The sequence below is a fragment of the Methylomonas koyamae genome (assembly GCF_006483455.1).
GTDB classification, from domain to species: Bacteria; Pseudomonadota; Gammaproteobacteria; order Methylococcales; family Methylomonadaceae; genus Methylomonas; species Methylomonas koyamae_B.
Genome location: NZ_PPPU01000007.1, coordinates 57,672 through 162,707, shown reverse-complemented (window position 1 = coordinate 162,707; position 105,036 = coordinate 57,672). Strand labels below are relative to the sequence as shown.

Below are 105,036 nucleotides of genomic sequence, written 5' to 3'. Positions count from 1 at the left end.
TTTTTGGGGCCGGCTCTGTTTGCCCAAGCTGCGACGTCAATTAATCAGCGCATCGTTGTTAATCATCGACGATGTCGGCATTGGCGGCGTACCCGCTCAATTAGGGCCGATACTTTTAGAAATCCTGGATCAGCAATCGATGGTCGGCTCCTTAATCCTCACCAGTCAATACCCGACTAATAAATGGTACGAATTGTTCGAAGACGCCACTGTTGCCGACGCGATTTTGGACCGGATCGTCCATCGGGCTCATCCGATAGAACTCAAGGGTGAATCGATGCGCAAGTTGAAAGGTAAAAACACATCCTAGAGAGCTAAAACCATCACTTGTGCAACTTGTCAGACCAAGGGTGTGCAAGTGATGCACTTAGGTGTGCAGATGGCGTGCACTTGGGTGTGCAAGTGCGTGCAATTACGCACTTAAAGGCAAATAATGTATTTCCATCGTTCCCACGCTCCACGTGGGAACGCCGCCCCAGACGCTACAGCGTCCATCACCAAACATCTATCTCCACCAACCCCGCCAAGCCTTGATAGTTGGTGGCACTGGAATAACACCAATGCTGCGGTAAGTTCACGTAACCGCATTTAACCGGCTTGGCACCGCATCAGGCTGCGATACGCTCCGCCCGAACCAAATAATATCAATATCGGCACGCCCTCTTTTCAGAACGGGTACTCGCGATCCCGTTTATGCCGGGCTTTGGCAAAATGCAGACGTTGCAGCAAGCGTTGCCCTGTTGCTTGTTAACGCCATGCGCCCGAAGAGGGCTTACTTTGCTTGGGGCCAACGGTATTCAAGGGCCGGGTTAATCGATTCCAAAACCCGCAAGAAGCCCGGCGGGTTTTGGCTTGTCCTACTTTCGCCAAAAAAACTGCTGACATACTCGCAAACCGGCTACATCGGCAGTGACACCGGCTAACGCGGGCTGCACAGTGTCAAAAATTTTTGCTGCTTCAGAATGGTGTCGAAACCGACTGTGAAGGCGGCGGATCTTGCTGCGATTGCTGCAGACCGATCGATGCTCCGGTTTCACCCGCTTCCCCGCCACCACTGCAACAGCTTTTTCTGAAATGGATGGATCGATTTGGCGGCTAGGTTTAGCCAATCCTTTAGCCCTGGCGGCTGTTAACACCTAACCGAGGTTCGGTTTTAAACCGAGCCTGCACTCATTTCAGAACGGGGTCGCTGGCGCAGAAATCCAAGTTCCGTCCGGCGTACGCATCTATTATCGCAAAGGCTAAACGGCCTGTTTTCTCATGGGTATTCGGTAAACATAGCGATGAACCAGAACAATCAGGATTTTGAGGCGCTGCAACTGCAGATCGAATCGCTAAAACTGGCAAATGCCGCATTACAAAAACAATTGCTGGAGGAAGCCGAACATGCCGACGCGATGCTGCGGGAAGTGGAGCGTCAGCGTAACGAATTAAGCGCCGCCAATCGGCTGCAACAGGATCTGGCTAATCGCAGTCAACGTGTGATCGATGCCGTTTCCAGCCTGGTCTATCGGCTTGACCCTTATGGCCGTATCGTGCAGGCCAATCAACAAGGTTTGCAATTTTTGGGTTTGGCGGCGTTAGATGCCGCAACCCCCTTTTATTTGGACGATTGGTTATCTGCAGACGACATTCGACTGCTGAAAGAGCAAACGCCGCCACGCCCGTGGCAGATTTATTCCTGTCTGTTGGAGCGGATTCGGTTAGAGGGCAATTACACCGGGCACCATAGTTTGCGCAATAGCCAGGGCCAATATCGCCAGTTCATGTTGGATGCAACCATGATCTACGACCGGCAAGGTAAGGAAGACGGCACGGTCGTCAGCGCCGCCGATATCACCGAACTGAAGCGGTTGGAGCAGGATCTCAGACAAGCCAATAGCAAAGCGGAATCTGCCGCCCGTTCGAAAAGCGAGTTCCTGGCCAATATGAGTCACGAAATACGGACCCCGATGAACGCGATCGTCGGTTTGTCGCAACTTGCCATGAATCGGGATGTATCGCCGCAGATTCGGGATTATCTGGAAAAAATCAAAGGCTCTTCCGATCATTTACTCAGCATCATCAACGACATTCTCGATTTTTCTAAAATCGAAGCCGGCGGCATGACCATAGAAGCCCATCCGTTCGGCATTGCCCGCCTGGTCGCGGATATTGAGGGGCTATTTCGATTTCCGGCAGAACAAAAAGGTTTGGAGCTGCAATTGCAGATCGGAAATGATGTGCCCGCGATGGTTGTGGGCGACAAATTGCGGATTCAACAGATCTTAACCAATTTGATCTCCAATGCACTCAAATTCACGACGCAAGGCCGAGTGCGCTTGACGATCGAGCTGGTTTCCCGCGAGGAGCAACGGGTAAATTTGGCATTCGCGATTGCAGACCAAGGCATTGGGATTGCCCCGGCCGACCAGGAAAAGTTATTTCAACCCTTCAGCCAGGCCGACAGTTCCATTTCCCGTCGATTCGGCGGGACCGGCCTCGGTTTGGCCATCAGCCGTAAATTGCTACTGATGATGGGCAGCGATTTTCATGTCGCGAGTGCCGTAAACCAAGGCAGTACTTTTACCTTCACTTTGTCGCTGGGATTGGCGACCGAACAAGAAACGCAGCTTTGCCAGGAGCAACCCATTCACAGCAGCGCCGGCGGTCTAACTGACCGTATGCAAACCTATGCCGCGGTGTTGACCGGCATGGAAGTACTGATCGCGGAAGACAATCCGTTAAATCGACAGGTTGTGCGCGAGTTTTTACAACTGGCCGGCATCAAGACCACTTTTGCGACCAACGGTCGGGAGGCGCTGGAATGCTTGGCGTTAAACCCCGGCTTTGCCGCAATATTGATGGATGTGAATATGCCGGAGATGGGCGGAATCGAGGCAACCCAATTAATTCGGCAACAACCCGCACACGCTCGGCTGCCGATTATCGCTCTGACGGCCGGCGTAACCTACGAGGAAAAGGAACTTTGCCTGGCCTCGGGGATGACCGATTTCGTATCCAAACCGATCGAGCCAGTGCATTTGTTAAACACCCTGTTGAATTGGACCAAGCCGGAATTGTCCAGGACCGATGCCGACGCTATCGGTATGCTAACCGCCACCCAAAGGCCGCGCCTGAAATTGCCTGGGTTCGATCTGTCCAACCTCAATTTAATGCTGGGAGGCAACGACGAAGATATGTTCGAATTGCTGCAAGGTTTTGCGCGTAGCCTGGCAACGGTGGAAGCGCGGCTGAACGCCTATTTCGCGGCCGACGATAGCGCCGCAATAATGGCTCTTGCCCACGATATCAAAGGTTCGGCCGGAAATTTTGGCGCAAAAGCCCTATTCGGCGCGGCATCGATTCTGGAACGGGCGGCGAAACAACGGCAAGTGACCCGTGCCCTATTGGACGAATGCTGCCACCAGTGTCGAGAAGCGGCATCGGTATTGCAGACGGCGGATAAAACCACCGCGACTGACGCGGCTTCGCCTTCGGTTTCCGGTCAAATCGCGCAAGCGGCTCAAGCGCTGGCGGGTAAGCGCATTTTGGTTGTGGAAGACAACAGGATCAATCAGCGGGTGGTTGCGGAATTTTTGCAGTTGGCCGGAATGGAAGTGGATGCGGTCAACAATGGCCTGGAAGCGCTCGCGCAAATCGATGCGGTTCTCTACGATGCCATTTTGATGGACATCCAAATGCCGGAGTTGGACGGCATAAGCACGACCCAAGCGATTAGAAACAAGGACTCCCATCGATCGCTGCCGGTCATTGCCTTGAGCGCCAGCATTTCCGTCGCAGAACATAAGGCCTGCCTCGAATCCGGCTTCAATGACTTTCTGACCAAGCCCGTCGATCCCGAGGGATTGATCGCCAAGCTGAATCAATGGTTATTGCCGACTGCGGCCCAAGCCACGCTCGTCAATCCGCCTCCCGACGCTGAACCCGAAAACGCAGCCGATCCGCTTTGGCCAACAATCGCCGGGATCGATGCCAAGCAAGCCGCGTTGCTTTTGGGTGGAAGCTTATCGTTATTCGCTGAACTGGCAGCGCTATTCGTTAGCGAGAATTCGAGTTTGATGGCGAAATTGACGGACCATCTCGCGTACAACCGGTTTGACGAGGCAGCAAAATTTGCGCATAAGTTGAGAGGACAAGCGGCAAGTCTGGCGGCAATTGAGCTGGCGGAAAGCGCCGAACTGTTGGAAAATGCGCTGGCTAAACGTAGCGATCACATCCTTGGCAGTCAACATGAACTGCTGGCAGCCAATCGGCGTTTGATAGCTGCAATCCGCGACTGGCTTGAAGAATGAAGCAGTAACCGTTAGAGAACACCATGAAAAAACTCCTTGTCGTCGATGACGACGCGATGTTTCGGCACGTGATGAAACATCATCTTTCCCAACTTGGTTTTACCGCCATCGAAAACGATTCGGCGCTGCACCTGTATCAACAAATCCGCGAAGAATCTCCAGCGGCCTGCTTCATCGATATCGTGATGGAAGGTAAAGACGGGATCGAAACCATATTGGAACTCAAAGAAAAGAGCCAATGCCCGAAATTGATTGCAGTATCCAGTAACGTCATGTATCTGGATTGGGTCAGCGAATTCGGTGTCGATGCCATATTGATCAAGCCGGTTTCGCTGCAAGCGGTGAAACAAGTCCTAGACAAGTTAGAGATCCACGCCGTTTAGCGGGGCTATCCGGCCGGGATTCGGCGAACTCGACACCCAATCGGTTTAGCCATCACTTTTGCGAAACACCAACAACCGGTTATTGGCCGGCATTTCACAGTCTGAACGTAATTCCAGCCCGGCTTGGGCTGCCAGTTCGACAATATTCTCGAAATGTTTGATACCGCTCAGCGGATCGCGCTGCTTTAACCACTCATCGAATCGGGCATTGCTGTCGCTGGTGTAACTGCCGGCGTAGTTAAACGGGCCGTAGAAGCAAACGGGAGCCGCGGCGTTCAGGTATTCGCCTAAGCCGGCAAAACAGGCTTCGACCTGGGTTTGACTCATGATGTGCAGGGTATTGGCGCTAAACAAGGCCTGGATTCGTGAACAAGGCCAGGGGGCGTGCTCAACGTCCAGGCACAGCGGCGGATGCAGGTTGGGCAAGCCGGCTGCGATTCGCCACTGCTCGATACCGGCCAGGTTTTCGGCACGGTCGGTGGGTTGCCAGGCCAAATGCGGCAGTTGTTCGGCAAAGTAGCAAGCGTGCTGGCCGGTGCCGCTGCCGATTTCCCAGACCGTGGTCGGATCGGTGAATACGGTTTCGATCACCCGCAAGATAGGCTGTTTGTTATTTTCGCAGGATTGGGAAAACGGTTTTTGCGTCGTCATAAGCCAATTATCGGTGGTATCTTGTGGCTTTCAACTGTAATGGTTTTAGCCATGGACGTCACGCAAATTAGCGGTTTCGCCGACTTTGGACATAAGGAATGGCGCAGTTTGGCCGATGACCGTTATCCCTTTTTCGACTATGCCTTCCTTAGCGCTTTGGAGCGTAGCGGAGCCGTCTCCGCCGAGAACGGCTGGCAACCCGCGCATTTGCGCTGCACCGATAACGGCGAATTGGTCGCCGCCCTGCCCTTGTATCGGAAAAGCCATTCTTGGGGCGAATACGTGTTCGATCAGCGCTGGGCTCAGGCTTATGCCGAACAAGGTATGGCGTACTATCCGAAGTGGCTGAATGCGATTCCGTTCACGCCCTGCCCCGGACCGCGGCTTGCGTTGCGGCAGGGCGTGAGTCCGGACCAGGTAGTCGATACCCTATGCGGTTTCCTGGCTGACAACGCCGCTGCCCAGGGTATTTCGTCGCTGCACTGCCTGTTCCCGGAACGGGAAATGGCCGAGATTATGGCGGCGCGCGGGTTTAACATCCGCGAAGGCGTTCAATTTCAATGGTTCAACCGCGGTTACCGGGACTTTGCCGATTTCCTGGCGATGCTGAGCTCCAGTAAGCGCAAGATGGTCAAACGCGAGCGGCGGCGGGTGGAGGAGCAAGGCATTAGTATGTTGCGCTTGAGCGGCCGCGATATCGGCGACGAATATTGGCGAGCGTTCTATGACTTTTATGCGCTAACGTATCTAAAACGCCAATCCCAACCTTACCTGAATCCGGAGTTTTTCAGGCTGCTCGCCGCCGAAATCCCGGAGCGCTTATTGATGGTCGTCGCATTGAAACAGCGGCAGCCGGTTGCCGCAGCCCTGAGCTTTGTTGGCGCCGACACGCTGTATGGCCGCTATTGGGGATGTTACGAAGAATACAGCGCCTTGCATTTCGAGGCCTGTTATTACCAGGGATTGGAGTATTGCATCGAGCACGGTTTACAGCGTTTCGATTCCGGTGCCCAGGGCGAGCATAAGATCGCCCGCGGTTTCGAGCCGGTCACGACCTATTCCGCCCATTGGCTGCGCGATCCCGGTTTCGCCGCCGCGGTGGCACGCTTCGTCGCTCGGGAACGGCAACTGATCGCAGAGTACAAACTGGATGCCGCAAAATATTTGCCTTTCCGGCAAAGCGACGCTTGAGCGGGTTATTTACCGGCTTTTTCCAGGCTGGTTTGGCAAGGCAAACAGTATTTGCAGGGAATTGCCGCGCGCCGCGCTTCCGGAATCGGCTCGCCGCATTCTTCGCAGTGGGTGGCGGATTCCCCGGTGTATATCGCTTTTCGGGTTTCGGCGACGAACAGTTCCGTCATTTTTTCCATGCGTTCCGCTATCGCATCGGCCCCGCCGGCCCAAGCTGTAGACATCGTCTTTCTATTCCTTCGCGAGTAAATGGCAAATTTAGTGATTGTGGCTGCTTTGCTGCAACCAAGTATTGAATTCGTGGAATGGCTTGGGCTTGCTAAACCAGTAGCCCTGGGCGATATCGCAACGGTAACTGGCCAGTCGGTCCAGCACCTCGCCGGTTTCGACACCCTCGGCGACGACCTGCAAACCCAGGTTATGCGCCAGATTGATTGTGGCTTTGACAATGACGGCGTCGTTGTCGCTTTTTAATAAATCGTAGACAAAGGATTTGTCGATCTTTAATTCGCTGAGCGGCATCTTTTTCAAATACGCGAGCGAGGAATACCCGGTACCGAAATCGTCGATCGACAATTTATACCCCATCTCATGCAGGCGCAAAATCGTTTCCATGGCCCGCTCCGGATCGTTCATGATCGAACTTTCGGTGATCTCCAGCATCATCCAGGCCGGCTTGATGTTGGCCGCCGCGGCGACGCCCGCCATCACGTCCGGCAAATCCGGATCGTGTAAATCCTTGGTCGACAGGTTGACTGACACCACCAGTTCCAGACCTTGCCGCCGCCATTCCGCGCAATCCCTGAACGCACGTTTCAACATCCACAAGGTCAGGTGCTTGATGACGCGAGTTCTTTCCGCCATCGGGATAAACTCGTCCGGCGCGATAAAGCCATGTTTGGGATGGGCCCACCTTACCAAGCCTTCGACGCCGTATATTTTACCGGTCTGAATCGACACTTTGGGCTGGTAATAAATCATCAGTTGTTCTTTTTCGATGGCCTGGCGCAATTCGCTCATCAGTGTCAATCGGCGCGGGCTGTGGTCGTCGTACGACGGTGCGTAAATCGTATAACCCTCGTGCGATTTGGCGGCCATAAACAAGGCTACGCCGGCTTTTTGCACCAGCGTGTCGACGTCATCGCCGTGTTCCGGAAAATTGACGATGCCGATGTTGGTGTGGATGGCCAGATTCAAACGCTCGACTTTGAATGCGGGATCCAAGGCCGCCTGAATGTTCTTGGCCAGATTCAGCGATGCGTCTTCGCTTTCGGTGGCGGGCAGCAGCAAACTGAAAATATTGCTGTCGATCCGAGCCACGCTGTCGCTCCCCATCACCACGCTCTGCAGGCGGGTGGCGATTTGGCGCAAGATCATGTCGCTGCTGTTACGGCCCAGCGTGTCGTAAACTTCCTTGAAGTTGGCGACTTCGACCAACAGTACCGATAACATTTTGCCCTGGTTGTTGGCCGCATGTAGCGCTTGCTCTACCCGATCGTAAAACAAAACCCGGTTGGGCAAGTCGGTCACCGCATCGTGGGTGGACGAGTAACTGACTTGTTTCTCCAAGGTTTCGGCCCGGTTGCGCAACTCCTGAGTCTGGTCGAATATCATGGCGCCAGCCTGATAAGCAATCACCGAACTCGAATATTGGCCCCAAAATCCGAACAGAAACGGTAGCGCCTCCAACACCCACAAGCCGTAGTTTTCGGTTTGGGCGCGGATGATGCCCGCGAACGAGATCTCGCCGGTGTAATAAAAACTCAAAGCCAACAGCGCACAGACGATCGCCAGCAGGGCGATGGCCACGCCTTGGTAAGTGGTTTTGGAGACCTCGCTTTTCAGGATTCTGACGTTATCGGTAAGCAAGTGTTTGGCGGCAATCATGTTTTTGGACTTCAAATTCGAACCGTTCCTAGCAATGTTTCGGCGCCGCGCTAGCCATGTCGACTTTAACGCGGAGCGAGATGTAACGACGTTTTACCCCAGACGCGGTCGCTTTGTTTCAACTCAGTTCAAAGTTTAGACGATGGTAATTTGTCTGCCACCGCCGGTGTCCGCTCAAACCGCCATCTCTGCCTGCAACAGTTTGATTTGATCCCTGACCCGGGCGGCGTCCTCGAATTCCAGATTCTTGGCATGCTGATACATCTTTTCTTCCAATTGCTTGAGGGTCTTGGCGGCCTGCTTCGGCGTCAACGCTTTGTAATTGCCGGCCGGTTCCGCCACTTTGGCTCGGGCGGTACTGATCGAACCGCCGGAACCGGGAATCGCCAACTCCAGGATGTCGGTGACCGATTTGAATACGGTGCGGGGCTGGATATTATGCTGCTTGTTGAATTCGATCTGTTTCGCCCGCCGCCGTTCGGTTTCGTCGATCGCCTGCTGCATCGAGCCCGTGATTTTGTCGCCGTACAGAATCACTTTACCGTTGGCGTTGCGCGCCGCGCGGCCGATGGTCTGGATCAACGAGGTCAACGAGCGCAAAAAGCCTTCCTTATCGGCATCCAGAATCGCCACCAGCGAGACTTCCGGGATGTCCAGACCTTCACGCAACAGGTTGATGCCGACCAATACGTCGAACACCCCCAGCCGCAAATCGCGGATGATTTCCACCCGTTCCACCGTCTCGATATCCGAATGCAGATACCTGACTTTGATGCCGTGTTCCATCAGGTAATCGGTCAAATCTTCCGACATGCGCTTGGTCAATGTCGTCACCAACACCCGTTCCTGCACCGCAATCCGCTTGTTGATCTCCGACAGCAAATCGTCGACCTGGCTGGTGGCCGGCCGCACTTCCACGATCGGATCGACCAAGCCGGTCGGACGCACCACTTGCTCGACCACGGCGCCGGCGTGCTCCTTCTCGTAACCGCCCGGCGTGGCCGACACGTAAATCCGTTGCCCGCAAATGCGCTCGAACTCTTCGAAACGTAGCGGCCGGTTATCCAGCGCCGACGGTAGTCTGAATCCGTATTCGACCAAGGTTTCCTTACGCGAACGGTCGCCTTTGTACATCGCCCCGATCTGCGGCACCGTGACGTGGCTTTCGTCGATGATGACCAACGCATCTTTCGGTAGATAGTCGAACATGGTCGGCGGCGACTCGCCTTCGGTGCGATTGGACAAATGCCGCGAGTAATTTTCGATGCCGGAGCAGTAGCCGACTTCCATAATCATTTCGATGTCGAACAACGTGCGCTGCTCCAACCGCTGGGCTTCGACTAACTTATGGTCTTCGCGCAACTGCGCCAGCCGTTCGACCAATTCCAACTTGATTTTTTCGACCGCACTGAGCAACTGGTCGCGCGGCGTGACGTAATGGCTTTTCGGATACAGCGTGAACCGGGCCAGGCGCTGGGTAACCTCGCCGGTCAACGGGTCGAACATCGACAGGCGTTCGATCTCGTCGTCGAACAGTTCAATACGCAAAGCCTGCTCTTCCGATTCGGCCGGAAACACGTCGATCACATCGCCGCGCACCCGATAGGTGGCGCGACGCAGCTCGATATCGTTGCGGGTGTATTGCATTTCCGCCAGCCGGCGCAGAATGTCGCGCTGCTTGATCATATCGCCGCGCACCAGATGCAACACCATCTGGAAATAGGATTCCGGCTCGCCCAAGCCGTAGATCGCCGACACGGTGGCGACGACGATGGTATCGCGCCGCTCCAGCAACGCCTTGGTCGCCGACAAGCGCATCTGCTCGATATGTTCGTTCAGCGACGCGTCCTTGTCGATGAAGGTGTCGGAAGCCGGGATATAGGCTTCCGGCTGGTAATAGTCGTAATAGGAGACGAAGTACTCGACGCTGTTTTCCGGAAAAAACTCCTTCATCTCGCCGTAAAGCTGGGCTGCCAGGGTTTTGTTCGGCGCCATGATCATCGCCGGCCGTTGCGTCTGCTGAATCACGTTGGCAATGGTGAAGGTTTTGCCGGAACCCGTTACCCCAAGCAGGGTTTGGTGAACTTCGCCGTCGTTAATGCCTTCCACCAATTGTCGAATCGCTGTGGGCTGGTCGCCGGCCGGTTGATAACGGCTTTGAATTTTGAACGGCTTTGGCTGGAAGCCTTTGCCCTTGACTGACGGCTCTTCCACTGCCAGTACGCCGGATATCGCCGACTGGCTGATCTCCATCCGCCGCTTGTCGCTCATGCCGACTTCCTTGCCGAATTGATCCGATTTGTCGAAACCATGATTATTTACAACCCGTTTCCGGTTGGTCGAAGCCCAGCGTATCGAGTTCGGTTTTCGGATGCAAAAAACCCTCGATCGGCGCCACTGCCACCAGCGAGCGCGGCGCGGCCAACAGGATGGGTTGCCGTAACTGGCCGTCCCATTTGCGGAACGACAGCGGCATGCCTTTATAACCTTGCAAGGCAAAGGCATCGGACAACAGATAATCCTTCAACGCCGGCATCTGGTTGGATTTGGTCCGGATACTAGCCTCGCCGATGGCTCTGACCGCCAGGTAAGCGGCGTAGTCCTGCTCTTCCATCCAACGCCCCGATGCAATCTTGAAACGGTTCTGCAATTGCACCGCCCCCCACTGTTCGTGGCTCCGGTGCCAGGCCGTCGCGGTTAGGCCTTGGGTGCCGATCACCGGCCGCGGTTTCCAGGTGCGGTAATCCAGATATTCGCCGAACAGGCCCTGCTCGTCGGCAATTACCAGCACATCGTAATCGTCGACCTGGGTGAAGGTCGGCACGTCGGCTTGGGCCGTGCGGCGGGCGTCGTAATCCTGGTTCCATTCTTTCTCGGCGACGAGCTTCATACCGAAGCGCTTGGCCGCGCGTTTGATCGCGGCCGCGTAGAGTTTGTCTTCCGGCGCCGGGCCTACGACTAAAAACCAATTCTGCCAGCGCTTTTTCAACATGTATTGCGCCAGGGCGTCGGCACGCATCGCCCGGTTCGGCAAGATGTGCAAGACGTTATGCCGGCAATCCGCGTTGCGCAACTCGTCGCTGCTATTGGCGACATCGAACAGCAGTTTGGTTTTGGCGATCGGCCGATCGGCCAGTTTATTCAATTGGTCGGCTGCGACATTAAGCAACACCAGGTCGGCGTCGATGCCATCGAATAGGGATTGCGGATCGGCGTCGGCCGGGACCAGGATTTTTTTCAGTTCGTATTGCTGGCCGGTAAATTGGCCGGTGGTATTGTTGTCGCTAATCGCCAATTCGGCGCCGAGCTCGCCTTTGTTTGGAATGAACGGGTCCAAGTTGGACAAAGCCGGCGGCGCGACCTGTTCCTGCGCGAAGTACGCGATCTTGACGATTTGCTTCGGCGTTTGCTGGGCCGGCGCGGGGGCTGGTTTGGTTTGAGGCTTGGCGGCGGCCGTAGTCGGTTTGGCCTTGGCCGCGGCCGGTAGCGGCACACTGCAACAGAATGGAATCAATAGGCCGGCGGCTAAGCGTTGGAGTTTTTTCATGTTTTGCGGCTATCCGTAAAGATCCCTGCATTTTATCGATAAATTGCCAGCAAGCCTAACCGATAATCGTGTGGCTTCTATTGAATTTTACCGGTTTAGGTTCAATACTTAACCACTCCTTGCTTGTGGCATTCGCTATGTCTGATTCGGATTTTTCCATGGATTTTCTCGATCAAGAAATCGATCTTGATAGCGAATGGTCCAACAAACGCACTGCCGTGCGCTATCTGCGCAACGACATCAAAGCGGCCGTAAAAATACACAGCCTTTGGTTTCCGCGTCTGTTTCCGGTATTGTTGCGCGACATCAGCAGCCGCGGCGCCGCGGTTATCACCAGCAAAAAAATTAAAAAAAAAAGCCGGGTTAGCCTATTTCTGCTATTCGGCGACGGTCGACGGTTCCAGATCGAAGCCACCGTCGTCCACCATGACGCCGACCAAAACCGCTATGGCATCAAATTCGACAGTCTGAATAGCGAATTGGCCGAACATCTACTTCATACCCAAACCGACTTGAATTTCAGCTAAAGCAAAAATCCATGCCGACACTCAGCCGAATCTATGTCTACCCGGTCAAATCCTTGTCCGGATTCCAGGTTACGCAATGGCCGGTCGATGAGAAAGGTCTGCTTTACGACCGCAAATGGATGCTCATCGACCGCGACCGTCAATTTCTCAGCCAACGGCGTTTACCGCAAATGGCCCTGGTAAAAACCTGGATCGATGCCGACCGCTTGATTCTGTCGGCCCCTGGCAGAAGGGATCTGATATTGCCGTTAACCGCCAGCAGCAGCGAAACCATCGAGGTTACTGTCTGGCACGACCAATGCCGAGCGGAAACCTGCGGTGCCGAAGCCGACGCTTGGCTCAGCGAGTTTTTGCAAACCGATTGTCGCCTGGTATACCAAGCCGCCGAGGACCGCCGCCAAGTCGACCTCAACTATGCGACGGTCGCCGACCAAACGGCGTTCTCCGACGGCTTTCCGTTTTTGCTGGTATCCGAGGGTTCGTTGACGGCCTTGAATCAAGCCATGCAATTGGACTACGACATGGTCCGTTTCCGGCCCAATCTGGTGGTTTCCGGCTGCGACAGTTATGCCGAAGACCGATGGCGGCGGGTCAGCATCAACGGTATCGGTTTCCGGCTGCCCAAACCATGTTCGCGCTGCCCGGTGCCGACAATCGATCCGGAAACCGCGATTTCCGGCAAAGAACCGTTGGCGACCTTAAGCCGGCTACGCAAATGGCAGAACAAAGTGTATTTCGGGCAAAATGCGTTGCATGACAAATCGGGCAGCCTAGCCGTGGGACAGAGCGTACAGATCGACGAAATTGGGGAGCCTCAGCCGCCTTTGCCTTAACTGGTAACTCACCCGGCAATGGTCGCCGCCGATTTTAAGAACGATTTAAGAAAACGACGTTTAAATTTCCGGCAACCGACGGCATGCCAAATTGGCGTCGACGATTTTTGCATCACAACCAGGACCAAGACTATGTATAAGAAATTACTTGCCATTTCCATCAGCGCCGCGCTGCTGAGCGCTTGTGCCACCAACCCGTATACCGGCCAGTCCGGCATGAGCAATCTGGGCAAAGGCGCCGGCATCGGCGCCGCGGTCGGTGCCGGCGCCGGTACCCTGTTCGGCGGCAACGATTGGAAAAACGCCGGCTTGGGCGCTTTGGCCGGTGCTGCAGTCGGTGCCGGTATCGGTTATTACATGGATAAACAGCAGGAAGAGATGCAGCAATCGCTGCAAGGCACCGGTATCGAAGTGCAGCGTACGGCCGAAAACCAATTGGTATTGAACATGCCCAGCACCAGCGACGTCACCTTCGCCTTCGGTAAATCGGATTTGACGCCGGAGGCGCAACATGCGCTGGATCCGGTCGCCCGGGTACTGAACAACTATCCCGATTCGACGCTTTCGGTCACCGGCCACACCGACGATGTCGGCTCGGATGCCGACAACCAGCGGCTGTCCGAAGCCCGCGCCACCAGTGTCGCCAATTTTCTATCGTCCCGCGGCGTGAACCGGATGCGCATCTCGCAACAGGGCATGGGCGAAAGTTCGCCGAAAGTGCCGAACACCAGCGACGCCAACCGGGCCATCAACCGCCGGGTGGAGTTGTCGATCAACGCTAACCAGAACGCCGGCGCCGCCCAGCAAAACCAACAATATCCGCAGCAGAACCAGCCTTACCAACAGCAAGGCTATCCGCAGCAGCAACAGGGTTATCCGCAACAAAATCAGCCATACCAACAGTATCCGCAGCAAAACCAACCCTACCAGCAACAATACCCGCAGCAGGGCTACCCGCAACAACCGTACCAGCAAGGCTATCCTCAACAGCAGCAATACCAGCAGCCTTACTACCGGCAATAATTCCGCCACGCTGGAGCGTAGATACGAATAAGGCCGGAATTCCGGCCTTATTTTTTATTTAGGGCAGAAAAGTTACCGATTAGACTTCGCCGGCGCGAACATCGAATTCGATTTTCCAGCGCTGCTGGTCGCGTCGCGAGACGGCGCGCAATTCCAGCGTCCCGACTTCGGTTACCGCGGCCGATAAATGCACCGGTACGATTTCACCGGCTTGACGGCCATCTTCCACCGGCAAGGTAATTTCGATTTCGTCCAACTCTTCCAATTCGTCGTCGCTCCATTCGTCGAGACGATCGCCAACCTTGTCTTCGCGCCGGGTTTTGGAACCAAAGAAACGGAAGCGTACCGGCTCGCCGATGACCAAGCCGAATTCGTCGTGCGGCAATTCCTGTTCGCTGCCCTCTTCCATGCCGAACGGTGCGATACACAACGCCTCTATCGCCGGCGGCAAACCGGGTACCGCCGGCATTGCACTCTCGATGCCGACGTAGTAGGCGGCGGCAGTACCGCCTTTGATCCGCACGCCTTTACCTTGGCGCACGAAACCGTAATATGCCGCACCGCGGGCGACCGCCAAATCCAGATCGGCCCCATGCAGCAAGCGGGCTGGAGCGGCCTGTTCGGTCTGCAACCAATTGTTCAATACCGCCATCAGCCGTTCGGCCAACACGCCGGCCTTCAATACACCGCCGTTGAACAACAGCGCGGTCGGGTGCAGGAAGCTGGCGTGTTCGGCCAGCGCGATTGAACTGAACTCGTCGGTTGCCTGGCGCTGTCTGGACAGAAAGGCCGCCAGATGCCGGGTAATGCCGGCATCCTGCGCATACGGCAGGCCGACGTTGCGCAGACCGCTGCGCGGCCGCGATACCGGTTTATCGCTGGCTTGAGCATGCGGCAAAAAGCCGTCCACCAGGATCCGGTTCAATTCGTCCCGAGTCAGTTCGCTGCGCAAAGTGCCGCCGATCAGCGACGACCCGCGCCCGGCAACCGCAAGCGGCATAGCAGCCAAATCGGGTTGGTTAAACAGTTTTTCTTTGGCTTCGCGGCAGGCATGGGTCAAGGCCTGCAATTGCCAGGGCTCCAATTTTTTGCCGCCGTCGGTTTCCAGCTTGGCCTTAACCGTATACGCCAGCGCCAAATCCATGTTATCGCCGCCGAGCAGAATATGATCGCCTACCGCCACCCGGGTCAATTGCAAATTGCCGTCTTGTTCGGTTACGGCAATCAATGACAAGTCGGTGGTGCCGCCGCCGATATCGACGACTAAAATCACATCGCCGACTTTGACCTGATTGCGCCAGTCGCCAGCGCTTTTTTCGATCCAACTGTACAAAGCCGCCTGCGGTTCCTCGAGCAACACGGCTTGGCCCAGACCTACTTCGCGCGCGGCTTCCACGGTTAATTCCCGTGCGGCCGGATCGAACGACGCCGGCACCGTGATGGTCAAGTCCTGCTGCTGCAACGGCTGATCCGGGAAACGATGATTCCAGGCGTCGCGCAAATGCTGCAAATAGGCTTTGCTGGCGGCGAACGGCGAAATCTTGGCCACGTCTTCCGGCGCGTCGACCGGCAGAATCGCCTGTTTGCAGTCGACGCCGGCATGGCACAACCAGCTCTTGGCGCTGGAAACCAGCCGAATTGGGGTCTTGCTTCCCAGGCTACGGGCGATTTCGCCGACCAGATGCTCGGGTTTGGCGGTCCACGGCAAAGCCGACGCGCCCTCGGCGATTTCCGCCGGATGGGCTATGTAGGCGAACGAGGCCAGTTGGGCTTTATCCTCAATCACGCCCGGCGAAACCAGTTGCGGCGTGTAAAACACTTCCAGTGCCGGACTATCGTCGCCCGCCGCCAAATCGACATAAGACATTACACAATGCGTGGTACCCAAATCGATACCGACCGAGTAACGCGCCGTCATAATTCAACCTCGGCCGCAGCGATGATTTTGGCATTGTGGCCTTCGGTCAGTTTCGGCAAATGCAGCTCGGTGACCTGCCAGCCTTTATGCACCAACACGCCGGAGAACGGGGCTTCGCCGACGATATTGCCGGTCAAACGAAATGCGGCGGCGTCGAAGCCTTTGTTCAGGGTCACGCGGCTACCTTCGGCATCCTGACTGACCGGCGCCAACTTGAAGTGCTCGTTGATCACTTTACTGCAGCCTTGATGCACGACGCGCGCCGCGGCGCCTATTTCAGCATCGGCAAACGCACTGACGTCTTCTTTGACGAAATCGAGGAAACGGGCTTCCTTCTGCAACAAACTTAATAACTGTAAAGCCGCATCCGGCGTGGCTTCTTTGAGCACCACGGGTTCCGGGGCCGGTGCCTGAACGATTTTTTCGACTTCGACGATCTTTTCCACCACTTTGATTTGGGGTTCGGGTGCCGCGATCGGCATGTCCGGTTGCCGGGTCGATTTACAGCGGCGCAAGCCCAGCAATACCGATACCAGCACCGCGATCAAAATGAAAGCCAACACAGCCGCGGTTCCGGCTAAGCAAACGTGCCACAAATCGAATGTAGTCGGACGTAACGATAAGTCTATGGTGTAAGTGTTCATGAAAAATGGATATTGGGGGAATACAAAGCGGCAAGCGCAGAACGGCTAAGCCGGCGACCGGATTGCCGGTCGGCTCGGCTAAATCACTGAGGCATGCCGGATTTTTTTGCGGCCTCGGCGTACATCAGTTCCTGCAACAAATTGCGGGTAACTTTGATGCGCATGGTTTTCAAGTGGCGGTCGGCGATGACGCCCGGCACCTGCGCGTCGACATAAACCTGGCGCATTTCGGCTAGCGTCGGTTCGCACAATTTAATGATGGCATCGGTCGCGTTGCGGCTTTCCAGCTTGGCAAAATCCGGTTTTTGCATCGTGTCGACTACGCACTTTTTATAATTGAATTGCGCTTTTTGAATTTTTTCGATGGATTCATTGCTTAAGCTGGTTTCGTTCCATTCTTCTTTAGCCTCTTCGGCATTGGCCAAGCCGGCGGCGAGCATCAGCAAAGCAAACAAACGGTATTTCATGATTTCTTCTCCAATACGGACATGATGGCGAAAGGCGATTTTACGCGATGCCGGCGGAGTTGAACAACGACATGGGCGAATCGCCTGCCTGCGGCCGCCGGCACCGTCTGCTTCGCCGGACTAAGGATGTATCGAGTTATCGCAAATATGGCGAGCTTTGCCGCTTTCCGAGTAGGATTCTGCCGCGACCAGATCCGGTGTCAACCCGGCCAAGCCTTCGCTACACTTTTTGGTCAATTGCATGGCTTTGTTTGCGGCGATTTCCTGACCGAACCCGATCGCCCGTTGTTGAGCTTCGTCGCGCTTGCCCGCGGCGCACAACTGCTTGACGTCGCTACTCAATTGTTTGGCCTGCGATTCCAAAGCTTGCAGCTCGGCTTTGTCGACGTCTTTCATGCAGTTTTGCATCGCTTGAATTTTTTCCAACATCTGCTGCATTTTCGGGTTCGCAGCAGGCTGGGAGACACTCCGGCTATCGGCGGCATTGGCTGCCGCAAGCGCCGGCGCCATCAATACCAGGATCGGCAATAGTCTGTTCATAACGAAGCCTCGGAATAGTGGTTTTGGGGGCCTCCACTGTAGGGCGATAACCCTAAGACCGCAAGTGTCGAGCGCACAAACGGCAATCCGTCTACTCGCACTGCCGCCGCCAGCTCCGAATTAATCAGGAATCAGAAGACAAGCAGCGGATTTTCAAGGAAAATAGCGCCGTCTTTTCCGTTTGCCGCACTGCATGTACAAATACGAAGGCCTAGTCGTCCACCAAAGCCATGACGACGAGGGTGTGATCGAAGTCGTCGATAACAACGGCGAACGCGCGCTGCATTTCGGCTCGCCTGCCCGGCAAAGCAGTATGTTGATGGCCGATCCGAACCGGCTGCATTCCTTCTACGCCCGGGCGATGATGGCGCTGCTGCTGTTCAACGACGACCCGCGTGATGTGCTGATGATAGGCCTCGGTGGCGGCACTATCGCCAAATTTATGCTGCACCAGTTCCCGGAATGCCGGCTGAAAGTAGTCGAATTCCGCAGCAGCGTGTTAAAAGTGGCCCGTAGCCACTTCGGCCTGCCGTTCAATTCGCGCCTGAAAGTCAAAATCGGTTGCGGCGCCGAGCATGTTCGCCGTCAAAGTCAGGAACTGTCGGAGATTCACGACGTGATCATGATCGATGCGTACGACGAGAACGGCATGGCGCCTGAAGTCGGCAGCCAACGTTTTTTCGACGATTGCCGCAGTCTGCTGAAACCGGACGGGGTGTTGGTGATCAATTTATGGGGTACCGATAAGGCCATGTTTCAGCAAGTTTCCTGGCATATGGGCAGGATTTTCAGTTGGCGCATGCTGTTTCTGCCGGTGCGGAACCGCGGCAATGTCATCGGCTTTGCCTTCGGCGAAAACTTTCCGAAACTGCAGTTCAAAACCCTGATAACCAAAGCCAAAGCGCTCGAGCTGCAATATCAACTGGAATTCCCAGTGTTCATGCAAGACTTTAAACGCAATAATCCCAGCCTCCTGCATCGAGTTCTGAAACCATGATCCACAACGCCCCCAACATCTTCGGTTACAAAAAATACTGGGCCCACCGCTTCGGTCCGGCACCGGAATTGCCGATGAGCCGCGCCGAAATGGACGCGCTGGGCTGGGACGCCTGCGACATCATTCTGGTAACCGGCGACGCCTACGTCGACCATCCCAGTTTCGGCATGGCGGTGATCGGCCGGGTGCTGGAGGCGCAGGGTTTTCGAGTCGGCATCATTTCCCAACCCGATTGGCAAAGCGCCGACGATTTTAGAAAACTAGGCCAGCCCAAGCTGTTCTTCGGCGTTACCGGCGGCAATATGGATTCGATGGTCAACCGCTATACCTCGGACAAGAAAATCCGCTCCAACGACGCTTACACCGCCAACGGCGAAGCCGGCAAGCGCCCGGACCGTGCGGTCAACGTCTACTCGCACCGCTGCCGGGAAGCCTTTAAAAACGTGCCGATCGTCATTGGCGGCATTGAGGCCAGCCTGCGCCGCATCGCCCATTACGATTATTGGTCGGACAAGGTACGCAAGTCGATCTTGCTGGATTCGAAGGCGGATTTGCTGGTGTACGGCAACGCCGAGCGCCAAGTCGTCGAGATTGCGCATCGATTGGCGAAGGGCGAGAGCATTCACGATTTGAAAGGCATCCGCGGCACCGTCCACTTCGTCAAACAAGTGCCGCAAGGCTGGATTGAAAAGGATTCGACCCATTTCGATCAGCCCGGCGCAGCCATCGTGCACCAGAATCCGTATCAGGAAATGCCCAGTTGCGAATCGGCGCCGACATCGGCCGACACTGGGCTGGCGGATAACGAAAAAGTCATCCAATTCAAACCCATCGCCAATAAAAACCGCGCCCAAACCGTGATTCGGCTACCGGATTACGACGCGGTCAAGGACGATCCGATTTTGTACGCCCACGCTTCGCGGGTGATGCACGGCGAAACCAACCCCGGCAACGCCCGCGCCCTGATCCAGCGCCACGATAACCGCGAGGTTTGGATCAACCCGCCGCCGCTGCCGCTGACCACGCCGGAAATGGACGGCGTGTTCGACCTGCCCTATTCGCGCTTGCCGCACCATGCTTACGGCAAGGCCAATATTCCGGCCTTCGAAATGATCCAACATTCGGTGCTGATCATGCGCGGCTGTTTCGGCGGTTGCAGCTTTTGCTCGATCACCGAGCACGAAGGCCGCATCATTCAAAACCGTTCGGAAGATTCGATTATCCGCGAGATCGAAGCCATCCGCGATACCTCGCCCAACTTCACCGGCAATATTTCCGACCTGGGCGGGCCCACCGCCAACATGTGGCGCTTGGCCTGCAAGGACCCGAAAATCGAGGCATCCTGCCGCAAGCCGTCCTGCGTTTATCCTGGCATCTGCCAAAACCTGAACACCGATCAGACCCCGCTGGTCAAACTCTACCGCCGCGCCCGCGCCTTACCCGGCATCAAAAAAATCTTCATCGCCTCCGGCCTGCGTTACGACATTGCCGTCGAGACGCCGGAATATGTGAAAGAACTGGTCAGCCACCATGTCGGCGGCTACCTGAAAATCGCCCCGGAACACACCGAACAAGGCCCTTTGTCGAAGATGATGAAACCCGGCATGGGCACTTACGACCGCTTCAAGCAGATGTTCGATAAGTACTCGAAAGAAGCCGGCAAGGAACAGTACCTGATCCCGTACTTCATCGCCGCCCACCCTGGCACCGAAGACAAGGACATGTTGAATCTGGCGCTATGGCTGAAACGCAACGGCTTCCGCGCCGACCAGGTGCAGGCGTTTTTGCCGTCGCCGATGTCGATTGCCACTGCCATGTACCATTCCGGCAAGGATACCCTGCACAAAGTCGGCCGTAACGTCCCGGACATTCCGATTCCGCGCAGCATGAAACAGCGCAAGCTGCACAAGGCCTTTCTACGCTACCACGACCCGAAAAACTGGCCGCTATTACGGGAAGCGTTGAAGGAAATGGGGCGGGCGGACTTGATCGGCAATGGCAAGCAGCATTTGGTGCCGAGTTTTCAACCGAAAACCGACGCCGAACCGGTGAACAAACCGGCCAAAACACAGACCTTTAAGACCAAGCACACCGGCTTCGATAACGCGAATAACAAACACGAGCAGCGCCGAAAGCATACTCCGCGCAGCAATCAAAGCGGCCAGGGTGTGCCGAAGCGCTCCGAAAAGCGGCGTTAGCGCTTCAATGCGGGTTTGTGGCGTCGCAAAAACGAATGCCAAACAAGCCCAAGCAAACGCTTACAGGCAGCGCTACAATCATCAGAATTTAGGTTGAAGCTACATCTCCCATGTCCAACGCATACCCGCCGCAAGACCTGTTACGTTTTGTCTACAGGCTTACCGCCGAAGATTACACTTGCGCGGAATTTCTCGTCGAAATCCACAAACCGACCATGACCTTAGTTCCGGCGGCTGAGGCACCCTACCCGTACTGGACCGAATTGAGCTACCACCAATGCCAAAACTGCCCCTTGCACGCCGCTGAAACGCCGCATTGCCCGGTAGCCGTCAATCTGGCGCCGCTATTGGAGTTGTGCGGCCATTTGGTGTCGCATAAACCGATGAGCGTCGAAGTCATCACCGACAGACGCACGATTCACTGCAAAACCACGGCGCAACACATTGCCAGTTCGATTCTGGGTTTGATCATGGCCACCAGTCCCTGCCCGCATACCGAATATCTTAAGCCGATGGCGCGCTTTCATCTGCCTTTGGCCGACCAGGACGAAACCATTTATCGAGTGACGGCCACCTTTTTATTAGCACAATATTTTCGCCGCCAGGACGGTTTGCCCTATTCGCTGGAGCTCGACGAGTTACTGAAAATCTATCGAAACCTACAAGTCGTCAACCAGCACCTGACCCAGCGGCTGAAAGCCGGAATCAGCGAAGACGCCGCCGTCAACGGCGTGATTTTGCTAGATTTGCTGTCCAAAACGGTTTCCTGGTCGATAGAAGACGGCCTGGAGGAAATCAGCTACTTGTTCGACAGTTACCGCAAACCGCTACAACCGCCACCGGAAACCTGAGCCGCCGTCATGTACAAAATTCTGGATCTATCCGCCCTGCTGCTGTATTGCGCATTGATTTTCTGGCTTTCCGACCAAACCAAACTGCCCGACCACGCGCTGGTCGAGAACCAGGACAAGCTCGACCATTTCCTGGCCTACTTCGCGATGGCAGTGTTTGCTTGGCGCTACTTCGCCCATTTCTCGGTGCCACGCCACTGGCACTTCGTCATCGGCACGATATTTTGCAGCTTATACGGCCTATCCGACGAATGGCACCAATCCTTTGTCGTCGGCCGTGAATCGAGCGCACTGGATTGGTTGGCCGATTCGTTGGGCGGCTTGTGCGGCAGCCTGTCCTGCTATTGGTATGTTCAGCGTCACACCCGGCGGCGTTCGCCAGGCTGATTCCACGAGTCTGCGGACCTAGCCGACCATCACATCTTTGCTTTACCTGGCAAGCGTCCAGCGCCGCGGCCGCTTACGTTATAATGCCGGTTTGATCTTTAATTGCGTCATTTCAGTTCGGACGCAACATTTACCGCGAAACCTATCAGAATCTCCATGGAAGTCCCAGAATATAAGCGCCGCAGAACCTTTGCCATCATCTCCCACCCCGACGCCGGTAAAACCACCATCACCGAAAAATTGCTGCTGTTCGGCGGCGCGATTCAGTTGGCCGGCTCGGTGAAGGGCCGCAAGGCGGCACGGCACGCCACTTCCGACTGGATGGAAATGGAAAAGGAACGCGGCATTTCGGTCACCACCTCGGTTATGCAGTTCGAGCACAACGGGGCTATCGTCAACCTGCTGGACACACCCGGACACGAAGACTTCTCGGAAGACACCTACCGCACGCTGACTGCCGTCGACTCGGCGCTGATGGTGATCGACGTCGCCAAGGGTGTCGAGGACCGCACAATCAAATTGATGGAAGTCTGCCGCCTGCGCGACACCCCGATCCTGACCTTCATCAACAAACTGGACCGGGAGGGCCGGGAACCGATCGAACTGCTGGACGAAGTCGAAAGTGTGCTGAAAATCGAATGCGCGCCGATGACCTGGCCGATCGGCATGGGCAAGCGCTTCAAGGGCGTATACCAGTTGTATCGCGATGAGATTCTACTGTTCAACCCGCAACACGGCGGTAAAATCGCCGAATCCACCTTAGTCAAGGGCTTGAATAATCCGCAACTCGATCAACTGCTCGGCCTGCAGGCCGACGAATTGCGCGAGGAAATCGAACTGGTCAAAGGTGCCAGCCACGAATTCGATCTGGAAAAATATCTGCGTGGTGAACAAACCCCCGTATTTTTTGGTTCCGCGATCAACAACTTCGGTATCGTCGAGCTACTCGATGCTTTCGCCGAATTTGCGCCGCCGCCGCGTCCGCGCCAGGCCGAGCAGCGCGAGGTCAAGCCGGAGGAGGACAAGTTCACCGGCTTCGTGTTTAAAATTCAAGCCAATATGGACCCGGCCCACCGCGACCGCGTGGCCTTCATGCGCATCAGTTCCGGTAAATTCGACAAGGGCATGAAGATGCACCACGTCCGCATCGGCAAGAGCATCCAGGTGGCCAACGCGATTACGTTTCAGGCCGACAGCCGCAAAAACGTCGAGGAAGCCTATCCCGGCGACATCATCGGCCTGCACAACCACGGCACGATCCAGGTCGGCGACACCTTCACCCAAGGCGAGAACCTGAAATTCGGCGGCATCCCTTACTTCGCCCCGGAATTGTTTCGCCGCGTGGTATTGAAAGACCCGCTGCGCGCCAAGGCGCTGCAAAAAGGCTTGGTGCAATTGACCGAGGAAGGCGCCACTCAGCTGTTCAAACCGCTGAAAAACAACGACTTGATTCTGGGCGCAGTCGGTATTCTGCAGTTCGATGTCACCGCCCACCGCTTGAAGCACGAATACAACGTCGAATGCGTTTACGACGCCTCGCCGATCAACACCGTGCGCTGGGTCAGCTCGGCCAATCCGGCTAAACTGGAAGAGTTCAGGAACAAGGCCTTCGAAAATCTGGCCGAGGACGGCGGCGGTTATTTGGTGTATCTCGCCACCAGCCGGGTCAATCTGCAATTGACGGAAGAACGCTGGCCTGACATCCACTTCAGCGCCACCCGGGAACTGTAAACCGCCAGACACAAAAAAGGGGCCAAAAGGCCCCTTTTTCTTATCCGTGAAAACTTTATTTCGCAGCTTCAGCGATTTTATTGAAAGCCTCTACCCGTTGTTTGCCCAAGTTGGCCAGTTCAATACCGTTTTCGACGATCATTTGAATCAAACCCGGCGTGTTGTAAACGATCTTGCCCAGGTAAGCCACGGCAGGTACCGCAATGATTGCGCCGAACACAGTACCGATGCCCAGCACGCTCAAGGCTTTGGTAATCAATACCACGATATCCAGCGGCAATAGAATCATGGTGCCGAAATAAACCAGCACGATGAATGTAAACAAGGCAAACACCACGAATTGCAGCAGCCTGACCAGCACAACATTTAGGTTTTTCATGATCAATATTTCTCGATTGAATGGGGATTCTTTTGCACTTATAAGCAATGGCCTTGATTTCTATCGTATTTTCCGCCGCTTGCTAACATCGGCATTATAAAATAAAACCCCTAGCGTTTTCTCTACTTTTTGCCCGCAACCGGCGCTATTCGGCGCTCAAATCCTGTTGTGCCGGCTTATTCTCGATGAATAGCGGATGCAACAGGGCCCCGGCCGCAAAACCGCCCAGATGCGACCACCAGGCCGAATCCACCGCGACGTTGTCGAACACCGCCGCGGTGAAAGCGTCGCCCAATTGCACGATCACCCAAAACCCGAGAAAGGCAATCGCCGGTACCTGAAAAAACAGCGGATAAAATAGGATCGGCACCAGAATTACCACCGTCGCGTAAGGGAAACGCACAAAATAGGCGCCCAATACGCCGGCAATCGCCCCGGAAGCGCCAACCACCGGCACCGCCATGGTCGGATAAAAATACCATTGGGTGTAAGTCGCGATCAGCCCGCACAAGATGTAAAACACCACAAAGCGTTTATGCCCCATCAAATCTTCGATGTTGTCGGCGAAGATCCACAAAAACACCATGTTCATCAACAGGTGCAAAAAGCCGCCGTGTAAAAACAAGCTGGTCAGAAACGACAAATAGTGGTCCGGTGGCAGACCGAAGGCATAAGCCCAATCCGGGTTGGAATAGCGAATCGGCACCATGCCGTACATGTAAGCGAAGTGCTGGCCGACTTCGTCCGGCATCAGCAACATCATCAAATACACCGCGACGCACAAGGCCATCACGCCCCAAGTGACGTAAGGCTTAGTCTGGCAAGGTATCGAATCGCGAATCGGTATCATCGTTTGCCCTCTTGGTTATGGTTTATCCAGCGCCGCTGTTAATAGCTGTCGCTCCACTGCTTTTCCAGGCGCTGCACCGACACCGGAAATGCCGTTTTCAATTGTTGGGCGAATATAGACACCCGCAGTTCCTCCAGCGCCCAGCGAAAAGTTTCCCGCTCCGGCGTTGGCGTGACGGTCTTGCTCTGCTTCGCTATGTATTGCCAGTAGCGTTGGTTCAACCGTTGCAAGCCCTGTACCTCGGCCGAGTCCGGTTTTTGCTTGTCCAAACGACATTCCACCGCTTTCAAATAGCGCGACACGGACTGCAATTGCCCAGCCGGCGTGTACCGCAAGAAGCCTTTGTGTACCAGCAAGCTTAGTTGTTGTTCGATCTCTTCGCGCAAGCCCGGCGCCACAGCCGGTTGCTGCAGGCGCCTGCTCAATGTTTGATAGTGTGCCAGGATTTCGCCGATCTGCTTGCCGGCCTGCGTCATGGTCGACATTAATGTCGACTTTTTCGTCGCCAGAATAGACTCGAATTGCTGTTGCGTGCGAATCGTCTGGCCTTCGACGAACGCCGCGGCAAAGATCGCATACAACACATCCTCCTTGAAATCGCCGCCGGCACGGTCCTTTAACAGCGGATGCGCCGGCAATTGGTTATAGGCCAGTTGCAAAGCCGGCGACACACCGTGGTTTTTTAAGATGTATTGCGCGTCTTTTTTGCAGACCAATTGATACAGCTTGACCAAGCCGTCAAAGTGGGCCAGCTCGGCCTTGTGCTGGGTTTCCAGAATCTTCACGCCAACCGTCTGACCTTCATCCAAAATCGCCGGAAAGCCGATGAAGCTCTGGCCCTTTTGCATGAACTGCCAGGTCTCCGGCAAATCGTCAAACACCCAGGCGATACAGCCAGTGTGGTTCATTTCTTCCTGCGCCAGCTTGTCGAAACTGTCACCGGCCTTGGTGGCGAACTGAGCCTGCAATTTGGCCAGATTGCGGCCGTAACCAATGGCGCGGCCGGCATCGTCCACCACCCGAAAGTTCATTTTCAAATGCTCGGGCAAGGCGTCCGGCTGCCACTCGTTGAGCGGAATCGCCTCGCCGGTTAACTTGCGCAAGCGGTTACTCAGCCATTCGTACAGCGAACCTTTGAAATCCGGCTCGATTTCCAGACAAGCCTTGGCGGTGTTCGGCACCGGCACGAAATGTTTGCGCAGATGCTTGGGCAGGCCCTTGATCAATGCCACGACCTTTTCCTCCAGCATACCCGGCACCAGCCAATCGAACGGGGTTTGCCGAATCTGGTTGAGCTGGTGTACCGGCACGATCGCGGTAACGCCGTCCTCGTCGTGGCCTGGCTCGAAGCGGTAATGCAACTCGATGGTCAAATCGCCAACTTTCTTGCTGTCCGGAAAATCCCAGTCGTTGATTTGGTTGTCGTCGGTGCGGGTCAGGTCTTCTTTGGTCAGGAACAGAATCTTGGGATTGTCGCGCTCGACCTGCTTGCGCCACTGGTCCAAGGTAATGCCGCTGACGATTTCGGCCGGCAGTTTCTTGTCGTAAAACTGGTATAGCCACTCCTCGTCTTCGATCAAATCGACGCGGCGGCCCTTGTGCTGGATATAACCCACCTCCTCCAGCAGCTTCTCGTTGGCTTTAAAAAACGGCGCGTTGGAATGGTAATCCTGATTGACCAGCGCATGGCGGATGAACATCTCCCGCGCCGCCTTGGGATCGACGTTTTCGTAAGGCACTTTGCGCTTGGCGGTCAAGGTCAAGCCGTATAGCAAAGTCCGCTCATAAACGCCGCAACGGCCGGCGTTTTTCTCCCAATGCGGGTCGTAATAATTGCGTTTGACCAAGTGCTGGGCGCAAGCCTCTATCCATTCCGGCTCGATCTTGGCGACGGTGCGGGCGTAGACCTTGCTGGTCTCGACCTGCTCGGCGGCCATGATCCACTTGGGCCGCGCCTTGTGCTGGCCGGAACCGGGGAAGATGAAAAACTTCAGGCCGCGCGCACCCAGATATTCATATTGCTCATGTCTGAAACCAATGTTGGACAGCAAACCCGGCAGCAAGGCCATATGGATTTGTTCATAATTGGCCGGATTGCCGGCGGTCTTCAGGCCCAGATCGCCGCGCGCTACCTGCATGATCTGGGCGTGGATGTCGTGCCATTCGCGCATGCGGATATAGGACAAAAAGTTGTCCTGGCAATACTTGCGCAGTTTGGAGTTGGTCAGATGTTTCTTCTGTTCCTCGAAGGCATTCCACAGGTTCAACAGCGTCAAAAAGTCCGAATCCTCGGCTTTGAATTGGGCGTGTTTGGCTTCGGCTTGGGGCAATTTATCGGCCGGCTTGTCGCGTGGGTCCTGGATGCTGAGCGCCGAAACGATGATCGCCACTTCGTGCAGCGAACCCAATTGCGCCGCGGCCAACAGCATCCGCGCCAGTTTCGGGTCGGTCGGAATCTTCGCCAATTGCCGGCCGGTGTCGGTCAGATTGCCTTGCTTGTCCAGCGCATCGACCTCGAACAACGAGGTCTTGCCGTCGCGGACCATTTTTTCGTCGGGCGGCTCGACGAAGGGAAACTCCTCGATGTCGCCCAGCTTCAAGGCCGCCATCTGCAATATCACCGACGACAGATTGGTTCTTAAAATCTCCGGATCGGTGAATTCCGGCCGCGCCAGATAATCTTCCTTGGAATACAGCCTAATACAAATGCCTTCCGCGACCCGGCCGCAACGCCCTGCCCTTTGATTGGCGCTGGCTTGCGAGATGCGCTCGATCGGCAAGCGCTGAATCTTGCTCTTGGCGCTGTAGCGGCTGATGCGGGCATGGCCGGAATCGATCACGCAGCGAATGCCCGGCACGGTCAGCGAAGTCTCGGCGACGTTGGTGGCCAGCACAATACGCGGCTTGTTGCCGGACGGTTTGAACACCCGCTCCTGCTCGGCGACGCTGAGTTTGGAATACAGCGGCAACACCTCGTAGCGGCCGTTGTTATGCGACTTGCGCAAGGATTCGGTGGTCTCGCGGATCTCGTGTTCGCCGCTCAGGAAAATCAAAATGTCGCCGCGCAAATCCCGGTATAGCTCGTCGACCGCATCCAGTATCGCCTGCTGCAAGTCGGCGGAGGTCTCATCGTCTTCCTCGATCAACTCGATGGGCCGATAACGAACATCCACCGGATAGGTGCGGCCGGAGACGTTGACGATCGGCGCGCCGTTAAAATGCTTGGCAAAACGCTCCGGGTCGATGGTCGCCGAAGTAATCACCACCTTCAAATCCGGCCGCTTCGGCAACAGCCAGCGCAGATAACCCAGCAAAAAGTCGATATTCAGACTGCGCTCGTGCGCCTCATCTATGATCAGCGTGTCGTATTGGTTTAAGTAGCGGTCGTTCTGGGTCTCGGCCAGCAAAATACCGTCGGTCATCAACTTGACCAGCGAATTCGGCGCGGTCTGGTCATGGAAGCGCACCTTGTAACCGACGGTGTTGCCGATGGCCTGGCCCAACTCCTCGGCGATGCGGTCGGCAACGGTGCGCGCCGCAATCCTTCTGGGCTGGGTGTGGCCGATCATGCCGGTCACGCCGCGGCCAATTTCCAGACAAATCTTCGGCAGCTGAGTGGTCTTGCCCGAGCCGGTCTCGCCGCAGACTATCGTTACTTGATTGCTCTTAATCAGCTCTGCAATCTCGTCCTTCTTGCCGCTGACCGGTAAATCCGGATACTGGATAACCGGAACCGACGCCCGCCGCTGGTTACAACGACCTACGGAACGTTCGATCTTGTCGGCCAGTTGCTGGAGTTGCCCGCCTACTTCCTTGCCTTTGCCCACCTCGTTGCGCAAGCGGTCAAGCTGGCGTTTGAGCGAATGCCTGTCGGCACTCATTGCGCCGGATAATTGCTGTGCCAGAAGTTTAATTTGTGGCTGAACGGACATGATTCGACAAGAAGATAAAAGGCGGGAATTATACGTGGCCGGCGCTCAAAGACGCCAAATCAAACCAAACGTACCGGCCCGGGATACTGGGCAACCGTACTATCGGCTGTCAGCAGCAAAAAACCCTCGACACTGGCCTGAGCCACCAACATGCGGTCGAACGGATCTTTATGAATGGCGGGCAAACTGTCGATAAACACTGCGTGTTCGCTTTTGATCGGTAATTCGTTGTAACCGTTATCCAGCAATCCGCGCCGCAATAAGCGCGCGTCAACCAGAAAATCGCTCCGCCCCAAGCCGCGCTTGATCCCAATTTCCCATAAACTGGCGGCACTGAAAACCAATTCGTGCTCTGGATTTTCCAGCCATTGCCGCGCTGCCGGGCTCAGTTTGTTCGGCATCCCTGCAGTCCACAACAGCAGATGGGTATCAAGCAGCAGTTTCATCGCTGCTACCGAACAAGCCGGCAATCTCGTCGCTGCCCATGGTGTCGAAATCCTCCGGCACTTGAATCTGGCCGACCATGAAACCTGTCCGCCGGACTTGTCCGGCTTGCGGGCTATCCAGCGCACAGACTCTGACCATGGGTTTGCCGGCCTTGGCAATCACAAACGATTCGCCGCTTGCGGCCTGATCGACCAAGCGCGATAAATGGGTTTTAGCTTCATGAATATTGACGGTAGCCATCTTCACCCCTAATAGACTAAGTTAACTTAGTCTACACACTGCAACAGCGTTTTTAAATCGTCGATTGCAATTTGTCTTGTATTGTTCCCACTTGTCGTACGGGAACAATGTCAATATGACAACGCTTGCCTGTTAATTGGCAACTACCGCCCGTCCCGACCGCGGCTACTCCGCAACGCCGCTGTCCGTAAGGGCTCAGCTTGATTGACCCGGCTCCGCCGCCGGCCTGAGCTCAGCATGACCTAGGGCAAGACGGAAACCGATGCCGTCGCCGCGATAATTGGGCCGGTAGTGGCCGCGGACGGCGGAGCGCAAATCCCCGCCGCCGCCGTACCACGAGCCGCCGCGCAACACGCGGGCGCCGCCCGTGTCTGCGTCCGCCTGTGTCAGCGGATCGACCACCGCTGCCGTACCGAGGTCTGTTTGCCACACATCCTGACACCATTCCCACACATTGCCGTGCATTTCGTAAAAACCCCACGGGTTGGCCGGCAGCGATTTTACCGGCACAGTCTTTTCACGATACAGGCCTTTTTCGCCGTCAGCATACGGATAGTTGCCATCGTAGTTGACCTGCTTCGGCGTGATATTAGCCCCAAATGAAAACGGTGTGGTCGTGCCGGCCCGGCAGGCATATTCCCATTGTGCTTCGTTGGGCAATTGCGCCGTCAAGCCGGGAATCAGCTGATTCAACTTTTCGATGAAGCGTTGAACATCAGCCCAACTGACTTGCTCGACCGGATGTTCCAGGCTGTCCTCAAAGCCGCTGGGATTGTCGCCGCCCATCACGGCCAGCCAGAAGGCCCTGGAGCCGGGAGCGTTTCGCGGCAACGGACGCCGACAGCGTAGCGCCGATTACCCACCCCATTTACGGTCAGCACTGGCTGCAACTAAACCTGTGGAACGATAAGTTATATTTTTCCGGCAGCGAAACAGCCGTCGACCAGGGCGGTTATCTTGAAGGCGCTTTAATTGCGGCAGATCGGGTTTATGCGGGACTCCACAATCCCGGTACATAAATACACTCGCAGCCCACCCAAACCGAATTTCGTGCCGCTCGATAAAACTCTAGGTCTTGGCGCAGACAGCCAAGCTAAACACAATTTTTTAGTACTATTTGGAATCGAATGTGAAAATCTGCGGTAGGTTGCACGGTTTGGCGGGAAACCGTTCGCCAAAAACTCGAAATCTGGCAATCTAATCGCATTTTGAGTATCTGCTAACCCTTACACAATTGAGCTTCAACTACTGTTACCCAAATTGATATCCCGCTAGCAGACACTCGAGTCAATGAATTCACCCAGAATCGATCTGTATACTCAATGCGTAAACTGATTGCGGCGTCATTCTTCGCCTCGACGGCCTTCGCCAATGAAGCGACCCGTGAAGATTTCACCAATCTGTCGATCGAAGAATTATTGAAACTTGACATCATCAGTGCGTCGCGTCTTGGCGAAAAAACCAGTCAGGCTCCCACGTCAATTTCGATCTTGACCGCAAAAGACATTCGCACCTTCGGCTGGCGCACCCTCGCGGAAGCGTTAAACAGTCTGCGCGGGCTGTTCACCAGTAACGACCGCAACTACAGTTTTCTTGGTGCGCGCGGTTTCATGCGTAGCGGCGACTACAATTCGCGGATTTTGCTGATGATCGACGGCCAGCGAATGAACGAAAACATCTACGACGGCGGCTACATCGCGCAGGAGTTCATGCTGGACCTGGACTTGGTGGACCACATCGAATATGTGCCGGGTTCGGGTTCTTCTATCTATGGCGCCAATGCGTTTTTGGGCATGATCAACGTCGTCACCAAAAAAGGCCAGGCGGTCAACGGCGCGCAATTGGCCGGGGAAATCGGCACTTTCGAAACCTACAAGGGCCGAGTCAGTTACGGCAAGACGCTGGACAACGGTGCCGACTTGCTGTTTTCGGCGTCGCATTTCGATAGCGCCGGTGTGGAAAACTTGTATTTTCCGGGATTTGATGCCCCCGAGACCAACTATGGTGTCGCCCACAACATGGATGACGAACGCTCCGACCGCTTGTTCGGTAAGTTCACCTTCGAAGAATTCACGTTGAGCGGCGGTTATGTCAATCGTTTTAAACGGGTACCGACCGCATCATTCGATGCCGTATTCAACGACCAGCAATACTTCACCGAGGACAAACAATTTTTCACCAATCTCAAATACGAAAAAAACTTCAGCGACACCAGCAAGCTACAAGTTAAAGGCTTTTACCAAGGCTACGGTTACCATGCCGATCAGGCTTATCTGGTCGACGGAACACGGGTCATCAACCACGATTTCGCCAGCGGCCGCTGGTGGGGCGGCGAAGCGCAATTGACCTTTTCGCCGATCGACGGCCACCACGTCATCATGGGGTTGGAATACCAATACGACCAGCGTCAGTCCCTGGTTAATCACGACATTGACCCTTACTTCTCCTACGTCCAAAGCCGGCGTAGCGGCCACCGGCTGGAAGCTTATCTGCAGGACGATATCCAGATCCTGGACGATCTGATTTTCAGCGCCGGCGCCCGCCTCGACTACCACCATATGCTGAACAGTATGCAGGCCAACCCGCGGCTCGGCTTGATTTGGAGCCCTTTGGATAACACCCAGTTTAAACTGCTGTACAGCTCGACCTTTCGGGCACCCAACTCCTGGGAACGCGACTACAATGCGTTTGGGTTCGTCGCCAACCCCGACATGCGCGAAGAGCAGATCAAAAGCTACGAAGCCGTCGCCGAATGGCGCGGCAACAGCGGGTTGCGGCTGCTAAGTTCGGTGTTTTACAACGATATCTCTCAATTGCTGCAGGGCCGTCCAGTCACAGACGACATCAACGGCGATTATTCGGTGCAAAATTACGGTCGCTACCACGCTTACGGCATCGAGTTGGAAGCGGAAAAACGTTGGAACAATGGCCGGTTGCTAAAAGCCTCATATACCTACAATCTACTGACTAACGAGAATCTGCACGGCACTTGGGCCGCCTACTCGCCGCAAAACCTGTTTAAATTGCATTACGCCGAATCCTTTTTTAACGACAATCTAACGCTGGGGATCGAAAACATCTTCATCGACCGGCGCAAACTGGATTATGCCGGCAGCTTTGCCGACGCTTACAATCTGGTGAACGTCAACCTGAGTTCGGATAAAATCATCCGAGGCCTGGACACCTCTTTCGGCATCTATAATCTGTTCGATATTCACCCGCAAATGCCGGGGGTCAGCGACCAAGTAGACATCATCCGCATGAACGGCAGGGAGCTTCGTTTGAAATTCCAATTGACTTTCTGAGCTCCCGACCATGTTAAGTAAGGCATACCACCCCTTGACTCCGGCGACGTTGGCCCTGGTAATGGCCTGGTCGGCCGCCACTCAGTTCGCCGAAGCGGCCAATCAATCCCCGGACGACGAAAATCTGCCGGATTTGACAGCGCTGAGCGTCGAGCAGTTGTTGAATCTGGACGTGACGTCTGTGATGAAAACGTCGACCGACCTCAGCCATGTGCCGGCAGCGATTTACGTGCTGAGCAACGAAGACATCCGCCGCAGCGGGGCCGCTACGATTCCCGAAGCGTTGCGGGTGGTCCCCGGCTTGAATGTAGCCAAAGTCGACGGCAACAAATGGGCGGTTTCGGTGCGCGGCTTCAATACCCAGTTTGCCAATAAATTGCTGGTGCTGGTAGACGGCCGCAGTGTTTACAACCCGCTGTTCTCCGGCGTCTGGTGGGACCAGCAGGACGTGATGATGGAGGACATTGAGCGCATTGAAGTAATTCGCGGTCCCGGCGCCAGCCTATGGGGAGCCAACGCGGTAAACGGCGTAATCAATATCATCACCAAAACCGCAAACAACACCCAAGGCGCTTTATTGAGCGGCCAAGTCGGCACTCAGCGCTACGGCGGCGGCGTCCGTTACGGCGTCGATTTGGGCGACGAGGCCTATTTAAAAGTCTACGCCCGCCACTCGGATTACGGCGACTCCAGAACCCGGGAATCGTCTCGTCAGGCCGGCGACGAAGGCGATATGAGCAAAGTCGGCTTTCGCTACGACAAAGCCTTCGATATTGCCAATAAGCTGAGTATCCAGGGAGACGCATTTATCGGCGACAGTAATGGCGCACCGGTTGAGTTTCCGGCCTTAACGGCCAATCTGACGCCGGTGATGGCACCACCCTACTCCCAACTACTACCTGCCAACCAACAATTCTCCGGCCACTATTTGCAAGGCCGCTGGGAACACCACCAGGGCACCGACTCCACTACCGTCGTGCGGATGTATTGGGACCGGCACAGCCGAAAATCGCCGTTTCTGAACTCTCAATACCAGATCGATAGTTTCGATATCGACTTTCAGCACAACTATAAACTGGACGATCGCCACCTGCTGTTGTGGGGGACCGGTTTGCGCTTCAACCTCAATGACTTTGAAAACAGTCCGCAAATTTCGATGAGCGCACCGCAACGGACTGATCGAATTTATAGTTTCTTTGCGCAAGACGAAATCAGTCTGGTCCCGGACCGCTGGCGTTTGACATTGGGCGGCAAAGTCGAACACAACCCGGTCACCGATTTCGAAGTTCAGCCCAACGCCCGTCTGTTATGGACGCCGGACGACCGCAATTCTTTCTGGGCCTCGGTATCGCGTTCGGTCAGAACACCGAACTGGGTGGAACAAAATATCTCGTACAGCCTGCATCTGCAGCCGCCGCAGCCCGGGTTGCCGGTACCCATGATCACCGGCTTGGTCGGTAATCCCGACCTTGAAGCCGAAAAAATGCTCGGCTTCGAACTGGGTTGGCGCGGCCAAATAACTTCGCAGCTCAGCGCCGACATCGCGCTTTACCATTACAAATACGACGACTTCACCAGTTATTCGATTAGTAACAGTTTCAAAATCGTGCCGCCGGCAAGTTACGTATTGGTGAGTACCGGCCTGAGCAATTTGGGCATTGCCGAAGTCTACGGCGGCGAGGTCAGTTTGGATTGGCAGGTTTCCGACAAGTGGAAACTAAAAGCCAACTACAGCCACGAGGAAGACCGCGTCCGTCCGGGCAACGGCGTGCCGGCCAGTGTCGTCGTCAGTGACCGTAGCAGCTATCCGGTGCACAAAGCCATGCTCTGGTCGATGTACGATATTACTCCGCAACTGAAACTGGATTTGAATTGGCGTTTCGTCAGTTCCACCGTCACCAATCGGAGCTTTACTCAAGGCTATCAGGATCTCGACGCACGCTTGGCTTGGGATCTGGGCTCCGGCTTGGAATTGGCGTTGGTCGGGCGCAATCTGCTCGACAGTTACCATTTCGAATACGGTTCCGATCTATTTTCCACCGCAACCGCCGTACAACGCGAGGTCTACGGCACCTTGCGCTGGCAATTTTAACCGGGACGGCGGACTCGATGAATTGGCACATCCGTCAAAAAACAGCTCGCAGCCCCCAAGCGGCCGTTCAATGCCGCCGTGCTCGCTGGCGCCGGAATTTGGCCATGTCGGCGCGCAGAGCCGGTGCGCTGCTGGTGCTGCCGCTGATATTCCTCCACAGCGCCTTTGCCGCAGAAACCGCCAACGAAGCCGCGGTAAAAGTCGCGTTTCTATACAACTTCTTCAAATTTATCGAATGGCCCGATGCCGCCAGCCAGAACAAATTCAATTTGTGCTTGGTAAGCCCGCACAACCTTGGCGACAATCTGTTGGCACTGGAAGGCAAAACCGTCAACGGCAAACCGTTGGCTGTCCTCCAAGATGTCGCGAGCAAAGATTTGAAAGCCTGCCATCTGGTATATATCGCCAAGTCGGCTGCCGGCGCCGGAGAGATTGCGCGGGATTTGAGGGGCGCGCCGGTGGTCACTGTCAGCGACAAACCGGGCTTTTTAGAACAGAACGGTACCATTGGGCTGGTTCAGGACGGTAACCGACTGAACTTCGAGGTAAACCTGGACAATGCCAATGCCGCCAACATCCGCATCAGCGCCCAATTGCTGAAACTCGCTAGAAATCTGAACCTGAACAAATGATTCTGGAGCCGATATCGTCATGATCCGGGATAAGCTGGTCGACTTGCCGATGACCTATAAACTGCAGCGTTTGCAGGCAGTTACCTTGGCGTTGGCGTTGGCATTGACCTTGGCGATCGTCAGCGTTACCCAGGTTTGGCAGGAAAAAAACGAAATGCTCAACGAAATCCGCTCGTTAGGCAAGATGATCGGATTCAGCGCCGGGGCCGCCCTATTGTTCGGCGATGCCAAAACCGGTTCCGACATACTCGCCACCTTACGCGGCAAACCGGAAATTCTGTCCGCGCAACTTTACGGCCGCGACGGCGAGATTTTCGCCCACTATCCGACACAGGCTTTACAGCACAGCTTTCCGCCGAATCTGTTAAAAGCCCAGGAACAACAGATCGGCCAAAGGATGCGGTTGCTGAATCTGATAACGCTGAACCCCTTGCCGGACGATAATGGGGAAGTGGTCGGCTACCTGAGGATAATGATCGATTTACGTCCGCTGTGGCGCTCGGTCGGCATCAACTTGGGGCAAATTCTGCTCTCGATGCTCGTCGCCTTTATGTTTGCCGCCTGGTTCGGCCGGCGTCTGGCCGCCTCCATCGCCGCACCGCTGACCCGATTGTCGCAACTGGCCAGACAGGTATCGGTCGATAACAATTACATGGTGCGGGCTCAAGGCGAAAGCCGGGACGAAATCGGCCAATTAGTCAAAAGCTTCAACCAAATGATCGAACGCATTCAACAACGCGACGCCGAGTTGGAAAACCAGCGCGGTTGCCTGGAGCGGGAAGTCGACCTGCGTACTGCCGACCTGCGCCAGGCCGTTATCGATGCGCAGGCCGCAAGTATCGCCAAATCCCAATTTCTGGCGACGATGAGCCATGAAATCCGCACGCCGATGAATGGCGTCCTGGGTATGACCGAACTATTGCTTGGTTCCGAATTGAAACCGACCCAGCGCCAATATGCAGAGACCGTGTTCAGCTCTGCGGATTCGCTGTTGACCATCATTAACGACATTCTGGATTTCTCCAAAATCGAGGCCGGCAAACTGGAACTGGAGGAAACCGATTTCAGCTTGAGCAATTTGGTCGACCAGCTCGGTGCCTTGTTCTTCGAGCGGGCCAGTAGCAAAAACATTCGGTTGTTGTGCGAAATCGACCCGGCAACGCCGAAAGAAGTCCGCGGCGACCCTTACCGTTTGCGGCAAATCCTGACCAATCTGTTGTCGAATGCCGTCAAGTTCACCGAGGCCGGCGAAGTCAAACTACAGGTTCGCAACCGGGAATCGACGCTGTGCACGTCGGGCAGCGGCCTGTGCCTGGAGTTCAAGATCAGCGATACTGGCATCGGCATGAATCCGGAGGCCTTATCCCGGTTGTTTCAGGCCTTCAGCCAAGCCGACGGCTCCACCACCCGCAAATACGGCGGCACCGGTTTGGGCCTGGTCATCAGCAAGGAGCTCTGCGAGTTGATGGGCGGCACGATCCGGGTGGAGAGCCAACCCCAGGTCGGCTCGGTTTTCAGCGTTTACTTGCCGTTGCGCGAAGCGCTGGCGCCGTTGCCGGTCAAAACTGCCGCGCAGGGCAATCTAACCGGAAAGCACGTGCTGGTCGTTGAAGACAACGCCACTAACGCCAGAATCCTGGAAAATCATCTGGCCGAATTCGGCATGCATTTCCGGGTTGCTAAAAACGGCGGCCACGCCCTGGAAATTTTGGATCAAAGAGCGCAATCCGGACAGAGTTTCGATGTTGCATTGCTGGATATGAGAATGGACGGCATCAGCGGTACCGAACTGGCTAGACGTATCCGCGCCGACGCTCGTTTTGCCGGGTTACGCATCGTGATTATTTCATCCAGTGCCGACGAAACCGAGATGGCCGAAATCCGCTGCTGCGGTTGCGACGTGCATTTACCGAAACCGGTTTACCGCCGTACCTTGCAAGATACCCTGTTGCGCTTGCTACCGGCGGACGTCGCGGTCGACGCCAAACCGGCTACGCCTGCTGCCAGCGTGCGTATCCTGCTGGCGGAAGATAATCCGGTGAACCAGAAAATCTGCAGCGCCATGCTGCGGCAATTGGGTTACACCCTGATTTGTGCCAGCAACGGCCAGGAAGTGTTGAACTTGTTCCAAACCGAACCGGCCGATTTAATCTTGATGGATTGCATGATGCCGGTCATGGACGGCTACACCGCGACCCAGCGGATCCGCGAACTGGAACGGACAAAGGCTATCAAGCGGACGCCGATTATCGCCCTGACCGCCAATGCGATGGAGGGCGACCGTGAAAAATGTCTGCGGGTCGGTATGGACGACTATTTGAGTAAACCGTTTTTGCAAAAAACCTTGCATGACAAAATCCGCGCGTTAATCGGCGACACCCGCCCGAACCTGGTTTCGGCGGTATCCGCCGCAGTTGCCGACATCATCGACCGCGGCCAACAGGCCGAATTCGATTCTGCTGAATTGCGCTCGCTACGCCAAATTGGTGGCGACCAATTAGTGGCTGAGGTGTTAAGGCTGTTTCGGGAAAATGCCGCGCAGCAAATCAGCGCGATCGCGTTTGCGATCGAGCATCAACAGAGTGCGGAGGTACGGCAAGCGGCGCATAGCCTGAAATCGACCGCGGCGAATATCGGGGCGAATCATCTGGCGGAATTGGCCCGCAATGTAGAACATGCCGCCCGCGATAACACGCTTGAGTTCGATAGTCGTATTGCCGAATCTTTGCAAACCGCCTATAAAACTATCGTGCAACAACTTCCCGCCACCGCTTCGTAGATGCAACGACCACACGCAACCAATCTGATCCTGGCCATCGACGATGACGACATGGTGCGTCTGATGTTACAGGATATCTTGCAGCGCGAAGGCTTCGACGTGGTCTGTGCCGGTAGCGGCCGGCAAGGGCTGGAGTTTTGTACCAGCCGGAAACCCGATCTGGTGCTGCTGGACGTGATGCTGCCCGATCTGAACGGCTTCGATTGCTTGCAAGCCATTCGCCAAATGCCGGGCAACGCGATATTGCCGATCGTGATGCTGACCGGCGTGGACGATCTGGAATCGGTGAACCACGCATTCGAATTGGGTGCCACCGATTTTATCGCCAAACCGATCAATTGGCCGACCTTGCCGCACCGGTTGCGCTATCTGCTACGCTCTGTAGCCACCATGTCGGCGTTGGCCAAGAGCGAGTCGGAATTACGCAAAGCGCAAAAAATTGCCCAACTCGGCAGTTGGGATTGGCAGGTTAGCAGCGACACACTGCAATGTTCGGATGAGATTTTCAATATTCTGGACATCGATCCGCCGCGTCATTCTTTCAAAATGCTGGATCTGCTCAACCGCGTGGACGCTTCGGAAGCCGCCAAATTGCAGCAGGCCATAGACTTGTGCCTGAAGAACAAGCTGAGTTTCCGCATCGAATTGCCGGTGACGCATCGCGACGGCAGCAGCCGGGTACTTCACATTCAGGGCGAACCAATTGTCGAGCACGATGCGGTGGAGCATATCCGCGGCGCGATTCAGGATATTACCGAACGACGCCACATCGAAGAGCGGGTGCGGTTTTTATCCTATTACGACCCATTGACCGGACTGCCCAACCGCACGCTATTCAAAGAAATTTTGGGCCAGGCCATGGCTGCTTGCGACCGTTACGGCACCGCGCTTTCGACCTTGTTCATCAGTATCGCCCGCTTCAAGCGCATCAATGAAACCTTGGGGCCTAAAATCGGCGACCACGTGCTGAAAATGTTCGCCGATCGCTTGGTCGCCGAAGTCAGGGAATGCGATTACGTCTCGGCCAATTCGGACGTCGATCTGGCGGATATGACGGTATCCCGGCTAGGCGGCAGCACGTTTACCGTTTTGTTGAACCGGGTACAAGACGCCCGCGACAGCGTCAAAGTCGCCAAGCGGATTTTTCATATCATGCAGCAATCGTTTCCGGTCGAGGCCACCGAGCTGTTTTTAGGCATCAATATCGGCATTGCCGTATACCCCGGCGATGGCATGGATGAAGATAGTTTCATCAAAAACGGCGAATTTGCAATGAACCACGCCGGCGAATACGGCCACAACAACTACCAGTTCTTCAGCAAATCGCTGAATGTCGCTGCCTTCCATAAACTGGCGATGGAAAACAGCCTGCGCCGAGCCATCGAACGCGACGAACTGGAACTGTATTACCAGGCAAAAATCGACATTCGTCGCCATCGGGTGGTCGGTTGCGAAGCCTTGATTCGTTGGCGCCACCCGGAATTGGGCTTGATCGGTCCGTCACAATTCATCCCGATCGCCGAAGATTCCGGTCTGATTGCACAGATCAGCAATTGGGTTCTGGAGAACGCCTGTCGTCAGGTGCTGAGTTGGCGACGGCAAGGCGCTTGCCCAGAATTGGTGATGTCCGTCAACGTCTCCGCCAACCAATTCCGCCAACGCGGATTCTGCGGCCATGTCCGCGAGGTATTGGCGCAAATCGGCCTGGAGCCGCGCTATTTGAAACTGGAATTGACCGAAACCATTCTGCTGCACAATGTCGAAGAGGCGTTGGTTACGCTACGCGAGTTGCAGGCTTTGGGTGTCAGGATCAGCATCGACGATTTCGGCACCGGCTATTCGTCGTTGTCCTACCTGAAAAAACTGCCGATATCGGAGTTGAAGGTGGACCACAGTTTCGTTCGCGACTTGCCGCACAACGAAGACGACATGGCGATTACCTCGGCGATTTTGGCACTGGCCGAGGCCTTGTCCTTGGAAGTGGTTGCCGAGGGCGTAGAAAACCAGGATCAGGCTAACTTTTTGCTGGACAATGGCTGCGACATCGTACAAGGGTTTCTGTTCCAGCGGCCGATGCCGGCTGCCGAATTCGCCGAGTTTGCCAGAGTGTTCGATAGCCAATCCGTCGTTGACCCGATTTCGCCGTGACCATCGATCCCAAAATTCTGATTGTCGACGACGACGCCATGGTCAGATTGTTGGTGGGCCAAGTATTACGCGCCAACCAGTACCAAACCGTGGAAGCCGAAAACGGGCGCGAAGGCTTGCGCTTGTTTTACCAGGAACAGCCGGATCTGGTGTTATTGGACGTGATGATGCCGGAACTGGATGGCTTCGCCTGTCTACGGCAAATCCGGTCGCTGCCGCAATGTAACACGCCTATCGTCATGATGACGGCTATCGAAGACACTCACGCGGTCAACGAAGCCTTCGAGCTGGGCGCCACCGATTTTATCGGCAAACCGGTGCAATGGCCTCTGTTGCCGCACCGGATCGAGTACGTATTGCGCGCCCATCGCACGACGCAAAACTTGTTGGAGCAGCAAAACCTGTTGCGACACAGCGAGCAGCGCTTCCGCGAGCTGGTCGAAAGTCTGAGTTCCGAATATTTTCTGTTCTCTTTGAATCCGCAAGGTGAGTTCAGTTACCTGGGGCCATCGGTAGAACAGATTCTCGGTTATCCGGCCGACCGGTTATTGGGCGATTGTTTTGCTTTGGCGACGGAAAATCCGCTCAACCAAGCTGCCCGCGCCCATACTCAAGCCTGTTTGAACGGTATCAAGCCGCCCAATTACGAGTTGGAATTGCGCTGCCGAAACGGCGGCAGCCGGTTGCTAAGCCTAAACGCCACCCCCATTTTCGACGACCAGGACCGGGTGATTGCAGTCAACGGCCTGGCCCACGATATCACCGAAATTCGTCGGACCCAACAAGCACTCAGCGATAGCGAAGAACGCCTGCGTTTGTCGATGCAGGCCGCCAAACTCGGCTTTTTTGACTTGAATCCGCAGACTGGCGCAACCGTTGTCAATCGCGAATATTCGGCAATGCTTGGTTACGAGGCGACCGCTTTTTCGCCCGATTTCGACGCCTGGGCCGAAAGGCTGCATCCCGACGACCGTCAGGCAACGCTGGAGCGCTATCGAGCCTATATCGGCGGCGCTCTCGGCGAGTACCGGCTCGAATATCGTGTGCGTTGCGCCGACGGCAGTTGGAAATGGATTCAGTCGATCGGCAGTATTGTCGAACGCGACGCCGACGGCCGACCGCTGCGAATGCTTGGCACCCACGCGGACATCACTGAGAGTAAAATCGCCGCCGAACGCTTGAAATTGCTCGCCAAGGTGTTTGAAAACAGCGGGGAAGCCATATTTTTATGCGCGCCGGACCTCACTATCGTCTCCAGCAACCAAGCCTACACCAATATTACCGGTTACCGGGCTGAGGAAGTGTTCGGCAAAAAGCCGGCGATGCTCGATTCCGAACACAACGACAGCGGCCATTTCCGCCGTATCCGCCAAGCATTGAAGGATAACGGCTATTGGCAAGGCGAAATATGGGACACCCGTAAAAATGGCGAACCCTATCCGGCCTGGCTCGGTATCTCGACAATAGGCGATACTTACGGTGCGGTCAGCCACTACATCGGCATTTTCTCGGACATCACGGCCCGCAAAGCCGCTGAAGCCCAGATTGAATATTTGGCCCGGCACGACCCGCTGACCAACCTGCCGAACCGGACTTTGCTGCGCGACCGTTTCGACCAAGCCATGGCTCATGCTTTACGCAATAACACGCTGGTTGGCCTGCTATTTCTGGACCTGGATCATTTCAAGAACATCAACGACACGATGGGTCACGACGTCGGCGACCGTCTGTTGCAGGGCATTGCCGAACGCCTGTGCCAATGCGTCCGCGAAGTGGATACGGTGTGCCGCCAAGGCGGGGACGAATTCATCATCATTCTGACCGACATTCCGGAGGTGGACACCATCGCCCAAATCTCGCTGAAAATTCTCGATCAGTTAAACCAGCCGTTTCAAATCGAGGGCATCACGGTGTGCACCTCATTCAGCATCGGTATCAGCCTCTATCCCAACGACGGTTTGAGTTTCCACGGCCTGTTGAACAAAGCCGACACCGCGATGTACGCGGCCAAAAACGAAGGCCGCAATACTTTCCGTTTCTTTTCCCACGACATGAACCTGGCCTCTATCGAGCGTATGAATATCGAGAACGGCCTGCGTGCGGCATTGAAACAAAACGAATTCCGCCTGCACTATCAGCCCCAATATTCGATTCGCGATAACAAAATCATCGGCGCCGAAGCCTTGTTGCGCTGGCAACCGGCCAGCGGCCCGATGATTCCGCCGGCCAAGTTCATTCCGATTGCGGAAGACAATGGCCTGATCGTACCGATCGGCGACTGGGTATTGCGGGAAGCCTGCCGGCAGAACCGGATTTGGCGTGATGCCGGTTACGAATTGTTAGTGACGGTGAATATTTCTGCGCTGCAATTCAAACGCGGTAATCTACTGGAATCGGTACGCTCCGCCTTAGCCGAGTCGGGCCTGGAGCCGGAATATTTGGAATTGGAACTGACCGAATCGGTGTTGATGTACGACACCGCGACGGTCATTCAGAATATTGCCGACCTGAGAGCACTGGGGGTCAGCTTTGCAATTGACGACTTCGGCACCGGCTATTCCTCGCTCAGTTATCTAAAGCGTTTCGCGGTCAACAAACTGAAGATCGATCAATCCTTCATCCAGGATTTAAACTCCGGCAAGGCCGAAGACGCGGCGATTGTCGAGGCCATCGTACAACTCGGAGACACGTTGGGCTTGTTGACGCTGGCCGAAGGCGTCGAGACTCAAGAACAAGCGGAACGTTTACACCAGCTCGGTTGCCATAAAGCCCAAGGTTTTTATTGGAATCAACCGTTGCCGCCGGACGAGTTCGGCGCCCTGTTCGACGCCGACTAAGCTGTATCGTCAGAACAAATCCCAAACCGGATTGGCGCCAGCCGGCATCGCCGCCAACCGGCCCAATTCCAGGTACTGGTTACCCGGCGCGTGAAAATCCGAGCCTTGCGAAGCATACAACTGGTGTTTGAGCGCAAAGCCGTAACTTAAGCGAATGTCGTCGATGCTGGCCCTGCCGGTAACCACCTCGATCCCCTGCCCGCCTGCGGCCTTGAACTGGCCCAGGGCCTTGTCCAACCATTTCGTGCTGAGCTTGTAGCGTAAGGGATGCGCCAGCACCGCCACCCCGCCGGCCTGCCTGATCCAAGCCACGCATTCGGCCAACGGCGCCCAAGCAGTCGGCACGTAGCCGGGTTTGCCTTTACTCAAATAACGGTCGAAAGCATCCTGCTGAGTCGCGACATAACCGTGCTTGACCAGGAAATCGGCGAAATGCAGCCGGGTGATTTCGCCGTTGCCGGCCGCGGCGCGCAGTTCCGGATAAGCGTCCGGAATGCCTTTCTTGACCAACTTTTGGGCGATTTTTTGCGCCCGATCCTCGCGCGTGATCTGCTGCCGACCAATTCCTTCCAACAACTGGCCGTTAGTCGGATCGATATTCAGACCGACGATATGCAGGCAATGGCTCTCAAAGCCGGCCGACAATTCGATACCTTGAATCAGCCGCATGCCGCAATCCTGTGCCGCTTGGCGGGCTTCGGCCAAACCGGCCACAGTGTCGTGGTCGGTCAGTGCCAGGACGTCGACACCTTGTAGTTTGGCACGGCCGACCAGTTCGGCCGGCGGCAAGGCACCGTCCGACGCGGTCGAATGGCAGTGTAAGTCGTAAATCGGATCGCTCATTGGTAGTCGCCGTAAAGTTTGGCGTATAAGCCGTTCTGCTGAATCAGCACTTCGTGCTTGCCTTGCTCGCAAATTTGGCCCTGTTCGAACACGTAGACGTGGTCGGCCTGTTTCACCGCGCTCAAACGATGGGCGATGATGATGGTGGTGCGTCCTGCCAAAAATCCGTTTAAGGCCCGGTGCAGCTTGTACTCGGTTTCGCTGTCCAATGCCGAGGTGGCTTCGTCCAGAATCACGACCGCCGGTTGGCTGACGATCATCCGCGCGATCGCCATGCGCTGGCGTTGGCCGCCGGACAAACGCATGCCTTGGCGGCCGACCACCGTATCCAATCCGGCCGGCAAGTCTTTAACGACGTGTTTTAACTGAGCGATTTCCAGCGCCTGCCACAAAGCCGCGTCGGCGATATCTCGGCCCAGGGTCAGATTGGCGCGAATGGTATCGTTCAGCAGTGCCGGATGCTGCAGTACCGTCGCCACGTGTTCGCGCACCACGTCCAGCCCGATGCGGTCCAGCGGCACACCGTCGAAATAAATCATGCCGCTACCCGGCGGATAGAGCCCGATCAGGGTTTGCGCCAATGTCGATTTGCCGCCGCCGCTGGCGCCGACCAGTGCTATCTTTTCCCCGGCCCGGATCGACAAATTGATGCCGTTCAGCACCGGCTCGTCCTTGTAACTGAAATGCAAGTCCTTGACGCTGACCGAAACCGTTTTCTTGCCCTGGAACGGATTGGCCAAATGCGGATAGTAAGGCTCGCGTTCTAGTCTGGCCAGCTGATTTACCCGCGTCAAAGCGGCTTTGGCGGCATAAAACGATTGCTGGATGCTCAAAATTTCCTGGACCGGCGCCATCATGAACCACAAATAACCGAACACCGCCAACATTTCGCCGATAGTGAGGTTGGAATACAGCACCATCAGCATCGCAGTGGCGCGGAAAATATCGAAACCGAACAAAAAGGTCAGGAAACTCAGCCGTACCGTCGCATCGCTTTTCCAGGCGTAGATCGTGGAATGGTTTTTCACGGCCAGCGCGCTGTTGACCAATTGCCGACAGTAATGCTCCTCGCGGTTACTGGCACGGATCTGATGTATCGCTTCCAACGTTTCGCTCAAGGCCTGCTGGAAGATTGCGTAAGCTTTGTTTTCGTTGGCTTTCAACTCCTTGACCCGGGAGCCGACCGCCTTGGCCAGGTAAATCACCAAGGGGTTAAGGAAGATGATGAACAGGCCCAATTGCCAATGCATCCATAACAAGATCAGTGCAGTACCGAATACCGTCAACACCGCGACCAGCAACTTGCTGATCGTGGAGCCGATGAAGTTGTCCAGAGTATCCAGATCGGTCACCATGTGCGAACTGACGGTACCGCTGCCCAGACTTTCGTATTCCGACATCGAGATACGCTGCAAATGCGCCACCAGGCTGGCCCGGATTCGAAACACCACATCCTTGGCGATGTTAGAAAACTGTCGGGTCTGACTGATATTCAAGGCCAATGCGAATAGTCGCAACAACAAGCTCGCCAATAAAATCGCGCCGATATAGACCACAGGCGTATGCCATTCCGCCGGCAACCAGGGATTAAGCGTCGCCAACACGACACCGGGATGGTGTAACAGTACTTCATCTACCAGCAAAGGCATCAACAGCGGCACCGGCACGCTGGCCACTGTCGCCAGGATCGCCATCATATGTCCGGCCAACAATTGCTTTTTGTGTTGGAGAGCAATACCGTAAATGTAACGCCAGGAGTATTCAGTGTGGCTTGCAGCTTGATTGATTTTCAACGTCTGTAAACGAATTCTATTGAGTTTAGCCATTATAATGGTCCGATGGCCGCGGCAAAACAGCTTGCCGGGCCGAATGGTCCGATTATCGGGGAAGTGCCATGTCGTTAATCAAAAATCTGATGCTCGCCGCAATCGTCAGCCTATTGCCGGCGTGGGCGACGGCCGGAGATTCCGAAATCGGCGATCTGCGCCAACGTTTTCTGCAAGCGGAACAAGCTATCTCAGCGCACCGCGAATCCGACTACCGTCAGCTCGCCGCCACTTTGAAAACTTACCCGTTGTATCCGTATTTGCAATACCAATGGTTGAAAAGCCGTTTGTCCGCCGACGATGAGATACGCGCGTTCCTGACAGAAAACGGGTCCAGCCGCTATGCCGGCTTGCTCAAGCCGAAATGGTTGGCTTACCTTGGCGAACAAAAACGTTGGCCGGACTTTTTAAGATATTACCAAGCCAGCGACGACAGTGCTTTGCAATGTTACGCCGGCCTGGCCTACGTCGAAACCGGCCAAACACCCGAGGCGTTCGTTCTCGCCCGCGCACTTTGGCTGAGCGGTAAATCGCAACCGAACAACTGTGACGGCCTGTTCGCGGCCTACCAAGCATCGCCTTACTTTAATCACGATCTAGTCTGGCAACGTTTCCATGCCGCCTTGAAACGCGATAATCCGGCGCTGGCCGAGTATCTCGCCCGTTTCCTGGCCGCTGATGAACTGCCGCGCGCCGAACTTTGGTTGAAACTACATCGGCAACCGGAAGCCATACAGACCGAAACCGGTTGGCGCAATCAACCGGCAGATGCACCGGAAATGCTGGGCCATGCCGTCGAGCGTTGGCTGGAGCGCGATCCTGGAGCGGCGGCACGATATTGGGATCAGGAAAAAGCGCAGCAGCCCATCGCGCCGGATCGCGCCGCCTTTATCGAAAGACAACTGGCCCTGGCCTTGGCATTGAAACACGATGCCCAAGCCTATCCGCGCTTGTCGCGTTTGGAAACCGACGACGAATCGAGCCGGGAATGGCGGGTGCGGGCGGCATTGAATAGCCAGGATTGGCCGAACGTGCTCACCGCCATCGCCCGCTTGAACAGCGAAGAGAAAAATCGGGACAAGTGGCGTTATTGGCAGGCGCGGGCTTTGGCGGCAGTCGGCCAAGGCGAAGCCGCTAACCGCCAATTCGTAGAGTTGGCGAAAAATCGCAGCTTTTACGGATTTATGGCCGCCGCTAAATCCGGCCAAGCGATCGACTTGGCGCACCGACCGTTACAAGTTGCCGAATCCGAGTTGCAAGCGCTAAGCAACCGAGCCGATTTTCAGGCGGCAAACGAACTGCTGGTATTGAATCGGCCGGCAGAAGCCAGGCGCCAATGGCAGTTCGCCGTTGCCAAATTGGAACCTAACCTATTGCCGGTTGCGGCTAAACTGGCACAACGCTGGCGTGCGCCGGCTTTAGCCATCGCTACCGTCGCCAAAGCCAATCATTGGGATGACGTCGAGTTGCGCTTTCCGCTGGAATACAGTCGGGAAATCGGGCAAATCGCGCAGGAAAGGCAGTTGGATCCCGCCATCATCTACGGTTTGATTCGTCAGGAAAGCGCCTTCGACAGTCAGGCCGATTCGCCCGCCGGCGCCAAAGGTTTGATGCAAGTGATGCCGCAAACCGGCCGGCAAATCGCTGCCGATCTGCACGACAGCTGGGGCGACGACGACAGTCTGTTTCGTCCGGAACTAAACCTAAAGTACGGCGCATTTTATTTCAAGAAACTGTTGCACCAGTTCGGCGGCCACTACGCTTTAGCTGCCGCGGCCTACAACGCCGGCGCCAACAAAATTAAGCGTTGGCTGCCCGGAAGCCAAGCGCTACCGGCCGATATCTGGATCGAAAACATACCGTACAAAGAAACCCGCGGCTACGTCGCGTCGGTCCTGATGTACGCTTTGATTTACCAGCAACGCTTGCAACGCGACTCATTGAAGCTTGACGACTTGCTGCGCGAGGTGATGCCGGGATAAAAATTGAGCTGATTTTTTAAGCCGATTATTGGATAATGGTGGATGTTTTTGAACCCACGAATCAGGTAATTATTGGATGGAGAAGCAGAACAGTTTCACGCGCGAAGAGTTGTTGATGTCCGGCCGGGGCGAGCTTTACGGTCCGGAAAACGCGCAGTTACCGCTTCCCAATATGCTGATGATGGACCGCATCGTCCATATTTCCGATGAAGGCGGTAAATACGGCAAGGGCGAGATTATTGCCGAACTGGATATCAATCCCGACTTGTGGTTTTTTGCCTGCCATTTTCAGGGAGACCCGGTCATGCCCGGCTGTCTGGGGCTGGATGCCATGTGGCAATTGATCGGTTTTTACTTGTGCTGGCTCGGCGGTCCCGGCAAAGGCCGAGCTCTGGGTTGCGGCGAGGTGAAATTCACCGGCCAGGTGCTGCCGACCGCTAAAAAAGTCACCTATAAAATCGACTTGAAGCGCGTGATCATGCGCAAACTGGTGATGGGTATCGCCGATGCAGTCATGGAAGTAGACGGCAAACAAATCTACGAAGCCACCGATTTACGGGTCGGCTTATTTACTTCCACTCAGGATTTCTAAGGAAACCAACATGAGACGCGCGGTTGTAACAGGCTTGGGGATCGTTTCCAGCATCGGTAATAACCGGAACGAAGTCGTCGCTTCGCTACGGAGCGGCCGTTCCGGCATCGTGCACGCCCCGGTTTACCAGGAGCTGGGCTTCAGAAGCCACGTCCACGGCCCGGTTAACATCGATCTGGACGAAGCGATAGACCGCAAGATCAAACGTTTCATGGGCGACGGTGCCGCCTTCAATTACTTGGCAATGGAACAGGCCATTGCCGATTCCGGCCTGGACGAAAGCGATATTTCCAATATCCGCACCGGCCTGGTAATGGGTTCCGGCGGGCCGTCGACCTCCAATCTGGTCGATTCCGCCGACATTCTGCGCTCCAAAGGCGTCAAGAAAGTCGGGCCGTATATGGTGACGCGGGCCATGTCCAGCACCAACACCGCCTGCCTGGCCACACCGTTCAAAATCAGGGGCGTCAACTATTCGATCAGTTCGGCTTGCGCGACCAGCGCCCACTGTATCGGCCACGCCCAGGAACTGATCCAACTCGGCAAGCAGGATATCGTATTTGCCGGCGGCGGCGAAGAACTGCACTGGACCATGTCGGTCATGTTCGACGCCATGGGCGCCTTGTCGTCCAAATATAACGACAGCCCTGATACCGCGTCTCGCCCTTACGACGAGACCCGCGACGGTTTCGTGATCTCCGGCGGCGGCGGCGTTTTGGTGATCGAGGAGCTCGAGCACGCCAAGGCCCGCGGCGCCAAAATCTATGCCGAGCTGGTCGGCTACGGCGCCACCTCGGACGGTTACGACATGGTGCAACCCTCCGGCGAAGGCGCGGTACGTTGCATGCAAATGGCGCTGGCGACCGTAAACGACCCGATCGACTACATCAACGCCCACGGCACCAGTACGCCGGTCGGCGATACCCGCGAATTGGAAGCGATGCGCGCGGTATTCGGCGCCGATACGGTGCCCAGAGTCAGCTCGACCAAATCCCTGACCGGCCACGCCCTCGGTGCTGCCGGCGTCAACGAAGCGATTTATTCGCTGCTGATGATGGAAGAAAACTTCTTGAGCGCGTCGGCCAACATCAGCCAACTCGACCCCGGTGCCGCCGGCATCCCCATCGTCCGCGAATATCAGGACAACGTGACCTTGAATACGGTGATGTCAAACAGCTTCGGTTTCGGCGGCACCAACGCCACGCTGATCTTCCAACGTTACAACGGTTAACTGCCAAGCGGTCTGCACCTTTAGCCAGGCCGCCTCTCTTCCCACCATGTCCGATCCCAGCCAAAAATCCCGTACCCAGTTCAACAAACTGCAAAAGCGCCTGAGGCGCAGCGTCGGCGAGGCCATCGCCGATTACAATATGATCGAACCGGACGACAAGGTCATGGTTTGTCTATCCGGCGGCAAGGATTCGTACACCATGCTGGACATTCTGCTGAATTTGCAGAAAACCGCGCCGGTGAATTTCGAAATCATCGCCGTGAATTTGGACCAGAAACAGCCCGGCTTTCCCGAACACGTGTTGCCGGAATACCTGACATCGATCGGCGTACCGTTCCACATCATCGAACACGATACTTACAGCATCGTCAAGCGCATCATTCCGGAAGGCCAGACCACCTGCAGCCTATGCTCGCGGCTACGGCGCGGTACGCTGTACGGCTTCGCCAGGGAACACAAAATCACCAAAATCGCGTTGGGCCACCACCGCGACGACATCATCGAGACCTTTTTTCTGAACCTGTTCTACGCCGGCAAACTGAAAGCAATGCCGCCGAAACTGCTCAGCGACGATAAACAGAATATCGTGATCCGGCCGCTGGCCTATTGCCGCGAAAAGGACATCAACCGCTTTGCTGCCTTCAAGCAGTTTCCGATCATTCCCTGCAATCTGTGCGGATCGCAGGAGAATTTGCAACGCAAGGCGATGAAGCAGATGTTGAACGCTTGGGACAAACAATTCCCCGGCCGGATCGAAACCATCTTCGCCGGCTTGCAAAACATCGCCCCGTCGCAAATGCTCGATACCGGCTTGTTCGACTTTGCCGGCCTGCGTCGCGATCCGAATTCAACCCTGGCCCGCGTCGTCTCCGACGAGCCGGGACTGGACATACTCGAACGCTAAACAGGGAACGGAAATATGGCTCAAACCATCCTAGTGACGGGCGGTACCGGCTACATCGGTAGCCATACCTGTGTGGAATTGCTGAATAACGGTTTCGATATCGTTATCGTCGACAATCTCAGCAACAGTAAAGTCGAGGCGCTCCGCCGCATCGAAACCATCACCGGCAAGGCGCCGGTGTTTTACCAAGCCGATATTACCGACGCCGCGGCCCTTGGCCGCATCTTCCACAACCACAGTGTCGACGCCGTCGTGCATTTTGCCGGCTTGAAAGCGGTCGGCGAATCCTGCCAGCAACCACTCAGCTACTACCGCAACAACATTTACGGCACCCAGGTCTTGCTGGAAACGATGGCGGCAGCCGGCGTCAAACGGCTGGTGTTCAGCTCGTCCGCGACCGTTTACGGCGACCCGCACACGGTGCCTATTTTGGAGAGTTTTCCGCTGCAAGCGACCAATCCCTACGGCCGCACCAAACTGTTCATCGAGGAAATTTTGCGCGACGCCAGCGCGGCGGATGGCTTGAACCAAACAACCGCCCCCTGGCAAACCGCCATCCTGCGTTACTTCAACCCGATTGGCGCCCACAGTAGCGGCCTGATCGGCGAGGACCCGAACGGCATCCCGAATAATCTGATGCCCTACTTGTCTCAGGTTGCGATCGGCAAATTGCCGATGCTCTCGATATTCGGCGACGACTATCCCACCGTGGACGGCACCGGCGTGAGGGATTACATCCACGTGGTCGATCTGGCCCAAGGCCACATCAAAGCCTTGCAATACCTGCTGAGCCAGCCGGCAGACGCCCCGGTCTGCGATGCCGTCAATCTGGGCACGGGTAACGGTTACAGCGTCTTGCAGATGGTCAACACCTTTATCCAGGTCACCGGACAGGACGTACCATACAAAATCGCGCCGCGCCGGGCCGGCGACGTCGCCGCCTGCTATGCCGATCCGAGTCTGGCCGCACAGAAATTGGGTTGGACAGCGGAGCGCGATTTAACCCAAATGATTGCCGATACCTGGCGCTGGCAAAGCCAGAATCCGAACGGCTACCACTAAGCCGCATCCATCCTTAGCACCAGACCGCCGTTTTCGACCCGGTTGCGGCCGTTGCGCTTGGCCTCGTAGAGCGCGGCATCGGCGGTCTGGATCAATTGCAACGCAATCTCGGCTACCGGCTTTTTCAGGGCGAAAGCCGGTTGGTAAGTAGCGGCACCCAGCGAAATCGTCACCGGTATGGTTTGCTCGGCAAAGGTGATCCGCAAATCGGCGATACTGCCGCGAATCCGCTCAGCAATCTCGACCGTATGTTTGTTATCGCTTTGCGATAACAGCGCCACGAACTCCTCGCCGCCGTATCGGGCCAACACATCGTTGTTACGCAATTGTTTTTTGATCACCGTCGCCACGGCAGCCAACACGTGATCGCCGGCCTGATGGCCGTAGCCGTCGTTGATGCGCTTAAAATAATCGATATCCATAAACAGACAGGATAGCGGATCACGAGTACGCTGGCTGCGGTCCAGTTCTTCTTCGATCCGCTGCTCCAAAAAACGCCGGTTATTGACGCCGGTTAACGGATCGATCAGGCTGGTGCGGCGTATGGTCTCCACGTTCAGGTTGTTTTCCAGACAGATACTGATCACCGACGCAATATGCTCGATGAAATCCGTAGCCATGCCCTGCACAAAACGGTCGGTACGGTAACTACCTAAATTCAAGGAACCGAGGTATTTATCGCGGCGCACCAAGGGGGCGATCACAACCGATGCCGGTTTTTTAGGCTGCGCTGCCGGAAAGAAACGCTCGCAGTCGTGATCGCGGTAACTGCCAAGCACCGGCTGTTTGCTGCCGATAAAGCCGGTATGCAGCGGAGCCTCCTGATTCAGTAACAGCAAGCCCTCGCGCCGCCGGTAATCGTAATGGTCACTGTCCAAATAGGCCGCGATTTCGTTCTTCGGATCGACCAACCACAAATTGACGACATCCAGACCGAACAGAATTTTGGTTTCGGCCAAAATGAATTCAATCATCTCCGCCAAAGTATTCATCGCCAATAGTCGCATTTCAAAGCTTTGCAGGCGTTTCAACGTCAGGCTGTTATGCTGCACGCGACTTAACATGCCGTCTAAATGACTCTCCAGTACGCGCAGTTCTGTAGTGATATCGTCTTCCAATGTCGGCCTCATCGGCATTTTCAAGCGCTTAAGACTAGCAGTTTTCGTAAAAAATGTACGCCGCGACAGCAATGGCAATTGCCTCGAAATGACCGCCGCACGGACTATCGTCGACTTGCCGTTACCGGCCCAACAGCGTTTTCTTGGCCTGGTTGATTTGTGCGGCCAAATAATCCGATCCGCCCCGATCGGGATGCATGCGGGATATCAAAATGCGATGAGCGTTGACAATTTCGGCCTCGGTGGCGTCGGGCTGCAAACCGAGAATTTGCAACGCCTGCTCCCGGGTCATATCCGTTGCGGACTTAGGCCGCGAATGGTCTTGGCCGACATCCGACCTATCCTGGAACAGCCGCCAGACTCTGTGCAACTGCGGCGCATAATTTAGGATGAACGGAATTGCTCTGACCATAAACGCCAACAGTACGCCTATCAGAGCCACCAAACCGTTCAACCTTCCAGTCAACAACAGCACAGCCACTATGCAAACCGCCGAAACCCAAAGAATACGACGGAATTGACGCCTGGCTGCCTGCGACGGCGTTGTGATGTACCAGCGATAGGCTAAAACGCCAATTATCAGCACCAAAACTATTCCGATCCTTACCATTCTCGACGGGCCCTTTCTTAACACCGGTTTGCATAATAACTTAGAATACCTCGGCTTGGATTAACGACGTTTTTTCTAATGACCCATTGTGCACCCCCGGTTTTGGGCTTTGCGGCCTACAGTGGCACCGGCAAAACCACGCTGTTGACCAAATTGATTCCGTTGCTGAAGGCAAAGTCGCTACAAATCGGCCTAATCAAACACAGCCACCATGATTTCGAAATCGACAAACCCGGTAAAGATAGCTACGAGCTGCGCAAATCCGGCGCAAATCCGGTGCTGCTAGTTTCGAAATACCGCCGAGCCATCGTCGAGGAACTCCCGCAAGATGAGGTAAAGCTGACTGATCAACTGGCCTCATTATCGGGTGTCGAGCTGGATCTGATTTTGGTCGAGGGATTCCGACACGAGGCGTTTCCAAAAATTGAACTGCACCGGCCAACCCTGGGCAAACCCTTACTCCAACCGAGCGACCCTTGGATCATCGCCGTAGCCAGCGACTCGCCGCTAGCGACGCCACCGGATTGCCCTTGGTTGGATCTGAACGACACCGATTCCATCGCCGACTTTATTCTGTACCAATTTTTGAGCCGCTCTCAGTGAACGATATCTGCTTCCCCCCACAAAACACCCTTCTGTCCGCCGAGCAAGCGCTGTCGCGGATTCAACAAACCCTTGCCCCGATTGCCACCATAGAGTCGGTCGAGTTGAGTAGCGCATTGGGCCGAATCCTGGCCACGGACGTGTTCGCTTCAATCGACATGCCGCCGCAGCCGAATGCGGCGATGGACGGCTACGCCTTTGCCGCCGCCGGACTCTGCGGAGACGCCGAATTCAGCCTGCGCGTAGTCGGCACTGCCTGGGCCGGCAAACCTTTTACGGGTTCGCTGGCTCATGGCGAGTGCGTGCGCATATTTACCGGCGCGGTGGTGCCGGAAACGGCCGACAGCGTCGTGGCCCAAGAACAAACGCGTGTCGAAGCGGACCGCGTCTACTTGCCCGCGCCGTGTTTGTTTCAAAAAAACATTCGATCAGCCGGCAGCGATTTTAAGCGTCAAGAGAGGCTGATCGCGGCGCCGAAAAAGCTCAGTCCGCGCGACATTAGTTTGCTGGCGGCGGCTGGCATCAGTACCGTCGAAGTCAAAAGCCGTTTGCGAATCGGTTATTTTTCCACCGGCGACGAGCTGGCGCCGCTCGGTTCTGCATTGGCTATCGGCCAAATCTACGATAGTAACCGCTATTTGCTGGCGGCCTTGCTCGAAGACCCAAACTTCATTGCGAACGATTTGGGGGTGGTAAAAGACGATCCGGTCGCCTTGGAAGCCATGCTGGTTCAAGCGGCGGCGCAACACGACGCGCTGATTTCGACCGGCGGCGCGTCGGTAGGCGACGCCGACTACGTCAAACAGATTCTGGAGAAATGCGGGCAAGTGCATTTTTGGAAACTCGCGATCAAACCCGGCAAGCCCTTGGCATTCGGCAAGATAAGAGATTGCTGGTTTTTCGGTCTGCCCGGCAATCCGATAGCGGTGCTGGTCACTTATAACAAATTCGTAAAACCCGGTCTTGATCGGCTTCTCGGCGCCAGCCCCGCCAAGACGCTGCAGATAAGCGCCCGTAGCGACAGCGATCTGCGAAAAGTGCCGGGCCGCAGCGAATACCAACGCGGCGTGCTGCGGCAATTGGACAACGGCGAATTCGCGGTGACGGCCGCCGGCACCCAAGACTCGCATCAACTTAAGGTGGCCAGCGTGGCCAACTGTTTTATCGTGCTGTCCGCCGAATGCGATGGCGTTAAACGCGGCGATTGGGTGTTGGTGGAACCGTTCTCGCTCGATTTGTGATGGCGAAGCCGAACCGGAATATCCGCAATCCGGCTCGCCACAGCCCAGCTTAAGCGTTCGCCGTGGCCAATTCGCCTAGATAGCCGTGTTTACGGGCCAGATAGTCGTCGACGAAGGCTTGCATCGGTTCGGCTTCGTAATCGCGCAGGCCGCTGACTGCCAGCTTCTTGAATCCGGAACCAACCACTTCGCCATTCGCTTGGATTTGAAAATGCAAGTAAGCGGTAGCCCGCTTACCGTTGACTTCCATTGTCGGCTCCAGCATTTCCAGCTTGGGCTTGGCAAAATCCAGCCGGCTTAAATTCAAGGTCATGCTCTCGTATATGACCAACGGCCGGTCTATGTTGAACATCACTTGTTCCTTGGCCAATAACGGCACCAACACGTACGGGAAGTTCTGCCCGGAAAACGCCACATAATCCCGAATCAGAGTTTCAATTAGCTCCGGATCGCGGGTCAGGCTGCCGGAACGCTGGATTTGCAGGTAAGTTTTACCCTGATTATCGGTAACATCGATCTGTTCCGCATCGGTGTCGGGAAAGTTAAGCAGCACCCCGTGGCCGACCATTCCGGAAAACGTGAAATGCATATTGCTGCTCAAACCGTATTTTTCCAACACCAGGGAAAACAGCAAATCGCCCGGTACGCAAAAACGCTTGGCGTCTTCATCGTGCAGCGGATTGAAGTCGTGCGCGACTTCTTTGGCGAACATACTGGCTTGGGCAGCGCTAATCGCGACACAGCCATCCTGAATTGCATAGAATTCTTTTAAAAACATAGATTTATTATTTATTAATAACGAGGAACCGAAGAGTCGCAGACTAGCGACCAAGCATCGATACCGCCGCGTAAATTGATCAAACGTTCAAAGCCGGCATGTTGCAGATAATTACACGCTTGTTGGCTACGCATGCCATGGTGGCAAATTGCCACGATATCCCGGTCGGTCGGTATCTCGTCCAGCCGTTGCGGGATTTGCTGCAATGGAATCAATACGCTACCGGCAATTTTGGCATAGGCAAACTCGTGCGGCTCGCGCACGTCGAGCAACAGCGGCGGCGCTTCTTCCTGCAAACGCTGGCGAAGTTGTTCGGGCGTATATTGGCTTATCGGCATATGAATCGTTCCAGTCTGGTGAGAGCGGCGGCCATTCTATCGATTGAGGCGGTATATGCAAACCGAATATGGCGATTGGCCAGATGTTCGCCGAAATCTTTGCCGGGGGTTACGGCTACGCCCTCGGTTTCCAATAGACCTCTGGCAAAATCGAAACTGTCGCTGCAAAACTCGCTGCAATCGGCGTAAATGTAAAAAGCCCCTTGCGGCTTACAGGCAATTTTAAACCCCAAACTCAGCAGGTTATCGTAAAGAAAGTCGCGCCGCGCCGCAAACTCGTCGCGCCGTCGGCGCAATTCGTCCATGTTCTCCGGGCTGAAGGACGCCAGCGCCGCATATTGCGAGTGAGTCGGCGTGGCGATAAAAATATTTTGCGCCAACTTTTCCACCGCGTCGATGAAATTCTCCGGCACTATCAGCCAGCCCACCCGCCAGCCGGTCATCCCGAAAAACTTGGAAAAACTGTTGATGACAAAGACTTCGTCGCTAAACCGCAAGGCGGTTTCAGCGGCAGCGTCATATACCAAGCCATGATAAATCTCATCGGAATAAAAACATCCGTCCAACGCCCTGACTTCCGCCACCGCAGCTTGCAAATCGGCATGGCTGATCAGGGTGCCGGTAGGATTGGACGGCGAGGCAATCAGTGCACCTTTGCATTGCGGCTGCCAGTGGCGCTGAATCAGCTCAGCGTTCAACTGGTAGCCGGTTTCGGCTCCGACCGGCACGAAATGCGTGCTTGCGTCGAACAGCCTGACAAAATTATCGTTGCACGGATAACAGGGATCGGCCATCAGCAGTTTATCGCCAGGATTCAGGCTGGTGGCAAATGCCAACAGGAAAGCGCCGGACGCGCCAGGCGTTATGAATACCCGGCGCGGGTCCAGATCGACGCCGTACTGGGTACGGTAAAAATCGGCCACTGCAGCGCGCAATTCGGGCAAGCCGGCTGCAGCGGTGTATTTGACTTCGCCTTTGCTCAGAAAACGGTTACCGGCCTCCAGCACCAACGGCGGGCTGGCAAAATCCGGTTCGCCGATTTCCATGTGAATGATATCCCGGCCCTGCCGCTCCAGTTCCTTGGCGCGCTGTAATAATTCCATCACATAAAACGAACTGATACCGCGCATCCTGTCGGCGACGTGCTGTTTCATAATCCAGTATCCGGGTAGAGGTAAAGCTTTGGCATGATAACAAACTTCTTGCTTGCCCCCGGCTATTCTGATAAAAAGCCCCGATTTTTTAGACCGCCAGGAGTCATTGGATGAACAATTCTAACCCTGCAGCAGCGGAATTTACTTTTAAGCCTTATGAGGAAAAAGAAGGCGAAGAGTACATGAACGAAGCGCAGTTAAAACACTTTTCCGCCATCTTGAACAAATGGAAATCCGAACTGATGATAGAGGTGGACCGGACGGTTCACCACATGCAGGACGAAGCGGCAAACTTTCCGGATCCTAACGATCGCGCCACGCAAGAATCCGAATTCAGTCTTGAACTGCGCACCCGCGACCGCGAGCGCAAATTAATCAAAAAAATCGATGAAGCGCTGAAAGAAATCGAGTCCGGCAATTACGGCTACTGCGAAACCTGCGGTATCGAAATCGGCATCCGCCGCCTGGAAGCCAGACCGACCGCAACCTTGTGCATCGATTGCAAGACACTGGACGAAATCAGGGAAAAGCAATTAGGCTAGAACCAGCCCCACCTCACCCCTATATCGGCCGGTTTGCGCCCTCGCCTACCGGCCCGCTTCATCTTGGCTCCCTTTACACCGCGCTGGCCAGCTATCTCGATGCCCGCCACCAAAACGGCTTATGGCTGCTGCGTATCGACGACGCCGACACTCCGCGCAACATGCCCGGCGCGGCGGAGCGGATTTTAGATTGTCTGGCGGCATTCGGGCTGCATTGGGACAAAGAGGCCGATTATCAAAGCCGGCATTTAAGCCAATACCAACAAGCGCTGGCCGAATTGCGGCAGCAAGATTCTTTGTATCCCTGTAGTTGTAGCCGGAGTTCGTTAGCCGCGGCCGGGCCGATTTACCCCGGCCACTGTCGGTTAAGGCCGCAGCAAGCCGATCATCCGGCAGCATTGCGAGTCAAAGCAATGCCGGTATGCGTCGAATTTTGCGACGGTTTGCAAGGCGCTATCCGCGAGAATATCGCTGAGCAACACGGCGACTTTGTCGTGCTGCGCAAGGACGGCATCGTCGCCTACCAGTTGGCTGTCGTGGTGGACGACCAGCGCCAAGCTATCACGCACATCGTCCGCGGCTGCGACTTACTCGAGTCCACACCGAAACAAATATACTTGCAAAAACTGCTCGGCTTCCCGGAACCGAACTACCTGCATGTGCCGGTCATCGTCGATCGTGCCGGGCAAAAACTCAGCAAACAAACCCGAGCCGAAGCAGTGACCGCAACATCGCCGCGCCAAACCTTGTTCATGCTGTTAAGCTTACTCGGCCAAAATCCGCCGCCAACGCTGAAACAGGCCGAAATTCCGGCAATATTAGACTGGGCCGTTGCTCACTGGTCGCCGGAGCCTTTACGCGGCGTCCGCAGCGTCAGCCTGGACTCGCCGCCCAGTAACCAGACTTAGCACAAGGAGTAAAACATGTCAGATCAAAAAACCTATCCGGTACCCCCCGAAGTCGCGGCCAACGCGCATATCGATGCAGCGGCATACCAACAGCTATATCGGCAATCGGTCGAACAACCGGAGGTTTTTTGGGCAGAACAAGCCGAGCGGTTTCTGGACTGGCAAACACCTTGGCACACAGTGCTGCAATACGACTACCCCAAAGGCGAGATTGCATGGTTCGTCGGCGGCAAATTGAATGTCACCGTCAACTGTCTGGACCGCCATTTGCCGCACCGCGCCGATCAGGTCGCGATTATTTGGGAAGGCGACGATCCGGCCGACAGCCGCACGCTGACTTATCGAGAGCTGTACGAACAGGTCTGTAAATTCGCCAATGTCCTGAAAAATCACGGCGTCGGCAAGGGCGACCGAGTCTGCATCTACTTGCCGATGATCGCCGAAGCGGCGGTGGTGATTCTGGCCTGTGCCAGGATCGGCGCGGTCCATTCCATCGTCTTCGGCGGCTTTTCGGCCGATGCCTTGCGCGATCGGGTGATCGACGCCGATTGCCGGATACTGATCTGCGCTGACGAAAGTTTCCGCGGCGGCAAAATCGTCCATTCCAAGCTGAATGTCGACAAAGCTGCGGATCAGTGCCCGAATTTGAGTAAAGTCATCGTCATCAAACATACCGGCCACGACATTCCCTGGCACGATCGGCGCGATATCTGTTACCACACCGAAATGGCAACTGCTGCTGCCACTTGCCCGGCGGAAATGATGGACGCGGAAGACCCCTTGTTCATTTTGTACACTTCCGGCTCGACCGGCCAACCGAAGGGCGTGTTGCACAGTACCGGCGGTTACTTGCTGTATGCGGCAATGACCCACAAATACGTGTTCGATTACCAGGAAGGCGAAATCTATTGGTGTACCGCCGATATCGGCTGGATCACCGGCCATTCCTACGTGCTATACGGGCCGTTGTGCAACGGCGCCACCACACTGATGTTTGAAGGCGTACCGACCCATCCTCATCCGGACCGGTTCTGGCAAGTCATCGACAAACATCAGGTCAATATTTTTTACACTGCACCGACCGCGATCCGCGCGCTGATGGCGCAGGGCGACGAATTCGTCAACCGTACCCAACGCACTTCGTTGCGTATTCTGGGCAGCGTCGGGGAGCCGATCAACCCGGAAGCCTGGGAATGGTATTACCACGTAGTCGGCAACAAGCGCTGTCCGTTGGTTGATACTTGGTGGCAAACCGAAACCGGCGGCATCCTGATCACGCCGCTGCCCGGCGCCACAACCTTGAAGCCGGGCTCGGCCACTTTGCCATTTTTCGGCGTACAGCCGGCCATTCTCGACCAGGACGGTCATGAACTGGAAGGAGAAGCCGAAGGCATTCTGGTGTTGACTCAGCCCTGGCCGGGCCAGGCGCGGACGGTCTATGGCGATCACCAACGTTTCGTCGATACCTACTTCAGCAAATTCCCCGGCTATTATTTTGCCGGCGACGGCGCCCGCCGCGACCAGGATGGCTACTACTGGATCACCGGTCGCATCGACGACGTGTTGAACGTATGCGGCCACCGCTTGGGAACTGCCGAAATCGAAAGCGCCCTGGTGCTGCACGATCTGGTGGCCGAAGCGGCCGTGGTCGGCTTTCCGCATCCGATCAAAGGCCAGGGCATCTATGCCTATGTCACGTTAAACGTCGGCGTCGAAGGCAGCAGCAGCCTGAAAGGCGAGTTGAAAGATTTGGTCAGAGAGGAAATCAGTGCCATCGCCCTGCCCGATCTGATTCAGTGGGCGCCCAGCCTGCCGAAGACTCGCTCCGGTAAAATCATGCGCCGGATTTTGCGCAAGATTGCCGCCAACGAATTTCACGATTTGGGCGACACCTCGACCCTGGCCGATCCGTCGGTGGTCGAGCAATTGATCGCCAACCGCTTGAAACTGCCTTAAGTTGAATATCCGCCTCGGTCTGGCCTATATCGGCGTGGTGTTGATCTGGACCACTACGCCGCTGGCCATCCAATGGAGCAGCGTAGGCGCCGGCTTCGTATTCGCGGCCACGGCGCGGATGAGCATCGGCCTGAGTTGCCTGTTATTGCTGTGCTTGGTGGCGCGTCGCCGGATACCGCTGCGCCGGCCGGCCTTGACCAGCTACTTCGCCGTGGCGGTACAACTCTACGGCAGCATGTTGGTGACCTATTGGTCCGCTCGATTCGTACCCTCCGGCTGGATATCAGTGATATTCGGCCTCAGCCCATTCATGACCGCATTCATGGCCGCTGCCTACTTGAAAGAACGCAGCCTGGGTTGGGGCAAGCTGTTCGCTTATAGCCTGGGCGTTTGCGGCCTGCTGGTCATGTTCAATTCGGCGCTGGAATTGAACGAGCAAGCAATAACCGGTCTGATCGGCGTGTTGATCGCCACCTTTATCCACGCCGCCAGCGCGGTCTGGGTCAAACAAATTGATGCTGGTCTTGGAGCGTTGCCGTTGGTCACCGGCGGCTTGTCGATCGCGGTGCCGCTGTACCTGGCGACCTGGTACGGCATGGAAGGCTTGGCATTCCCGCAAAACATCGAGCCGAAGGCGCTGTATTCGATTATTTACCTCGGGATCATCGCTACCACGCTGGGTTTTGCGCTGTATTACTTCGTGCTGACCAACATGCCGGCCACCAACGTGGCGATGATGAATCTGCTGACGCCGGTCATGTCGTTATTTTTGGGTTACAGCGTGAATCAAGAACCGATCACGCCGACCACGCTGGCCGGCACGGCGCTGATTATGCTAGCTCTATTGATTTACGAAACCGTAAACCGACGGCAAGCCCGGAACGGCGGCGGTTAGCCGTTCCGGACGCCACAATCAGATTTTAGCGGCGCGCTGTTTCAGGTATTGGCCGAACTCTTGGTTTATTTCCTGGTGCAGCAAGCCGTATTCGACGTTGGCCAACAGGAAACCGAATTTGGAACCGCAGTCGTAACGGTTACCTTCGAATTCGTAAGACAGGACTTGTTCGTCTTTCATCAACGCTGCGATCGCATCGGTCAATTGAATTTCGCCGCCGGCGCCGCGGCCGGTGCTCTCGATTTTCTCGAAGATCGCCGGGGTCAGAATATAGCGGCCGACAACGGCGATGTTGGAAGGCGCTACTTCCGGCTTCGGTTTTTCGACAATCGAGCTGAGCTTGCCGACCCGCGGCGAGGTTTCGCTGTGTTCGACGATGCCGTATTTATGGGTTTCGGTCGGATCGACCCGCTCTACCCCCAGGATACTGCTTTGCTCTTTTTCGAACAGTTCCACCATTTGCTTCAGACAGCCGCGGCTGCCGTCTTCGATCAGATCGTCCGGCAAAATCACCGCAAACGGCTCGTTACCGACCACCGGTTTGGCGCAATGCACGGCGTGACCCAGACCCAAGGCTTCGGCCTGGCGCACGAACACGCAGGACACGTGTGGCGGCAGCAAGTCGCGCAACATGTTCAGCAAGCCGGTCTTGCCGCTTTTCTCCAGCTCTTTTTCCAACTCGTAAGACTTGTCGAAATGGTTGGCGATCGACTCCTTGTTACGGCCGATGACGAACACCATGGTGTCGATGCCGGCCGCGACCGCTTCCTCAACCGCATATTGGATCAGCGGTTTATCCACGATCGGCAGCATTTCCTTGGCGACGGCCTTGGTGGCAGGCAAGGAACGGGTTCCAAGCCCGGCGGCTGGAAAAACGACTTTAGTGATTTTCTGACTCATAGTGACTCTTTTCAGGTTTCAGTTTGGTTTTGACGGATAAATAATGTGTGCCTAACCTTATGGCACTCTTAGTGAATTAAACACTGTCGCCGGGCTATTTTAGGCGATAATGATTATTTATTTTTACCCGTCCGCACGAGATATAGCAATGACAAGAACGTTATGCACGCTTTTGGTGGCGTTAATCCCGGTTAAGTTGGCTTTCAGCCAGGATTTGCTGGAGACCTTCCAATTGGCAAAAGCCAACGATCCCGATTTCAAAAGTTCGGATATCAACAAACTGGCGACGGCCGAAATCAAATCGCAAAGCATTGCCCAGATGTTGCCTAAGCTCTCGTTCAACGCCAACAGCAGCCGTAATCGGCTGGAAAGTACCAGCTTCCTGGGTACCACCTTGCAGCATTATTGGGATAGCAAGTTGGGCTTCAACTTAACACAACCGGTCTTTCACTGGGAACACTGGGTGCAATTGGACCAGGCCGACAACAAAATCGCCCAGGCCGAAGCCCAATTTCAGGCCAAATACCAGAACCTGATGCGGCGTACCGCGGAAGCTTATTTCAACATTCTGGCGGCGCAAGACAATCTGGAATTTGCCGTCGCCGAGAAAAAAGCCATCGAAAAGCAGTTAGAACAAGCCAAGCAACGGTTCGACGTCGGCATCATCGCCATCACCGACGTTTACGAAGCTCAAGCCGGCTACGATCGGGCGCTGGCCAGCGAAATCGAAGCGCAAAACCTGCTCGACAACAGCAAGGAAGCGCTACGGGAGATCGTCGGCGACAACGCTGCCGATTTGGAGGGTCTGCAACCGGAAATTCCGCTGTCGCCGCCGGCGCCGGAGGATTTGTCGTCCTGGGCCAATTCCGCCGAGAACAATAATTTTTCGATCGTCGCTCAAATCAACCAGACTGAATACATCAGAAAGAACATCGATTTACAGGAATCCAAGCACATGCCGACCCTGGACATCGTCGCTCAATACAACGAAATGGATACCGGCAACCAATACGGCCTGCGCGGCGACAGCCAAAGCTTCGGGCTGCAATTGAATCTGCCGCTGTACGAAGGCGGCGGCGTCTCGTCGCGGGTGCGCCAAGCCGAGCACGAGTACCAAGCGGCCAAGGAAGACCTGACCAAGGTCAAGCGCAGCGTCAACCGCGGCGTCAAGGACGCCTTTCGCGGCGTGGTTTCCAGCGTCAGCCGGGTCAAGGCGCTAGATGCCACCAGCAAATCGGCCGACATGGCGGTACAAGCCGCCGAAGCCGGCTTCGAAGTCGGCACCCGGACCATGGTCGACGTGTTGACCGAGCAACGCAATCTGTACAAAGCCAAAAGCGATTACGCCAGAAGCCGTTACGACTACCTCATCAATGGCATCAAATTGAAGGAAGCGGCCGGCAGTTTGAGTGAAGTGGATTTGGAAGTGGTCAACCAATATCTGCGCCATGCGGCCGGCGCGGAAAAATCCGGTTCCCGTTGAGCCACCGCATCAGCGGGGCCGCAGCGGCTGGATGGACATTTAGCCGAATAAAGCCAAAGCTTTCTTGACCGTGGACCAGACGCCCCAGGCCAGCGGCAGCAATACGTAAAGCCAAAACAAGGCCACGAGCAGCGGACTGGACGGTTGGTGATTTTGCGGATTGTTCATAATTGGTCTCGGTTCAGTGATCGGTCTCGCCGGCCGGATAAATACCGTCCAGTTCGTCGAAATCATCGTGTTTCATATGGTGCTTTTCATGCACCGGCCGAATCGCCAGATTGGCGGCAAATCCAACCAGCAACAGCCCGGCCATGATGTACATCGTCATGTTATAGGCTTCAGCTTTGGCTACGCCTTGGCCAATCTGATATTCGCGCAGATAGTTGACCAACACCGGACCCAACACGCCGGCCGTGGACCAGGCCGTCAGCAGCCGGCCGTGGATGCCTCCGACGAAACGGGTACCGAATATATCGGCCAGATAAGCCGGGATGGTCGAGAATCCGCCGCCGTACATGCTCATGATCAATGCATACAGCAGCACGAACATCGCCATATTGCCGGCCATGCCCATAGTCGGAATCGTTGCATACAGCACCGCGCCGACCGCAAAGAAAATCATGTAGGTATGCTTGCGGCCCAGATAATCCGACGCCGACGACCAGAAAAAGCGGCCGCCCATGTTGAACAAACTCAGCAAGCCGACGAATCCGGCCGCGGCGGCCGGAGTCACCGAGCCCTTGAACATTTCCTGAATCATCACCGAAGCCTGGCCCAGCACGCCGATGCCGGCGCTGACGTTCAGGCACAACACCAGCCACAACAAGTAAAACTGCGGCGTTTTCAGCGCCTGATCGATATGCACGTGTTTGTCGGTAATCATTTTGTTGGCGACGACCGGCGGCGTCCAACCCTCGGGCTGCCAATCAGCGGGCGGAATCCGGATCGCCAACGCCCCGATCAACATCGAGCAAAAATACACGGCACCCATCACCAAAAACGCTTCGCTCACCCCGACCGAGGTTGCCGATTTGAATTGGTCCATCAACCACACCGATAACGGCGCGCCGATCATCGCGCCGCCGCCGAAACCCATGATAGCCATGCCGGTAGCCATGCCGCGTCGGTCCGGAAACCATTTGATCAAGGTCGATACCGGCGACACGTAACCCAAGCCCAGGCCGATGCCGCCGATCACGCCGTAACCCAGATAAAGCAACCCGATCTGATGCAGCTTGACGCCGAGCGCGGCGATAAAAAATCCGCCGCCGAAGCAACAGGCCGCAACGAACATGGTCAGCCGCGGGCCGACTTTTTCCAACCATTTGCCGCCGAATGCGGCGGACAAGCCCAGAAAGACGATGGCTAAACTGAAGATCCAACCCAGCTCGGTTAATTTCCAATCGTCGGGAGCCGAAGCGCCAATGCCGATGACACGGGTCAGCGGATCGTTGAATACGCTGAACGCATAGGCCTGGCCAATGCATAGATGTACCGACAGTGCGGCTGGCGGCGCCAGCCAACGGCTATAGCCTGACCGGGCGATAATACGCTGCTTCGAGAAAAATCCTGCCATTTGCTGAGTCCTTAACCGATTTCAGAAATTCCGAACGCCGAATGTCCGGCCAAGCCGCCATTTTAACAAGACCCAAGGCTGTAACGAAAATCGATAACTTGCGGCATATCCCCTAGTCACGCCGGATTATAAAACATAGTTTAATTGACTCGTGCCTCCGCAGGCCAGAGCCGGCGCCGGCTGCGGAACTGGTCCGTTACTTGCGTTTCCGAGCCCTGGTATTACGCATACTTCTATCCCATTTCAAAACGTAACCGATTCGGCAACCATGACAAAACACTACCCGGCCCCCGGGCGCCAATTCGCAGTACTCATCAACATGTCCATTTTGGCATGCGGCATCAACGCCGCACTTGCCGCCGACGGCAGCGCTGCAGAAGAGGAGCAGAAGCAACCCGCAAAACAAGAAAAACAAGCAAAACCGGCGACACCGAAAGCCGCCACACAGACCCTGGAAGCAATGACGGTGGTCGGCACTGTCCCGTTGAATCCACCCAACCAAAAACCGCAATTGGATAGCGAAGCGGTCACCGGTAGCCGTCTGGGCTTGACGCCGCGGGAAACGCCGGCCTCGATCACGATCATCGACCGCGCCACCTTCGAAAAACGCGGCGCGCAAACCACGCAGGAAGCCCTGGAGAGAGCGCCGGGCATCATCGTGTCGTCGCAACCCGGCTCTGCCGGTTCGGTATCGATGCGCGGTTTCAGCGGAACGCAAATCACCCAGTTATTCAACGGCATCACGGTACAGTACGATGTGGTTGCGGCCAGGCCGCTGGACAGTTGGCTGATCGAGCGGGAAGAAGTATTGGGCGGACCGTCCACCTTTCTCTATGGGCAAGGTGCCGTTGGCGGTTCGATCAATTACGTCAGCAAAATCGCCCAACGCGGCCCGGACCGCCATAGCGCGCTGGTTTCGCTCGGCGAATATCTTAACCGGCGGGCTTCTTACGGATTTAACGGTCGGCTCGGCAACACCGATAACTGGTTGCAGGCCGATATCAGTTACCTAGGCTCAGAAGGTTATATCGATCGGACCGAGGCCAATTCCGGTGCCATGTCGTTTTCGTTGTTGAGCGACATCACCTCCAAGCTGTCCCACACTATCGCCTTCGAGCACCAATTGGAAGACCGCGATTCCTATTGGGGTACGCCGGTACTGAATCCGACGGTTGGCGGTCGGATCGTCCCGTGGGGTACCCCTGGTCTGGGCCCAATCGAAGGCCAGATCGATCCGAACACCCGTTTCAGAAATTACAACGCCGCCAGTCCGACCTTCGACCAACAGGTGTTCTGGCTACGCGACATCGTCGATTACCAGTTGTCGGAAAATACTCAGTTAAAAAACACGTTTTATTACTACAAGGCCGACCGGCAATGGTTGAACGTCGAAGGCTACGACTGGAACGCCAGCAACACCCAAATCATTCGCAACCGCTCGTTTGCGGTCAACCACGACCAAGCCCTAGTGGGCAACCGTTTCGAAATTGTCCACAGCGACCGCTGGTTTAACTTGCCGTCGAAATTCTCGGCCGGTATCGACGTCGCCTACAACAAACAAACCCGGGCGCCCAGTATGGAGAGCGCAACCGGCACAGTCAGTACCGTCGATCCTTACAATTTCAGCGTAGGCAGCTACTACGATTATCCGGCTGCTACCGGTCCGGTGCCGAACGCTCGCAACGAGCTGTATACCGTCGCCGGCTACGCCGAAAACCGGCTGACGCTGGTACCTGATTTGAATCTGATCACCGGCTTGCGGGTGGACGATATCCGGCTGGATGCGGTCAACCTGCGCACAGGAATCGTACCGCCCACCGCGACTACGCCGGCCGCGTTCGGTCGCCGCTGGACCGCGGTGACTTGGCGCGCGGCGCTGATGTACGACATCACCTCCACCTTCAACGTGTATGCCCAATACAGCACTGCCGCCGATCCGCCTTCCGGCATCCTTACCACCGGCACCTTCGCCGCCTTGCGCGATTTCGACCTGACCACCGGCCGTCAGGCGGAAATCGGTACCAAATTCGATTTCTGGGACGGTAAAGGTTCGGCAACCTTGGCCGGTTATTACATCGAACGTAAAAACCTGTCGATGACCGACCCGTCCGACCGTAACCGGGTGTTGCCGATCGGGGCACAATCCTCCGCCGGTATGGAAGCGAATATCGGCGTGCAATTAACCCCGGAATGGAGCATGCAGGGCAATATGGCTTATGTCGACGCCCAATACGACAAGTTTCTGGAAACCGTCAATAACACCACCATCGTTTCCCGCAAGGGCAACCGGCCGACCAACGTTGCCAAATGGGTCGCGAACGCCTGGCTCACCTGGGATTTCGACCCGGACTGGCAATGGAACTTCGGCTCCCGTTATGTCGGCGACCGCTTCGTCGATACCAGCAACATTATCAAGGCCCCGGCATTCGCGGTATTCGATACCCAGTTGGCCTGGAAATTCAACCCGCACGCGACCGTTACCGCCCGCGTAAAAAATCTGTCCGACGAACAATATGTGGAATGGGGCAGCGGCGGCAACGCACCGTTATTTTTCATTGCCGCGCCGCGCACCTTCATGATGGAATTGAAACTGGATTTCTGAACCCTAGCCGTCCCAGCCGCCGCTACGCACAACACCATTGTCGGCGTAGCGGTAACGGGTGGCGGCGAACAGCGCCGGCAATGCTTCTTTTTCAGCGCCAGCAATGCTAAATTCCCGGCTTAACTTTTTTAGCGGCCTGATTATGATCGGATTCATTGCCTGTAGCATTGCCCTCGCGGTTTTAGTGCAAAACCAAACCGCGCTCCTGGATTACCTGGTGTCGCCGCTGGCGACCGCCGTCGGCGTCACGGTGATGGCCGCCAGCGTCGCCGGCGGCTATCTGAAAAAGCTCCCTACCTCGCTATGGCACGATGGCTTTGCCACTGCCGGTTTGTTCGTCTGGTATTCCTACTGGCAACCTCAGTTCGGCGCCGAAGCGCCAATGTTTTTCTTGTTTCCGATCTACTACGCGTTATTGACCGCGACCTTGACCCTGGCCTTGATCAATAAGGCGCCTTACTTCGATCCGGACTCGGTACAACACTTGCGTTACCTGGAGAAAATCAGCCGATTCGACTTCAGCCTGATTCTCGGCCTGGTTGCCGCCAGCTTACTAATTACTCGTCATTACGCGCTGTATCCGATGGCGATGACCTTTTTTGTGGTGCGTCATACCATGCTGGTATGCCTGGAAATTATCGACGCCGAGGCCTGATCATTGCGCCGGCGCGGCATGATGTTGCTGATGTCCTGGGACCGCCTCTGCGCCGTGGGCTTGGGTTTGGGCATCGAACCATTCGTGCAACGCCTGCACCAATTGCGGGTATTCGCTGCTGTAATGGATCTGGGCGCCGTTCGGTAAAGCCCGGTACTCGTAACGAATCTCGTCCGGTTTCGCGTTTTTCAGCCTTGCCAAGCCCGGCATGGCGGCACCGTGCATGCGTTCGCTCGCCGAGAAATCGCCGCTGGTCAAAGCACCCGCCAACTGCCGCAGATGGGCTTGGATGGCAGCGATCACCTTGGCGTCGGCACCGGGCTTGGCGACCACGTGCTGCACGCCGCCGTGAACGGTTTTGCTGAAAGTTTGCAGCCTGTTATCCGGCGAATACGCTGCGGACACCGGACTTGGGACTGGTTTGATTTCGCCAAACGCCGTGGTGGCGAAAGCGGTAGTGATTAAAAAAATAGCGATGGCGACGAAGTTGGAATTTGTCATGGTGGCTCTCCTGAAAGTATTGATTAGCCACTTCCCCGTTGTGGGTTATCGTCCTAATCCGATCAGACAAGCAAATTCAAGCACTGGTTCAGCCCTTTCGCAGCACCTTGCTAATACCAGAACCGGAAACCGGCAACGGCTCTGACGCTATGTTGATGTTCGCGCAGCGACTGCTCTTCGACGTAATCGACCCCCAGATAAGGCGCAAATTCGCGTTCGATTTCGTAACGCAGCCGCAATCCGGCCTCGAACTCGGTGATGCCGGCCTTGACACCGCGCGACTGCAAATCTTCGGCCGCCACATTCAAACCGATGCGCGGCTGCAGGATCAGGCGCTGACTCAGCAACAGCTCATAACTGACAGTCAATCGACCCAGTACATTGCCCTTCTCGGTGACGAACAGCGCGCTGTCCACTTCAAAAAAATACGGCGCCAAGCCCTGAAACCCGATCACCGCGTCGAAAGTGCGCTCCGGCTCGAACGCGCGGCGGGCGCCGATTTGAAAATCCCAGAAACTATCGACGTTGCGGCTGTAAAGCACCTGTAAATCGGCCCGGCCGAAAATGCCCTGGTCGGCCGAATAGTCGCCTTCCGTTTTCAACCAGAGCTTGTGGTCGTCGTTACCGAACCAATTCTGTACATCCCATTTCGCCAGATGCAGTCCGCCGTTACTTTCGTATTCCAGGCGTTCGGCCAGGAAGCGGTTGAACAGCATGTGGCCGTCATCGGCTCGGCAGTTCAGCCACAGCAGGCCGATGATTGTGGCTATCGCTCTGCGCCGCTCAATCATGATTCGGCTCGACGATCAATTTACGAAACATGCCGGTATCCATGTGGTACAGCAAATGGCAATGAAACGCCCATTCGCCCACCGCGTCGGCCGGCACATCGACCACCGCGGTGGTCCCCGGCCTGACATTGACGACGTGCTTTTTCGGATTGTATGCGCCGGCGCCGATATCCAAGTATTGCCACAAGCCGTGGATATGAATCGGATGGTTCATCATGGTCTGATTGACGTAACGAAAGCGGACCACTTCGCCTAATTTGACCCGAATCGGTTCGGCATCGGCGTATTTGACGTCGTTAAACGACCAGATGTAGCGCCGCATGTCGCCGGTCAGCCGCAACTCGATTTCCCGGTCCGGCTTGCGCAGCGGCGTGGCGTTTTGGGCGCGCAAATCGCGGTAATCGAGCGTCTGGTACGACGGAATTTCCGGCGACATTGCGGCGTGATGGTGGCCGGCATGGGCGGTATGTTCTGTTGCCTGGCCGGCTGCGGGACTCTCGGTAGTCTGCGGCCCATGGCCGGCGTGTTCGACGTGTTCGACGTGTTCGACGTGTTCGAGATGATTATCGCCCTGCATTGCGTGTCCGGCGTGGGCGCCGCCCATATCCGCCAGCGTCAACAAGGTCCGTGGCGTCGGCGGCGGAACCGGCGCCAGCCAATCCGCCCGCGGCGACAGACTGGCGTGGGCGTAACCGCTGCGGTCCATCGCCTCGGCGAAAATACTGTAGGCTTGTTCGGCGTTGGGTTGCACCACGACGTCATAGGTTTCCGCAACCGCAATCCGGAAGGCGTTAACGTTCAAAGGTTGCAGGTTTTGGCCGTCGGCAGCAGCAACCTGCATGGTCAAACCAGGAATACGCACATCGAAATAGGTCATCGCCGAGGCATTGATAAAACGCAGCCGCACTCTTTGTCCGGGGTTGAACAAAAAATGCGGTTGCATCTGCGGGGTGCGGCCGTTAATCAGGAAATGGTAGGTGGAACCGTTGACGTCGGCCAGATCGGTCGGGTCCATCCGCATCGCTCCCCAGGCCAAACGGTCGTCGACGGTTTCCGCAAACCCGAGCCGTTCGATGTCGGCAAACAAATCGGCAAGCGTACGCTTCTGAAAATTGTAGTAATCGCTCTGCTTTTTCAGCCGAGCCAGCGTGCGGTAAGGATCGGCCTGCGGCCAATCCGACAGTATCACCACGTAATCGCGATCGGTTGGCGGCTGCGGTTGCGCCGAATCGATGATCAACGCCCCGAACAAGCCCTGCTGCTCCTGCATGCCGGAATGGCCGTGGTACCAGTAGGTGCCGCTCTGCTTGACCGGGAATTGGTAAGTAAATCGGCTCGCCGGCGCGATACCCTCGAAACTGATACCCGGCACGCCATCCATCCGATACGGCAACTCGAGGCCGTGCCAATGGATCGAAGTCGGTTCCGACAGCCGGTTTTCGACATGCAACACCACCTGCTCGCCTTCGCGCCAATGCAAGGTCGGCCCCGGCAAACCGTCGCCCGCCAGGATCGCGGTCTGCGGCTGGCCGATGATATCGACCCGTTGCTCGGCAATCGTCAAATGGTATTCCCCGGCTACAGCCTGCCCGGCCAACGCCATGGTCAAGCCGATACAGCGGATACGATTCGGCACATGCTCGACCAAACAGCCGGCAAGCAGACTGCGGCTAGCGGCTAACCGATGCTTTCGCTCGCGGTTAACGCGCATCTTCCGGCATCTCCGGCGCCTGCCACTCGCCGCGCTGGCGCGCCTCGTCGACGGTTTTCCAGCCGTCGGCGACTTCCTGTTGCGTAATCCCCAGCCGCTGCAATAAAGAATCCAGCAGCGAATCGGAGCTAGCCGGCGCCGAAATCGGCGCGGATTTACCGGCAGACTTGGCGGCCGGCAGTTCGGTAATCACCAAGGCGCCATTGATCGGCTTGACTTCGCCTTTGGCGCATTTTTTAGCGTCGTCGGTATATAACGTTTTGCCGGCCACCACGCATTTGACCGGTTCGGCCGACAGCGGTACGGCTGTCGCCAGCATCATGGCCGCACTCAATATTTTGACGAGTTGCATCGCTGCCTCCGAAAAATAAGGGTTTCTGTCCGGCAATCGCGCGTGGGCCAAGCCGCTAGCGCCGAAAATCGGCCCTGGAACTTTTCGCACTCGCGCCCAATCCTCCTAGCGCTGCCGGACCAAGTGACCGGTTCGGCATACCGGAGGACGAGATGAAATTAATCCTTGCACTGATGATAGCCGCAATTGCCTACTCGGCACTACGCTTTATCGCCGAAGTGGCCGGAGAACTCGCCGAATTCGCCGTCGAGGCCTGGCGACATGGGCAAACGGAAAAGTAAGGCCCGTTTCAAGACGGCCGGTTGGTAGGCAGTTACGCTCTCGGCGATCCGGATGGCGTTGGCTTTAGCGCTTACCCGCGCCTTAGCGAAAAGATTCCTCCGTGAATCAACAACATCTCCGATTTCATTACATTTGAAACGTTACGTCAGATTCGATGGTGCCACTTGCAGCATGTTAGTATCGGCGGTTGACTGAACAGTAGCGGATTGGGAGATGTCGATAACACAAGTTAAATCAGGGATTGGTCGCGGGTTTACGGCCGCAATGTTGCTTGGGCTATCAGGGCATTTAATCAATGAGGTACAGGCAGACACGACGACCAAGACAGTCACCCAAGGCGACACTCTGCTTGGTGCCGATCTGGCGAGAAACATTTACGACTTGAACGGCGCTGGCATTACCGTTGCCATCATCAGCGACAGTTTCAATTGCCTGGGCGGCGCCGAAATTGGCCAGGCCAATGGCGAATTGCCAGCAACCGTGACGGTATTGAAAGAAGCCGATTGCCAAGGCGAAAAGACGCTAGACGAAGGCCGGGCCATGCTGGAAGTGATACACGATCTGGCACCCGGCGCCAGTTTGCTGTTTCACGCTATGGGCGACAATCCAGCGGACTTGACGCAAGCCTTGAATTGGGTAGCCGATCATGGCGCGCAGATCATCGTCGACGATGCGATCTATTTTAGCGAACCGATGTTTCAGGACGGTCCGGCATCGCAAACCATTGACCGGCTCGCAGCCGAACGCGGTATCGCTGTTTTCTCGTCGGCGGGTAACGCCGGCCTTAACAGCTATCAGTCGGCGTTTGCCGATAGCGGTCGTTATCCGTTGGGCGAGAAGCATGGCGTCGCCCACGACTTCAATTCCGATCCCCGCAAAACCGATACCTGCCAAACCATCACCGTTGGCGCCGACGCGTTTACCGTATTGAGTTTGCAATGGGACCAGCCGGCCAAGTCGATAGGTGGCGGCAACGGCTCGGCCATTGACCTGGATGTGGTGATTTACGACGACCCAGCCTGCAAGCGTGTCAGCCAAGCCTGGGTCATTGGCGGCGCGATCGATAATCTGGGCGGCGACCCCGTCGAAGTGGTCGGTTTCGACAACAAAGGCAACCGCCGCCGAAAAACCGTCGGCTTGAGCATTTTGAAAGTGGCCGGTCCCGCGCCCGGCTTGCTGAAATACATCCTGAGCGGCAGCTCGCTACCCAGCGAACACCCCAGCATCGACGAGTACCGCAACTCCGCCGAAACCGTCACTTCAGCATTCGGTCACGCCAATGCGGCAAACGTGTTCAGCGTCGGCGCCATAGAAGCCGGCCAGGGCAAGAAGCCGCCGGCGCCGAGTTATTATTCTTCGCCCGGCGGTTTGCCGATTTTGTTCGACAACCAAGGCCAGCGTTTAGCCGAGCCCATCGTCCGCAGACATGTCGATGCCGTCGCGCCCACCAACGTCAATACCAGTTTCTTTTCTAAGACCCGGCCGGACCTGGAAAAAGACGGCAAGCCCAATTTCACCGGCACCTCGGCCGCCGCACCACATGCCGCCGCCGTTGCTGCTTTGCTGTTGCAACACGCCGCGCGAAACGGCCAGCTTTTAAAGCCGATTGAACTTTACGAGGTATTACGGCGCAGTGCCCTGGACATGGGCGCGCCGGACTACGACTATGAAACGGGGTACGGACTCCTTCAACCAGCTAAGGCAATCAACTTGTTATCAAACGACCGATAAAAAAGCCTTTCTGCTCTTCGAACATAGCCAGCCTAACTACAAAAACATTGACTATTCTGGGTATTGGCCGGAACGATGATTGGCTGGTTTGAAAAAGCGCAAACTTCATCCCTTCCACAGAAATCATTGAATCAGATTTGCACAATTTCAAAGATCAATACGGCCAATTGCGGACGGATGGTTTTTCTGAAGAACGTCAGTTGATTGAGCTATTGCCGCCAAGCGTAATCCCAAAAATATGCGATTGCCCATAGGTTGTGCCGAGCCATTTGAGGCGCAACGATCGAGAACGGCGGCTTCCTATATTTTCGCATCTTATGGCCTTGCAACACCAAGTGGGTTTATCGGCCATATTCCGCCCAGAAAATCTCGCCTCTTTCGTATTCGGCATACGCAATCGCGACATTTAGCAAGATATGAATCTGATGCGAAATATTATCCAGATTTTCCGGCAATTGTTTGATCAATTCCGCCAGCATATCGTTTGCCAACGCACTATCTCCTGCGGTTTTCGCCCAGTGGGCACAAGCTCCAAGTGACGATTCGCTGATGGAAGTGTTACTTGAGAAGTACTTCGATGCGCGCTGTTTAGCTTCTTGAAACCACGCACTTGCCTGCGCTGACTGTTGTATGGCCATGGCGGTATAAGCCAATTCGCACAAGGCCTTAGTACCAAATTGATTGTCGGTCGAACGGGCCGTTTCGGCTAAAGCATCCAACAGAGCTAATCGTTTGGCCGAATCAAATGGCAATTTATCCGATTGCAAAAGTACCGCACTCATATGGATTGCCTGGCGCCGTTCGGCGGGCGTCATACCGATGTTCAAAGAATCCGGCAATTGCTGTAATTCATTGCTGATAACTGATTCGACGAAATCATGTTCTTCCTCGTCTTCCCGATTCTCGGCAATCGTCAACGCACCTTGCCAATTTCTCAAGCGAACATTGAGCGGCTGCACCGTTGTTATGGCATCCAATAGTGGAGTATGGGCTTCGTTTTGGAACTTAACCAAGGCAATTTCGGCTAAAACTCTTTGTCGTGACTGCTCCCGCACCGACTTTTGAGCAAACTGCTCCGGCGCTAACGTCCCCCTCGCGATTTCCAACGCGTCGGCTTCGGCTCCCATTTGAGCGAGAAGTTTGACAATGCCTTCGTTGACGAAACTGTTTTGAGCAAATTGAACCTTGCCGTTCGGTAAATCGTTCACCAACTCATTGAATGCTTCCTTGGCATATCGGATCGCTTTTTCGTTCTGCTTAAGCCTTTGCAGAGATTTCGCCAATTCCAGCAAACCATACGCCCGAATGTGACTGTGGTTGTCGCTAACAGCGATATGTCTGGCCGTAGTAAATTCACTTTCAGCTTCATTGTCGCGGCCTAACTTGACTAGTATTTGGGCTTTTGCCAAAGCGTACGTCAACGGATATACGATGTGCGCTCGACTAGGTTTATTAGTCGCCAAATCATCCAACCGCTCTAGCGCAATTTGCGCTTCGCCTTGTTCAGCGCGCTGAACGGCTATTTTTAGGGCAAGCAGCCCATCTTCTCGTTCACCCCGTTGCCAAATGGGCTCCAGCCAACCTGTAGCTAGAATGCCGAGTTTCACATCGTTAATTAACCTATCCGGATCGCAAAAGTCCGAATGGCATCCATAGTTTTTTGCCTCGGTTAACGCGCTAATAAAATCAGTTTTAGCTTTTTGGGGATTTCCGCAGAAAAATTCGATCTTTGCCAATTTGGCTTTGGTTATAAACGATTTTTTTTTGAATTTCTCGTGTTCCTCAAATTTGGCCATGCTATTGGCCAATGCCTTCCCGGCTTGAATTTCATTGGCTTTACAAAACGCCACCGCAATATCTTCCAGATCTGGTGGAATATAGTGGTTAATTTTGGGAGTGGCGTTCACAGCCTTGCCGACTTCACCAAGCCGCGCGTACAAAATGCTGGCTCGGATGGCTAATGTTGTTTCTTGCAGAAAATAAGGTTCGCCTTGCTCCAATTCGCTTAACGCTTTACGAGTTGAATTAGCGTCGCCTCGTTCAAGCCGGCCTTCGGCAAGAGCTAGCATGATTTTAGTAAAAAGTTCAGGTTGCTTTTCTTTGTTCGTTTGCAAGTCAGAAAGCGAGGCGGCAGTTGTATCCGAGGCTGGCGCTAAAACTTCCATCAATCGTGAAGCTTCCTGAATAGCACCTCGCCGTGCTTGCGCAATAGCGGAAGCTTCCAAAACCTTAAAGGCGTTCAGAATGCGCTTGGATTCGGCGGTTTGGTATAAATCGAGCGATTTTTCAGGACCGGAAGGAACGATGTCGGATAAAAACAATGGCAGAACCGCATCGATAGCTTTCAGATGGCGCTGTCCATGGGGATACTCTATTCCAGCAGAAGCAGCTCCGTTGATAGCTTTCTCCACCGATTGTTGAGCATCCTGGCCGAAACCCAATTGCCATTCGGCCTGCGCTTTTAAACTTCTCGCCTTTACAAACTCAGTCGTCAACGATATCGGGTTTTCGGTAATCGCTAAACCATTGGTCGTGAGTTTGCGGGTCCATTCCGGATAGCCTCCTGCTAAAGCGCCAAGGCCAAACTCAATTAGATAAGTATCCCTATGGTTTTGCTCAAAAGACAAATTCTCGGTTATTTGTTCAAACAAGCATTCCGTACTCGGTTGGGCACGGCATTTGGCATAACGGGCTTGCGGAGTCGCTGCGATTTCTTCAGGGCTTACGGCGGTGACGGGTTTAAATTTGAAGCGCTCGTCTTCCAAGCCAAGTCGCATGGCTTGGTCTATCCATGGGCTATCCAATAGTTCTTGATTGAATGGCTTGGGTTCCCGCAGTCCTGGCAAACTCAGTTTATGGCGCAAAAAGACTTCGAAAAACGGCATATAATCCAGTTCGCTGTTGACCACGTCGTACGCGCGATTGTCGATAGTTACCTTGCCTTGATTTCCTGGACTGGTCCATTGAGCGACCGTAGAGTTCAGATCGAGCTCTATCCAAGATGGGAAAAACAGCCCGGCAGTAGCAAAGGCCTTGCGCACTGACTGGCTGTTTTCTATGGCATAGACGGTTCTAAACAATTGTGTTCTATCTGACAGCGAAGCATTGGCCCAATTCGACGAGCCTTGATAAAACTTCCTTAACTTACCGACACCAATACGTTTGTTGAACTCGTAATCGCTAGCGGAATAATCGGCCACATAAACCAGCCGCTCTGCCTCATCGAAATAACGATGAAAACCCACCGCAAAGCCATCAACGTAATACTCTTCGAATTGCTTTTTGCCGTTCGGCCAAAATGCGGTAATGACGCCGTGTTTTAGATAGCGTCCCGATATTTTGTCGTTTTTAACGGCCACGTATTCGGCGTGAGGTTGGCCGCTCGTTTTATAGCGGGACACGACGCTGATTTTATCGTCGTTACGGGAGGCTTCGTATTTGAAATGTGCGGATTGGCAAGAAAGGTGATTTGGCCTACCGTAACCGGCAAGGTACTCAGACATTCTAGCAGAGCCAATAAAAGATTCGGCTAGTTGGGCATGAATCGGCAACGTTTCGAATTGAGAAACAGGATCGGGCGTTGGCGTATCTGCGCAGGCTGGCGATCTGGCGTCGCTACTGGACGTTGACAAGCCGGCCGCTAACGTCGTGTTCGGCACTTGTAATGCGATAAGCAAAATTACGCCGACAAAAGCACTTTCGAGTCTACCTATCAATCTAGCGGCGAGCGCCGAACATCCTTCGCCCGGATTTTTTCCATTCGTCACTAACATCTAGTCCTCATAAATTTCAGCCTCCAACATCAAGCATTCAAACTGATTCGCCGCATAAGAGTAGCATTGTTCTTCTTTCAGTTGGCTTAGCCAAACAGAGCGCAGGCTCGGTCGCTTTGCCTTGGGCAATAGCAATACTTGCCACTTAAGCCAGTAAAAATCGGCGGATTCGCGTTCCAGCAAAAGTCGGCTTACGGTCTCTTTTCGCCGGCGGCAAACCCGTCCATTTTTGGGTTAATTCCGATTCGCTGCTATCTTGATCGGCAACTTTTCCCAGCTCCGCGGAGGATACGCTTTATGTCGCCGACAAAATCACTGCTATTCGCGACCGTCGTCGCCTCGCTTGCGGCTTGCAGCGCGGTGCCCACCTCCGATACGCCTGCCGGAGCGGAGCCGGCGCCTACCGCGCATTTCCGGATTCTGCAAGTCAACGACTCCTACAAAATCGAAGGTCTGGAGAACGGCAACGTCGGCGGTTTTGCCCGCTTGCGTACCCTGCGCCGACAGTTGCAGGCCGATGCCACCCCGGTGTTGCTGTTGCATGGCGGCGATTTTTTGTTTCCGTCGGTGATGAGCAAATACCTGCAGGCCGATGCGATGGTCCAGGTCATGAACTTGCTGGACGGCGAGCCGGCCGCGTTCGATCACGACATGATGGCGGTGTTCGGCAACCACGAGTTCGATACGCCGGACGCCGGGCTGTTGCTGCGGCGGATCGTGCAATCGGACTTTAGCTGGATTTCGTCCAACACCCGCTTCAATTTCAGCGACAGCGCGGCCGCAGAACCCTTCAGCCAACGGGTGCCTCAGGTGCACGACGTTTGCGTCAAAGACATCGCCGGCGTCAAGGTTGGCTTGTTCGGCATCACCCTGGATAGCCGTAAACAGGCTTATGTCGAATTCGCCTACGATCTACCGGCCAGGCGCACCGCCATCCGCAACACCTTGGACCGCTTGCAAAGCCAGGGGGCGACGGTTATCGTCGCCCTCACCCACCAGGATTTCGACCAAGACCAATGGCTGGCGCGCGAATATCCGGAAGTGAACCTGATCGTCGGCGGCCACGAACATTTTTTTATCGAACAACAGATCGGCCACACCTGGATCACCAAGGCCGACGCCGACATTAAAAGCGCCATCGTCCACGACGTTTACGTCGGCGGCGGTAAGGTCAGCAGCAGCCACCGCAAAGTCGATCTGGACCAAAGCATCGCCAAAGACCCATTGGTGGCGGCCGAAGTCGACCGCCAGTTGCAACGGCTGGCCGGCGTATTTCAGCAACAAGGCAAAGACCTGAAGCAGGTGTTGGGTTATACCGAACATCTGCTGGAAGGCGTCGAGCCGGCAGTGCGCGGCCGGGAAACCGCACTCGGCAACTTCCTGGCCGACACGATGCGGGAACGCATGCGCACCGACATCGCCTTCACCAACGGCGGCGGCATCCGCATCAACGACAACATCCCGCCCGGACCGGTCACGCTGTACGACATGGAAGGCTTGTTTTACTACGACAACAAACTGGTCAGCTTCGAATTGACCGGCCAGCAACTGCTGGAGGTGTTGAATAACTCGGTGTCCAAAACTCATTTGGGCGACGGCCGTTTTCTACAAGTCTCCGGTATCCGCTTCGGCTACCGCGCCGAGCCCCAAGCCGATGGCGGCTTCAAGTATCGGGTAGACGCCGGCGACGTGCGGATCAGGCCGCGCGGCGCCAAACAAGACCAAGCGCTGGATTTGCACAAAACCTATCGCGTCGCCAGCACCGATTTCATTTGGGAACACGGTTCCAGCGACGACTATGCGATATTCGGCAAAGGCGAAGGCAAAACCAGTCCGCGCCGGCTGGACGACGGCACGGCTATAGGCTTCCGCCAAACCGTGGAAGCGGCAATCGCCAACTTGCCGCAGCGCACGATAACTCAACAGGTCGAGGGCCGCATCGTCCGGCTGCAACCCTAACCCGCCGCAACCGGCTCGTTTGCCGCCCATTTTGGAGAGACCATGGCTCAGCCCCGCTACTACTTCGCCGACGGCGAACGCTTTGTCGTCGAGCACTATAACCACTGCGCTGCATTTGCCAGTTTTCTGCCCGGCATCGCCGGCGTATCCGGCCGACCGGCCTGGGCGTTTTACGTCAACCGCGGCCAGGCCATCGCCAGTTTCGGCGTCCGCAACAAAGACGGCGCCTTCCTGGAGTTCTTTCCGGCCGACAAGGCTTACCAACTGACGCCGTCCCGCGGCTTCCGCAGCTTTTTAAAAATTTCCGACGGCCAAACCATCCGCCATTACGAACCGTTCCAACGCGGCGCCGGTGCGGAGGTCGTCCAGCGCTTAAGCGTGACGCCGCACGAAGTCGGGGTCGAAGAGATCAATCCCGGCCTCGGTTTCAGCATCCGCGCCGATATGTTCACACTGCCGGAGGCCGACGTCGCCGGCCTGGTGCGCCGGGTGGAAATCGGCAATATTTCCAGCCGAACCCTGCGCATCGAAATCGTCGACGGCTTGCCGCAAGTCTTGCCGTACGCGATGAACCAATGGATCTTGAAATTCATGAGCCGTACCTCGGAAGCTTTCATGCGCGTCGAAGGCGTCGAATCCGATCTGCCGTTTTACCGGTTGAAAGTCTGGCCGACCGATTCGCCGCAAGTGGAACCGGTCGACGGCGGTAATTTCTTCTTCGGCTGCAGCGCCGGCCGGCGTAACCCGGTGATCGTCGACCCGGAACGGGTATTCGGGTTGGCCGGCGATTTTTCCAGCGCGGAACGCTTCTTTAGCGACGCGCCGCTGGATTTAGAAAACCAGGTCGCAGCCAACCAGACGCCGGCGGCATTTCAAACCTTGACGCTGGAACTGCAGCCCGGAACCAGCCAGGTGTTTTACGCGGTCTACGGCCACGCCGAATCGGTGGCGGAATATCAACGTTTCGTGGCGCAGGCCGCCTATCGAGACGAGAATTTCGCCGCCAAACGCGAAGCTAACCGGGCGTTGATCGACCGAATCGGCCGCAAAGCCTTTACCGCCACCGCCCTGCCCTTGTTCGATGGCCACGTCCGCCAATGCTATCTGGATAACGGTTTGCGCGGCGGCTTTCCGACGCCGGTTCCGGGCGGCAAGCTGTTGTATTTGTTCGGCCGCAAACACGGCGATCTGGAACGCGACTATAACGACTTCCTGTTGCAGGACACGCCCTATTCGGAAGGCAACGGCGACTTTCGCGACGTATTGCAGAACCGCCGCGTCGATCTGTTTTTCGAGCCGGGCTTGGGCGGGCAAAACATCCGTTACTTTTTCAATCTGATCCAGCCGGACGGCTATAACCCCTGCGCGTTGCGCAACTGGCGTTTCGCCGTCGCTGCGCCCCAGGAGTTCGCGGCATATTTTGCCGAAATTCCGGGACTGGAGGCTTTACTCGAAACCGAATTCAAATACGCCGAGCTCTGGCAGCTGTTGGCCGGCCATGACGCGGCTGACGAAATGCTCGGCGCCATTCTCGCCGCAGCGCGGGAAGTGGCGGACGCCGAATTCGATCGCGGTTATTGGTCCGACCATTGGACGTATCTGGTCGATCTGCTGGTCAACTATCGGGCGATCTTCCCCGACCGGCTGCCCGCACTGTTGCTGGAAGCCGATTACACCTTTTTCGACCCAACCCATTACGTCGCCCCGCGCGCGCAAAAATACCGGATTACGGCCGACGGCCTGCGCCAGTACGGCGCCGTGCAATTCAGCGCCGAGAAAAAAGCCTTGATCGAGTCGCGTAGCGGCCGGCGTTACCAGGTGCGGGCCGAGCAAGGCCGTGGCGCCATCGTCCACACCACCTTGTTGGGCAAAATCCTTACCTTGGTGGCAAACAAGCTGGCGACGCTGGACCCGGCCGGGATCGGCATCGAGATGGAAGCCGACCGGCCCGGTTGGTGCGACGCGTTGAACGGCTTGCCCGGCATTATCGGCTCGGCGGTCAACGAAACCATCGAACTGAAACGGCTGGTCGATTTTAGCTTGCCGTTATTCGCCGCGATCAACGCCGCCGAGATAGTGCTGCCGACCGAGCTGGCCGCTTTCGTCGCCGGGCTGGACCGCTTGCTCGATATGCCGGTGCTGACGCCGCACGCGTTCTGGCAGGAAAGCGGCGCCTTGAAGGAAGCCTACCGCCGAGACGTGTTCATGGGCTTCGCCGGCGCCGAAACAGCGCTGAGTCCGGACCGGCTGCGCAGCTTCTTCGAAAAAGCCTCTTCTTACCTGACCGCCGCCGTAGCCAAAGCCGAATCCGACGCCGGCATCACCACTTATTACGCCTTCCGTGCCGGCGACTACCGCGAGCTGGCGGACGGCAGCGTCGAGATTACCCGTTTCCTTCCGGTGGCGCTGCCGCCCTTTCTGGAAGGCTTTGTCCACGCGCTCCGGATTGCCGATCCGGAATCGGCCAGACGCCTGTATCTGGCCGCGCGCAATTCCGAGCTGTACGACCGCAAATTGGGCATGTACCGACTCAATGCGGCGCTGGGCGACCAGGCGCTGGATCTGGGCCGGATCGGCGTATTCAATTACGGCTGGCTGGAGAACGGCTCGATCTTCCTGCACATGCATTACAAGTTTGTGTTGGAAATGCTGCGCGCCGGTCTGGTCGCCGAGTTTTATGCCGACATCGAGCGTCTGTTGGTCGCGTTTCGGGATGCCGAGGAGTACAAGCGCAATCCGCTGGAGAATTCCAGCTTTCTGGTCAGCAGCGGCTTTAGTGTCGATCAGCGCCAGCACGGCCGCGGCTGTGTCGCCCGCTTGTCCGGTTCCACCGTGGAATTGCTGCAACTGTGGACCTATCTGTTTTTCGGCGATGCGCCGTTCCGCGTTGTGGACGGCAAGTTGCGTTTCCAACCCGAGCCGGTGCTGGCGGCCAGGTTGTTTTCCGACTGCGAGCGCAGCGCGGCGCCGTTTTCCGGCGAAGAAACCTTGCCGGCAGCCAGTGCCGCCTGTGCCTTATTCGGCGCCACACTGGTGGTTTACCTGAATCCGCAACGGCGCGACTGTTTCGGTGCGCAACCGGTCAAGCCGCAGCGGTACCGCTTATATTTCCGCGACGGCAACGACACCGCGGTAGACGGCACTTATCTGGACGCCGAGGCCGCGGCGGCCTTACGCCAGGGCATGCTGCGGCGTTTGGATATCGAATTGGCCTAGTAACCGCAATGTTTTCGCGGCCGGTCACGTTTACGGCCTTATATTTGCCGGTGCCGGCTGCAGCCAGAGCAGTGCGGTGTTTGTTAGACTGGCGCCGTTATCTAAACAGCATTGGGTGGCGATCATGGAGCAAAAACCTCTAATTCAGGCGACAGGCGCTATCGCCCTGTTCGCGGCAGCTTGGCTGGGCGCCAGCGTTTATCTTGGCCGCAATGCCGAGCGGGAACTCGCGGAGCGGGTGGACAAGACCTCGGCCGATTGCGCTGTGCGTTTAAGCAATTTACAACAGCAGAACGGTTTGTTGTCGGCCAACGGCTCGCTGGAACTGCAAGTCGGCGATTTGTGCAGTCCCGACCAAACCGGCAAATATTGGGTCGTCGCCGACGTGCAATACAACGTCAGCCACCTGATTCTGCCCGGCTCGGCCATGCGGTTTAACTGGACCTTGCGGCAACGGCCCGAACCCGATCGCGACGGGCCGGGGCTGCAGTTCAGCGGCAGCGGGCATTCCGCGTTTTCCGGCACGGTGTTTTCCGATATTGCCTCCGCGGAAATGGCCGGAGGAGCAGCCGATAGCGAAAGCTGGCGCCTGGAGCCTTTGACCGGTCATATCGAAGCCGACGAAAAAAGGGTGAATCTGAGCTTAAAAGCGCCGCGTTTTACCCTGCGCGGCAATGGTAACGCACTGGATGTACAAGGAATGGGCCTGCAGCTTAATCTGCTGGATCGAGCACTGGGCTTGGGCACCTCCAGCTTGACCGTGGACAAAATCGCGTCGACGAACGCTAGCGGCGAAAGACTTGGGGTATCCAGTGCGACGGTACAAAACGGCGACCGAATCGATACCACCATCCAGTATGCCTTGGGCAGTATCGATACGATGGGTTATGCCGCGAGAGATCTGGCGCTTGAGCTTGCCATTCGCGGTCTGGATGCCGAAAGCATCAAAACCCTGGCCGACATCGCCAAGGAATCCAAATCGTTTCAAAATCTGACGCTGGAGGAAAACCAACGTTACCGCAAGGCCCTGAAACAAGCCATTAATCGCGGCTTCTCCACCGGTATCACTAAATTGAGCGGTACCGTCAGCAACTCCGCCGCAAATAGCGCACTGAACGGCCAGCTGACGATAGAACTGAAACCCAACGCCAATCCCGACGCCGACATTGAGTTGGCTAAGGTGTTGCAATCCTCCGGCCGGGTCAGCGTTCGCGGTGACGCGATCGGCGAGGACCAGAAAAACCAATGGGTGGAAATGGGCATAGCCACAGCCGGGGCCGAAGGCCTGCAGGCCGGTTACGAATATGCCGCCGGTATTCTGAAGACCAACGACCGTATCATCGACGGCCAGTGGCTCCAACAAACCTTGACCGACACCGACGCGCATCTCAACCGCTTTCTGAATGATCCGGAAAGCGAAATGCCGGTACCCGGCTTGGAAAACGTGATCAACCCGCAAACCGAAAACGACGCCGATGAATCCGATTCGGCACCGGACCCGGCGGACCAAGCCGCGAATCCGCTGGCCTACCAATCCATCAGCATGACCGGTCGCGCCGTTTACGCCGAATCCGGGGCCATGTTGGAAAGCTCGGACGGCCAACGTCTGTATTTTGCTGCCGACTCCGACGTCGGCCAACTGATCGCAGGATTATGCCGCGAAGGCGAAACCTGCGCCGTGACCGCCCTGGTCGACGCCGATCGGCAAATAAAAGCGATTCAACAACTCAACGCCGTCCCTGCCGCCGAAACGGAACCCAACGGCGGGACTACCCCGGCGGCGAACTGAGCGGGCTATCGGCCAACAGTGCCGCCGCGGCCGGCCGCGCAGCGTCACTCGATTCCAGGCCTCAAAACTCCAACGCAATTTCGCCGAAAAGCATACGGCCGGGGGATGCCGGAACGGTGTTGATGTTTTTACGGTTGAACTCCGGATAATAAAAATTTTCGTCGAGCACATTGTCCAGATACAAGGTAAAAGTCATGTGTTTGTGTTTGGCGGCTCCCAGCCAGTTATTCAACTTGTAATTGGCGTTGACGCTGACGTTGTGGTACCCGCCGGCAGGCGGATTGACCAATAGCGCACTGGGTGCGGCTTTGGCGGCGCTGAAATAGGTATCGAACATGCCGATTTGCAAGTTGGGGCTGAAATCGTAGCTTAAGCCCAGTTTCGCCATGTGGTTGGGCATTAAGGTTTTATTGTTCTGTTGGTTTTCGTCGCGATTGGTTTGAAAGGTGTAAGAGCCTTTCCAGGACAAACCGGGCAACAGTTTGGCCTCGGTTTCCAGTTCCAGGCCCTCGAAGGTTGCGCAGCCGCCGTTGACGTACAGCAGCCGGGTCGGCACCGTGTTCGGGATCGGGCTGCGCACGATCAAATTGGTCACCCGGCTTTCGAACGCGGTCAACGAGATCTGGTAATCGGCATCGTGGTAAAAAATCTGGGCGTCGGCCGTTTCGACTTTTTCCGGCTCCACGCTGCGGTTGCCCAACACCACCGCCGAATTGGCGCCCAATTCGCCGGCACTCGGCGCCCGATAAGCCTGGGCGAATAACAACTTGGCTCCCCAATTGGCCGTCATTTCGTAAACCAGGCCGGCGCGGCCGACCAGGCCGTCGATGGCGTTGTCGTTTTCCGCGACGCCGCTCGGAGCCGCCTTCAAATGGTCGAAGCGGTGCCATTGCCCGCCGAGATTGAGCTGCAGATTATCGAGTATGGCGTAACCGACGTTCGCGTAAATGCTGGACTTCAATTGCTCGTAGGGCGCCAACGTATTCGGTTGCGACACCTGAGTCACCTGCCCTTGTTGCCATTCCACCAGCCCGCCCAACAGCAGATTCAGTTTATCGTCGAAAAACGACAGGAAATGGCTTTGCTCCAGCAACAGGTTGTTTTCCCACAAATCGGTCAGGTAGGGCACGCCGGCTACCGGCAGATTGTAGTTTTGCGAGAACTTGTTCAGCGTCAGATTCCATTTGCTGCGCCAAAAGTCGTTGATTTGGTGATTGTAACCGGCATCGAAAAACAGGCGGTTGTTTTCGACCTGTTGGCCGAAGCCGATCGGCACCGCGCCCCAATGCTGTTTCTGGCTGTTGACCACGTACAAATTGAAATCGAATTCTCTCCAGCCGCCCCAGATGCTGGCGCTGACGTCGCCGTCGTCGTTGCGGAAATTGACGTTTTGCCGGGTTTCGTCGACCGCAGATGCCGTCCAGCCGTCGCTGGCCCGATACCTCACCGCGCCGCTGATCGCCGCGTCGCCGCGGTTCCAGCCGAACTCGGTTTCGGCTTGGCCGGTATTGTAGCTGCCGTAGCGGCCGCGCACGGTAAGCCGGTTGTCCTGTTTCTTTTGGGTAACGATATTGATTACGCCGGTAAAAGCATTGCTGCCGTACAACACCGAACCGGAGCCGCGCACGACTTCGATTTGTTCGATATGGTGGATCGGAAAGTCGCGGAACATGGTCTCGTTCAAACCGCCGTAAGCGCTATCGCGAAACGGCCGGCCGTTGATCAGCACCAGGGTATGGTTGTTGACGTGGGTCAGCGCGTCGCCGCGCACCGCCGCGGTGCTGTTGGACCAGATATAAGTGCTGAGCATGTAAACGCTGGTGACCCGGTTCAACACGTCGGCCAGCGTGTTGGCGCCGTAGCGCTCGATATCGTCGCGGGTGACGATGCTGACGATGCCGGCGGCCGAATATTGGCTTTCGGCTTTCTTCGACACCACTTCCACATTCAAAATGTCTTCCAACGACATTTTTTTCAGAACTTCGATATCGGCTCCGGCCAGAGAAACGCTTGCGTTCAGGCAATTGCCCAAAACCAACGCGATCTTAAAAGTGACTAGGCGGAATCTTTCCATAAAATCAGGTAGTACCGGTTATTGGACGGCCGAATTCGGCAACCTTGAATCGCGCTTGTTTTACATAGGCCCAGTCTAGCGTAAAACGGCGAAATATCGATTCAAAACGTTAGAGTGGGAATGCGACCTTCGGCCTCTGCTGCCCAATCTGGCCCATAAAACCATTTCACCGCAAACCTTACCCCGGCAAGGCACTTCAACATTCTACTGGAGCGCCGCCACCACCGAGCCTATCGTATTAGGCCGTTAACGGCAGCAACCGGCGAAAGTCAGCGGACGGCATAAGAACCGGTAACGGCCGCGAACCGGACCACACCGAACTCGATCCGCGCATAGGCAACCAAAGCCTCGTGCAATACAATAGCGGATTGACCGGCCCGAAATGCCGGTTGCTGTTTCGTTTCAACTCAACCGCATATCCACATGAGCAAAGATATCCGCATTCAGCGCCTCAGCGGCGAAGCCTTGGTTCAATACATCCCGGAATTGGCGCGCCTGCGCATCGAAGTGTTCCGCGATTTTCCTTACCTGTACGACGGCGATTACGAGTACGAGAAAAAATACCTGCAAACCTACATCAACTGCCCGGACAGCGTCATCGTGCTGGCTTTCGACGACGACAAAATCATCGGCGCCTCGACTGCCATCCCGCTGAAATACGAAACCGACGAGGTCAAAAAGCCGTTCGTCGAACACGGTTACAACCCGGACGAGGTGTTTTATTGCGGCGAATCGGTGTTGAACAAAGCCTATCGCGGCTTGGGCATCGGTGTGAAGTTCTTCGAACAGCGCGAAGCCCACGCCGCAGACCTGGGCGGCTTCAAACACATCACCTTCTGCTGCGTCGAACGCCCAATCGACCATCCGCGCCGGCCCGCCGACTACGTGCCGCTGGACGCATTCTGGAATAAACGCAGTTATTTCAAGCATCCGGAACTGAAGACCACTTATTCCTGGAAGGATCTGGACGATAGCGCGGAAACGCCCAAGCCGATGACGTTCTGGTTGAAGGAGGAAGGCAATGCCTAAAATCGCCAGCGCCCAATACGATATCGGCTTCCTGGAAACCTGGGAAAACTTCGAAGCCAAGGCCCGCCGCTGGGTCCAGGAAGCCGCCGATAACCGGGCCGACATTTTGCTGTTCCCGGAATACGCCTGCATGGAATTGGCCTCGCTGTTCCCGCCGGAAATCTACCAATCGTTGTCCGGCCAGTTGGAGGCCCTGCAAAGCCTGTTGCCGCAGTACCTGGACTTGTTCCAATCCCTGGCCGCACAACACCGGGTTTACATCCAGGCCGGCACTTATCCGGTCAAACACGACAACGGCGAATTCCGCAACCACGCCTATTTCTTCACCCCGCAAGGCGACGTCGATTTTCAGGAAAAACTGACGATGACCCGCTTCGAAAACGAGCAATGGCATATTTCCCGCGGCCTGGAGATCAAGGTGTTCGATACCGTATTCGGCAAGGTTGCGATCAACATCTGCTACGACAGCGAATTCCCGCACTACGCCCGCCAGCAAACCGAACGCGGCGCCACTTTGATTCTGGTGCCGAGCTGCACCGATACCGAGGCCGGCTATTACCGGGTCCGGATCGGCTGCCAGGCCCGCGCCCTGGAAAATCAATGTTACGTGGTGCAGGCCTCGCTGGTCGGCAATGCGGACTGGTCGGAAGCCGTGGACGTCAATTGCGGCGCGGCGGCAGTTTACACGCCGGTGGACCGCGGCTTCCCGAACAACGGCATTTTAGCGATCGGCGAATACAACAAAGTGCAATGGGTCTACGCCGACCTGGATTTGGCCGCGGTGGAAACCGTGCGCAATGTGGGACAGGTGTTCAATTACCGCGACTGGCCAAAACAGTTCGATTGCTGCTAACGCCCTATCCCAGAGGCAGCGGCTGCATAATGCCGCGCCGTTTGGGAATGCCGGCAGATGGTATGCGCTGCGTACCATCGTCGGCTCGACCTTACCGAAAGCCAGGCCCTAGCTCGGGCCACTGAGGCCCTGCGGAAAATTCAGATGCGCAAGCGGTTCTCGTTGACACTAGTGTCATCAACGCTTTAAGCCCAGTGCCATCTTGACATCAGTCTGCATGAACACTGGGAACATCTGAATCTCCATTCGAACCGCTTGAGGTTGCTACCGCGACCTAAATATCCCAGCCACTCGGCTCAGTCCGCGGCACGTTGTTGGACTCGTGACGGAATGCCGAAATCGTATCGTAAACAACTTTCCGGGCCCGGTTGATACCGCCTAGAGGCCGGTGTTCGGGTAAGGCATGCCAAGGGGTAAAAGACAACTGCTCGCCAAACGCATTCTGCGCTTCGGTATCAAACGCCTGCCGAAATATCCTGAGCGTCGCCACCTTGCGGAATGGCGAAACCGACTCCGGCCATTCGATTCCAGGGTCTTCGATCGGCATCGCCTCCGCGTCGGTTTGAACTTGTAATGCGAAGTCGAATAGCGTATCGCCGGCCTGCAATTGCTTGACCATGGCCTCGCGCAAAAAATCGGCCGTGGGTTTGGCCGGACGTTCGGCGACAGCAACGAGTTGCGGGATTGCCGCGTATTTGACCGCCAACGTCCCAAACAGATAGGGTGTGGTGCTGAAGTAGGGAATCTGCAACGGGTTGGCGTGCCTGCGCATCGTTCTGAGTAAAATCCAGGCCACCCGCCAATGACAAAGAAAAAACCGCAACTTGGCGAACAAACTGCCGCTCAGCGCTGCGGCCAAGGCGTCAAATTCGGCAACGTCCCTGGCGACAAACTGATTGGCGCTAATCAAAAGCAAATCGTGGGTCTGCTCGTGCCGTTCGGCCTCCAGCACTTTATCGCCCGGCACTCCCATCAACTTGATCGCCATGCCCCGAATGTCACGGTCCCGGTCCGGTCTGATCGAGCCGCTGGCGTTGGAAAACCGGACCCAGGCCTGATAGGTTTTGGGCTCTTTGAACAAACCAACCCGCAATTCGTCACCCAAATCGGCGTTGACGGTAAACTCGGCTTTGACCAAACCATGCATCTTGGGATGAGCATCACGGCGCATGATGCCGGCTGGATAGTCATTTACGATTTTGGCTTTGAGCCGCGCGGAAAGGTTTTCGATGATCTGGGTTTCCGCTGGAGGGATAACTTCTTGCGCTAAAGGTTTTTCGGCCATTTTTGATTCTCCTCACCTTAAGGCGGCAGGCCCGGCGCGGGGCATGAAACCCAGCTTTTACAGTCGATACCCCATTTTATTGCGGGATATCGCTTTCTCAACTCAGCCGAACGCAGCCATTTCTTGTTGGTATTACGCTAGGCCATTTCAACCGAAAACTGCAGATAGGTACAGGAGTTTATGTAACGGCGGTATCACGAGTTTGGTGACGTCAACCGCTTTACAATTGGCGTAGCCCGCATTCAAGCTCGCGTCAGTCGGTATTGAACCGTAATTGGCGGGCGCAGCGCTTGCCGTAATAAGCGATGTACAGATAGCAAAGCAAAGGTACGAAAAACGCGTACTGGATGCCGATGCGGTCGGCAAACAAGCCCTGCAGCAGCGGAATCAGCGCGCCGCCGACGATGGCCGAGCACAGGATACCGGAACCCTGGCCGGTGTGAGACCCCAGGCCGGTCAAGGCCAGGGAAAAAATGGTCGGAAACATGATCGAATTGCATAAACCGACCGCGAGAATGGCAACCGTCGCAACGCGACCGTCGGCCAACATCGCCAGACCGACCAATCCCGCCGCGCACAAAGCGTTAAAGATCAAAGCCTTGCCCGGATGAACCTTGCGCATTGCCACCGCGCCGATAAAGCGGCCCACCATCGCCCCGCCCCAATAAAACGACACCAGTTTGCCGGCTTCTTGTTCGGTCAGGCCGGCAATATCCGCCTGCCCCAGAAAATTGACCAGAAAGCTGCCGATGGCGACTTCGCCGCCGACGTAGACAAAAATCGCCAGCGCGCCCAACACCAGCAACGGAAACCGCCAGGCACTGGCTGCGGCCTCCGGCTCAGCCATAGCCCCTGCTGATGCGGCCGGCGCCGTTGCGGTTACGGCGGGTAATTTCAGAAAGGCAAACACCGCCGCCAAACCGAACAACACCGCCGCCAGCCACAAATACGGCTGTTGCACTGCCGCCGCTTCCGCCGCCTGGTACACCGACAATTGTTCGGCGTTAAATGATGCCAGCTCGGCGGAGGTTTTCACCGCCGTCGCCAGAATCAGCAGGGAGCCGAAATAGGGCCCGATGGTGGTGCCCAAGGAATTGAAGGCCTGGGTCAAGGTCAGCCGGCTCGACGCCGTGTCCGGATTGCCCAACACCGTGACGTAGGGATTGGCGGCAACCTGCAGCAAGGTAATGCCGGAGGCCAACACAAAAAACGCGGTCAAAAACAAAGGATAGGCATGCAAAGCGGCCGCCGGATAAAACAGCAGACAACCGCCGCCGGCCACCGTCAGGCCGACGATGATGCCGGGCTTGTAACCGACTCTGTCCACCAGATAACCGCACGGCACCGACATCACGAAATAAGCCGCGAAGAAGCAAAACTGCACCAGCATGGCCTGGGTGTAATTCAGCGTGAAGACGGCTTTCAAATGCGGAATCAGAATGTCGTTCAGGCTGGTCAGAAATCCCCAGATAAAGAACAGCGAGGTCAGTACCGCCAAAGCGCCGCTATAGTTGTTTTGCTGATCGGTCATGCTTCGCTCCGGCACAGGCTAGTTCACTAAATGAAACGAAGCCGTTTCGGCGCCGACCGTGACGTGGAATTCGCCCGGCTCGACCACCCGTTTCATATCCAGGCCAATGAACGACAGGTCGCGCGGCGTTAACTCAAACTGCAGAGTGCGCTGCTCGCCCGGCTGCAATTCCACTTTCTTGAACGCTTTCAGTTGCTTGACCGGGCGGGTAACCGAGGCAGCGACGTCGTGCAGGTAGACCATCACGGTTTCCTTGCCGGCCAGACTGCCGGTGTTTTTGACATTGACGCTCAACTGCAGATTTTCGCCGGCCGTAATCGCCGGCTTCGCCAGCCGCAGACCGCTGGTTTCGAAGCTGGTGTAGCTCATGCCGTGGCCGAACGGATACAAGGGCCGGTATTGGTTACTCTCGTAAGCTTCGATCGGTTTATGGTCGTAAGGCGTGATGTCGTTGGTATCGCGCGGGTAGGAAATCGGCAATTTCCCGCTGGGATTGACCTTGCCGAACAGGATGTCGGCTACGGCCGCGCCGCCCTCCATCCCCGGCAAAAAGCCGAGCACGACCGCCTGAGCCTGATTGGCGATTTCGGTGATGATGCGCGGCCGGCCGCCGAAGGTGACCAGCACCACCGGTTTACCGGTCTGGAAGATCGCCCGCGCCAATTGCAATTGCACCGGGTCCAGTTGCAAAGAATCGATGTTGCCTTCGGTTTCGGTGTAGGTTTTTTCGCCCAGCGCCAACACCACCACGTCGTGGTGCCGGGCTTCGCTGACGGCATGCTCGATGTTGATCTCGTCGCTGAATTGTTTGCCGCCGACATAAGTCACCTTGCCGTCGGTTTGTTGCCTGATCGCCTCCAACAGGGTCAGTTTGTCCTGCGGATAAAGTTCTTCCTTGTTGCCTTGCCAGGTAATGGTCCAGCCGCCGTTCATCACGCTAAGCAGGTTTGCGGTCGGGCCGGTGACCAGGACGCTGGCATGTTTACTCAACGGCAACATACGCGCGTCGTTCTTGGCCAGCACGATGGCTTCGCGCGCCGCCTGGCGGTTGACCGCCGCGGCTTCGGCGGTGGCAAAGTGGCCGTCCTCCGCCAAGGCCGGCTCGCGCCGTTCGAACAGGCCGCTGCGGAATTTGACGCGCAGAATCCGGGCCACCGCCTCGTCGATCCGCGCCAGCGGCACTTCCCCTTGTTGGGCCAAATCCAGCAACAGGTAATAAAACGAGAAATCGAACGGCACCATGCTCATATCGACCCCGGCCATCACCGCGATTTTCACCGCCTCCCGCGGCGAGTCGGCCAGTTTGTCGCGGCTGTACAAGCGGATGATGTCTTCCCAATCGGAAACGGTAAAACCGTCGAAGCCCATTTCGCCGCGCAGAATGTCGGTCAGGTAATGGCGATTGGCGTGTCCCGGCACGCCATCGACTTCCGCCGAATTGACCATCACCGTCGGCGCGCCGGCCAGAACGCCGGCTTCGAACGGCGGTAGAAACCACTCGCGCAACGCGCGTTCGCCAATCCAGGCCGGCGTACGGTCCTTGCCGTTTAACGGATAGCTGTAACCGAGGTAATGTTTCAAACAGGTCGGCGCTTTATCGGCGGCCGCCATGTCCTGGCCCTGGTGGCCGCGGATGTAGGCGCTACCCATCGCGCTGGCCAGATGCACGTCCTCGCCGTAGGTTTCCCACAACCGCGGCCACAGCGGCTGCCGGCCGATATCCATCACCGGGGCAAAATTCCAGTCCAAACCGGAGGCTTTGACTTCGCGGGCGGTGATCTCGCCTTCCTGGTAAGACAAATCCGGATTGAAGGTCGCCGCCATACTGATCGCTTGCGGGAACAGCACCGCATTTTGGGTATAGGTGGCGCCGTGAATCGCATCGATACCGTAGATCACCGGAATTTTCAGCCGGGTGCGGGCCGCGGCGTCGCGAATCTGCTGAGTCAGGCGCCGCCATTTGCCGAGCGGCTGCGCCTTGTTGTTCGGCGTACTCGGCGCATTCAGAATCGAGCCGACGTGATACTGCATCAAGGCCTGTTCCAGCTTGACCGGATCAACCGGGTTCTCGGCGTCCTGACCGTCGGCGACAGAAATCACGCTGAAATCGATTTGGGTCATCTGCCCGACCTTTTCTTCCAAGGTCATTTGCGCCAACAGCGCCTGAACTTGATCTTCGACGGCCTGGCTTGCTTCTTGTGCACTCACAGCGGACTCCATTACGGCTGACAGAATTAAAACGGCAACATAATTTCTTATTTTCAAGGCTTTAGACACTCAATAACGCCGGCCGGATGCGCGCTGAAAACGGCAACAGGCGGCTGGTTAAAACGTTCTGCGCCGGCGATGCGCCGCCAACGCATTGACTGGATTTTAGCTTGATATAGGGCAATGCGCCTATTATCGAACCGGTTGAAAAGGATGCCCGGCCAATGCGGCGGCGATCAAGAGCGGCGCTAGCGGCCATTAGCTTTGTAGCGCATCCAATTCGTCCCAGCGACTATAAGCCGCAGCCAGTTCGGTTTCGACTGCCTGCAACTCCGCCATGGTTCCGGCCACGGCGTCCTGCCCCTGTTTGTAAAACTCGGCGCCGCTCATCGTTGCGGTCAACTCGGCCTGACGCGTTTCCAGTTGTTCGATGCGCTCCGGCAACTGTTCCAGTTCGCGCTGCTCTTTGTAGCTGAGTTTTTTGCCGGTAGCGGGTTTGGGCTTTTCCTTTTTTGCAGCCGTTTCCGCGCTTTTCGCCGTTTCGACTTGCTGCTGCTTGTTGCGCTCCGATAAGGCGAACCAATCGGCATAGCCGCCGATGTACTCTTCGACCCTGCCCTCGCCTTCGAACACCAGCACGCTGGTGACGACATTGTCCAAAAATTCGCGGTCGTGACTGACCAACAGCAAGGTGCCCTGGTACTGCACCAGCTTTTCTTCCAGAATTTCCAGGGTTTCCAGATCCAGATCGTTGGTCGGTTCGTCCATTACGATCAAGTTGGCCGGCTTGGTGAACAGCCGCGCCAGCAACAACCGGTTTTTCTCGCCGCCGGACAAACTCCGCACCGGCGAGCGCGCCCGCGCCGGCGCGAATAAAAAGTCGGCCAGATAGGACATGACGTGGCGCTTGCCGTCCGGAGTATCGACGAACTCGCCGCCGTCCAGCACGCTGTCGGCCACCGACAGTTCCGGGTCGAGCTGTTCGCGCAACTGGTCGAAATAGGCGATTTGCAGATTGGTACCCAGTTCGACGCTGCCGGTGGTGGGTTGCAGTTGGCCCAGCAGCAATTTCAGCAAGGTCGATTTACCGGCACCGTTGTTGCCGAGCAGGCCGATCTTGTCGCCGCGCTCGATCAGCAAGGAAAAATCCCTGATGATGGTTTTATCCTGATAGCCGAAGCTGACGTTAACCGCTTCGATTACTTTCTTGCCGGAGCTCTCGCCTTTATGCAGCGCCAATTTGGCCGAACCTTGGCCGGTGCGGCGCTCGGCGCGCTCGGCGCGCAATTTCTTCAAGGCCCTGACCCGGCCTTCGTTACGGGTACGGCGGGCCTTGATGCCTTGCCGAATCCAGGCTTCTTCCTTGGCCAATTTCTTGTCGAATTCGGCATTTTGATTGGCCTCGTCTTCCAGCGCCGCGGCCTTGCGCACCAGGTAATCCTGGTAATTGCCGGCCCAGGAGGTCAATTGGCCGCGGTCCAGATCGATGATCCGCGTCGCCAATTTTTGCAGGAACGCCCGGTCGTGGGTGACGAACATCACCGCGCCCGGGAATGCCAGAATCTGTTCTTCCAACCAGGCGATACTCTCGAAATCCAGATGGTTGGTCGGTTCGTCCAGCAGCAACACTTCCGGATCGATCACCAGCGCCCGCGCCAACGCCACCCGCCGTTTCCAGCCGCCGGACAGGCTGCCGACCTTGACATCGGCCGGCAATTGCAACCGGCTCAGTATCGCTTCGACCCGGGTTTGAAACTCCCAGCCGTGGTCGGCTTCGAGTTTATGTTGCACCTCGCCCAACGCCTGCAAAGCCTGTTCGCTGCCGTCCATGTGCGTCAATAGCTCGTGGTAGCTTGCGATCAGGCGCCCCAGTTCGCCCAAGCCGCCGGCCACCGCTTCGTAAATGGTTGCGTCGCCGTCCAGCGTCGGCGCCTGCTCCAGCCAGGCCAAGCGCAATTCCGGTTGCTTCCAGATTTCGCCGTGGTCGGGCGGAATCTCGCCGGCGATGATTTTCATCAGCGTGGATTTGCCTTCGCCGTTACGGCCCAGCAATCCGACCCGCTCGCCGGGATCGAGTTGGAATGAGGCGTTGTCCAGCAGTGCATGCACGCCGAAGGCGATGGAAACGTTGTTTAACCGAATTAAAGGCATGAGTTTTGAAAATAGCGTCTGAGAAGGTCCAGCGCCAACAACGCGGCCTGGTTCTGTTTATGGATACCGGCACCGTGCGCGGTTAACCGCCGGGAAACCACGCCTTGCGGCGTAGCCAGGGCATTATAAAGGACGATGCCGCTATCCTTATCGTCGAAACTGCCGGACTCGATTGCATAGAGCTGCACCAATCCGAAATCGGTCTGCCGCTCGGCCCGCAGTTCGCGCGCCAAGGTTTCGGCCCGGATTTCCCAATCATCGGCCGCGCCGGCAGCAGCGCTGTTCAACCGCAACTCGGCATGCTGCAACCAGGGCCGGCCCAGGCATTTGGCGGCCAGCAAGCCGTGGCTGGCGGTTTCCAGTACCGCCAGCGAATACCGGCCGGCGTTGAGCGCCGCGTCGACGACGGCCAGCAAGTCGCCCTGCACATCCGGCAAGCCGTCCACTGCGAACACATAGTCGCCGATGCGGGCGGCGGCTTCGGCGGCCACCCGCCCCCGTTCAGCTTCCGGAACCGCCGCTGGAAACAGCAGTTTGGCCTGCACTTCGTCCGGGGCGGCGCGAAATCCCAACACTGCACCGGGTGGCAAAGCCAAATGCGCCAGTTTCTCTTGAATCGCCGACTCGCCCAAACCGATGCAGCGCAAGGTCACCAAATGATCCGGCTGCAGTGAGAATCGTTGCAATAAATCGGCGCGCACCCAGTCGCCGAACATTTGCTTCATCTCGAACGGCACGCCGGGTAAAAATACGAACCAGCAACGCTGAAATTGCAATGCGAAACCGGGCGCGGTACCGAAGCGGTTGTCGATGCGCAGCGCTCCGGCCGGCAACAACGCCTGTTTGCGATTGGCTTCCGGCATCGTGCGCTGCCGCCTGGCGTAATAGGCCTGGATCGCAGCGAAGGCTGCGGCGTCGAATTCAAGCGGCACACCGCTGGCCGCGCTGACCGCCGCCGCGGTCAAATCGTCGCAGGTCGGCCCCAGACCGCCGGTACAGATGCAACAGTCGGCGCGGCGGGCAATTTCGCCTAACAGATCGACCAAATCCGGCAAATCGTCGCCCACCGCGGTATGCCGCTTCAAGCTGAAACCCAGCTCGGTCAACTGCTGCGACAGCCAGGCGGCGTTGGAATCGACGGTCTGGCCGGTGATGATTTCGGCACCCTGGGAAAAGATTTCGGCGATCAAGGTCATAAGGAATGGAACCAAAAAGGTAGGCTGAACAAACTGCATGCCGTGGTCAGCGTCACCGCCATCGCATACAGGCCACTATCGAGCCGGTAACGGTCGCATAATACGATACCGAGCACCATGCTCGGCATGGCGATGTCGAGCACCGCGGCGGCTTTGAACTGGCCGGCCAATGCCAGATAGTCGGCCAGCCAGAAGGCGAACATCGGCATCAGGAATAGCTTGAGCAGCAAGATCGGCACGACGTAAGGCAGATTGCGCAGATGTACGTCGCGCCAACTTAAGGCCAGTCCCAACGAAAAGATCATCAACGGCGCCACCGCGCCGGAACAGGTATGTAACAGACCGGCCAGCCAGTCGGGAGTGGCGATTTGATTCAGGTTCAGTGCGACAGCGACAAAGGCCGCCCAAAACGGCGGCGCATTCAGAAACGCGAGCGGGGACTTGGGTTTATCTGCGGCAGACTCGCCGTAATGGCGGGCCAAGCCAACGCCCAGGGTAAATACCAAGGGCGCTGCGGCGAATAGATCGAGTTGAATCACCACCGAGCGCGACCAACTGCCAAAGGCCTGCTCCAATACCGGTAGGCCCAGGTAGGTGACGTTAGGAAATGCGGCGGCCAGGATCACCGCGCCGGTTTGCGGATTGCGGAACCGGCACAGCTTGCAGATCGCCCAACTCAGTCCGGTGGTTGCCAGGATGCTGGCGCAACCCAACAGGCTGAAGCTTAGCGATTGCCAACCGATATCGGCCCGCCAGAGTACGTCGAGCACCATCGCCGGCAAGAAAAAATAGTAGACCACGCTGGTCAATACCAACCGGGTCTGCTCGGCGGACAGCCGGTTCGGCGTCGTCATTCGCCAGCCGGCACCGCACAGCATCAGCACGGTCATCTGTATCAATGTCGTATTCATCGCGACATTCTAACAGGCGGGCGGACTTGACTGCGATGGGCGCCGCGTATCCGTTCCGGTTAGCGGTTTTATCCGGCCGCGTCAGCCACCATAATCCCGGTTGCGAACAAGCGCTCGAACTGCTCGGCCGGCACCGGCTTCGAAATTAAATAGCCCTGGCCGTAATCGCAGCCTATCCGTCGCAACAACTGGTATTGCTCTGCGGTCTCGATACCTTCGGCGACCACTTTGATCCCCAACTTGTGCGCCATTACCACGATCGCTTCGCACAAGGCCATATCGCTGGATTCCGCTACCATGTTGCGCACGAAGGTCTGGTCGATTTTGATGTAGTCGATATCGAACTTTTTTAGGTAAGCCAGCGACGAATACCCGGTACCAAAGTCGTCCAGCGCCACCTGAATCCCGGCATCGCGGAATACTAACAATTGTTCGCGACTGGCGTCGCTGGCTTCCAACAACGCACCCTCGGTAATTTCCACAACTACGCTGTCGCCCGGCAAACCTAATTCCTGCAACACTGCCACCCAGGCCTGGCTCTCTAAGGCCTGCTTTCGAAACTGTACCGGGGATTTATTGACGCTGATTTGAAACTGCGGTTGGTACAACTCGCGCCATTGTTTGAGCTGGCGCACCGCGTCGGCGAATACCCAATCGCCGATTTCGACGATACTGCCGGTGTCCTCGGCAATCGGAATAAATTCGGCCGGACTGACCATCCCCAGATCCGGATGTTGCCAGCGCAGCAGTGCTTCGGCTTTTGCCAACCGACCCGAGCCGAAGTCGACTATGGGCTGGTAATGCAACAACAACTGGTTTTTTGCCAACGCCGCATGCAGATCGTTTGCCAGACGCAGACGCTTTTGCGATTGCAGTTGCATTTGCGCGGTGAAATATTGGTAACGGTCGCGGCCCTGGTTTTTGGCGGCATACATGGCTTGGTCGGCGTTCTTCAACAGCGCTTCCGAGTCATTACCGTCGTCGGGAAACACGGCGATGCCGATGCTGGCGGAGATATAGGCGATCTCATTCCCCAACGAGAAAGGCTGGGCCAATCGCTGCAAAATGCTGTCGGCAATCCGGTCGACGCTTTCGGTGTGTTCCAATTCGCCCAGAATGATTGTGAACTCGTCGCCGCCGAGCCGGGCAATGCTGTCGGAATCGCGCACGCTTTCGCTCAGGCGGTGCGCGGCTTCTTTCAACAATACATCGCCCATGAAATGGCCCAGGCTGTCGTTGACATCCTTGAACCGGTCAAGATCCAAAAACATCAGCGCGACTTTTTGGCTGTGGCGTAAAGCTTTTTTGATTTCCCGGTCCAGACGGTCCAAAAACATATTGCGGTTGGGCAGACTGGTCAGCGGATCGAAATTGGCCTGGCGCCAGATCAATTGCTCGGATTTTTTGCGCTCGGTAATATCGGTAATCAAAGCGACCCGCCGATGCACGCCGCCGGTTTCGTTATAAATGGAATTGACTGTTACCCAATGGACGCAATCGTCCCCGTTTTTGCGGCGGCCGCCGATCTCTCCGGCCCAATGGCCTTGGGTATTGGTCACCCGCAACACGGTTTTGAAAAATGCCTGATCGTGCTGTTCCGGGCTCAGGCCGGTGAACGACCGACCGATGACTTCGTCGGCGGCGTAACCGGTTACCTTGGTAAAGGCCGGATTCACGGTAATGATGAGCCCACTGCCGTCGGTCACCAGCATCGCTTCGCTACTGTTCAGGTAGACCAGCGAAGCGAGCTGCATTTCCTGTTCGGCCAATTTGCGCGCCGTGATGTCGTCGTAAACGCCCAGCACCCCAATCGGCCGGCGCTGGGCGTCGCGTAGCGGGACTTTCGAGGTCTTCAACCAGACGGTATTGCCGTGCGGATCGATTTGAGCTTCCTCGTAATCCAGTTTCGGCGCATTGCTCCGGATGACCTGCAGGTCGTCGGCCCGGTATTTGTCGCCGAAGTCGCGCCAAGCCAACTCGCTATCCAATTTGCCGATTAATTGTTCCGGCCCGGCCAAGCCCGCGTCGCGGCTGAAAGCGATATTGGCGCCCAAGTAACGCGAATCCAGGTCTTTCCAAAATACCCGGCTGGGAATGGTATCGATCACGGTTTGCAGCATATCGACCGACTCCGCCAGCCGCCGCATCGCCTCCACCCGGTCGGACACGTCGTGCAACATCAGAAAATTGGTGGCGGCCGGCGTGTTGTCCAGCACCACGTTATTGACCAATACCGTGTGCAGGCTGCCGTTTTTGGCGCGGACCGCCAACTCCTGCGGCGGCGACAATTCGCCGGATTCGTCGTAAAGCCGGCGGTATTCGTGCCAGCGGCCGATCACTTGCTGGCGGTACTCGGCATCGGGATGCGCCAACCACCACCACTCGGCCAAACTCGGAATATCGCTGCGGTCGTAACCGAAAATTTTGACGAAGGCCGGATTCAAATAATCGATACGCCCCTGGGTATCGTAAACCACGTAAGCCACCGGCGATTCGTCGATAATGGCGTGAAACTTGGTCTCGCTGGCCGACAAGGCTTGGTGAGCCGCGAACAGACGTTGATAAGGCCGTTGCACGCTCGATACGAATATCGAACGGTAGATAAAGGCATAGGCAAAGACTTTGTAGACGTGGCCGAGCAGAATGTACAAATCGGCGACACTGGTATAAAACGTGACGAACAACTCGCTCATCGCCATGACCGCGGCGGCGGCGGCCAAACCGGCGGCATCGCAGTTACGGCGCCAACGGGCCTGATACACGAATACCACTGCGATCAAGCCGTACAGGGCTGCCAACAGGTACTCGCTATTTTTCTTGAACGGCGTCAGGCCGGAAGTTTCGTCGAAGGTGGCCGGCAACCGGGCCTGATGGAAAAATACCAGCCAAGCACCGACGCCGCACAGGCCGATCACGCAAACCAGCACGGACCAGCGAAAGGCCGGGGACAATAAACGTTTGCACGGTACCGCGCAGGCAATTAACCCCACTGCGGCAAGGCCTCTGGCCATCAGCCAAAATGCAATGGCTTTTTCCGCTCCGCTCTCGCTGACGAACGCCGGCATGCCTTTGAAAGACAGGGTATGCAAAAAATCCAGCAAGGCGACGCCGAGAAAACAGCACGCCATCACCACGAATCCGCCCGAATTTTCTTTTTGGTAGACACTCCAGCCCACCGCGAACACCGACGCGGAAATTACGATGGAAACGCCTTCCATCAGGTTATGGGTCGACAACGAATGCGGCTGAATTTGCCGGGCCAACTCGGCGACCGGAAGCGTCAGGCTGGCAAGTTGAATCAGCAACAAGCCCATAACCGATACCAGCAAATGCCCAATGGCTTGCGGTTCTTTGCTGATGGCTTCGGTCATCTTGGGTCCCGGATCAACTACGGCGAAAATTTAATTGGCGGTGGTGCGACGATTAACAGACTGAGAAAACTAAAGCCATCGGCAATATGCCCTAGCTGAGCTGAATTTTAACCGTAAATCCGTTTTGCTTGGGGATTTTGGCAAACGCCGCTTCCAAGCGGCTCGCCCCCGACCAACCCAACTCTCATTTACCCGCTTGAACCGAGTATCAGCCGGCGGTTTTTGTAATTGGCCGGCAATTAGGCCAAAATGAGCGGCCGACATCGGCTTACCAAGACTACCCTCGTTTCGCGAGTACCCGGCCATGGCCTTATTTTCTTACAAAGTTGTCAACAATCTGGGCGTCACCGAAGAAGGCGTGCGCGACGCTGCCGACGAAAGAGCGTTGCTGTTGGAACTGCAAAAACAGGGCTTGGTGCCCATCCGTATCGAGCCGGCAAAAGACAAGACTTTTCTCGGTTTCAAACTCAAATCCGCTGCGGTCAGACTGTCGCAAAAGGAAATCGGTATGCTGACCGGCGAACTGGCAACCTTGCTGGAGTCGGGCTTGCCGTTGGATCGCTCGTTGACGATCTTGATGCAGCTGACCGAGGAAAATCCGAAACTGAACAAACTGGTCGGCGAGGTGCTGGAAAAAGTCAAAGCCGGCAAAGCCCTGGCCGATGCCCTGGAAAGTCAGAGCGGGGTATTTTCCCGATTTTATTTGAACATGATCCGGGCCGGCGAGTTGGGCGGCAATCTGGGCGGCGTACTGCAGCGGCTGGCCGAATATCTGGAGCGGTCGCAGGAACTGAAAGACACGGTCAGCACCGCGCTGATTTATCCGGCAATCCTGTTGGTGATGTCGCTGGCCTCGCTGTTCGTGATGCTGACTTTCGTGGTGCCGCAATTCAAGGAAATGTTCGACAGCGCCGGCCAGGCGTTGCCGGTGCCGACCCAAATCGTGGTCGGATTGGCCGAATTTCTGCAGCGGTATTGGTGGGTGATGCTGCTGGCGATCGTGATCGCGGTGCAAACCCTGAAAAGCCAACTGGCCGATCCGGCCGGCAAAAAGGCCTGGGACGGCCGTTTTCTAAAAATGCCGCTGTTCGGCGAAATTGTGTTGACCATGGAAGTCGCCAATTTCAGCCGGACCTTCGGCACCTTGTTGGGCAATGGCGTATCGATTTTGAAATCGCTTGGCATCGTCCGGGAAACGGTCGGCAATACGGTGCTGGCCGACCTGCTGGAACAGGCCGAGGCGCAATTGAAGCAGGGGCGGACCATGTCCGAAGCCTTGGCCCAGCAAAACCTGTTTCCCAAACTGGCGGTGCAAATGATTAAAATGGGGGAGGAAACCGGCCGGCTGGAGGAAATGCTGATGCGGGTTGCCCTAATTTACGATAAACAGTTAAAAACCACGATACAACGGATGCTGGCGCTGCTGGAGCCGGCCTTGATTATTTCGCTGGGGTTGATGATAGGCGGCATCATCGTTTCGATACTGCTGGCGATCCTGAGCGTAAACGATCTGGCATTTTAAAAATAAAAATGGAGTCGACAACATGAAATTAACCTTGCACCGCCACCGCGGTTTTACTTTGTTGGAACTGCTTGTGGTGTTGGGCATTATCGCGATGCTGGCCGGCATCGTCGGCCCGCAAGTCATGAAACATATGGGTGCATCCAAGACCAAGGCGGCCAAGGTCCAAATCGAGGACCTCGCCGCGGCGCTGGACATGTACAAACTCGATGAGGGCCGTTATCCGACCACCCAGCAAGGCCTGACGGCACTGGTGGAAAAACCGGCCGAGGCCAAACGTTGGAACGGTCCTTACCTGCGTAAAGACAAAATTCCGCTGGATCCGTGGAACCAGGAATACCACTACGTTTTCCCCGGCCAGCACGGCAAATTCGACTTGTTCAGCCTGGGCGCCGACGAGAAGGAAGGCGGCGAAGGCGAAGACCAGGACATCAACAGCTGGGAATAAATGGCTGCCCTGCCCGCTTCGGCCAACGCACTCCGGCGTCCGCCGCGGTCATGCGCCGGATTCACGCTGATCGAACTGGTGGTGGTGTTGCTGGTCGCCGTGCTCGGCTTCGCGGCGCTGGGCGGCAGCATCGGCTCCGGCAATAAAAGCACCCAACTGCAAGCGCTGGCCAGAGATCTGGCCAGCGCTTTACGCTACGCCCAGGGCCAGGCGCTGGCCACGCAACGCCAAACCAGCGTCGCCATCGACTTGCGCAACAACAGCTATCAAATCAGCAACCGCGACAAAGTCTATACCTTCGCCGAAGAGGTCGACGTGTCGCTGGTCGTCGCCGAAGAGGAATTCGGCGCCGACCAAATCGGCAGCATCCGCTTTTTCGGCGACGGTTCGTCGACCGGCGGCCGCATCACGCTGGAATGGGGTAATCAATTACGCCGGATCGACGTCAACTGGATCACCGGCGAAGTCAGGATATCGGATGCGGCAGCATAAAGGCTTTTCGCTGCTGGAAATCCTGGTGGCGTTTTCGATCATGGCGATTGCATTGAGCGTATTGCTGCGGGTATTCGGCGCCGGCGTTAACAATGCCGTCATATCCGAGGAATACACTATAGCCGTGCAGATCGCCGAATCGTTGATGGCGCGGACCGGCGTGGAAACCCCGCTCACGGTCGGGGACAGCGAGGGCAGCGAAGGCGACAAATACGACTGGCTGGTCCGAGTGGCGCCGGCCTCGAATCAGCCGGCCAGGCGCAGTCTGCGCGAGCCCGATCCGAACAGCGAAACCGCCGCACAACTTTATTCGGTGCAGGTTGGTGTCAGTTGGGGGGACGGCGACCAGC

Annotated in this window: 82 protein-coding genes (1 of these 82 cut by a window edge); 43 read left to right on the top strand and 39 right to left on the bottom strand. The window is 56.2% G+C overall.

Annotated features, from left to right (window positions below; translation table 11 throughout):
- From C2U68_RS04495 to C2U68_RS04485, 3 genes are all read left to right on the top strand, one after another.
- Positions 1-310: ATP-binding protein (locus C2U68_RS04495; protein ID WP_140911305.1), on the top strand; the 310-nt coding region annotated here is incomplete at its 5' end.
- Positions 311-1,283: 973 nt separating this feature from the next.
- Entirely contained in the window at positions 1,284-4,295 is a 3,012-nt protein-coding gene (locus tag C2U68_RS04490; protein WP_140911304.1) for a response regulator, read from the top strand.
- A gap of 23 nt (positions 4,296-4,318) precedes the next feature.
- A complete protein-coding gene (locus C2U68_RS04485) occupies positions 4,319-4,678 on the top strand; it encodes a response regulator (protein WP_140911303.1) in 360 nt (119 codons plus the stop codon).
- A gap of 45 nt (positions 4,679-4,723) precedes the next feature.
- Here the strand turns inward: C2U68_RS04485 and C2U68_RS04480 are convergent, their stop codons facing one another.
- Complete coding sequence (locus C2U68_RS04480) at positions 4,724-5,329, bottom strand: DUF938 domain-containing protein (protein ID WP_140911302.1); 606 nt, start codon at positions 5,327-5,329, stop codon at positions 4,724-4,726.
- 51 nt (positions 5,330-5,380) lie between these two features.
- Here C2U68_RS04480 and C2U68_RS04475 point away from each other — a divergent pair, with 51 nt between their 5' ends.
- Complete coding sequence (locus C2U68_RS04475) at positions 5,381-6,520, top strand: GNAT family N-acetyltransferase (RefSeq protein WP_140911301.1); 1,140 nt, start codon at positions 5,381-5,383, stop codon at positions 6,518-6,520.
- A gap of 5 nt (positions 6,521-6,525) precedes the next feature.
- On the opposite strand, the gene C2U68_RS04470 is transcribed toward C2U68_RS04475, so the two are convergent.
- The 4 genes from C2U68_RS04470 to C2U68_RS04455 all read right to left on the bottom strand — a co-directional run bounded on the left by C2U68_RS04470 (position 6,526) and on the right by C2U68_RS04455 (position 11,954).
- Complete coding sequence (locus C2U68_RS04470; protein WP_140911300.1) at positions 6,526-6,744, bottom strand: TraR/DksA C4-type zinc finger protein; 219 nt, start codon at positions 6,742-6,744, stop codon at positions 6,526-6,528.
- 34 nt (positions 6,745-6,778) lie between these two features.
- Complete coding sequence (locus tag C2U68_RS04465) at positions 6,779-8,407, bottom strand: putative bifunctional diguanylate cyclase/phosphodiesterase (protein ID WP_140911323.1); 1,629 nt, start codon at positions 8,405-8,407, stop codon at positions 6,779-6,781.
- A gap of 174 nt (positions 8,408-8,581) precedes the next feature.
- On the bottom strand, positions 8,582-10,678 hold the full coding sequence (gene uvrB, locus C2U68_RS04460; RefSeq protein WP_260839216.1) for an excinuclease ABC subunit UvrB: 2,097 nt from the start codon (positions 10,676-10,678) through the stop codon (positions 8,582-8,584).
- Between the two features lie 43 nt (positions 10,679-10,721).
- A complete protein-coding gene (locus tag C2U68_RS04455; protein ID WP_140911299.1) occupies positions 10,722-11,954 on the bottom strand; it encodes an ABC transporter substrate-binding protein in 1,233 nt (410 codons plus the stop codon).
- Positions 11,955-12,091: 137 nt separating this feature from the next.
- On the opposite strand from C2U68_RS04455, the gene C2U68_RS04450 reads away from it, so the two are divergent.
- The 3 genes from C2U68_RS04450 to C2U68_RS04440 all read left to right on the top strand — a co-directional run bounded on the left by C2U68_RS04450 (position 12,092) and on the right by C2U68_RS04440 (position 14,337).
- The gene (locus C2U68_RS04450) at positions 12,092-12,481 is read left to right on the top strand and encodes a PilZ domain-containing protein (protein ID WP_140911298.1); all 390 of its coding nucleotides are present in this window, start codon (positions 12,092-12,094) and stop codon (positions 12,479-12,481) included.
- Positions 12,482-12,492: 11 nt separating this feature from the next.
- A complete protein-coding gene (locus C2U68_RS04445; RefSeq protein WP_140911297.1) occupies positions 12,493-13,314 on the top strand; it encodes an MOSC domain-containing protein in 822 nt (273 codons plus the stop codon).
- Between the two features lie 132 nt (positions 13,315-13,446).
- Entirely contained in the window at positions 13,447-14,337 is an 891-nt protein-coding gene (locus tag C2U68_RS04440; RefSeq protein WP_140911296.1) for an OmpA family protein, read from the top strand.
- 79 nt (positions 14,338-14,416) lie between these two features.
- Here C2U68_RS04440 and C2U68_RS04435 read toward each other — a convergent pair whose 3' ends face one another.
- The 4 genes from C2U68_RS04435 to C2U68_RS04420 form a co-directional block, all read right to left on the bottom strand.
- Complete coding sequence (locus C2U68_RS04435) at positions 14,417-16,255, bottom strand: Hsp70 family protein (RefSeq protein ID WP_186289492.1); 1,839 nt, start codon at positions 16,253-16,255, stop codon at positions 14,417-14,419.
- Entirely contained in the window at positions 16,252-16,899 is a 648-nt protein-coding gene (locus C2U68_RS04430) for a DUF2760 domain-containing protein (RefSeq protein WP_140911294.1), read from the bottom strand. The genes C2U68_RS04435 and C2U68_RS04430 overlap by 4 nt, the downstream gene beginning before the upstream one ends.
- An 83-nt stretch (positions 16,900-16,982) precedes the next feature.
- Positions 16,983-17,366, bottom strand: a complete 384-nt coding sequence (locus C2U68_RS04425) for a hypothetical protein (RefSeq protein WP_186289491.1) — start codon at positions 17,364-17,366, stop codon at positions 16,983-16,985.
- Positions 17,367-17,486: 120 nt separating this feature from the next.
- The gene (locus tag C2U68_RS04420) at positions 17,487-17,906 is read right to left on the bottom strand and encodes a hypothetical protein (protein ID WP_140911293.1); all 420 of its coding nucleotides are present in this window, start codon (positions 17,904-17,906) and stop codon (positions 17,487-17,489) included.
- A gap of 193 nt (positions 17,907-18,099) precedes the next feature.
- Between C2U68_RS04420 and C2U68_RS04415 the strand changes: the two genes are divergently transcribed.
- The 5 genes from C2U68_RS04415 to C2U68_RS04395 all read left to right on the top strand — a co-directional run bounded on the left by C2U68_RS04415 (position 18,100) and on the right by C2U68_RS04395 (position 24,070).
- Entirely contained in the window at positions 18,100-18,903 is an 804-nt protein-coding gene (locus C2U68_RS04415; RefSeq protein WP_140911292.1) for a spermine synthase, read from the top strand.
- Positions 18,900-21,101, top strand: a complete 2,202-nt coding sequence (locus C2U68_RS04410) for a YgiQ family radical SAM protein (protein ID WP_186289490.1) — start codon at positions 18,900-18,902, stop codon at positions 21,099-21,101. The genes C2U68_RS04415 and C2U68_RS04410 overlap by 4 nt, the downstream gene beginning before the upstream one ends.
- 110 nt (positions 21,102-21,211) lie before the next feature.
- On the top strand, positions 21,212-21,952 hold the full coding sequence (locus C2U68_RS04405; RefSeq protein ID WP_140911291.1) for a DUF6901 family protein: 741 nt from the start codon (positions 21,212-21,214) through the stop codon (positions 21,950-21,952).
- A gap of 9 nt (positions 21,953-21,961) precedes the next feature.
- On the top strand, positions 21,962-22,339 hold the full coding sequence (locus tag C2U68_RS04400) for a VanZ family protein (RefSeq protein ID WP_140911290.1): 378 nt from the start codon (positions 21,962-21,964) through the stop codon (positions 22,337-22,339).
- 150 nt (positions 22,340-22,489) lie between these two features.
- Positions 22,490-24,070, top strand: coding sequence for a peptide chain release factor 3 (locus tag C2U68_RS04395; protein WP_140911319.1), 1,581 nt, complete (start codon positions 22,490-22,492; stop codon positions 24,068-24,070).
- Between the two features lie 55 nt (positions 24,071-24,125).
- Here C2U68_RS04395 and C2U68_RS04390 read toward each other — a convergent pair whose 3' ends face one another.
- From C2U68_RS04390 to C2U68_RS04365, 6 genes are all read right to left on the bottom strand, one after another.
- A complete protein-coding gene (locus C2U68_RS04390) occupies positions 24,126-24,449 on the bottom strand; it encodes a hypothetical protein (RefSeq protein WP_140911289.1) in 324 nt (107 codons plus the stop codon).
- Between the two features lie 145 nt (positions 24,450-24,594).
- Positions 24,595-25,299: a rhomboid family intramembrane serine protease gene (locus C2U68_RS04385; RefSeq protein ID WP_140911288.1), complete on the bottom strand. Its 705-nt coding sequence runs from the start codon at positions 25,297-25,299 to the stop codon at positions 24,595-24,597.
- A gap of 38 nt (positions 25,300-25,337) precedes the next feature.
- Entirely contained in the window at positions 25,338-29,231 is a 3,894-nt protein-coding gene (gene hrpA, locus C2U68_RS04380) for an ATP-dependent RNA helicase HrpA (RefSeq protein ID WP_140911287.1), read from the bottom strand.
- 59 nt (positions 29,232-29,290) lie between these two features.
- Positions 29,291-29,677, bottom strand: coding sequence for a type II toxin-antitoxin system VapC family toxin (locus tag C2U68_RS04375; RefSeq protein WP_140911286.1), 387 nt, complete (start codon positions 29,675-29,677; stop codon positions 29,291-29,293).
- Positions 29,661-29,918, bottom strand: coding sequence for a type II toxin-antitoxin system Phd/YefM family antitoxin (locus C2U68_RS04370; RefSeq protein ID WP_140911285.1), 258 nt, complete (start codon positions 29,916-29,918; stop codon positions 29,661-29,663). The genes C2U68_RS04375 and C2U68_RS04370 overlap by 17 nt, the downstream gene beginning before the upstream one ends.
- A 195-nt stretch (positions 29,919-30,113) precedes the next feature.
- On the bottom strand, positions 30,114-30,749 hold the full coding sequence (locus C2U68_RS04365; RefSeq protein WP_222101863.1) for a formylglycine-generating enzyme family protein: 636 nt from the start codon (positions 30,747-30,749) through the stop codon (positions 30,114-30,116).
- Between the two features lie 491 nt (positions 30,750-31,240).
- On the opposite strand from C2U68_RS04365, the gene C2U68_RS04360 reads away from it, so the two are divergent.
- The 6 genes from C2U68_RS04360 to C2U68_RS04335 all read left to right on the top strand — a co-directional run bounded on the left by C2U68_RS04360 (position 31,241) and on the right by C2U68_RS04335 (position 43,711).
- On the top strand, positions 31,241-33,223 hold the full coding sequence (locus tag C2U68_RS04360) for a TonB-dependent receptor plug domain-containing protein (RefSeq protein WP_140911284.1): 1,983 nt from the start codon (positions 31,241-31,243) through the stop codon (positions 33,221-33,223).
- A gap of 10 nt (positions 33,224-33,233) precedes the next feature.
- Positions 33,234-35,315, top strand: coding sequence for a TonB-dependent receptor plug domain-containing protein (locus C2U68_RS04355; RefSeq protein WP_260839214.1), 2,082 nt, complete (start codon positions 33,234-33,236; stop codon positions 35,313-35,315).
- A 104-nt stretch (positions 35,316-35,419) separates the two neighbouring features.
- On the top strand, positions 35,420-35,947 hold the full coding sequence (locus C2U68_RS04350) for a YfiR family protein (RefSeq protein ID WP_260839213.1): 528 nt from the start codon (positions 35,420-35,422) through the stop codon (positions 35,945-35,947).
- 19 nt (positions 35,948-35,966) lie between these two features.
- Positions 35,967-38,726 (top strand): response regulator, encoded by a 2,760-nt coding sequence (locus C2U68_RS04345; RefSeq protein ID WP_140911283.1) that lies wholly within the window; start codon positions 35,967-35,969, stop codon positions 38,724-38,726.
- A complete protein-coding gene (locus tag C2U68_RS04340; RefSeq protein ID WP_140911282.1) occupies positions 38,727-40,874 on the top strand; it encodes an EAL domain-containing protein in 2,148 nt (715 codons plus the stop codon).
- Entirely contained in the window at positions 40,871-43,711 is a 2,841-nt protein-coding gene (locus tag C2U68_RS04335; RefSeq protein WP_140911281.1) for an EAL domain-containing protein, read from the top strand. Before C2U68_RS04340 ends, C2U68_RS04335 begins: the two co-directional genes overlap by 4 nt.
- 9 nt (positions 43,712-43,720) lie before the next feature.
- Here the strand turns inward: C2U68_RS04335 and C2U68_RS04330 are convergent, their stop codons facing one another.
- The gene (locus tag C2U68_RS04330; protein WP_140911280.1) at positions 43,721-44,554 is read right to left on the bottom strand and encodes a PHP domain-containing protein; all 834 of its coding nucleotides are present in this window, start codon (positions 44,552-44,554) and stop codon (positions 43,721-43,723) included.
- Positions 44,551-46,380 carry an ABC transporter ATP-binding protein gene (locus C2U68_RS04325; protein ID WP_140911279.1) on the bottom strand — a complete coding sequence of 610 codons (1,830 nt, stop codon included), beginning with the start codon at positions 46,378-46,380 and terminating at the stop codon, positions 44,551-44,553. The genes C2U68_RS04330 and C2U68_RS04325 overlap by 4 nt, the downstream gene beginning before the upstream one ends.
- A 68-nt stretch (positions 46,381-46,448) precedes the next feature.
- Between C2U68_RS04325 and C2U68_RS04320 the strand changes: the two genes are divergently transcribed.
- The 5 genes from C2U68_RS04320 to galE all read left to right on the top strand — a co-directional run bounded on the left by C2U68_RS04320 (position 46,449) and on the right by galE (position 52,151).
- Complete coding sequence (locus C2U68_RS04320; protein WP_140911278.1) at positions 46,449-48,362, top strand: transglycosylase SLT domain-containing protein; 1,914 nt, start codon at positions 46,449-46,451, stop codon at positions 48,360-48,362.
- A 76-nt stretch (positions 48,363-48,438) separates the two neighbouring features.
- Positions 48,439-48,954, top strand: a complete 516-nt coding sequence (fabA, locus tag C2U68_RS04315; protein WP_140911277.1) for a 3-hydroxyacyl-[acyl-carrier-protein] dehydratase FabA — start codon at positions 48,439-48,441, stop codon at positions 48,952-48,954.
- 10 nt (positions 48,955-48,964) lie between these two features.
- Entirely contained in the window at positions 48,965-50,185 is a 1,221-nt protein-coding gene (gene fabB, locus C2U68_RS04310) for a beta-ketoacyl-ACP synthase I (protein WP_140911276.1), read from the top strand.
- Between the two features lie 46 nt (positions 50,186-50,231).
- Positions 50,232-51,089 (top strand): tRNA 2-thiocytidine(32) synthetase TtcA, encoded by an 858-nt coding sequence (ttcA, locus tag C2U68_RS04305; RefSeq protein ID WP_140911275.1) that lies wholly within the window; start codon positions 50,232-50,234, stop codon positions 51,087-51,089.
- Positions 51,090-51,104: 15 nt separating this feature from the next.
- Complete coding sequence (galE, locus tag C2U68_RS04300; protein ID WP_140911274.1) at positions 51,105-52,151, top strand: UDP-glucose 4-epimerase GalE; 1,047 nt, start codon at positions 51,105-51,107, stop codon at positions 52,149-52,151.
- Here the strand turns inward: galE and C2U68_RS04295 are convergent.
- Both C2U68_RS04295 and C2U68_RS04290 read right to left on the bottom strand, forming a co-directional pair.
- Positions 52,148-53,281, bottom strand: coding sequence for a sensor domain-containing diguanylate cyclase (locus C2U68_RS04295; RefSeq protein ID WP_140911273.1), 1,134 nt, complete (start codon positions 53,279-53,281; stop codon positions 52,148-52,150). The genes galE and C2U68_RS04295 overlap by 4 nt on opposite strands.
- Positions 53,282-53,390: 109 nt before the next feature.
- On the bottom strand, positions 53,391-53,750 hold the full coding sequence (locus tag C2U68_RS04290) for a molecular chaperone DnaJ (protein ID WP_260839212.1): 360 nt from the start codon (positions 53,748-53,750) through the stop codon (positions 53,391-53,393).
- A gap of 207 nt (positions 53,751-53,957) precedes the next feature.
- Between C2U68_RS04290 and mobB the strand changes: the two genes are divergently transcribed.
- Both mobB and glp read left to right on the top strand, forming a co-directional pair.
- On the top strand, positions 53,958-54,482 hold the full coding sequence (gene mobB / locus C2U68_RS04285) for a molybdopterin-guanine dinucleotide biosynthesis protein B (protein WP_140911271.1): 525 nt from the start codon (positions 53,958-53,960) through the stop codon (positions 54,480-54,482).
- Positions 54,479-55,723 carry a gephyrin-like molybdotransferase Glp gene (gene glp, locus C2U68_RS04280; protein WP_140911270.1) on the top strand — a complete coding sequence of 415 codons (1,245 nt, stop codon included), beginning with the start codon at positions 54,479-54,481 and terminating at the stop codon, positions 55,721-55,723. Before mobB ends, glp begins: the two co-directional genes overlap by 4 nt.
- Positions 55,724-55,772: 49 nt before the next feature.
- Here glp and C2U68_RS04275 read toward each other — a convergent pair whose 3' ends face one another.
- The 3 genes from C2U68_RS04275 to C2U68_RS04265 are packed head-to-tail and all read right to left on the bottom strand — an operon-like array spanning position 55,773 to position 57,993.
- Positions 55,773-56,501 carry a DUF3581 domain-containing protein gene (locus C2U68_RS04275; protein ID WP_140911269.1) on the bottom strand — a complete coding sequence of 243 codons (729 nt, stop codon included), beginning with the start codon at positions 56,499-56,501 and terminating at the stop codon, positions 55,773-55,775.
- A 14-nt stretch (positions 56,502-56,515) separates the two neighbouring features.
- Positions 56,516-56,839 (bottom strand): rhodanese-like domain-containing protein, encoded by a 324-nt coding sequence (locus C2U68_RS04270; protein ID WP_140911268.1) that lies wholly within the window; start codon positions 56,837-56,839, stop codon positions 56,516-56,518.
- Entirely contained in the window at positions 56,830-57,993 is a 1,164-nt protein-coding gene (locus C2U68_RS04265; protein ID WP_140911267.1) for a pyridoxal phosphate-dependent aminotransferase, read from the bottom strand. Before C2U68_RS04265 ends, C2U68_RS04270 begins: the two co-directional genes overlap by 10 nt.
- 110 nt (positions 57,994-58,103) lie before the next feature.
- On the opposite strand from C2U68_RS04265, the gene dksA reads away from it, so the two are divergent.
- From dksA to C2U68_RS04245, 4 genes are read left to right on the top strand one after another with little or no spacing between them, the layout of a single operon-like run.
- Complete coding sequence (gene dksA, locus C2U68_RS04260; RefSeq protein WP_140911266.1) at positions 58,104-58,535, top strand: RNA polymerase-binding protein DksA; 432 nt, start codon at positions 58,104-58,106, stop codon at positions 58,533-58,535.
- On the top strand, positions 58,484-59,443 hold the full coding sequence (gene gluQRS, locus C2U68_RS04255; protein ID WP_313901398.1) for a tRNA glutamyl-Q(34) synthetase GluQRS: 960 nt from the start codon (positions 58,484-58,486) through the stop codon (positions 59,441-59,443). Before dksA ends, gluQRS begins: the two co-directional genes overlap by 52 nt.
- Positions 59,444-59,458: 15 nt before the next feature.
- A complete protein-coding gene (gene acs / locus C2U68_RS04250) occupies positions 59,459-61,399 on the top strand; it encodes an acetate--CoA ligase (RefSeq protein WP_140911265.1) in 1,941 nt (646 codons plus the stop codon).
- 1 nt (position 61,400) lies between these two features.
- Positions 61,401-62,294 (top strand): DMT family transporter, encoded by an 894-nt coding sequence (locus C2U68_RS04245; RefSeq protein WP_260839211.1) that lies wholly within the window; start codon positions 61,401-61,403, stop codon positions 62,292-62,294.
- 18 nt (positions 62,295-62,312) lie between these two features.
- On the opposite strand, the gene galU is transcribed toward C2U68_RS04245, so the two are convergent.
- Positions 62,313-63,194 carry a UTP--glucose-1-phosphate uridylyltransferase GalU gene (gene galU, locus C2U68_RS04240; protein ID WP_140911264.1) on the bottom strand — a complete coding sequence of 294 codons (882 nt, stop codon included), beginning with the start codon at positions 63,192-63,194 and terminating at the stop codon, positions 62,313-62,315.
- A gap of 148 nt (positions 63,195-63,342) precedes the next feature.
- On the opposite strand from galU, the gene C2U68_RS04235 reads away from it, so the two are divergent.
- Positions 63,343-64,677 (top strand): TolC family outer membrane protein, encoded by a 1,335-nt coding sequence (locus C2U68_RS04235; RefSeq protein ID WP_140911263.1) that lies wholly within the window; start codon positions 63,343-63,345, stop codon positions 64,675-64,677.
- Positions 64,678-64,716: 39 nt separating this feature from the next.
- Here C2U68_RS04235 and C2U68_RS21520 read toward each other — a convergent pair whose 3' ends face one another.
- Positions 64,717-64,845, bottom strand: coding sequence for a hypothetical protein (locus C2U68_RS21520; protein WP_260839210.1), 129 nt, complete (start codon positions 64,843-64,845; stop codon positions 64,717-64,719).
- A gap of 13 nt (positions 64,846-64,858) precedes the next feature.
- The gene (locus C2U68_RS04230; RefSeq protein WP_140911262.1) at positions 64,859-66,253 is read right to left on the bottom strand and encodes an OFA family MFS transporter; all 1,395 of its coding nucleotides are present in this window, start codon (positions 66,251-66,253) and stop codon (positions 64,859-64,861) included.
- Positions 66,254-66,572: 319 nt separating this feature from the next.
- On the opposite strand from C2U68_RS04230, the gene C2U68_RS04225 reads away from it, so the two are divergent.
- Positions 66,573-68,855, top strand: coding sequence for a TonB-dependent receptor (locus tag C2U68_RS04225; RefSeq protein ID WP_260839209.1), 2,283 nt, complete (start codon positions 66,573-66,575; stop codon positions 68,853-68,855).
- 3 nt (positions 68,856-68,858) lie between these two features.
- Here C2U68_RS04225 and C2U68_RS21085 read toward each other — a convergent pair whose 3' ends face one another.
- Complete coding sequence (locus C2U68_RS21085) at positions 68,859-69,011, bottom strand: hypothetical protein (protein ID WP_186289489.1); 153 nt, start codon at positions 69,009-69,011, stop codon at positions 68,859-68,861.
- Positions 69,012-69,039: 28 nt separating this feature from the next.
- Here C2U68_RS21085 and C2U68_RS04220 point away from each other — a divergent pair, with 28 nt between their 5' ends.
- Positions 69,040-69,510, top strand: coding sequence for a hypothetical protein (locus C2U68_RS04220; RefSeq protein WP_140911261.1), 471 nt, complete (start codon positions 69,040-69,042; stop codon positions 69,508-69,510).
- On the opposite strand, the gene C2U68_RS04215 is transcribed toward C2U68_RS04220, so the two are convergent.
- From C2U68_RS04215 to C2U68_RS04200, 4 genes are all read right to left on the bottom strand, one after another.
- Positions 69,511-70,011, bottom strand: coding sequence for an aspartate carbamoyltransferase (locus C2U68_RS04215; RefSeq protein ID WP_260839208.1), 501 nt, complete (start codon positions 70,009-70,011; stop codon positions 69,511-69,513).
- 110 nt (positions 70,012-70,121) lie between these two features.
- Positions 70,122-70,802 (bottom strand): copper resistance protein B, encoded by a 681-nt coding sequence (locus C2U68_RS04210; RefSeq protein ID WP_260839207.1) that lies wholly within the window; start codon positions 70,800-70,802, stop codon positions 70,122-70,124.
- On the bottom strand, positions 70,795-72,513 hold the full coding sequence (locus C2U68_RS04205) for a copper resistance system multicopper oxidase (protein ID WP_140911260.1): 1,719 nt from the start codon (positions 72,511-72,513) through the stop codon (positions 70,795-70,797). The genes C2U68_RS04210 and C2U68_RS04205 overlap by 8 nt, the downstream gene beginning before the upstream one ends.
- Entirely contained in the window at positions 72,503-72,865 is a 363-nt protein-coding gene (locus C2U68_RS04200) for a hypothetical protein (RefSeq protein WP_140911259.1), read from the bottom strand. Before C2U68_RS04200 ends, C2U68_RS04205 begins: the two co-directional genes overlap by 11 nt.
- 152 nt (positions 72,866-73,017) lie before the next feature.
- Between C2U68_RS04200 and C2U68_RS21515 the strand changes: the two genes are divergently transcribed.
- Both C2U68_RS21515 and C2U68_RS04195 read left to right on the top strand, forming a co-directional pair.
- A complete protein-coding gene (locus C2U68_RS21515) occupies positions 73,018-73,146 on the top strand; it encodes a hypothetical protein (RefSeq protein WP_260839206.1) in 129 nt (42 codons plus the stop codon).
- Positions 73,147-73,360: 214 nt separating this feature from the next.
- Entirely contained in the window at positions 73,361-74,878 is a 1,518-nt protein-coding gene (locus C2U68_RS04195) for a S8 family peptidase (RefSeq protein WP_140911258.1), read from the top strand.
- A gap of 341 nt (positions 74,879-75,219) precedes the next feature.
- Here the strand turns inward: C2U68_RS04195 and C2U68_RS04190 are convergent, their stop codons facing one another.
- Positions 75,220-78,651: a hypothetical protein gene (locus C2U68_RS04190; protein ID WP_140911257.1), complete on the bottom strand. Its 3,432-nt coding sequence runs from the start codon at positions 78,649-78,651 to the stop codon at positions 75,220-75,222.
- A 297-nt stretch (positions 78,652-78,948) separates the two neighbouring features.
- Between C2U68_RS04190 and C2U68_RS04185 the strand changes: the two genes are divergently transcribed.
- The 3 genes from C2U68_RS04185 to C2U68_RS04175 all read left to right on the top strand — a co-directional run bounded on the left by C2U68_RS04185 (position 78,949) and on the right by C2U68_RS04175 (position 85,615).
- Positions 78,949-80,610, top strand: a complete 1,662-nt coding sequence (locus C2U68_RS04185) for a bifunctional metallophosphatase/5'-nucleotidase (RefSeq protein WP_140911256.1) — start codon at positions 78,949-78,951, stop codon at positions 80,608-80,610.
- A gap of 42 nt (positions 80,611-80,652) precedes the next feature.
- On the top strand, positions 80,653-83,826 hold the full coding sequence (locus C2U68_RS04180; protein WP_140911255.1) for a hypothetical protein: 3,174 nt from the start codon (positions 80,653-80,655) through the stop codon (positions 83,824-83,826).
- 76 nt (positions 83,827-83,902) lie between these two features.
- Positions 83,903-85,615 carry a DUF945 family protein gene (locus C2U68_RS04175; RefSeq protein ID WP_140911254.1) on the top strand — a complete coding sequence of 571 codons (1,713 nt, stop codon included), beginning with the start codon at positions 83,903-83,905 and terminating at the stop codon, positions 85,613-85,615.
- Positions 85,616-85,676: 61 nt separating this feature from the next.
- Here C2U68_RS04175 and C2U68_RS04170 read toward each other — a convergent pair whose 3' ends face one another.
- Positions 85,677-87,689, bottom strand: coding sequence for a TonB-dependent receptor plug domain-containing protein (locus tag C2U68_RS04170; protein ID WP_140911253.1), 2,013 nt, complete (start codon positions 87,687-87,689; stop codon positions 85,677-85,679).
- A 423-nt stretch (positions 87,690-88,112) separates the two neighbouring features.
- Here C2U68_RS04170 and C2U68_RS04165 point away from each other — a divergent pair, with 423 nt between their 5' ends.
- Both C2U68_RS04165 and C2U68_RS04160 read left to right on the top strand, forming a co-directional pair.
- The gene (locus C2U68_RS04165) at positions 88,113-88,718 is read left to right on the top strand and encodes a GNAT family N-acetyltransferase (RefSeq protein WP_140911252.1); all 606 of its coding nucleotides are present in this window, start codon (positions 88,113-88,115) and stop codon (positions 88,716-88,718) included.
- Entirely contained in the window at positions 88,711-89,571 is an 861-nt protein-coding gene (locus C2U68_RS04160) for a carbon-nitrogen hydrolase family protein (protein ID WP_140911251.1), read from the top strand. Before C2U68_RS04165 ends, C2U68_RS04160 begins: the two co-directional genes overlap by 8 nt.
- 274 nt (positions 89,572-89,845) lie before the next feature.
- Here C2U68_RS04160 and C2U68_RS04155 read toward each other — a convergent pair whose 3' ends face one another.
- The 7 genes from C2U68_RS04155 to C2U68_RS04125 all read right to left on the bottom strand — a co-directional run bounded on the left by C2U68_RS04155 (position 89,846) and on the right by C2U68_RS04125 (position 102,224).
- A complete protein-coding gene (locus C2U68_RS04155) occupies positions 89,846-90,856 on the bottom strand; it encodes a catalase family protein (RefSeq protein ID WP_140911250.1) in 1,011 nt (336 codons plus the stop codon).
- 253 nt (positions 90,857-91,109) lie between these two features.
- Entirely contained in the window at positions 91,110-92,387 is a 1,278-nt protein-coding gene (locus C2U68_RS04150; protein ID WP_140911249.1) for a sugar MFS transporter, read from the bottom strand.
- 18 nt (positions 92,388-92,405) lie between these two features.
- Positions 92,406-94,595, bottom strand: a complete 2,190-nt coding sequence (locus C2U68_RS04145; protein ID WP_260839205.1) for a glycoside hydrolase family 3 N-terminal domain-containing protein — start codon at positions 94,593-94,595, stop codon at positions 92,406-92,408.
- A gap of 258 nt (positions 94,596-94,853) precedes the next feature.
- Positions 94,854-96,746: an ATP-binding cassette domain-containing protein gene (locus C2U68_RS04140; protein ID WP_140911247.1), complete on the bottom strand. Its 1,893-nt coding sequence runs from the start codon at positions 96,744-96,746 to the stop codon at positions 94,854-94,856.
- Positions 96,737-97,942: a competence/damage-inducible protein A gene (locus tag C2U68_RS04135; RefSeq protein ID WP_140911246.1), complete on the bottom strand. Its 1,206-nt coding sequence runs from the start codon at positions 97,940-97,942 to the stop codon at positions 96,737-96,739. Before C2U68_RS04135 ends, C2U68_RS04140 begins: the two co-directional genes overlap by 10 nt.
- Complete coding sequence (locus C2U68_RS04130) at positions 97,939-98,853, bottom strand: AEC family transporter (RefSeq protein WP_140911245.1); 915 nt, start codon at positions 98,851-98,853, stop codon at positions 97,939-97,941. Before C2U68_RS04130 ends, C2U68_RS04135 begins: the two co-directional genes overlap by 4 nt.
- A gap of 68 nt (positions 98,854-98,921) precedes the next feature.
- Positions 98,922-102,224, bottom strand: a complete 3,303-nt coding sequence (locus C2U68_RS04125) for an EAL domain-containing protein (protein WP_140911244.1) — start codon at positions 102,222-102,224, stop codon at positions 98,922-98,924.
- A 304-nt stretch (positions 102,225-102,528) separates the two neighbouring features.
- Here C2U68_RS04125 and C2U68_RS04120 point away from each other — a divergent pair, with 304 nt between their 5' ends.
- The 4 genes in view from C2U68_RS04120 to C2U68_RS04105 are tightly spaced (at most 22 nt apart) and all read left to right on the top strand, a layout consistent with a single transcriptional unit that may run on beyond the window.
- Positions 102,529-103,746, top strand: coding sequence for a type II secretion system F family protein (locus C2U68_RS04120; RefSeq protein WP_140911243.1), 1,218 nt, complete (start codon positions 102,529-102,531; stop codon positions 103,744-103,746).
- Between the two features lie 22 nt (positions 103,747-103,768).
- Positions 103,769-104,194, top strand: a complete 426-nt coding sequence (gspG, locus tag C2U68_RS04115; protein ID WP_140911242.1) for a type II secretion system major pseudopilin GspG — start codon at positions 103,769-103,771, stop codon at positions 104,192-104,194.
- Positions 104,195-104,686, top strand: a complete 492-nt coding sequence (locus C2U68_RS04110) for a GspH/FimT family pseudopilin (RefSeq protein WP_140911241.1) — start codon at positions 104,195-104,197, stop codon at positions 104,684-104,686.
- Positions 104,673-105,036, top strand: the 5' portion of a protein-coding gene (locus C2U68_RS04105) for a prepilin-type N-terminal cleavage/methylation domain-containing protein (RefSeq protein ID WP_140911240.1). It continues 50 nt past the right edge of the window; the window shows 364 of its 414 coding nt (coding positions 1-364); it begins with the start codon at positions 104,673-104,675; the stop codon falls past the right edge of the window. Before C2U68_RS04110 ends, C2U68_RS04105 begins: the two co-directional genes overlap by 14 nt.

What these genes read in the sequence shown, in the direction of transcription:
- C2U68_RS04490 (WP_140911304.1), top strand. Translation starts at nt 1,284, where the DNA reads ATGAACCAGAACAATCAGGATTTTGAGGCGCTGCAACTGCAGATCGAA.
- C2U68_RS04485 (WP_140911303.1), top strand. Translation starts at nt 4,319, where the DNA reads ATGAAAAAACTCCTTGTCGTCGATGACGACGCGATGTTTCGGCACGTG.
- C2U68_RS04480 (WP_140911302.1), bottom strand. Translation starts at nt 5,329, where the DNA reads ATGACGACGCAAAAACCGTTTTCCCAATCCTGCGAAAATAACAAACAG.
- C2U68_RS04475 (WP_140911301.1), top strand. Translation starts at nt 5,381, where the DNA reads ATGGACGTCACGCAAATTAGCGGTTTCGCCGACTTTGGACATAAGGAA.
- C2U68_RS04470 (WP_140911300.1), bottom strand. Translation starts at nt 6,744, where the DNA reads ATGTCTACAGCTTGGGCCGGCGGGGCCGATGCGATAGCGGAACGCATG.
- C2U68_RS04465 (WP_140911323.1), bottom strand. Translation starts at nt 8,407, where the DNA reads ATGATTGCCGCCAAACACTTGCTTACCGATAACGTCAGAATCCTGAAA.
- uvrB (WP_260839216.1), bottom strand. Translation starts at nt 10,678, where the DNA reads ATGAGCGACAAGCGGCGGATGGAGATCAGCCAGTCGGCGATATCCGGC.
- C2U68_RS04455 (WP_140911299.1), bottom strand. Translation starts at nt 11,954, where the DNA reads ATGAAAAAACTCCAACGCTTAGCCGCCGGCCTATTGATTCCATTCTGT.
- C2U68_RS04450 (WP_140911298.1), top strand. Translation starts at nt 12,092, where the DNA reads ATGTCTGATTCGGATTTTTCCATGGATTTTCTCGATCAAGAAATCGAT.
- C2U68_RS04445 (WP_140911297.1), top strand. Translation starts at nt 12,493, where the DNA reads ATGCCGACACTCAGCCGAATCTATGTCTACCCGGTCAAATCCTTGTCC.
- C2U68_RS04440 (WP_140911296.1), top strand. Translation starts at nt 13,447, where the DNA reads ATGTATAAGAAATTACTTGCCATTTCCATCAGCGCCGCGCTGCTGAGC.
- C2U68_RS04435 (WP_186289492.1), bottom strand. Translation starts at nt 16,255, where the DNA reads ATGACGGCGCGTTACTCGGTCGGTATCGATTTGGGTACCACGCATTGT.
- C2U68_RS04430 (WP_140911294.1), bottom strand. Translation starts at nt 16,899, where the DNA reads ATGAACACTTACACCATAGACTTATCGTTACGTCCGACTACATTCGAT.
- C2U68_RS04425 (WP_186289491.1), bottom strand. Translation starts at nt 17,366, where the DNA reads ATGAAATACCGTTTGTTTGCTTTGCTGATGCTCGCCGCCGGCTTGGCC.
- C2U68_RS04420 (WP_140911293.1), bottom strand. Translation starts at nt 17,906, where the DNA reads ATGAACAGACTATTGCCGATCCTGGTATTGATGGCGCCGGCGCTTGCG.
- C2U68_RS04415 (WP_140911292.1), top strand. Translation starts at nt 18,100, where the DNA reads ATGTACAAATACGAAGGCCTAGTCGTCCACCAAAGCCATGACGACGAG.
- C2U68_RS04410 (WP_186289490.1), top strand. Translation starts at nt 18,900, where the DNA reads ATGATCCACAACGCCCCCAACATCTTCGGTTACAAAAAATACTGGGCC.
- C2U68_RS04405 (WP_140911291.1), top strand. Translation starts at nt 21,212, where the DNA reads ATGTCCAACGCATACCCGCCGCAAGACCTGTTACGTTTTGTCTACAGG.
- C2U68_RS04400 (WP_140911290.1), top strand. Translation starts at nt 21,962, where the DNA reads ATGTACAAAATTCTGGATCTATCCGCCCTGCTGCTGTATTGCGCATTG.
- C2U68_RS04390 (WP_140911289.1), bottom strand. Translation starts at nt 24,449, where the DNA reads ATGAAAAACCTAAATGTTGTGCTGGTCAGGCTGCTGCAATTCGTGGTG.
- C2U68_RS04385 (WP_140911288.1), bottom strand. Translation starts at nt 25,299, where the DNA reads ATGATACCGATTCGCGATTCGATACCTTGCCAGACTAAGCCTTACGTC.
- hrpA (WP_140911287.1), bottom strand. Translation starts at nt 29,231, where the DNA reads ATGTCCGTTCAGCCACAAATTAAACTTCTGGCACAGCAATTATCCGGC.
- C2U68_RS04375 (WP_140911286.1), bottom strand. Translation starts at nt 29,677, where the DNA reads ATGAAACTGCTGCTTGATACCCATCTGCTGTTGTGGACTGCAGGGATG.
- C2U68_RS04370 (WP_140911285.1), bottom strand. Translation starts at nt 29,918, where the DNA reads ATGGCTACCGTCAATATTCATGAAGCTAAAACCCATTTATCGCGCTTG.
- C2U68_RS04360 (WP_140911284.1), top strand. Translation starts at nt 31,241, where the DNA reads ATGCGTAAACTGATTGCGGCGTCATTCTTCGCCTCGACGGCCTTCGCC.
- C2U68_RS04355 (WP_260839214.1), top strand. Translation starts at nt 33,234, where the DNA reads ATGTTAAGTAAGGCATACCACCCCTTGACTCCGGCGACGTTGGCCCTG.
- C2U68_RS04350 (WP_260839213.1), top strand. Translation starts at nt 35,420, where the DNA reads ATGTCGGCGCGCAGAGCCGGTGCGCTGCTGGTGCTGCCGCTGATATTC.
- C2U68_RS04345 (WP_140911283.1), top strand. Translation starts at nt 35,967, where the DNA reads ATGATCCGGGATAAGCTGGTCGACTTGCCGATGACCTATAAACTGCAG.
- C2U68_RS04340 (WP_140911282.1), top strand. Translation starts at nt 38,727, where the DNA reads ATGCAACGACCACACGCAACCAATCTGATCCTGGCCATCGACGATGAC.
- C2U68_RS04330 (WP_140911280.1), bottom strand. Translation starts at nt 44,554, where the DNA reads ATGAGCGATCCGATTTACGACTTACACTGCCATTCGACCGCGTCGGAC.
- C2U68_RS04325 (WP_140911279.1), bottom strand. Translation starts at nt 46,380, where the DNA reads ATGGCTAAACTCAATAGAATTCGTTTACAGACGTTGAAAATCAATCAA.
- C2U68_RS04320 (WP_140911278.1), top strand. Translation starts at nt 46,449, where the DNA reads ATGTCGTTAATCAAAAATCTGATGCTCGCCGCAATCGTCAGCCTATTG.
- fabA (WP_140911277.1), top strand. Translation starts at nt 48,439, where the DNA reads ATGGAGAAGCAGAACAGTTTCACGCGCGAAGAGTTGTTGATGTCCGGC.
- fabB (WP_140911276.1), top strand. Translation starts at nt 48,965, where the DNA reads ATGAGACGCGCGGTTGTAACAGGCTTGGGGATCGTTTCCAGCATCGGT.
- ttcA (WP_140911275.1), top strand. Translation starts at nt 50,232, where the DNA reads ATGTCCGATCCCAGCCAAAAATCCCGTACCCAGTTCAACAAACTGCAA.
- galE (WP_140911274.1), top strand. Translation starts at nt 51,105, where the DNA reads ATGGCTCAAACCATCCTAGTGACGGGCGGTACCGGCTACATCGGTAGC.
- C2U68_RS04295 (WP_140911273.1), bottom strand. Translation starts at nt 53,281, where the DNA reads ATGAGGCCGACATTGGAAGACGATATCACTACAGAACTGCGCGTACTG.
- mobB (WP_140911271.1), top strand. Translation starts at nt 53,958, where the DNA reads ATGACCCATTGTGCACCCCCGGTTTTGGGCTTTGCGGCCTACAGTGGC.
- C2U68_RS04275 (WP_140911269.1), bottom strand. Translation starts at nt 56,501, where the DNA reads ATGTTTTTAAAAGAATTCTATGCAATTCAGGATGGCTGTGTCGCGATT.
- C2U68_RS04270 (WP_140911268.1), bottom strand. Translation starts at nt 56,839, where the DNA reads ATGCCGATAAGCCAATATACGCCCGAACAACTTCGCCAGCGTTTGCAG.
- C2U68_RS04265 (WP_140911267.1), bottom strand. Translation starts at nt 57,993, where the DNA reads ATGAAACAGCACGTCGCCGACAGGATGCGCGGTATCAGTTCGTTTTAT.
- dksA (WP_140911266.1), top strand. Translation starts at nt 58,104, where the DNA reads ATGAACAATTCTAACCCTGCAGCAGCGGAATTTACTTTTAAGCCTTAT.
- acs (WP_140911265.1), top strand. Translation starts at nt 59,459, where the DNA reads ATGTCAGATCAAAAAACCTATCCGGTACCCCCCGAAGTCGCGGCCAAC.
- galU (WP_140911264.1), bottom strand. Translation starts at nt 63,194, where the DNA reads ATGAGTCAGAAAATCACTAAAGTCGTTTTTCCAGCCGCCGGGCTTGGA.
- C2U68_RS04235 (WP_140911263.1), top strand. Translation starts at nt 63,343, where the DNA reads ATGACAAGAACGTTATGCACGCTTTTGGTGGCGTTAATCCCGGTTAAG.
- C2U68_RS21520 (WP_260839210.1), bottom strand. Translation starts at nt 64,845, where the DNA reads ATGAACAATCCGCAAAATCACCAACCGTCCAGTCCGCTGCTCGTGGCC.
- C2U68_RS04230 (WP_140911262.1), bottom strand. Translation starts at nt 66,253, where the DNA reads ATGGCAGGATTTTTCTCGAAGCAGCGTATTATCGCCCGGTCAGGCTAT.
- C2U68_RS04225 (WP_260839209.1), top strand. Translation starts at nt 66,573, where the DNA reads ATGTCCATTTTGGCATGCGGCATCAACGCCGCACTTGCCGCCGACGGC.
- C2U68_RS21085 (WP_186289489.1), bottom strand. Translation starts at nt 69,011, where the DNA reads ATGAATCCGATCATAATCAGGCCGCTAAAAAAGTTAAGCCGGGAATTT.
- C2U68_RS04215 (WP_260839208.1), bottom strand. Translation starts at nt 70,011, where the DNA reads ATGACAAATTCCAACTTCGTCGCCATCGCTATTTTTTTAATCACTACC.
- C2U68_RS04210 (WP_260839207.1), bottom strand. Translation starts at nt 70,802, where the DNA reads ATGATTGAGCGGCGCAGAGCGATAGCCACAATCATCGGCCTGCTGTGG.
- C2U68_RS04205 (WP_140911260.1), bottom strand. Translation starts at nt 72,513, where the DNA reads ATGCGCGTTAACCGCGAGCGAAAGCATCGGTTAGCCGCTAGCCGCAGT.
- C2U68_RS04200 (WP_140911259.1), bottom strand. Translation starts at nt 72,865, where the DNA reads ATGCAACTCGTCAAAATATTGAGTGCGGCCATGATGCTGGCGACAGCC.
- C2U68_RS21515 (WP_260839206.1), top strand. Translation starts at nt 73,018, where the DNA reads ATGAAATTAATCCTTGCACTGATGATAGCCGCAATTGCCTACTCGGCA.
- C2U68_RS04195 (WP_140911258.1), top strand. Translation starts at nt 73,361, where the DNA reads ATGTCGATAACACAAGTTAAATCAGGGATTGGTCGCGGGTTTACGGCC.
- C2U68_RS04190 (WP_140911257.1), bottom strand. Translation starts at nt 78,651, where the DNA reads ATGTTAGTGACGAATGGAAAAAATCCGGGCGAAGGATGTTCGGCGCTC.
- C2U68_RS04185 (WP_140911256.1), top strand. Translation starts at nt 78,949, where the DNA reads ATGTCGCCGACAAAATCACTGCTATTCGCGACCGTCGTCGCCTCGCTT.
- C2U68_RS04180 (WP_140911255.1), top strand. Translation starts at nt 80,653, where the DNA reads ATGGCTCAGCCCCGCTACTACTTCGCCGACGGCGAACGCTTTGTCGTC.
- C2U68_RS04170 (WP_140911253.1), bottom strand. Translation starts at nt 87,689, where the DNA reads ATGGAAAGATTCCGCCTAGTCACTTTTAAGATCGCGTTGGTTTTGGGC.
- C2U68_RS04165 (WP_140911252.1), top strand. Translation starts at nt 88,113, where the DNA reads ATGAGCAAAGATATCCGCATTCAGCGCCTCAGCGGCGAAGCCTTGGTT.
- C2U68_RS04160 (WP_140911251.1), top strand. Translation starts at nt 88,711, where the DNA reads ATGCCTAAAATCGCCAGCGCCCAATACGATATCGGCTTCCTGGAAACC.
- C2U68_RS04155 (WP_140911250.1), bottom strand. Translation starts at nt 90,856, where the DNA reads ATGGCCGAAAAACCTTTAGCGCAAGAAGTTATCCCTCCAGCGGAAACC.
- C2U68_RS04150 (WP_140911249.1), bottom strand. Translation starts at nt 92,387, where the DNA reads ATGACCGATCAGCAAAACAACTATAGCGGCGCTTTGGCGGTACTGACC.
- C2U68_RS04140 (WP_140911247.1), bottom strand. Translation starts at nt 96,746, where the DNA reads ATGCCTTTAATTCGGTTAAACAACGTTTCCATCGCCTTCGGCGTGCAT.
- C2U68_RS04135 (WP_140911246.1), bottom strand. Translation starts at nt 97,942, where the DNA reads ATGACCTTGATCGCCGAAATCTTTTCCCAGGGTGCCGAAATCATCACC.
- C2U68_RS04130 (WP_140911245.1), bottom strand. Translation starts at nt 98,853, where the DNA reads ATGAATACGACATTGATACAGATGACCGTGCTGATGCTGTGCGGTGCC.
- C2U68_RS04125 (WP_140911244.1), bottom strand. Translation starts at nt 102,224, where the DNA reads ATGACCGAAGCCATCAGCAAAGAACCGCAAGCCATTGGGCATTTGCTG.
- C2U68_RS04120 (WP_140911243.1), top strand. Translation starts at nt 102,529, where the DNA reads ATGGCCTTATTTTCTTACAAAGTTGTCAACAATCTGGGCGTCACCGAA.
- gspG (WP_140911242.1), top strand. Translation starts at nt 103,769, where the DNA reads ATGAAATTAACCTTGCACCGCCACCGCGGTTTTACTTTGTTGGAACTG.
- C2U68_RS04110 (WP_140911241.1), top strand. Translation starts at nt 104,195, where the DNA reads ATGGCTGCCCTGCCCGCTTCGGCCAACGCACTCCGGCGTCCGCCGCGG.